Consider the following 115343-nt stretch of genomic DNA (forward strand, 5'->3'; position numbering starts at 1 on the left):
TTTATTTGACGGTGCTGGACGTGATCCATTTAAACTAGTTAAATTAGTTGGAGATAGTTTAGGGGTTAAATCACTTCAAACATCAGTATTTGGTGGTATTGCTGTTGGTTTAGTAATTCAATACTTATACAACAGATTCCACACAATTCAATTACCACAAGTTATTTCATTCTTTGGTGGTAAAAGATTCGTTGCTATTGTAACAATTCCTGCAATGGCATTATTAGCATTTGCTTTCTTAATCGTTTGACCATGAATTGGTATTGGATTAAACGCATTTGGTACAGCAATTGGAAGTGTTCCTGGTGGAGCAGAATCATTAATCTTTGGATATGTAGAGAGAGCTCTTATTCCATTTGGATTACACCATGTGTTCTACGCACCATTATGATACTCATCAGCAGGAGGAGATTTAAATACTCAACTTGCAGAATTCTTAAGAGATCACCCTGGTATTACTCAAGGTGCAGACTTAAAAAACTTAATTAATATAGTTGCTGAACACCCAGATAAATATCAAGGGGATTCAACAACTGCTTTATCATTATTAAGTTTCCAACACGATACATTATCATATACTTCAAAAGATGGTAAAACAGTTACTTTACCATTATTTGAATTCTTAGCAAAAGAATTAAAATTCAAAATTGGACGTTTTGCTGATGGTAAATTCTCAATTATGATGTTTGGATTACCAGCAGCTGCTGCAGCTATGGTTTTAGCTGCTCCAAAAGAAAATAGAAAAGTAGCTTTAGGTACTGTTGTTCCTGCTGCATTCACCTCATTTATTACAGGGGTTACAGAACCTATTGAATTTACATTCTTATTCTTATCACCATTCTTATTCTGAGGATTCCACTCAATTATGGCAGCATTCTCATTCATGTTTGCTAACTTAGCTGGAGTTCACGTTCCTATGGCCTTTTCAGGAGGGGTATTAGACTTAGTTTCATACGGAATTATCCCATTTGCAAAAGGTACAAACTTCTACTGAGTATTAGTAGTTGGATTAGCTTACGCTCCAATTTACTTAGCAGTATTCTACTTCTACATTAAATGAAAAGATCTCGCTACTCCAGGTAGAGGAGGAAACACCAAGTTATTCACAAAAGCTGATTACCTTGCAAGTAAAAACGAAACAGCTACTGCAAGTGCAGGAGTTGATCCTAAAGCATTAGCTATTGTTATGGCTTACGGTGGATTAGACAACATTACAGCATTTAACAACTGTGCTTCAAGACTTAGATATGATGTTAAAGATGCATCATTAGTAAGCGAAGAAAAATTAAAAGCTGCAGGAGCATTTGGAGTAAAAGTTGAAGGAAACAATCACGTTCAAGCAATTTTTGGTCCAGCTGCAGAACAATTAAATGCAAAAATTAAATCTCAAAGAGAAGCAATTGCTAAATACTTAGCTTCAGAACAAAAAACTGAAGAACTTGAAGTTAAAGCAGAAGTAGCTATGATGGAAGATGAAAAATCACCATTATTAGAACCTGTTAAAGTTCAAACAGTTGCTAGAGGAGAATTAATTAAACTTGAAGATGTTAAAGATGAAGTATTTTCATCTAAAGCATTAGGTGAAGGATTTGCTGTTAAATTTGACGCTAGCGAAACTGGTAATGTATATTCACCAGTTGATGGTAGAGTTACAATGGTATTCCCTTCAAAACACGCAGTTGGTATTGAAACAGCTGAAGGTGTTCAAATCTTATTACACATTGGAATTAACACTGTTGAATTAAATGGTGAAGGATTTGATATGTTAGTTGAAGTTGACCAAATGGTTAAAGCTGGTGACTTAGTTGCTAAAGTTGATTTAAAAGTATTAGAAGCTAAAGGATTAGTTTCTGATGTTATTTGCATCGTACTTAGAGAAGGTGCTTATAAAGACTTTACAATTACTTCAAACAAAACAAATATCGATTCTACAACTGAATTAATCGGTGAAGTAAAATAATTTCAATCACTATAATATAAACAAATCAAGTCTTACGACTTGATTTTTCTTTTGTGTTTTTAACATAATAAATTAAACTTTAAAACAAAAGATATAGTTAAATAATAATCAAAATAACATTAGGGATTTTTAACTTTTTTGGTAGAATAATAAAGCATAAAACAGCAGTTTATTATGATTTACCCTAAATTTATCTTGTTGTTAACAATTTGTAAGTAGATTTGCTGCTAAATCGAAAGCATTAAGATAAACTTAATAAATTAGAAATAAACCCTCTAGTTATGCAGAAAGAGGAAATTAAATGTCAAGATATACAGGACCTGTCTTTAAAAGATCACGTCGTTTAGGATTTTCAATTCTTGAAACAGGAAAAGAATTTTCAAAAGGTAAAAAAAGAACATACGCTCCAGGACAACACGGAAACAAAAGAGTTAAGTTATCAGATTACGGATTACACTTATACGAAAAACAAAAAGTTAAATATATGTTTGGTGTAAATGAAAAACAATTACGTAAAACATTCGAAAAAGCTGTTAAAGCTAAAGGTGTTACTGGTACAAACTTATTACAACTTTTAGAATCACGTTTAGATAACGTTGTTTATAGAGCTGGATTTGCTTCAACAAGAAGACAAGCACGTCAATTAGTAAATCACGGACACTTCACTTTAAATGGTAAAAAAGCTAACATCCCTTCAATGACAGTTAGTGTTAATGATGTAGTTGAATTAAAAGAAAAATCAAGAAACAATACTCAAATTACAGAAGCTCTTGCAGCTAAATCAGCAAGTGCTTGAATGACAAGAAAAGATTTCAAAGTAACTTTTGATAGGTTACCAGAAAGAAATGAAATGCATTCAGAAATTAAAGATGCATTAGTAGTTGAGTACTACTCAAAATAATAGGTAAAAGGAGTATTATAAATGAAAAAAAATACACACCCAGAATACTTTGAAGTTCAAGTTTCATGTTCAACATGTCAAAAACCATTTACATTTAAATCAGTAAAAAAACAATTTAGTGTCGATGTATGTTCAGGATGTCATCCAGTATACACAGGAAATCGTTCTCAAGCTAAAGCTACCGGAAGAATTGACAAATTCAATAAACGTCTTGAAAAAATGTCTCAAAAAAATAAATAATAATATTATAAAATTGAATGTAAGACATTCAATTTTTTTAATATAAAGGAGTATAAAATGAAATTAAAAAAATGATTACTTTTATCTTTAACTAGTCCTATTATTCCTCTTGTTGCAACTAGTTGCATCAATGAAACTAATTTAGATAATAAAACCAAAGAACAAAAAGTATTTTTAAATTCAATACAAGGATTAGTTCAAATTTATAAAAATAATAACGAACCTGAATATGCAAAATATTTAGAACAAGAATTAATTAACGCAAGAACTAAATTATCAAAAAATAAAAATACAAATATAATGAATGATTTTGATGATGTTTTAAACAAAATTAAAGAATCATCAGAACAAAATATTTCAATTAAACAATTAGAACAAAATCAAATAGATGCTAGATTACAACCATTATCAAATGAAATTAGCTTAGACTATAAAAATAGTAAAAATATAAGTTTTAACGATGCTAAAACAAATAATTTACAAATTAGTTTAAATGATCCTAGATTTGAAGTGGTTAATGTTGTGATAACTAAAAATCATTTAGGATTTTCAATTAGTTATCAAATTTTAGATACAGCTAAAAATGAATATTCATCAGTTTTAACTAAACAATTTAACAAAGATAATTTTGCATATGATTTTAGTCAAATTCTAAGTCAAATACAACCTAGTTATAAAAATATTTTAAATACTACATTTAAAGACGCTGTTAATCAAGATGTTATTTTTAATGTAATTCAACCTAATTTTGAAATAGCTAATTTATCAGTTGTTAAAAATGTTAACAATTTTGTTATTACTTATCAAGTTAGAAAAATTGATACTAATGAATTATCTAGTGTTCAAACTAAATATTTAAGCAGTAATTTATTTAAAAAAGAAGTTAAAGAAGTTCAAAAAGAAACAAATTCTGATACTGATTCAACAAATAATACTAATAGCGATAAAGATAATAACAATGGTTTAGATAATAATTCAACTACTGAATCAAATCAAAATAACTTAGACAATGAAAAAGAAAATGATAAAGATCAGGAATCAAATCCAACAGATGACCAAAAAGAAACAGAAACTATAGATCAAAACACTACTGAAAATAAAGATAATCAATCAAATAATAATGATCAAACACCTAATACCAATGATTCTGCTGTAGATAATAAAGATCAAGAATCTAATGCGAATCAAAATGGTATAGAATCAAACAATGATCAATCAACTAATGATAATCAAAACAATAAAGATCAAACACTTAATACCAATGATTCTAATACAAATAATAATCAAGTAGATAATTCTGCTGATAATGCAGATAATGATAAAAAAGATGTTGATGATCATCAATCTCAACCTTCAACAGATATAAATAATAATGTTGATGCAAATAATACACCTGATAGCAATTCAGATAGTGCTAATAAAGATACATCAAATCAAGATCAAAGCAATAATGATGAAAATCAATCAAACGCTTCAACTGATGAAACAGCAAACCAAGCTAATGATAATGAATATAATCAACTACTTTCACAATTAGAAGAAGCTGATACAAAATTAAAGAAAATTAAATCTTTAGCTCCTTATGCATTCAACGGAAGACAAAACACTTATGATACATTTTTAGCATTATTAGAAGAAGTTAAAAATAATAAAAATTTATATTCATCTAAGAAAGATGAATGAAATAGAAAATTAAATAATTCATTAACTTCTTTAAAAGCTACAGCTAATTTTGTACCAGGTGCAAATTGAGATAACATATTATCTTTTGCTGATCCTAGTGAACAATTTAATAAATTAAAAGAATTTATTAATAAATATGACCAATTAGATGATTTGATTATCAATACCGAAATCAAAACATCAATTCAAACAGCAAAAAATACATTAGAAACTCAAATTGCTCCATATAAAAATTTACCCGCTAGTGCTTTAGGCTCATTAAATCCTGTATTTAATACACTTATATTAGCTAATACAAATACTTATAATGGTTTAAAAAAATCTGTAGATGATAATTTAGCTGAAACTAATAAATTTAAAGAAATAAGAGAAGAAGCAAATAAAGAACTAGAAACATATCAATATCCATATGCTAGTTTTAATTTTGGTAATGACCAAAAAGCAGCAAATGATCACATTTTTGAAGTATTTGCTAACTCAATTAAAAATTGATCATTTGGTGAATATTTCCCAGCTACAGATTCTAACCCTTCATATAATGAAGCTCTTGCAGCTAAAAATGAATGAGGTCCAACAATTGAGAAATATAAAGCATTAATTAAACAAGAAGTAGATAAAGGTAAAGGTGAATATGATGCTAATAAGCTTGCTCATATTGACTATGATACTAACGATACTGCTTCATTAATGGCATTAATTAAATTCAATGATGCTTATACAGAATCTCAAATTGCTAAATTAAATAAATTTAGAGGAATTTTAAAATTACCAATTTTAATTGATTTAAGTAAATCATTAACCAACGATCAAAAAGGTGCTTTAGTAATTCAAAACTTACTTGGATATACTAGAGGTATTTATATTAAAGACAAAATTAAAGTTGGTGAAGGTGATGAAGAATCTAAGAAAGTATTAAGTACTGGTCATTCATATTCAACATCTACTAAAAAAGTAGCTGATGAGTTAGGTTATTTATATAATGAAAATTACTATGGTTCATATAATCAACCAATTTTTGCTCCTAGTTCTATCGGAGTAACTGCAGATTTTATTTCTAATATTTTTATGACTAAGATCTTAGGTGAAAGAAATGATTATAAAAACAATGGTGGAATTGATGCTGATGGATTTGGACATTTATTAAATTCAATGGATAACCACAATATAGCTTTTTATGGTGCAGTATTTATTGAAGATGAAGGTCATGATAATGTAGCTACAACTAGAAATAGATATCGTATTTCAATTCAAGATATGATGTGAAAAATAAATAATAATCATAAACCTTTTACAAATATTAATGAATCATAAAAATCAAAAGCAACTATTACCATAGTTGCTTTTTTGAAGTGTTAAAAAAAATAAGTTTATAGATTTAAAAAGGTATAATATAACAAATATTTTAATACATTAGGAGTTTTTATGCTAAAAATTATTAATCACCCACTTATTGATATCAAACTTACTAAAATGCGTGATAAAAATACTAATCACCTTGCTTTTAAGAACAATTTAAATGAAATTGCTTCTTTAATGGTTTATGAAATTTTAAGAGATTACAAAACCAAAGACATTACTATAACTACACCATTAGAACAGGAATTTGTTGGTGCAGATTTTAACAAAGAAATTATTTTAGTTCCAATTTTAAGAGCTGGTTTAGGAATGACTGAAGGAATTTTAAACCTAGTTCCTCAAGCTAGAGTTGGTCATATTGGAATGTATAGAAATGAAGAAACATTAATTCCAGTTCCTTATTATTATAAAATGCCAGAAGTAGACAAAAATAGTTTAGTTATTGTAGTTGATCCAATGTTAGCAACAGGTAATTCAGCTGCTGATGCTATTCAAGAATTAAAAGATGATGGATTTACTAACATTATTCTTGTTTGCTTAGTTGGAGTAGATCAAGGAATTAAAAAAGTTGAAGAAAAATTTGGACAAGATTTTCAAATTTTCCTTGCTTCTAAAGATGAAAAATTAAACTCTAAAGGTTATATTGAACCTGGATTAGGGGATGCAGGAGATAGAATTTTTGGTACTAAATAATGAAACCATTGGTTTTTAAAAACAGAACTAGTGAAGTTTTTAAAATTAGTTTTAGTGCTATTTTATTAGCTTTAATTTTATTATCTAGTTTTATTTCAAGATTTTTAACCATTTTTGGATTTTTAAATATTGAAATATCATTAGTTTTTATCTTATTAAGTTTATATTTAGTTGGGTTCAAATACTCAATTATTTTAACTGTTGCAAGATTTGCGATTGCACCACTAATGCACCCTGGGTGATTGGTCATTAATTATTTAGGTGGATTTATTTTATTTTTAGTACAACTCTTTTTTATTTTTATTTTTATATTGATACATTATCTTTTAAATAAAGCAACTAATAAATATAATGGAATAATGTTTGTAATAAGTCTTATTCTAACAATGTTGGCAACAACTATTCTTATATCAACCTTAAACACATTTTATTTTAATACCTTGTACTATGGAGCATTAGGTGCGATTCAAAACTTAAGCTTAAGCGAAACAATAAAAGCTTATAATGCTTTTCCTTTGTTTTTTGGGATTAAAAACTATTATTTAGGATCTTATGTGTTTTATATTAGTTTTAATTTAATTAACTTAACAATTAATTTAGTTTTAATTTCAATTATTATTTTTCTAGATTATAAAACTAAATTTCTATCACGTATGGTACCAAATTGCCATAATAAATACTAAGGAGAAAAATGAGTAAATTTAACTTTGCAACTATTGATCAAAAATGACAAAATGAATGATTAGAATCAGGATACTTTGAACCAAAAAATGATTATTCTTTACCTAAAAAATATATTTTAAGTATGTTCCCTTATCCAAGTGGTAATTTACATATGGGTCATGTTAGAAATTATTCAATTGGTGATGCTTTAGCTAGATACTATAGACGTAAAGGTTTTAATGTATTTCACCCATTTGGTTGAGATGCCTTTGGGCTTCCTGCAGAAAACGCTGCAATTAAACACCAAATTCATCCAAGAACTTGAACTTATCAAAATATTCAAAAAATGGATAAAGAAATTCAAAAATTAGGTATTTCATTTGCTTGAGATTATGAATGTATCACTGCAGATGAAAATTATTCTAAATGAGAACAATTTTTATTCATTAAACTATGAGAAAAAGGTTTAATTTATAAGAAAAAAAGTTTATTAAATTGGTGTGAATTAGATAATACAGTTTTAGCTAATGAGCAAGTTGTTGATAATAAGTGCTGAAGATGTGATAATGAAATTATTCAAAAAGAAATGGACACTTATTATTTAAAAATTACTGAATATGCTAATGAATTAGTTGATGATTTAAAACTTTTAGAAAACCATTGACCTAGTCAAGTTTTAACTATGCAAAAAAACTGAATTGGTAGAGAACAAGAGTTTGTTTTAGAATTTGATTTAATTGATAATAAATATAACTTATCTACTAAATTATCAGTTTATGAAGCAAATAGTAAATACTTAGCTAAAATTAACTACATTGCTTTATCAAATAAACATCCTTTAGTTGAACAATTAAAAGAATTAAATTATTTTTCTAATGAGCAATTAACTTTAATTGATGATATTAATAAACACTTTACCAATAAAGATTTTAGTCATAAAATTTATTTACCTACACCTTTTGTAGCTAAAGTTAATGACTTAGAAATTCCAGTTATTATTACTGATTTTGCTTCACATAATCCTAATAAACTTATTACAATAGTTTCAGAAGAAAATAAAACTCATTTTAATTTCCTTCAAGTTAATAATTTAGTTAATAATGCAGTTGAATTAGATCAAACATTAATCAATAATTTAGTTAAAGAAACTAAATACAATCTTAGAGATTGAGGTATTTCTCGTCAAAGATATTGAGGAACACCAATTCCTTTAATTAATTGTGCAAATTGTGGTACAGTAGCTGAAAAAGTTTCAAATTTACCTATTACTTTACCATTTAAAGTTGAATTTACTGGTCAAGGAAATCCTTTAGATACAAACCAAGAATGAAAACAAGCTAAATGTCCAAAATGTAATAAACCTGCTTTTAGAGAAACTGATACTTTAGATACCTTCTTTGAATCTAGTTGATACTTCTTGCGTTATTCAACAGCTATGGAACTTAGAGATCAAATGATTTTTGATCCAAAAGCTTTAGAATACTGATCAAGTGTTGATGAATATATTGGTGGAATAGAGCATGCTATTTTACACTTGTTATATGCTAGATTTTTCACTAAAGCTCTTGCAGATTTAAATCTTGTTTCATTTAGAGAACCTTTTAATAACTTATTAACTCAAGGAATGGTATTAAAAGATGGTGCTAAGATGTCTAAATCTAAAGGTAATACTGTAGAACCTGGAGATATGATTGCTAAATATGGTGCAGATACTACTAGATTATTTATTCTTTTTGCAGCTCCACCTCAAAAAGAACTTGAATGAAGTGATGCGGGAGTTAATGGGTGCTTTAAATTTATTAATCGTTTAAATGATTTAGTAAGTGAAATTGATGTTAATAGTAATTATTTAAATATTGATCATTCAACATTAACTCAAGAAGAAAAAAATGCTAGATATAAATTATATTTAGGAATGAAAAAGCAAATTGAAGTATTTGAAAATAGACAAAATGGATATTCATTTAATACTTTAATTTCTTGAACAATGGAAACTTTAAACGCTTATGATAATATAACTAATAAAACATTGATTACTGAAATGTTTTATGTAATGCTTAATATTTTAGAACCTTTTATTCCACACTTTGCTTGAGAAATTTCAAATCAATACTTTGGGTTAAAAAACTTAACTGATTTTAAAATTGATGAGCAAGCACTAGTGCAAGATACAGTTACTTATCCTATTTCAGTTAATGGTAAATTTAGAGCGGAATTAACTGTTGATAAAAACTTAGATAAACAATCTATTTTAGATCAAGCTAAAATAGCTGTAGTTAAATGAATTGAAGATAAGCAAATTGTAAAAGAAATTTTTGTACCGAATAAAATAATAAATATCGTAATTAAATAAGGAGAGATATGAGTCAAACCAAACCAACTAAAACTAAAAAAATTAAATTCCGCTACATAGCAGTACCTGCAAAAGAATGTGCTTTACCTTTAGGGTATCATATGATTATTCTTGATCAACCTGAGTTAATTAAAAAAATTACTCAAACTCAAATGGAAGAAGCAAGAATGATCATTGTCTATCTTGAAAATGATGGCAGATATCTTCATAAAGCTGCTTATGTACAACCTTTATCACTTGAAGCATTAGATACAAGTGATTCTAAATCTGCTAAAAAATGATTATTTACTTATAAATCTTTAGGTTTTGTAGAACTTGAAGAAAGTGAAAATCACACTGATCGTAATCCAACTGCTCAAAAAGCTAAAGAATATGATGAATTTGTGGTTTTTAAAGCTGATAAATTTCAACAAAATTCTACTGAGTTTTATCGTGAAGTACTTTCAAGTTTGGATTTAGATACTTTCCATAAAATTCTTAAAGCTACTTTAGATACAATTGAACGTGATGATACTATTAGTTCATTATACGATGAAGCTATTGATCAATATCGTGCAATTAGTTATAAAGGGATTGGTGCAATTATTGATACTTATGAACATAAATTAAGAACTAATAATCATCAAGAATTTCAAGCAGTTTATTTTGCTAGTGTTTTAAACTTTTTTAATCAAAGAATTTATCCTGATAGAGAAAGAGTATTTTTTGACTTTAGTATCGATAATTTAACTAATGCAACATATAACATCAGTAATGTTTTAAATCAATTTTTAGAAATAGAAACCGAAATCAAAGATAAAATTAACACAAGATTAAATGAACAACAAAAAGAATTCATTTTACGTGAAAAAATGAAAGCTATTTCTGATAGTTTAAAATCAATGAATGTTGATGTTGATGATGAAGATCAATATTCAAAAATTATTCGTGATGATGTATTGAACAAAATCTATCCCAAATCAGTACAAAAATTAATCAAAGTCGAATCTAAGCGTGCAAGTGAAATGATGCAAGCTTCTCCTGAAGCTAATATTGTTAAAACTTATGTTAGCTTATTAAAACAACTTCCTTGAAGAAAAACTGAAGTTGAATACTTAGATATTGATAAAGTTCGTAGCACATTAGACAAATATCACTATGGTATTGATGAAGTTAAACAAAGAATTATTGAGTATATTGCTTTAATTATTAAAGCAAAACAAGCTGATAAAGATAAAGATAATAAACTTCCAATTGATGCAAAACACGAAATTGATCTTTCTTTATTTAAAGAAGAAAATAAAAACACTTACAATAATGTACCAATTATTACTTTAGTAGGTCCTCCAGGAACTGGTAAAACTTCTTTATCTAAAGCGATCGCAGAAGCTTTAAATCGTAAATTCATCAAAGTATCTCTTGGAGGAGTACATGATGAATCAGAAATTAGAGGACATAGAAGAACTTATGTAGGAGCTATGCCTGGAAAAATTGTTAAAGGGATCAAACGTGCAGGAGTATCTAACCCTGTTATTCTATTAGATGAAATTGATAAAATGGCTTCAAACACTAAAGGTGATCCAGCTTCAGCAATGTTAGAGGTATTAGATCCTGAGCAAAATAGCAAATTCCAAGATCATTATTTAGAGCATGAATATGATTTATCTAAAGTTATTTTTATTGCTACAGCTAATTATTATGAAAATATTCCAGCTCCATTATTAGATAGAGTTGAAATTATTCAATTAAGCTCATACACTTTAACTGAAAAAATCAATATTGCTAAAACTCATTTAATTCCAAAAGTTATTTTACAATCATATTTAGACAAAGAATTTTTCCAAATTGATGATGAAACTATTGCTTATATTATTAAACACTATACAAAAGAAGCAGGAGTTAGAGGGTTAAAACGTATTTTTGATAAGATTGCTAGAAAAATAGTTTTAAAAACTATGGAAGATAGCTCTATTAAACAATTTGTGATTACTCAAGAAAATATTGAAGAACTTTTAGGAACTGAAACATTTAAAGATGAACTAGAAGAAGATATCGATATTCCAGGAATTGTTAATGGACTAGCTTTTACTTCTGTTGGAGGAAGCACCTTACAAATAGAAGTTAATACTTTTAAAGGTAAACCTGAAATTAAACTTACAGGTTCGTTAAAAGAAGTTATGCAAGAATCTGCTCAAATTGCTTTATCTTATGTTAGATCTAATGCTGAAAAATTTGGAATTAGTGATTTTGATTTTGAGAAAAATACTATTCATATTCACGTTCCTGAAGGTGCAGTACCAAAAGATGGACCTAGTGCTGGTGTTACATTTACAACAGCTTTAATTTCAGCTTTAAGTCAAAGAGTTGTATCGCATAAAATTGGTATGACTGGAGAAATTACTCTTAGAGGTAAAGTTTTAGAAATTGGTGGATTAAAAGAAAAATCATTTGCAGCAAGTCAAAAAGGGATTGAATATGTCTTTATTCCAGAAGGTAATATTAAAAACTTAAAAGACATTCCAAATGAAATCAAATCAACTATCAAATATATTCCAGTTAAATGTTATGATGAAATATATGATGTTATTTTTGAACAAAAAGAACCAAAAACAATAATTGAATTTAAAGAAAATTAATGTCAAAACACTTTACACAACGTTCATTTACTTTCTTTACAATTAACTTTATAGTTGGTTTAGGATTTTTAACCACTATTTCTACAGTTGCTGGATTTGGATTATGAGGTTATTTAATTATTCTAATTGCAGGAATGGCTGTATTTGGGGTATCCTTAGTATTCTCAAGATTAAGCAACGCTTTTAAAGAGCACTATGGTGGATCTTATGCTTTTGCTAAGCACTTTAATGAAAGCTATGGTCAATCAAAAAAAACAAAATTCTTTGCTTTTTTTGTAGGATGAAATCAATTTATTCAAAATCCAATTATTTCATCAGTTTCACCATTGTTTTTAGCTAATGTAATTACAGGTTTATTAGATCCAAATCAGCCTAATTACACCTTATTTTTATGAATAACAAGAGTTGGAGCTTTAATCTTTTTTATTGTTTTAATATTGCTTTCAACTATAGGTTTAAAAGTTAATAAACGAATTATTTGATCTGTTTCAACTATTAAATGATTTGTTTTATTAATTGGGATCTTCATTTTACTTTATGAAGTAACTACCCATCAACAATATGATCAAAATATAATGAATCATAAAAAGATTGATGCACAGCTATTATTTGCTAATAGTTTATTGTTTATTTATGCTTTTGGTGGGACTGAAGATGTTGCTGCTATGGTTAAAGATGTTAAATTTAAAAACTTTAGAAAGATTTTATTTGTTTCATTCTTTAGTGTTTTAGGTTTTTATCTTATAGTGTTTAGTTTGCTTTTAGGGTTAGATATTAAACTAATCCAAGATAAAGGATTGGTTTATGTTTACAAAACTCTAGGAGCAGTAGTTGGTACAGTATTATTCCTTTTTGGATTTATTTCAAATGAAATAAGTTCCAAAATTACAATTAGTGTAGCTACTGCTAGAAAGCTTGCACCATTAGCTAAAGATGGTCATATTTTTGCTATTTTAGCTAAAAAAAGTAAAAATGGTGAATTTAAAAATGCTATATGATTTACTTCAATTGCTACTTTAGTTACTATGATAGTTTTTTGAACTATTCCATTAGTGATTTATTCTAATCCTAGTGAGCAAAATAATTTCTTTGATACAGTAATTATTTCTTCAGGAGTAGCTTTATTAATTGAAGATTTATTAACTTTATATGTAGCTTTTGCTTTAGAAAAGAAAAAAGTTATTACTAAAATACCATTATGAGAGAAGATATATTATATTTTTGTAATGGGTTTAATTATATTTTTATTAATATCTTTCTTATTCCCGATTATTTGAAAACCAATTTATCCAAATATTCAATTTGATCCTAAACAATGAGTTGTTTTAGGATCATACTTAGTATTTATTTTAATAGGAATAATTATTTATTTTGCTAATAATAAAATCAAAAATAAAGAACAATATATTAAAAATAATTAAAACTTAATCATTAAAACAGCAATATTTATTGCTGTTTTAATTTATTTTAAAGCAACAAAAAAATACAGACCTTTTAGGTCTGTATTTTAAATTTTATTTAAGTCCTTCTTTAGCTAAAATTTCTTGTTGTAATGATGTTAATCATCTTACTTTTTGGTTAAAGACAAATCTATTATTTGTTGGATTATGTTGATCTACTTCTTTAATAGCGTTTAATACTGCCATAGCATTTGCATTATCTGCTAATTGTGCTTGAGTTAATAAATTATCAAAGTCTTTAGTTCCATTAGCTCAATCATTTAATCTAAATAATGTTTGAAGTGCAAAGTTTCATGAATAACCAATTTTTGCATATCAAGATTTAAATGATTCTAAATCTTTAGTTAAAACACTAAAATCAATTGATTGATCATTTTGACTAAAGAAATTTAATAAAGTATCATAAGCATTAGCTAATAATACTCTTGATTGACCTTGAGGTGCTGCGGTTACTATATTACTTAATAAAGTTAGTTGGTTTAATAATTTAGTTTTAGCTTCATTTGATGAATTAGCTGATTTTAATTCATTAACCAACATTGTTCCTTTACCTTCAGGTGCAAATAATTCACTTAATTTAGCTATCATATCTTTAACATAAGGTGTGTAGTTAGCTAATAATTCTTTAACTGCATTACCTCTAGGAGTCATATTTGATTTAATATTAATATTATTAAATCAATCTTGTTGTTCTTTTAATGAAATTTTACCTTCAGCAATTTTAGCTGCATTAATAGCTCCATCAAATAATGTAACCATTCTTTGAGTTAATACTGAAATTGCAATTAAAGCAACCTTAGTAAATTCACTAGCACTTTCAATTTTTGCTAAGCTAGTAGAGAAATTACCACTAGGAAGTTTTTTGCTATTATCCTCTGGAAATGCTGGATTAACAACTTCTTGAGTTTGAGATTCTAAAAATCTAGCTAAATCATTAACACTTGCTCCTGCAGGTACTCAATTATCTCCTTGATATAATGGAGTATTTTGCATATTTTTGATTAAGTTAACTAATGGTGTTACATCGCTAAGATTATCTAAATAATTGCTTGAATAAGTTCCTTCTACTCCTAATGCTGTTGCAGCTTCTACTACTGTGTCCATAATTTTTTTAGCTTTTTCTAAGAACATAGCTTTTTTATTTGAATATTCTTCAGAACTTGCTAAACCATTGCTTACAAAGTATTCAACACCTTTTGGATCATTTTTGAATAATCCAACAGTTTTAGCAACTGCAGCCATCCATTGAGTTTTAAATTTTTCTACTGCTTGAGTTTTAGTTGAATCACTTCCTGCTAATTTAGTATATCTTTTAGCAAATAAACCATCATTTAAAGCATAAGTTCCTCTAACAATTAATCTAAAAGGCCCCATTAAGGTTCCTAAGTTATTTGCTGCACGTTTTTTAACTGCTAAATCAGTTTGTGTTGCTTGATATTGATCCATTTTTGGATTATTTGTTGTAGCATTACAAGCTACCATTGATGCTACAAGTGAAGTTGAAATTCCGCCAGTAGCAAATAAAAGCATTTTGTTTAATTTCATATTTTTTCCTTTATATATTTGTTTATTTTATTTGTTTTGAATTTTGAGTTAATAATTATTTGCAAAATTGCAAATTTCATTCCATCTTTTATTTAATCATTATAATTCTCCTTTTTTTCCTACTTAATAATTATATTATATTTATATAAAACTCTAGAGTAATATGATAGTTATTTTGTGGAAAAAGTGTGATATAAAGCTATTTTTTTAGCAAAAATAAAACTTTTAGAAAACCCAGAATTTGGTACAATTACACAAAAGTTATTTTTAATAGTCTATAAATGCTAGTATAATAATAAAACTATGAAACAAACTAACAAAAGTTCTTTTTCATGAGAAGTAAAAAAAGAGGTTTTAAACAATTTAAAAAACAAAGATGACATCATCGCTTTTATTAATGGATTAATTTATGCTAACGCTGTAGAATATCCAACTTTTTATGAACTTAAAATCAAAAATAGTTTTATTTTAGAAAAAATATTAATTCGAATGGAAAAATCTAATATTCCATTTTTCACTCAAAAAAAATGGAAAACTAAATTTTTAATTGATAAAAAAGATTTTAAAGTTAAAAATGAAATTGTTTTTAAAGATCGTTTAACTTTCTTTTTTGCTGGAGTTTTTTGTGGTAGTGGTAATATCTCTGTTCATGATACAACTTCTTACCATTTAGAAATAAGTTCGCATGATTATAATAAAATAATGAAAATAATGGATAAGTTAAATTATTATGAATTTAACTTTATGTACCTTAGTCGTAAAAATAAACATATCTTATATATTAAAAAACTTGATAAACTATTAGATTTTCTTTCTGCTATAGGAGCTAAAAAATCATGATTTAAATTGCAAAATTTAAAAATTAAACGTGATTTTGAAAATGTTTCAAATCGAATCAATAATATTGATTTTAGTAATTTACAAAAAATTGCTAAAAGCTCAATCAAACATAATCAAAATATAGATTATGTTTTTGAACATAATCTGTTAGATTTATTTAATGAAAATCAATTAGTTTTTTTAAGAATTAAAAGCGAAAAAAAATGAGCTTCGTTGAATGAAATTTGTTTAATCTTAGAACAAGAACATAATATTTTTGTTTCAAAAAGTGGTTTAAATCATTGATTAAGAAAACTAAATCAAATTGTAGAAAACCATAAAAAAGAGCAAAATTAACTGAATGATACACCAAATAACGTTGTTTAAAAAAATAAAAGCAAAAATACCCAAAAAAGTGTTTTCGCTTTTATTTTTTTACTCTATAATTTAAAAGCAACTATAACGATGATCTATAAGGTTGCTAAAACACCATGTGTTGTTGAGGATGTTTTAGGTTTTTATAGGGAGTTATGTTCGTATAATAGAACAAAGGAGACAACAAACTTATGAATAAAATGAACATCAAAGTTAAAGGATTTGATCATGCTTTAGTAGATGAAGCAGCTAAAAAAATCTTTTTAGCTGCTAAATCAGCAAACGCTAAAGTATCAGGACCTATTCCTTTACCTACAATTAGAGATGAAGTAACTATTCTAAGATCAGTTCACGTTAACAAAAAAAGTCGTGAACAATTTGAAAGCAGAACACACCAAAGATTAGTTGTAATTACCAATCCATCTGCTGAAATCAAAGATAAAATTCAAAGACTTGAATTGCCATTTGGTGTGGACATTCAAGTTAAAATTAAAAAATAGTATTTATATAATACCAAGGAGTTAATATGAAAGGAATCTTAGGACGTAAAGTTGGTATGACTCAAGTTTATGGTGAAAGCGGTGAAAGAATCGCTGTTACTGTAATAGAAGTACAACCAAATGTTGTATCTAAGGTTTTAACAAGCGACAAAAATGGTTATGTTGCTACACAACTTGCAGTTTTTGATAAAAAAGCAAGTCGTTCAAACAAACCAGAAGCTGGTCACTTTGCTAAAGCTAATACAACACCTAAGCGCTACGTAAAAGAAATTCGTAATATGTCAGGTTATGAATTAGGGCAAGAAATTAAAGCTGACATTTTTGCATCAGGAGAACTTGTTGATGTTACAGGAACATCAAAAGGAAAAGGTTTTGCTGGAACAATTAAAAGACACAATCAACACATTGGTCCTAAATCTCACGGTGGAGGGGGAGGTTCTCAACCTGTTCGTCAAACCGGATCATTAGGGGATATTTCAGGAAACAAAGTTGTTAAAGGTATGACAATGCCTGGACACTTAGGACATGTGAAAACAACAGTTCAAAACCTTGAAGTTGTTAAAGTTGATGTAGAAAACAATCTTATTCTTATTAAAGGTTCAATTCCAGGACCTAAAAAATCTTTTGTAACAGTTAAAGAAGCTGTTAAAGGACTTCCAAATCGTGAAGCAGTTAAATTAGTTGACGTACAAGAAGTAGTTTTAATGAATGAATTAGTTGAAAAAGCTAAAAAATTCAATATTGAAGTTAAAGTAGGGATGCACTCAAGTGAACTTAAAGCTTTAATCGAAGAAGCTGAAGCAAATGAAGAAGGGAATAAATAGTCATGGCTCAAACAAATGATAAAAAAGTAAATGTTGTTAGTGCTAAAGTTGCTAATAAAGTAGAATTTTCTGCAGATCTACCTAAAGAACTTTTTGCTAGCGAAAAAATTTACCAACAAGCTATTTTTGACACTATTCTTTCAGAAAGAGCTTCAAGAAGACAAGGTACTCACCAAGTTAAAAACCGTGCTGAAGTAAGCGGTAGTGGTAAAAAACCTTGAAGACAAAAAGGTACAGGACGTGCAAGAACTAGCTCACTTAGAACACCAGTATTCGTTGGTGGTGGTAGAGCATTTGGACCTCAATCAGAAAGAAACTACTCATTAAAAGTTAACAAAAAAGTTAAATATGCAGCTTTTGTTTCAGCATTAACAATGTTAGCTGAAGATAAAGCAGTAGCAGTAAATGACTTAACTCTTTCAGAAATTTCAACTAAAAAACTTGTTGCATTATTAACTGAATTAAAAGTTAATGAATTAAAACGTGTATTAGTAGTTACAGAAGACTTAAATGTATTTAAGTCAGCTAGAAACTTACAAAACGTTGCAACAGTTAAAGCTAACTCATTAAGTGTTGAACAATTAGTTGGAGCTGATGTAATGATCATCTCAAACGAAAGTTTAAAATTATTAGAAGGGAGAATTAAATAATGGAATTAACAAATGTTATTAAATCTCCAGTTTTAACTGAAAAATCAAACATCTTAAAAGAACAAAATCAAGTTTTTGTTTTCAAAGTAGATTTTCACGCTAACAAATTCCAAATTAAAGAAGCTGTTGAAACTATTTTCCAAGTTAAAGTAGCTAAAGTTAATGTAATTAAGGTTGATAAAAAACCTAAGAATGTAGGGCGTTTCCATGGATTTACCAACCGTTACAAAAAAGCTATGGTGTGATTAAAAGAAGGTCAAAACCTTAACTACTTACCAGAAGATGAAGAATCAAATGATGAATTAAAAGCACAAGAAGTTAAAGTTGAAAAAGAAGCTAAAGCAGCTAAAGCTGCAGAAGTTGAAAAAAGAGTAGCACAAAAATTAGCTGCTAAAAAACAAACAGCTACTAAAGTAGCAAAAACTACCAAAGCACAAACTGCTCCAAAACGTAAAGTTGGTGGAGAATAATAAGAACTCCGATGAACTTTCGTTGTTAAAATACACTAAAATACACTATACACTATTTATAAATTATGAAATTAGCGGAACATAGGTTGCTTAAAAGACAGATCCGCAACTATTTTTAAGCAAAGGAGAAAAGACAAATGGCAATTAAACATTATAAGCCAACTACAAATGGTCGTAGAAACATGTCTTCTCTTGATTACAGACACAACTTATCAGGTCATGCACCTACAAAATCACTTTTAGTGAATTTAAAAAATCACGCAGGTCGTAATAACCAAGGTAAGATTACAGTTAGACATCACGGGGGACGTGTAAAAAGATTCTACAGACTAGTAGACTTTAAACGTAATAAAGATAATATCCCTGCACTTGTTAAAACAATTGAATATGATCCAAACAGATCAGCAAATATTTGTTTATTAGCTTATGCAGACGGAGAAAAAAGATACATTTTAGCTCCAAAAGGTATTAAATTAGGTCAAACAGTTGTTTCAGGAACAAATGTTGACATTATTGTGGGTAATGCATTACCACTTTCAAATATTCCAGAAGGAACATTTGTACATAATATTGAAATGCAACCAGGAGGTGGAGGTATTATTGCACGTAGTGCTGGTACATCTGCACAAATTCTTGGGAAAGACGATGACGGTAAATACGTTGTTTTAAGACTTAAATCAGGTGAAACACGTAGAATTTTAGCTCGTTGTCGTGCAACAATTGGTATTGTTGGAAACGAAGAACATTTACTTGTTAATGTTGGAAAAGCTGGAATTAACAGACATAAAGGTATTAGACCTACAGTTAGAGGTTCTGTAATGAACCCAGTAGACCACCCACATGGTGGAGGGGAAGGGAAACAACCTGTTGGTAGAAAAGCTCCTCTTACTCCATGAGGTAAAAAAGCTCTTGGTGTTAAAACAAGAAAAACTAAGAAATCTTCAAATAAACTTATTATCAGAAGAAGAAAGGATGCTAAATAATGGCACGTAGTCTTAAAAAAGGTCCATTCGCTGATGATCATTTACTTAAAAAAGTAGATGCTATTATCGAAGGTAAAAAACCTAAAAAACCAATCAAAACTTGATCAAGACGTTCAACAATCTTCCCAAGTTTTGTTGGATTAACATTTGCAGTACACAACGGAAAACAATTCATCGAAGTTTATGTAACAGATGATATGGTTGGACACAAATTAGGAGAATTTGCACCTACAAGAACATTCTCAGGTCATGGTGCAGATAAAGGTAAGAAGAAATAATGGCAAATCAAGCAAAAGCAAGCGTTAAATTACAAAGAGTTAGCGTTAAAAAAGCTAAACTTGTAGCTAACTTATTCAGATCAAAAGATGTTGTTGTGGCATTGGGTATCTTACACAATACATCTAAAAAATCTGCTCCTATTTTTATCAAATTATTAAATTCTGCAATTGCAAATGCTACAAATAATCACGGAATGGAAGCATCAAAATTATTTGTTAAAGAAGTTTATGTAAATGAAGGTCCAACTCTTAAAAGATTCCAACCAAGAAGCCAAGGTAGAGCATATTCTATCTTAAAACGTACATCAAATTTATCAATTGTTTTAGAGGAGAGAAATTAATATGGGACAAAAAGTTAATCCTAATGGATTCCGTTATGGAGTTACAAAAGCACACAATTCTCAATGATTCGCTGAAAAAGCTAACTTTGGATCATATTTAGTTGAAGATGCTAAAATTTATAAATTCTTTGATAAATTAGTACGTCAATATCAATTAGGTCAAGTACAAGTTAAAAGAAACAGAAACAACAAAGTAACAGTTGTTTTACATACAGCTAAACCTGCTGCTTTATTAGGGCAAGAAGGTAAAAACATTCAAGAATTAACAGTAAAATTACAAAAATACTTAAAAAACAGATCACTACAATTAAACTTACAAGTAGTTGAACTTAAAAACCCTGATTTAAATGCAAGATTACTTGCAGAAATGATTGCAACAAAATTAGAAAACCGTGAAAGCTTCCGTTCAGCTCAAAAAATAGCTATTAGAAGTGCAATGCGTAATGGAGCTAAAGGTATTAAAACCGCAGTTTCAGGACGTTTAAACGGTGTTGATATGGCTAGAACAGAAGGATATTCTGAAGGAGAAATGAAACTTCATACACTTAGACAAAATGTTGATTATGCAACAGCAACAGCTAGAACAACATATGGTGCTATTGGAGTTAAAGTTTGAGTATCATTAGGTGAAATTTTGGAAGGAGATAAACATGCTTCAACCAAAAAGAACTAAATACAGAAAACCATTTTTAGTAAAACACGACAAACGTAAAGCAACAAAAGGAAACAAAGTTTCTTTTGGAGAATTTGGACTTCAAGCTGTTACTTCTGCTTGAGTAACATCAAGACAAATTGAATCAGCTCGTATTGCTGCTACACGTAGAATGGGACGTGAAGGACAAGTTATTATCCGTATCTTCCCACACTTTGCTAAAACAAGTAAACCTATTGGGGTTCGTATGGGATCTGGAAAAGGTACACCTGAATTATGATACACAGCAGTTAAAGTTAACACAATGATGTTTGAAGTTTCAGGAGTTTCTGAAGAAATCGCTCGTGATGCTTTACGTCTTGCTGGACACAAATTACCTGTTAAATGAAGAATTGTTAAAAAAGAAGAAGGAGATAAATAATGCTTTATAAAGATTTACAAAAGAAATCAGTTGAAGAACTTACACAATTAGTTGCTGATTTAAAAGCTGAATTATTTACTTTAAGATATAGAAACGTAACAGGTGATTTAAAAGAAACACACAAAATTTCAGTTATTAGAAAAGATATTGCTAAAGCTCTTACAGCTTTAAATGAAAAAGAGGTTAAATAGTTATGGAAAGAAACACAAGAAAAACATTAGTTGGTACAGTTGTTTCAGCAGGAAAAAGTGCTAAAACAATTATCGTTGCTGTTGACACATACAAAAAACACCCATTATACTCAAAACGTTTCAAATCAACTAAACGTTTTGCAGTTCATGATGAAAACCAAGAAGCAAAACTTAATGACATCGTTGTTATTATGGAAACAAGACCACTTTCAAAAACCAAACGTTTTAGATTAGTTTCAATTAAAGAAACTGCAGTTGAAGGAGCTAATTAATGCTTTTAGAATTATCAAGAGCAAACGTTGCAGATAACTCAGGTGCAAAAGAAATCGGAGTTATCCGTATTTTAGGTGGTTCAAAGAAAAAGATTGCAAAAATTGGTGATGTAATTGTATGTTCAGTTAAAAAAGCAATGCCAAACGGTATGGTTAAAGAAGGTCAAGTAGTTAAAGCGGTTGTTGTTCGTTCACGTTATGGTATCGCACGTGATAATGGATCATACATTCGTTTTGATGATAATGCAGTAGTAATACTTAAAGAAGATGGAACACCTCGTGGAACACGTGTTTTTGGGCCAGTTGCACGTGAAATTCGTGAGAAATATCCAAAGATCGTTTCTTTAGCACCAGAGGTATTATAATAAGGAGTTATGATGAAAATTAAATTCAAGAAAAATGATGAAGTTATTGTAATAGCTGGAAAAGAAAAAGGAAAAATCGGAAGAATCGAAAAAGTATTACACAAAGAAAACAGAGTTATCGTTAAAGACCTTAATATCGTTGTTAAACATAACAAACCTACTCAACAAAATCAAGATGGATCTAAAACTGAAATCGAAGCTCCAATTCACGCTTCAAACGTAGCATATTTAGTTAAAAAAGCTGCTAAAAACTCTCCAGCTGAATTTTCAAAACTTGGGTACATGAACAAAGATGGAAAAAAAGTGAGAGTTGTAAGAAAGACTAAGAAGGAAATTTAATTATGTTAAAACAAACTTATAAAGAAAAAGTTGTACCTGCTTTATTAGAAAAATTCAACTACTCATCTATCATGGAAGTTCCAAGAATTGAAAAAATCGTGTTAAACATGACTGCTGGAAAAGAAGTTTCAAACTCAAAAGCTATTGAAGAAGTTTTAAACGAACTTACTTTAATCTCATCTCAAAAACCATTTCAAACTAAAGCTAAAAAATCAAACGCTTCATGAAAACTTCGTGAAGGAATGCCTATGGGAGGGAAAGTTACTCTTCGTAGAGATAGAATGTGAGACTTTTTAGAAAAATTAATTAACGTTGCAATGCCACGTATTAGAGATTTCCGTGGTGCAAATCCTAAAGCATTTGATGGAAGAGGAAATTTCGCTTTAGGTATTAAAGAAGAAATTATCTTCCCAGAAATCGAATTTGACAAAATTCGTCGTATTAAAGGACTTGACGTTCTTATTGTAACATCAGCAAAAACTAACAAAGAAGCTAAAACTCTTTTAGAATTATTAGGTGTACCATTTGAAAAAAAAGGAGCTAAATAATGGCTAGAAAAGCATTAATCGAAAAAGCAAAACGTCACCCTAAATTCTCAACACGTGCTTACACACGTTGTGAATTATGTGGACGTCCTCATGCTGTTTTAAGAAAATATAAAGTATGTCGTATCTGTTTTAGAAACCTTGCACATGAAGGTAAAATTCCAGGTATGAAGAAAGCGAGTTGATAATTATGTTTATTACAGATCCAATTTCAGATTTAATCGTTCGTATTAAAAATGCTAACATCAGAAAGCATAAAACTGTATCAATTCCTTATTCAGTTAAAAAAGAAGCTATTGTTAAGTTAATTTTAGAAGAAGGGTACATTAGTTCATACGCTGTTGAAGGTGAAGGAACTAAAAAAGCTATTGTTGTTACATTAAAATACAAAAAAGGTCAAGCTGCTATTGTTGGAATTAAAAGAGTTTCAAAACCTGGACTTAGAGTTTATGTTAAGTCAGAAGAAATTCCTTCAGTTCTATCAGGATACGGAACAGTTATTATTTCTACATCAAAAGGTCTTATGACTGGAAAAGAAGCTAGAAAGGAAAATGTTGGTGGTGAAATCATCGCTTACATTTGATAGGTAAAAGTATGTCTCGTGTTGGAAATAGAATATTAACAATTCCTGCAGGAACTACTGTTACTGTAGAAGGTACTAAAGTTACTGTTAAAGGTAAATTAGGTACATTAGAAAGAGAATTTAGCTCTTTAATCACAATTAATGTAGAAGATAACTTAGTAAAAACACTTCGTGCAAACGAAGCAAAACACACAAAACAATTACACGGAACCACAAATGCACACATTTCAAACATGATTGAAGGTGTTACAAATGGGTTCAAAAAAGATTTAGAAATTAAAGGGGTTGGGTACAAAGCTGTATTAAAAGGTAACCAATTAGAAATTTCTGCTGGTTATTCACACCCTGTTGTTTTAGATATTCCAGAAGATGTAAAAGTTACAATTGGTAAACCAACTGAAGTATCAGTTAGCGGAATTAACAAACAAAGCGTAGGGCACTTTGCTGCTGTAGTTCGTGGTGTAAGAAAACCTAATGTTTATTCAGGAAAAGGTATTTCTTACAAAGGTGAACAAATTAGACGTAAGGAAGGAAAAACAGCTTCTAAATAATGAAGTTGTAAGGAAAAAATTATGGCAAAATTATCAAGAAATCAAGCTAGAAAAGTTAAACACGTTCGTTTACGTCAACACTTATCTGGAACAAGCACAAAACCACGTTTAAATGTATATAAATCACACCAAAACTTTTATGCTCAACTTATTGATGATACTAAAGGTATTACATTAGCAAGTGTTTCTACACTTAAAGATTCTACTTATGGTGGAAATGTAGCTGCTGCTAAAGAATTAGGTTTATTAATGGGTGATGCTATTAATAAATTAGGTATTAAAGAAGTTGTTTTCGATCGTTCAGGATACATTTTCCATGGACGTGTTAAAGCATTTGCTGAATCTGTAAGAGAAAAAGGAGTTAAATTCTAGTATGGAAAACCAAAAAAACATTAAAGCAACAGAACAAGCTGGAACAAAAGAAGTTTCTGCTAAAAGAGTTGCTTCAAAACCAAACAAAGATAACCAAAAACCAGAAAGACGTTTTGCAAACAGAAGACCAAGAAGACAAAGACAAGAATCAGAATTTACTGAAAAAGTAGTTGATATTGCTAGAGTTACTAAAGTTGTTAAAGGTGGAAGAAGATTTAGTTTTTCAGCCTTTGTTGTAGTAGGAAACAAAAAAGGTCAAGTTGGATATGGACACGGTAAGGCTAACGAAGTTCCAGATGCAATTAAAAAAGCTATCAAAGACGCTCAAAACAATTTAGTAACAGTACCAGTTGTTAATGGTACAGTACCACATGAAACTAAAGCTAAATTCTTAGCTTCTAGAGTTATGTTAAAACCAGCTCCAAAAGGAAAAGGACTTATTGCTTCAGGAACAGTACGTGCTGTAGTTGAGTTAGCAGGTTACACCGACATTGTTACAAAAACTTATGGATCACGTTCAAAAGCCAACACCGTAAAAGCTACTGTTGAAGCTCTTAAAACTTTAAGAACTGTAGAACAAATTGCAGATATTAGAGATAAAAAAGTAAAGGACTTTGAATAATATGGCAAGAATTAGATTAAACGAATTATCTTACACAGAAGGTTCAAGACCAGAAAAACACCGTAAAGGTCGTGGACACGCTGCTGGTAAAGGTAAACAAGCTGGTAAAGGTCAATCAGGTCAAAACAAACGTAAAGGTCATAGATTAGGATTCGAAGGGGGTCAAACTCCATGATTCCGTCGTATTGGAAAACGTGGATTTAAAAACGTAAATCACGTTGAATACCAAGTGGTTAACTTAGTTCAATTAGAAAATAACTATCAAGCAAATGAAGAAGTAACAATCGAATCACTTTTTGCTAAAGGATTAGTAAAAAGAACAATGCCTATTAAACTTTTAGCTAATGGTACATTATCAAAAGCTCTTACAATTAAAGTGCACAAAGTAAGTGCTGCTGCTAAAGAAGCTGTAGAAGCTGCTGGCGGAAAAGTTGAAGAATTATAATTAAAACAACAAAATCTTAAATCATTAAGCTAGGGAATTTCCCTAGTTTTTTATTTTGCTATTTTATTAAATGTGATAAAATATATTTACTAAACAACCTAAGATGTTTAGTAAATAATAATATCTAAAAATATTAAAAAATATTTTGTAAAAAATAATTTTAATATATAATATTAAAGCAACCAAAAACGGGGGGATAGCAAAGCGGCCAAATGCGGGTGGCTGTAACCCACTTTCTTAGGATTCGGGGGTTCGAATCCCTCTCCCCCCACCATTATTGTCCCATAGCCAAGCGGTAAGGCATCGGGTTTTGGTTCCGACATGCGTTAGTTCGAATCTAACTGGGACAGCCATATCACCATACGGTGATTTTTTTTATTTCTTTATCAAAAAGTTAGTTTTTTGTTGTAAAATACCTTTAATATGAAAAATGAATTAGAAAAGATTACCCCATTAGAAAAAGATTTTGCAAGATGATATACAGATGTTGTTAAAAACGGAAACTTAATATCTTATGGTCCTGCAAAGGGAACAATTATTTTTAAACCTAATTCATATGGTATATGAGAACTTATTCAATTCAATTTAAATAAAGTTTTTAGAGCTAAAGGTATTCAAAATGTTTATTTACCATTATTAATTCCTGAGCATTTATTCGAAAAAGAAAAAGATCATGTTCAAGGATTTAATCCAGAGCTTGCTACAGTTACCAAAGTTGGTGATAGAGACTTAAACGAAAAGCTTTATATTCGTCCTACATCAGAAGTTTTATTCGCAGATTTTTTTAAAAAATCAATTGTATCATATAATGATTTACCACTAGTTTATAATCAATGAGCTAATGTTTTAAGATGAGAAAAAACTACTAATCCTTTTTTAAGAACTAGAGAGTTTTTATGACAAGAAGGACATACATGTCATTCAACAGCAATCGAAGCTAGAAAACTAACCATCTCAATGATTAACACTTATGCTAAATTCTTAAAAAAATATTTAGCTATACCTGTTATAGTTGGTAAAAAAACTCCACATGAAAAATTTGCTGGTGCTTGTTCAACTTATACTGTTGAAGCGATGATGAAAGATGGTAAAGCACTTCAAGCTGGTACTAGTCATTATTTAGCACAAAACTTTTCAAAACCATATGAAATTACATTTAAAAATAAGAATAATGAATTAGAACATGTGTATCAAACTTCATGAGGTGTAACTACTAGATTAATAGGTGCGATAATTATGACCCACGGTGACAATCGTGGTATTATTATCCCTCCTAAAGTAGCTCCAACTCAAATTGACGTTCTTGAGTTATTTAGCAAAAAATCTCCAAAAGTATCAGAAGTTGCTAAAAAACTTTATGCTGATTTATCTAGAGTATACCGTGTTAATTTAGATAACAGCGATAAAAACCCTGGATTTAAAGCTGCAAATAGTGAAATTCAAGGTGTTCCACTAAGAATCGAAGTTGGTCCTAGAGACTTAGAAAAAAATGAAGTAACTATTGTGCGTAGAGATACTTTAGAAAAAATCAATGTTAACCTTAAAGATGTTAAAACTACTGTTAAATTCTTACTTGAAGATATTCATCAAAATCTTTATAATCGTGCTAAACAAAACTTAGATGATAACACAGTTTATGCTAATAGTTATGATGAATTTGTTGAACTTATTAAACAAAATAAATTTGTAATTGCTCCATTTTGTTGTTTAAGTGAAGCTGAAGAAAAGATTAAACAAGAAACCGGTGCAACTACAAGATGTATCCCTAGAACAATGACGAAACCTGCTAAAAATGTGGAATGTATTTTCACAAATTGTAAGAAAAAAACCAATAGATATGTTATATTTGCAAAAGCATATTAAAATACTAAATATTTATAATATTTAGTATTTTTTTATTTAATTTTCAAGCTTTTTATCAACTGAAATTACTCTAAAAACTCCAAAAAAGTTTTTTTCCGATTTTAGTACTTATTTTGCTATTTTGCTGATATTTTTTTATAGTTGATATAGGAGGTTGAAGGAATATATATGAATTATGAATTAGACAATGATTTAACAAATGATAATGAAACCCTCTTAGAAAAGCAACTTTATGTACAGCAATGTAAAGTGATAGATGAAATTTTTAAAACTCATGATTTTTATGTCTTGTTGTTAAAAGAAAAATTATTACGTTTAAAATTTATGATGAAAAACAAGCATGATCAAATCGATCTCAAACAAAAACAAGAATTATTAGAAGAAAAAATCAAAGGTAAAGGAACCTTAATTGAAATAGTTTTAAAATTAATGCATCCACATACTGCTTGATTAATTGAAAAATGTTATTTAGATCCTGAAACCAAATTTGATGGGAGATGGTATTTAGAACATTTTTCAAAAACTACTTTTTATAAAAGAAAAAAAGAAGCAGTGCAAGAATTTGTAGGTTATTACTTTAACCATGTTTTATAACTATGGAATTAATAATTCTTATTCATGATCTAATAAAAACAATATTGTAATACATAATAATCAAATTAAAGCTACTACTAAGGTCAATAGCAAACCATATTTATTAGACTTTTATAATGAAAAAAAATTTAATGTCCAATTTGGTATGACTAAAATCTTTAAAGAAGAAAATAATACTTTTTTAAATTTTAAAATCAATGCTACTGATATCTTTTTTAAGCACATTCTAATTAAAGTTAATAATAAGATTTTAGTTGATGAATACACAGATAAAACTCAAATTGAAGTTGATCTAAATAAAACTGCTATTGATTTTAAGAAATTGCAATCAATTGAACTTTTAATTTATAAAGATCAAAATCCAAATAATGAACCAATTGTTAGTTATTTAGTAAAGTTATCAAAATTTGAAACAGTAAAATTTAGCTTATTTAATTCATTTAGAATTAATACAATAACTGTTCCCCACACAACACACATCCATTTTACCCATAAATCTAAAGCAGTTATTTATCATTTTTTTACCCGCTATGTATTTACTTGAAATTTATTAAATAAGAAACTTAATGTTGATGACATTTTACAAGTTCGAATTTATAACTTAAAAAAATATACTAAAATCACACCTAATGAAGTAGAAGTCATTGATTATCCAGGATTGATGGTTAAATATTTTGAATTTCCACCTTTAATTAAAACTCAAATTCTACCATTAAAACCCTTAAATACTGATTTACTAGCTGCTAGTGAAGATAATCTTAAAAATAAAACAATTAATATCAAACTAGATGTTTATAGCTCAATAGCTAATGACAAAAAGAGTCTAGATATTAATCAAACTATTAAATCTCAAAGAGGATTAATCATCCCTAGTTTATTTCAAGGAGATTTGGTACAAAAGGTTACTTTAGAAAATGTATTATTTAAAGGTACTATTGCATATACTTATTCATTTAATCAAAATAAACCTAAAATTAAATCTAATTTACACTATATCCAAATTAATGAAATACAGCTTAAACCTCCTAAATATCGATTTAAATTAGATTTAACTAAGTTATTAGAATTATTAAGTATTGATACTTGAAATTGAAATATGTTTGTTAATTACAAAAAAGATGAAGAAAAGGAAATATAAAATTTTTATTTTAATTAGCTTGGTATTGATTGTTTCTGCAAGTGGGTATTATGCTTATAGATATTTTGCTAAAAAGCAAACTAATACTAAACCCATAGTCAAACAACCAAAACCACCAATTACCATTAAAAGCAAATTTCCAAAACTAGAAAGCAATTATTTTAACTCCTTTATCAAAACAAATAATTTTAATACTAATTACATTGATGATGAAATAGCATTAGCAATTGTGCAAGATATAGCAACCAGAATTAATGCCGCTAATGGTAGCTTATATTTTGATTATAAAATCATTAACAAACAAGAAATTCACATTTTTTTCAAATGACAGTACAATGATGAAATTGAAGAAAAACAATATCAAGTTTTATTAAAATCATAAGTTCTTAAATAAAAAATAAAAAAATAAATTTTTCCAATATTTAGATATAATAAGCAAGCAACTATAAAACATAAATTTTATTCTTGGGTTAACCAAGGTTATCACTAGGAATAAAACATAATATGAAATAAAGGAGATATTATGGTTTCAAAAAATAGAAAAGCTGAATTAATCAAACAATTTGGTAAAAATGAAAAAGATACAGGAAATGCTGTTGTTCAAATCGCAATCTTAACAGAACACATTGAATCTTTAAAAGAACACTTCAAAAATAATCCAAAAGATAATCACTCACGTAGAGGATTTTTAGCTAAAATTTCTCAACGTAAAGTTCTTTTAAAACACTTAAAAGAATCTGATTTTAACGCATACAGCCAATGTATTGAAGCATTAAACATTCGTAAATAATATAAAGTCGCCTAGCGACTTTTCTTTTTTTTGTCCTTTTTTAGTTCATAAGAACAAATTTCTTATTTACAATATGGAGGAACAATGGAACAAAATAGAAAAACTGAAGATCAAATTGGAATTGAAAATAAGAAAATAATTAAAAATACCTTACAAGAAATTGAGAAAAAATTTGGAAAAGAATCAATTATGCTTTTAGGTGATGTACCTGATGTATCTGTTGATACTTTTCACAGTGGAAGCTATGCATTGGATTATGCTTTAGGTATTGGTGGATTTCCTAAAGGGAGAATTGTAGAAATTTATGGACCTGAAAGTTGTGGTAAAACCACTTTAACATTACACACTATTGCTGAAGTTCAAAAGAACAATGGAGTAGCAGCTTTTATTGATGCTGAGCATTCAATTGATTCAGGATATGCTGCAAGCATAGGGGTTGATATAGATAATTTAATTCTAGCTCAACCAGATAGTGGAGAACAAGCTTTAGAAATAGTTGATATTTTAGCCAAAACTGGTGCAGTAGATTTAATTGTTGTAGATTCAGTAGCTGCTTTAGTACCTGAAGCTGAATTAAATGGAGAAATGGTAGATCAACAAATTGGTGCTCAAGCTCGCTTAATGTCTAAAGCTTTAAGAAAAATAACTGGTAATCTTAATAAAAATAAAACTACTATTATTTTTATTAACCAAATTAGAGAAAAAGTTGGAGTTATTTTTGGTAATCCTGAAACTACTCCTGGTGGTAGAGCTTTAAAATTCTATTCAAGCATTAGAATTGAAGTACGTAAAGGTCAAGCAATCAATGAATCTAAAGACATTGTAGGTAATGAAGTTAAATTTAAAATAGTAAAAAACAAATTATCAGCTCCATATAAAAATACTCAAAGTGAAATTTACTTCTCAAAAGGTATTGATAAAACTAGTGAACTTGTAGATATTGCAATTGCAAATAATATTTTTGAGAAAAAAGGTTCTTGATATAGCTATCAAGATAAAAACATTGGACAAGGAAAGAAAAATATTAAGGAATTTATTGAATCAAATCCCGAATTAAAAGATTTAATTATTTCATCAATTTCAAAGTTGAATACACAATAATTTAAATAATTCATTATAATATCGATTATGAAACATATAAAAATATTATTTATAGGAGATATATTTGGACAACCTGGTTTAAAAACAGTAGAAAAATTATTACCAGCTTTAATCAAAGAACATCAAATTGATTTTGTTATTGCTCAAGGAGAAAATACAACTGGTAGAAAAGGATTGAGCTTAAATGACTATCAAACTATGTTAAACATTGGTATTAACGCTATTACTATGGGAAATCATATTTGAGCTAATGATGAAATATTTAGCTTTATTGAAAACTCTAATGTAATTCGTCCGTTTAATGTCTCAATTGATTATCCAGGATTAGGATCAAAAGAATTTAAAGTAAACGATATAACTTTAAGAGTTACTTCAATGATGGGAAGAAGTTTTAATACTTTATTAAAACCTTGAAATGAAGAAATGGCAGATGATTTTTTTGATGCAGTAGATTTATTGCTTGATGCTAACCAAGCAGATTTTCACTTTATTGATTTCCATGGTGAAACAACTAGTGAAAAAAATGTGTTTGGTTTATACTGTGATGGTAAAGTTGATGCTATTTGTGGTACTCATACTCATGTGCAAACTAATGATGCAAGAGTTTTACCACAAGGTACTTGTTATATTACTGATGCAGGTATGACAGGACCTCAAAATTGTGCTATTGGAGCAAATTTTGAAGAAGTGTATAAAAAGATGCGTTATGATGCAAGAGAACCATTTAAAGTAAGTGATAACCTATGTCAATTTAATGCTGTTGTAATTAAACTATATGAAGATAAATCATTAAATAAAATCAAACCTATAAATATTATGAACATTAATTACTAAACCAACTTTTGTTGGTTTTTTAATTTCTTAAAAATATTCAAAAAAATATTAAAAAACTCTTTGGGTTTGGTTTGAATTATGGTATCATACCTAAGCAACAAAAATTAGCGGTAAAGTTTTATAAAAAGTATTTCAAAAAATTAAAAAAATATTTTGAATAAATAATTTTATTGTTATAATAGTTAAGCAAACAATTTTGCTAAAGAAAGTTCTTTGAAAACTAGATATATACAATACATGACAGTCAATTTTTTCGAGAGTTTGATCCTGGCTCAGGATGAACGCTGGCTGTGTGCCTAATACATGCATGTCGAGCGAGGTTCTTTTGAACCTAGCGGCGAATGGGTGAGTAACACGTACTTAACGTGCCCTCTAGATTGGAATAACGCTGAGAAATTAGCGCTAATGCCGGATACTTATTAAAATCGCATGATTTTAATATAAAAGGAGCGTTTGCTTCACTAGAGGATCGGGGTGCGAAACATTAGCTAGTTGGTAAGGTAATGGCTTACCAAGGCGATGATGTTTAGCGGGGTTGAGAGACTGATCCGCCACACTGGGACTGAGATACGGCCCAGACTCCTACGGGAGGCAGCAGTAGGGAATTTTCCACAATGGACGAAAGTCTGATGGAGCGACACAGCGTGCAGGAAGACGGCCTTCGGGTTGTAAACTGCTGTTATAAGGGAAGAAAAAACAGAGGAGGAAATGCCTTTGTCTTGACGGTACCTTGTCAGAAAGCAACGGCTAACTATGTGCCAGCAGCCGCGGTAATACATAGGTTGCAAGCGTTATCCGGAATTATTGGGCGTAAAGCGTCTGTAGGTTGTATGTTAAGTCTGACGTCAAAACTTGGGGCTCAACCCCAAATCGCGTTGGATACTGGCATACTAGAATTGTGTAGAGGTTAGCGGAATTCCTAGTGAAGCGGTGAAATGCGTAGATATTAGGAAGAACACCAACATGGCGAAGGCAGCTAACTGGGCACATATTGACACTGAGAGACGAAAGCGTGGGGAGCAAACAGGATTAGATACCCTGGTAGTCCACGCCGTAAACGATGATGATTAGCTGATGGAAACCATCGGCACAGCTAACGCATTAAATCATCCGCCTGAGTAGTATGCTCGCAAGAGTGAAACTTAAAGGAATTGACGGGGATCCGCACAAGCGGTGGAGCATGTGGTTTAATTTGAAGATACGCGTAGAACCTTACCCACTCTTGACATCTTCCGCAAAGCTATAGAGATATAGTGGAGGCTAACGGAATGACAGATGGTGCATGGTTGTCGTCAGCTCGTGTCGTGAGATGTTCGGTTAAGTCCTGCAACGAGCGCAACCCTTGTCCTTAGTTAAATGTTCTAAGGAGACTGCCCGAGTAATTGGGAGGAAGGTGGGGACGACGTCAAATCATCATGCCTCTTACGAGTGGGGCAACACACGTGCTACAATGGATGGTACAAAGAGACGCAATACGGCGACGTGGAGCAAATCTCAAAAAACCATTCTCAGTTCGGATTGTAGTCTGCAACTCGACTACATGAAGTCGGAATCGCTAGTAATCGTAGATCAGCTACGCTACGGTGAATACGTTCTCGGGTCTTGTACACACCGCCCGTCACACCATGGGAGCTGGTAATGCCCGAAGTCGGTTTTGTTAACTACGGAGACAACTGCCTAAGGCAGGACTGGTGACTGGGGTGAAGTCGTAACAAGGTATCCCTACGAGAACGTGGGGATGGATCACCTCCTTTCTACGGAGTACAATGATCGTTTTAACGATTAACCTTAACCAGACTATTTTAATAAAAACAGCTTAAATGTTACAAGAATGTCATGTACTATTGATAATAGTCCGATAGATATATCTAGTTTTGAGAGAATTTTCTCTCTATGTTCTTTGAAAACTGAATAGTAAAGATATTACAACGACATCAACAAATTTATATATTAATATGTCAATTTGTTTTGATACCGAGTAATTATTACAATGTAATAATTTATTGAAATGTCTTTGAATATACATCAACAATAGGTAAATATTGAAAAACAACTTTTAAATAAGTAAGAGTGAGTAGTGGATGCCTTGGGTCTGGAAGTCGATGAAGGACGTGATTACCTGCGATAAGCCTCGTGGAGCTGGATATAAGCTACGAAGCGGGGATTTCCGAATGGGGAAACCTAACTAGAGTAATGTCTAGTTGCTATGGAATGAATAAAATAGTTCCATTTGCGAGACACGTTGTGAACTGAAACATCTTAGTAGCAACAGGAAGAGAAAATAAATAATGATTCCATCAGTAGCGGCGAGCGAACGTGGAAGAGCCCAAACCAACTATGTTGGGGTTGTAGGACTACCTACATAAAGTTACAAATCTTTATCATAGCAGAATAAGTTGGGAAACTTAAGCATAGAGGGTGATACTCCCGTATGCGAAATGGTAAAGACTTTTGGTAGTATCCTGAGTAGGGCGGGGCACGTGAAACCCTGTCTGAATCCGCCGGGACCATCCGGTAAGGCTAAATACTAACCAGACACCGATAGTGAACTAGTACCGTGAGGGAAAGGTGAAAAGAACCCCGGGAGGGGAGTGAAATAGAATCTGAAACTACTTACTTACAAGTAGTCAGAGCCCGTTAATGGGTGATGGCGTACATCTTGCAGTATGGACCGGCGAGTTATGTTAACATGCGAGGTTAAGTGGAAAAAAGCGGAGCCGTAGAGAAATCGAGTCTTAATAGGGCGTTTAGTATGTTGATATATACCCGAAACCATGTGATCTATTCATGAGCAGGTTGAAGCTTGGCTAACCCCAAGTGGAGGACCGAACCGTAGTACGCTGAAAAGTGCCCGGATGACTTGTGAATAGTGGAGAAATTCCAATCGAACTTGGAGATAGCTGGTTCTCCTCGAAATAGCTTTAGGGCTAGCGTGTGATGTTAAACTTTGGTGGTAGAGCACTGAATATGGAATGGCCGCACCTAGCGGTACTGACTATAATCAAACTCCGAATACCATTGTGTATTATCATGCAGTCGGAACCGGGGTGCTAACGTCCCGGCTCGCGAGGGCAACAACCCAGATCGTCGGCTAAGGTCCCAAAATTGTGTTAAGTCAGAAAGGTTGTGAGGTTTCATAAACAACTAGGAGGTTGGCTTAGAAGCAGCCATCCTTTAAAGAGTGCGTAATAGCTCACTAGTCAAGAGACCTTGCGCCAATAATGTAACGGGAGTAAAACACAATACCGAAGCCACGGGTACGAAAGTACGTTAGAGGAGCGTTCTATGTGCGGTGAAGCTAGACTGAGAAGACTAGTGGAGCGCTTAGAAGTGAGAATGCCGGTATGAGTAACGATTTGAGGTGAGAATCCTCAACGCCTATTGGGAAAGGTTTCCTGGGGAAGGTTCGTCCACCCAGGGTTAGTCAGGACCTAAGGAGAGGCTGAAAAGCGTATTCGATGGATAACAGGTTAATATTCCTGTACTACCTTTTACAAGTGATGGAGTGACGGAGAAGGATAGCACTACCTATTATTGGATTTAGGGGTAAGTAGCGACTGGTGAATGTAGTTAAATGCGCATTCTATAACCGGAATCTACGATGCATAGAACTTTTGTTTTAATTGTGTGATTTCATGCTTCCAAGAAAAGCTTCTAAACGTTATAAAGTAAATGGTACCTGTACCGAGAACGGACACACGTTCCCAAGATGAGTATTCTAAGGCGCGCGAGAAAACCAATGTTAAGGAACTCTGCAAAATGACCCCGTAAGTTCGCGAGAAGGGGTGCCAACATTAAGTTGGCCACAGTAAATTGTGAGGGGCAACTGTTTATCAAAAACACAGCTCTCTGCTAAACCGCAAGGTGATGTATAGGGGGTGAAGCCTGCCCAGTGTCCGAAGGTTAAGCGGATGCGTTAGCTTATGCGAAGCGTTGAAGTGAAGCCCGGATGAACGGCGGCCGTAACTATAACGGTCCTAAGGTAGCGAAATTCCTTGTCGGCTAAATACTGACCTGCACGAAAGGCGCAATGATCTCTCAACTGTCTCAACATTGGACTCGGTGAAATTATGGTCCCGGTGAAAACGCCGGGTACCCGCATCAAGACGAAAAGACCCCATGGAGCTTTACTACAACTTCGTATTGGAACTTGGCCTAACATGTGTAGGATAGGTGGGAGACTATGAGATTAAGGCGCTAGCCTTAAAGGAGTCGTCCTTGAAATACCACCCTTGGTATGTTGAGTTTCTAACCTGCTACTGTTATCCAGTAGGGGGACAGTGCGTGGTGGGTAGTTTGACTGGGGCGGTCGCCTCCTAAAAGGTAACGGAGGCGTTCAAAGGTACACTCAATACGGTCAGAAACCGTATGTAGAGCGCAAAGGTAGAAGTGTGCTTGACTGCGAGACCTACAAGTCGAGCAGGTGCGAAAGCAGGACTTAGTGATCCGGCTATACGTTATGGAACGGTAGTCGCTCAACGGATAAAAGTTACCCTGGGGATAACAGGCTTATCTTGCCCAAGAGATCACATCGACGGCAAGGTTTGGCACCTCGATGTCGGCTCATCGCATCCTGGAGCTGGAGTTGGTTCCAAGGGTTTGGCTGTTCGCCAATTAAAGCGGTACGCGAGCTGGGTTCAGAACATCGTGAGACAGTTCGGTCCCTATCTGATGTGGGCGTTGGAATATTGATGAGAGCTGCTCTTAGTACGAGAGGACCGGAGTGGACGTACCCCTGGTGTTCCAGTTGTTTTGCCAAAAGCATAGCTGGGTAGCTAAGTACGGAAAGGATAACCGCTGAAAGCATCTAAGTGGGAAGCCTCCTCAGAGATAAGTATTCCCTTGAAATTCCTTATAGACTATGAGGTTGATAGGGTGGAAGTGTACGTGTAGCAATACATTTAGCTGACCACTACTAATAAATTGATAGGTTTAAAAGTTAAGATGTATATTAGACATTTTAATGAATTATTATTTACTATTCAGTTTTGAAAGAACATAAAAAATCCCTTAATTGGGATTTTTTTATTGCGTTTTTAAGCCACAATTAACTATTAATATCATCAATATCTCTTATAATTTAGTTTCTGTATAAAGATTTATAAAATATATGTGATAATTTTTCATAAAATAGCTATATTTACATACGTTTTATAATAAAAATATGAAAGTGTATCATAATAAAAATGAGGTAATTATGTTTAAGAAAGATTTGTTAGTAGCTGTTCCTAAAAATACTATTCTTTTAAAGAAAAATAATAATTCTTATGTTTATTTAAATGTGAGTATAAAAGAAATAAGAAAAAATAAATCAATTATTTATGATAGAAAATGTATTGGAAAATTAGTTAATAAAGATTTAAATTTAATGAATCCGAATGATAATTTCTTTATTTATTTTCCGAATCAAACCAATATTGTTAATAACAAAATATTTTCATCCTCATTATCAATTGGTCTAGCAATGGCTTTTGAAAAAATTGTCAATGATTTAGGATTAGATATTATATTAAGAGAAATATTTGAAGATAAATTTAATTTAATTAAAGCTATAAGTTTATATTATTTAGATTCTCAACAAATGTCATTAGAATTATTCGAAAAATGAGCTTATCATAATTACACAAACTTAAATTCTATTCCTTCAAATTCAACGATTTTTAATTTTTTGAGTAACTCTATAACTGAAGATGAAATACTTGCTTTTCAAAATGCATGAGCATTGCAAGTTAAGTATTTATTTGATGAATCGCCTGAATTGCTTTTATCCTTAGATTCTATTAATTTAAATACATTTATAAAAGAAAATAGATTTATTAAACATCTTGAACTTCAAGATAACAATAATTTATTTGAGATAAATTTATCCTATGCATTAGAAAATCAAACAGGTTTGCCTATATTTTATGAATTATTCCCAAATGCAAAAACAAATCAAAACTATTATCAAAATGTGATTAATAGATGTGATGCATATAGATTTAATAACATATGTTTATTATTAGATAAAGCTGACTTTTGCTCAAATGATCTTAATTTTCTTGATCAAATGGATAAAAAATTTATTGCAATGGTTAAAGGTTACAATAAAGACATAAAAAATCTTGTTCTTAATAATAAGGAATTAATTATTGATAATGTAGATTATTTATTAGATGATTTTACTTTATACGGAATGAAACTTCATCAAAAAATATTTGATTATAGTTCTAAAGATTATTATGTTTATTTATTTTATAATGATAAACAAAGAGCAATACAAAAAGAAAGTTTTTCTAAACTTTGTTCTATTTTTAAAAAGCAACTAGAAAGACAAACTTATTTAACTAATGATGTATTCAAGAATTATAGAAAATACTTAAATTTTGAAGCAAATGATAAAAATCAAATAATGTCAATACAAAACAATAAAGACACAGTTAAAGAAATTATAGAATATGGTGGTTTATTTAGTTTAGTATCTAATCAAAATTATGATTTAGAAAAAGTAATATCAATTTATCAAAAGAAAGATATTATTAATAAATTGTTTAAAGGATTAAAATATGATTTTGATTTAAATAAAAATAACAACTATAATCAAAATGTTTTAGAATCTAAAATATTTTTAACTTTTATTACAGCTATTGTCAAAAGTTATATTAACTATAAATGTTTTGAGTTTTTTAACAATCATCCCTTAGCAACAATTGATACAATAATGACTGAATTATCGAAAGTTGAAGTTTTAAAAATGGAAGACAAATACCTTTGAAAATATCCTTTAACAGAGCAACAAAAAGAAATATTTACTCTTATTGGTATTGATGATAAGTTTATCACTGATTTTATTATTGAATTAAATAAAACTATTATCTAATAGGATATATCAAATTTTATGTAATAAAACTCATTAAAAATACACATCTAAAAATAGATGTGTATTTTTAATTTAATAGTTGTGTAATTTTAGCTTCTAAGATTTTAACTATATTTTGAATTTCTTCCTTAATTTGTTGATCAAATCTATTTAATATTGGAGCATCAATATCTAATACTGCAAATAATTGATTATTTACATTTACAGGTATAACCATTTCACTTTTAGAATCACTATCACAAACAATGTGATCTTTATACTCATTTACATCATTGAATATAATAGTTTCATTTTTGGTAGCTGCTAAACCACAAACTCCTTTAGGAAATGGTATTTCTGTACAAGCTACTTTCCCTTGAAATGAAGCTAAAAATAAAGTATTAGGAAATTTTTTATCAGTTAAATAAAACCCAACTCAATTTAAATTCTGGTAATTTTGTTTTATAAAAGCACTTGTGTTAGCTAAAACTGTGTAAATTTGTCTATCATAATTAATTAAATCTTCATAGTATTTTTTCATAGGTTAAATTATATAAAAAATAATTAAACTAAAAACATAATAAACAACTAAAAAAATATACAAAAATAATGTTTTTAATTTTGTTTATATTTTTGTTTGAGATTATTTGCTTTATAGTAAAATACTATTACGCAAATATTAAGAGCTAAAAGCTAATAAAAAAAATTCATTTTTCATTAGTAAAAATTAATATTAGTGTTATAATAGTTAAGCAAACAATTTTGCTAAAGAAAGTTCTTTGAAAACTAGATATATACAATACATGACAGTCAATTTTTTCGAGAGTTTGATCCTGGCTCAGGATGAACGCTGGCTGTGTGCCTAATACATGCATGTCGAGCGAGGTTCTTTTGAACCTAGCGGCGAATGGGTGAGTAACACGTACTTAACGTGCCCTCTAGATTGGAATAACGCTGAGAAATTAGCGCTAATGCCGGATACTTATTAAAATCGCATGATTTTAATATAAAAGGAGCGTTTGCTTCACTAGAGGATCGGGGTGCGGAACATTAGCTAGTTGGTAAGGTAATGGCTTACCAAGGCGATGATGTTTAGCGGGGTTGAGAGACTGATCCGCCACACTGGGACTGAGATACGGCCCAGACTCCTACGGGAGGCAGCAGTAGGGAATTTTCCACAATGGACGAAAGTCTGATGGAGCGACACAGCGTGCAGGAAGACGGCCTTCGGGTTGTAAACTGCTGTTATAAGGGAAGAAAAAACAGAGGAGGAAATGCCTTTGTCTTGACGGTACCTTGTCAGAAAGCAACGGCTAACTATGTGCCAGCAGCCGCGGTAATACATAGGTTGCAAGCGTTATCCGGAATTATTGGGCGTAAAGCGTCTGTAGGTTGTATGTTAAGTCTGGCGTCAAAACTTGGGGCTCAACCCCAAATCGCGTTGGATACTGGCATACTAGAATTGTGTAGAGGTTAGCGGAATTCCTAGTGAAGCGGTGAAATGCGTAGATATTAGGAAGAACACCAACATGGCGAAGGCAGCTAACTGGGCACATATTGACACTGAGAGACGAAAGCGTGGGGAGCAAACAGGATTAGATACCCTGGTAGTCCACGCCGTAAACGATGATGATTAGCTGATGGAAACCATCGGCACAGCTAACGCATTAAATCATCCGCCTGAGTAGTATGCTCGCAAGAGTGAAACTTAAAGGAATTGACGGGGATCCGCACAAGCGGTGGAGCATGTGGTTTAATTTGAAGATACGCGTAGAACCTTACCCACTCTTGACATCTTCCGCAAAGCTATAGAGATATAGTGGAGGCTAACGGAATGACAGATGGTGCATGGTTGTCGTCAGCTCGTGTCGTGAGATGTTCGGTTAAGTCCTGCAACGAGCGCAACCCTTGTCCTTAGTTAAATGTTCTAAGGAGACTGCCCGAGTAATTGGGAGGAAGGTGGGGACGACGTCAAATCATCATGCCTCTTACGAGTGGGGCAACACACGTGCTACAATGGATGGTACAAAGAGACGCAATACGGCGACGTGGAGCAAATCTCAAAAAACCATTCTCAGTTCGGATTGTAGTCTGCAACTCGACTACATGAAGTCGGAATCGCTAGTAATCGTAGATCAGCTACGCTACGGTGAATACGTTCTCGGGTCTTGTACACACCGCCCGTCACACCATGGGAGCTGGTAATGCCCGAAGTCGGTTTTGTTAACTACGGAGACAACTGCCTAAGGCAGGACTGGTGACTGGGGTGAAGTCGTAACAAGGTATCCCTACGAGAACGTGGGGATGGATCACCTCCTTTCTACGGAGTACAATGATCGTTTTAACGATTAACCTTAACCAGACTATTTTAATAAAAACAGCTTAAATGTTACAAGAATGTCATGTACTATTGATAATAGTCCGATAGATATATCTAGTTTTGAGAGAATTTTCTCTCTATGTTCTTTGAAAACTGAATAGTAAAGATATTACAACGACATCAACAAATTTATATATTAATATGTCAATTTGTTTTGATACCGAGTAATTATTACAATGTAATAATTTATTGAAATGTCTTTGAATATACATCAACAATAGGTAAATATTAAAAAACAACTTTTAAATAAGTAAGAGTGAGTAGTGGATGCCTTGGGTCTGGAAGTCGATGAAGGACGTGATTACCTGCGATAAGCCTCGTGGAGCTGGATATAAGCTACGAAGCGGGGATTTCCGAATGGGGAAACCTAACTAGAGTAATGTCTAGTTGCTATGGAATGAATAAAATAGTTCCATTTGCGAGACACGTTGTGAACTGAAACATCTTAGTAGCAACAGGAAGAGAAAATAAATAATGATTCCATCAGTAGCGGCGAGCGAACGTGGAAGAGCCCAAACCAACTATGTTGGGGTTGTAGGACTACCTACATAAAGTTACAAATCTTTATCATAGCAGAATAAGTTGGGAAACTTAAGCATAGAGGGTGATACTCCCGTATGCGAAATGGTAAAGACTTTTGGTAGTATCCTGAGTAGGGCGGGGCACGTGAAACCCTGTCTGAATCTGCCGGGACCATCCGGTAAGGCTAAATACTAACCAGACACCGATAGTGAACTAGTACCGTGAGGGAAAGGTGAAAAGAACCCCGGGAGGGGAGTGAAATAGAATCTGAAACTACTTACTTACAAGTAGTCAGAGCCCGTTAATGGGTGATGGCGTACATCTTGCAGTATGGACCGGCGAGTTATGTTAACATGCGAGGTTAAGTGGAAAAAAGCGGAGCCGTAGAGAAATCGAGTCTTAATAGGGCGTTTAGTATGTTGATATATACCCGAAACCATGTGATCTATTCATGAGCAGGTTGAAGCTTGGCTAACCCCAAGTGGAGGACCGAACCGTAGTACGCTGAAAAGTGCCCGGATGACTTGTGAATAGTGGAGAAATTCCAATCGAACTTGGAGATAGCTGGTTCTCCTCGAAATAGCTTTAGGGCTAGCGTGTGATGTTAAACTTTGGTGGTAGAGCACTGAATATGGAATGGCCGCGCCTAGCGGTACTGACTATAATCAAACTCCGAATACCATTGTGTATTATCATGCAGTCGGAACCGGGGTGCTAACGTCCCGGCTCGCGAGGGCAACAACCCAGATCGTCGGCTAAGGTCCCAAAATTGTGTTAAGTCAGAAAGGTTGTGAGGTTTCATAAACAACTAGGAGGTTGGCTTAGAAGCAGCCATCCTTTAAAGAGTGCGTAATAGCTCACTAGTCAAGAGACCTTGCGCCAATAATGTAACGGGAGTAAAACACAATACCGAAGCCACGGGTACGAAAGTACGTTAGAGGAGCGTTCTATGTGCGGTGAAGCTAGACTGTGAAGACTAGTGGAGCACTTAGAAGTGAGAATGCCGGTATGAGTAACGATTTGAGGTGAGAATCCTCAACGCCTATTGGGAAAGGTTTCCTGGGGAAGGTTCGTCCACCCAGGGTTAGTCAGGACCTAAGGAGAGGCTGAAAAGCGTATTCGATGGATAACAGGTTAATATTCCTGTACTACCTTTTACAAGTGATGGAGTGACGGAGAAGGATAGCACTACCTATTATTGGATTTAGGGGTAAGTAGCGACTGGTGAATGTAGTTAAATGCGCATTCTATAACCGGAATCTACGATGCATAGAACTTTTGTTTTAATTGTGTGATTTCATGCTTCCAAGAAAAGCTTCTAAACGTTATAAAGTAAATGGTACCTGTACCGAGAACGGACACACGTTCCCAAGATGAGTATTCTAAGGCGCGCGAGAAAACCAATGTTAAGGAACTCTGCAAAATGACCCCGTAAGTTCGCGAGAAGGGGCGCCAACATTAAGTTGGCCACAGTAAATTGTGAGGGGCAACTGTTTATCAAAAACACAGCTCTCTGCTAAACCGCAAGGTGATGTATAGGGGGTGAAGCCTGCCCAGTGTCCGAAGGTTAAGCGGATGCGTTAGCTTATGCGAAGCGTTGAAGTGAAGCCCGGATGAACGGCGGCCGTAACTATAACGGTCCTAAGGTAGCGAAATTCCTTGTCGGCTAAATACTGACCTGCACGAAAGGCGCAATGATCTCTCAACTGTCTCAACATTGGACTCGGTGAAATTATGGTCCCGGTGAAAACGCCGGGTACCCGCATCAAGACGAAAAGACCCCATGGAGCTTTACTACAACTTCGTATTGGAACTTGGCCTAACATGTGTAGGATAGGTGGGAGACTATGAGATTAAGGCGCTAGCCTTAAAGGAGTCGTCCTTGAAATACCACCCTTGGTATGTTGAGTTTCTAACCTGCTACTGTTATCCAGTAGGGGGACAGTGCGTGGTGGGTAGTTTGACTGGGGCGGTCGCCTCCTAAAAGGTAACGGAGGCGTTCAAAGGTACACTCAATACGGTCAGAAACCGTATGTAGAGCGCAAAGGTAGAAGTGTGCTTGACTGCGAGACCTACAAGTCGAGCAGGTGCGAAAGCAGGACTTAGTGATCCGGCTATACGTTATGGAACGGTAGTCGCTCAACGGATAAAAGTTACCCTGGGGATAACAGGCTTATCTTGCCCAAGAGATCACATCGACGGCAAGGTTTGGCACCTCGATGTCGGCTCATCGCATCCTGGAGCTGGAGTTGGTTCCAAGGGTTTGGCTGTTCGCCAATTAAAGCGGTACGCGAGCTGGGTTCAGAACGTCGTGAGACAGTTCGGTCCCTATCTGATGTGGGCGTTGGAATATTGATGAGAGCTGCTCTTAGTACGAGAGGACCGGAGTGGACGTACCCCTGGTGTTCCAGTTGTTTTGCCAAAAGCATAGCTGGGTAGCTAAGTACGGAAAGGATAACCGCTGAAAGCATCTAAGTGGGAAGCCTCCTTAGAGATAAGTATTCCCTTGAAATTCCTTATAGACTATGAGGTTGATAGGGTGGAAGTGTACGTGTAGCAATACATTTAGCTGACCACTACTAATAAATTGATAGGTTTAAAAGTTAAGATGTATATTAGACATTTTAATGAATTATTATTTACTATTCAGTTTTGAAAGAACATAAAAAATCCCTTAATTGGGATTTTTTTATTGTGTTTTTTAACTAATATTAAGCTGAAAAATGTACAATAAAGAAATCAAAAGCAATAAGTGTTAAAGGAGAAATAAATGAGTCATCAAAAGAGGGTTTTATCATTATTTAGTGGTTGTGGTGGAATGGATATTGGGTTTGAAGGAGATTTTTATTGTCTTAAAGAATCAATTAATACTAAAATTCATAATGATTGAATAAAAGAAGAAAAAGAGCAATGAGTTAAATTAAAACCTACTGGTTTTAAAACAGTTTTTGCAAACGATATTAGAAAATATGCAAAAGCAGCTTGAGTTTCTTTCTTTGAACCTAGAATAAAAAACGCTAATGAGATTTATCATTTAGAAAGTATTGTTAATTTAGTTAAACAACATAAAAACAATAACAACGTTTTTCCAAATGATATTGATATAGTAACAGGTGGTTTTCCTTGTCAAGATTTTTCAGTAGCGGGAAAAAGACAAGGTTTTAAATCAACTAAAAGCCATAATGGTGAAATGTTAGATGATGATTCTTTAAAATATGAAAATCGAGGACAACTTTATACTTGGATGAAAGAAGTTATAAGTATTGTTAAACCTAAAGTGTTTATTGCTGAAAATGTTAAGGGATTAATATCTTTAAGTGATGCTCAAAAGATAATAGAGCAAGATTTTGCAAACGCTACAGATGGAGGGTATTTAGTAGTGCCTGCAAGAATATTACAAGCAGCTAATTATGGCGTAGCACAATCAAGAGAAAGAATTATATTTTATGGGTTTAAAAGATCTAGTTTGACTGATAAAGCCTTAATTGAACTTAATAAAAAAGAAATTGATCCAAAATATGATCCTTATCCAATAGCAACACATAATTATAATGTTGTAGGGGAAAATTTACTGCCATTTGTAGATGTAAGAACTTGTTTAAAAGGGTTAAAAGAACCGAATGATACAAGTGATGAAACACAAAAGAAATATTCCAAAGCTAAATTAACTAAAGGACAAGGTAATATAGAAGTTAAATTAGATGGAATTTCTCCAACAATTAGATCAGAACATCATGGTAATATAGAATTTCGAAGATTAAGTATAGAAAATGGTGGTAAGAATATTGATGAAATTAATGCAGGAATGGAACAAAGAAGATTAACAATAAGAGAATGTGCAAGATTACAAACCTTTCCTGATGATTATCAATTTATATTACCTAAAACTCAAAATAATATAGCAGTAAGTGCTAGTGCAGCATATAAAATCATAGGAAATGCTGTACCTTGTGTTTTAGCTTATCATATAGCTAAAACTCTTAGTGAGAAATGAGATATGTATTTTAAAAAAGAAGCAGATTAATCTGCTTCTTTTAGTATCTGTTTGATTTGGTTTTTAAATAGGTGTTGATCTTAAAAATTAACTTTTATAGGTCGAAATAACAAAAAACAATGCAATAGAGTTAGTTTCAAATGCATTAGTTTTATGTTCAATATATAGAAAAAAATATTTTTTTACAATGATTTTAATTAATATTATGAATTACTCATACAGCAACTGAATATATATATATATATATTAAAATTTTAATAATATAAAGCAATTTAGAGGTGAAAATGTCTGATACTAATCATAATATTAAAAATAAAATTCTATTATTTAAATCCAAAAAGTTTTGAATTCCATTAATAGCAACATTAACTACATCAGCAGTGGTTATTCCAACTACTATTTTTGTAGTTAAAAATAATAAAAAACAGCAATTACAAAACAATATTAAAGAGATTGCTTCAAGATATGATGATTTATTACATATTCCAGAATTTAAAAATATGCAAGATTTAGTATTAAATTCTTTAAATGAAGGTGATGTTAATACTGCATCTATTAAATTAGATCAATTACAATCAAAGATAGATAAATTAATTGATCAAAAACAAAAGTATTCTAACAAAATTAATAATGATCGTATAACTAAATGATTATCTAAACCTAATGTAAAACAAATGTATATTAAGATTAATAATCAATTAGAACACAACAATCTAAACAATGTAGAAAAACAATTTAATGAATTAGAAAAGGTAGTTGTAAGCTATAATGAATCAAAAAACAAATTAACTAAAGAATTTAAACTTTTAACTTCTAGTTATCAAGAATGATTTAATAAACCTGAAATTTATAAAATTTACAATGAAGTCTCAAACGATTTAAATGTTAATAATCTTGATCAAGCTACTATTAAACTTAATGAATTAAAACAAACATTAGAATCAAAAATTAATAAAAAAGAGCAATATCAAAACAAGATTAATAATATTATTGCAAGCGATAAAGTCATCTATCAAAAATTTAATAATTTATATCAAGAAGTTATTAAAAAACTTGATAATAATGACTTAGATGGAATTGAAGAGCAAATTAATAAGATTGAAGAACTTGTTTTAAATAATAAACAAATAAAAGCACAGTTAGAAAGAGAATTTAACTTATTAAATGAAGATCCTGCAGAACCTTATAATGCTGAAATTGTTAGATTAAAAGCGTTAATTAGAAAAAATCTAAAAGCTTATAATATTGATAGAGTTAAAGTTGAATTAGAAGAATTAAAAATTGAAATCCAAAAAGAAAAAGAAAAAAGCGAATTAAATAAATTAATGAATGATTTAGCGTGAAAAATTAATGAATATCGTCAATTAGATTTTTCAAAAATTACTAACATAAACGAAAGTAATGCCTTTAAAAATAATGAATGAAGTGTAAATGTCTATGATAATAAAAGTGAAGTTGTATCAAAAATAGATGATATTAATAATTGAATAACCAAATATAACCAATTACTTATTAAGCAAGATCAATTTGATAATCTTGTTTCGAATTTTGAAGCTACAAAATATAATCAAAATATAATTAGAGCCAAAATATTCCAATTCAAAAATAAAGACCTTACATTAGATACAGACATTAATCAATATATAAATGAATTAAAACAACTTAATAGTGAAACATACTCAGATAAGCTTTCAAAAGTTAAAAGACTGATTCAAAAAGAAAATGGATATTTAGATGAAGCGCATTGACAAGAATTTAAAGAAATAAAACTAAATAATCCTGATTTTGATTATGGGATAGATTTAACTCCTTATGATGTATCGGTAAATGGAGAAAAAACAAGATTAATGAATGTCGGGTTACCATTAGAACAAAGAGTTAAATGAGAATACTATATCTTTGAACTAAACAAAATTAAAGATTATTTTAATCAAAATGGTGAACTATTTTGACAAATTAATAAAAGAATTGATTTCTTTATAAAGTTGGTTAAAAAGATTTTTAAATGTTGATCTGATAGTTATCATAGTGCTTCAAATGATAAATATAAAGAATATAATTACATAGATTTAGGTGATGCAAAATCTTATCTTAATGATAAAGATGATAATTATATTTATTCATTAGAAGAAGTAGAAATGCTTTTTCCTAAAGTTTTTGAAGAGATTTCTAAAATTTTTAAGAATCACGGAATATGATTAAGGGGTTCAGAACCTAGAAGGCCTATGAAGGAAAAATATTTCAATTCACATTGATTTTATTTTGATTACGACCTAAATAAAACCATAATTGGACCTGAAGAAGACAATGCACGGTATGATTTTTATAAAAGTAGTGATTATGATGATAGTTACAAAAGTACTTATTTTAATTTTGAATATCTAACAAGTTGAATTAAATATTATACTTCTCCAGAAGTCAAATCAATGGTTATTGATATGAATAATAGTATTGGAGAAATAAATGATAATGATGTTATTGCTTTAAATGATTATAAAAAATATGAAGTTTCTAACCCTTCAATTGCTAAATATTTAAAAGATAGAACCAACTTCATTTTTGAAGAAGGTGGAGATTTTTATAATGAACCAAATGAGTTTGATTTATTTAGAGATTATCATGGTGGAAAAATTCGAGATAAATACTTTGAAAGTTATTATAAAGATTTCATATTAAATAATAAAGATTACTTTAATACTTTAAATAAAGATATTAGATTTTCTTATGGTGATATTTTAACTAAAGAAGCTGCTTGATCTGGTGCTATATCAAGAGAATACTATGACTATTTCCCATTTTCTCAATGAGTCTATTGAAATGAAAGTGATTATAAAAAATATGTCAAATATGTTGATATTGATTCTAAATATAGATTAAATGAAAATAAATCTATTATTGTTGAATATGATGAAAATATATTAGCTAACTTACTATTTACTCAACCAAATTACTTTGCTTCATCTGGTTCTTATAATCCAGCTGGTGAACATTTAAAATCTGAGATTATAAATAAAATGAAAACTGCTGATGAATACAATAAATGAGTCACAGACAATCCATTATTATGATATAACCCTATAAAAGAATTCAACGAATGATATAAAAAATGAAAAGAAGTATTACCTAAGATAATTGATAAAAATTGAACAGATGAACAAAAAGTAAAAGCTGTAATGTTTTATATTTGTGCAAATAGTTATTATTATTCTAACGATAGTTCATTAAGTTTTAAATTTGGTAGCTTTTTTGCAAACGGTAAAAGACCTTCTAATCCTACCATATTATTTGATGAAAATATTAGAAGTCTTAAATGTGTGGGTTATAGTAAAAACTTATCTATGGCATTAACTTTATTAAATATCCCAGTACGTATTATGGGTGGAGTTTCTAAAAAAGGAATGATAGACGGAGCTCATGCTTGAAATGAAGTATTTTTAGATGGAAGATGAAAGGTTATAGACCTTACTAATAGTGATTTTAGTGAAGAATTGTATAAAAATAGTGATAATTATAGTAGAGTTGGCAAAATAGATCCAGCATATAAAGGATTTCCTACTTATGAAATGAATCCTAATAGAATGATTTTTGAAAGAAATGATGATTACACTATTGCTAATTATAAATTAACAATAGATAGTTATATTTTAACCATTACTAATTATTCAAATCCCGATGAATATGAATATCCATATTTACCTAGAAGTATATATGCTAATGGACCTAGTTGAACTAATATAGATTTTAATAAAGAATTACCTTTTATACCAGAAATAATATCTAACAAAGAAAATGAAGAATATGAGGAATTACATAAAAATGACCCTATTGACAATGATTATGATTCTGCATTAAATTGAAAAAGACCAAAGAATTATTTAGGATAAGATATATTGGTAATTTTATTTAAACTTAATAATAAAATATATATAACAAAAAAGCAGTTAGATTATTCTAACTGCTTTTTAATAACATTTTTAAATTTTGAGATTTAGATTTCTTTGCTTAGTCAAAATAATATAATTTTTATATATAGCTATTTTAGTTATATATAAATTATTTTTAAATTAAGGACGAAAATGAAAAAATATAAATTATATTTTTTAACAGCTTGCATTTTACCTACTATTAGTTTAATTGCTTGTAGCAACACTAGTAATAAGTATAATGCATCAAATAACAATCTTAATAAAACCATTCAAGAATACAAAATAACAGTTAATAATCAAGAGGTAAATTTAAATCATACTTTTAATTTAAATGATCAAGTTACTATTGAATATACCAAAACACAAGAAAATCAAAATTATCAATGACAAATGTACATTAATAACCAATGGATTAATGTAGTTAATGCTACAAAAAATAAGTTAATTTTAAATATAAACAACTATTCTAATAATCAATATCGGTTAGTTATTAATGAAAATAGCAACACTATTACAACTAACCCTATTAATATTAATGTTGCTCAAGTTGCTAGTGCTCAATTAGATATTAATTTAACTGATGCAACTATTAATGCAAATTTAATCACAGTAGAAAATGATTCTACTGTGAAATTAAGTTATGATGGTAATAATCATTCAAATGTTAGTTATAAATGAATTAAAGAAAATGATCAAGAAACAAAAATAGTAGCTAATACAAAAGAATTAGTATTATCAAATTTTACTAATTTAGATATCAATCATAAAGATCAATATAAATTAGAAATTTATACTAATAATCATCTAGTTGCGGCATCTAATAGTTTTACTATTAGTAAAAAGATTATTTTTAATAATCTTAACATTGCTTTTAATGATGCAAAAAGTAATATTTTAGGAATATCTTACTTAGATCAAGATACTAAAGTAAACCTTAGTAGTTCTTTAGTAACGAACATTGATACTAAAGAACTTAAATATACTTGATATGAATTAATTAATGGAATTTGAACTAGTGTTTCAAATGATCAAGATTATCAATTTAACTATCAAAAAGGACAAATTAGAACTTTTAGATTAAATGTTAATGTTCAAGGAAGATGAAATATTAATCCTTTAGTGTCTAATAATTTAGTTTTTGAAACTAAATTACCAACTTTAGATTTAACTAAAGCGACTAAAGAATTTAAACACTGAGTAGAAAATAAAGCTAATTTATTAGCTTTATATCAAATTTGAGCTAATAATAATTTAGGTTTATTTAATGCTTATTTACTTAATGGAGTAGGTAGCATTAAAGTTTTAAATTTACCAGAATTAAATAATTGAGAATTTGATATTGATGATAGTGGGTATTTAATTGCAATAGCTAAAGTTAATGACGATCAAGGGACTATAGGAGTTTTTGGTTCAAGTAAAAAACCAACTAAAATAATTAAAATTCCTAAAGATAGCAAAATTAAATTTGTTCTACCATTTAATATTAAAAACACTAAACATCAAACTAATTTAATCTATAGTGTTTTAGGTGATGGAAGTACTATTATTAAATTGAATAATATAGCTCCTTATCATATATTTAAAAGTTATGAAGCATCAAATAATGCTATAGGTTTTGCTATTTTTAAACCAAATAGTGATTTTAATCAAGCTAATTTAATTTTTAAAGCAGAAGATCAATATTATAATAAAGCTTTAAACGTAGTACCAATAAGTAATTGAGTTTTTGTTCATAAGAAGTTTCGTGATTTAACTTTTAGTTCTACTATTTATGATCAAATTCCTTTTTATGGTTCAAAAGAGAATTTGATCAAACCAATTATTGTGATTGATCAATCTCACAATGATCAAATTATTCCATTGTTACCAAATCAAGAATTGAGTTTAAATATTAAACCTTATTTAAGTAATAATGCAGTAGATGATTTTAAGATTCAATGATATAGAACTACTAATAAAAATGATCTAAATGATGAATCTAAAATGGAATTAATTAATCAAGCTAATAGTTCTACACTAAATATTACAGCTAAAGAAATTAAAGGACATACTTTATATTATTATGTAGCTAAAGTTTCAACTAAATGAAATAACCATCTTATAAGTAGTTATTCTAAACCATTTATGGTTGATTTTACTGATGGATTAACCTTAAAAGAAGGGTGAGAAAATGAAGTTCAAGAATAAAAAAATACTATTAGCTACATTATCTACTTGTATTTCTATTGGTGGTTTAACTATTGCTTGTAGTAAAACACCTAATACAATTCAATCACCAGTAAAAACTCCAGATCCTAATAATCAAGTTCAAGTTTATGAATATTTATTTGATAATACTAATCATACAGCCACTATAACTAAGTTTAATAATATTAATAATCAAAAAAATATTATAATACCTGCTTTTGTAAGTAAAGATAATATTGAATATAAAGTTAATAAGATTGCTAATGCAGTATTTTTAAATGCTAATCTTAATAGTGTAGTTTTTAGTGATACTATTAGTCAAATAGGTGATTTTGCTTTTGCGAATAACCAATTAAGTTCGATTATATTACCTAAAAACCTTAAGGTTTTAGGTAATAATGCTTTTAGTAACAATCCTTTTGCATTAAATACTAAAATTTATTTACCTTCAAATACTATTTGAGCTAAAGATAGAATTAATGCTGCATTTAATACTAATAATAATTATTCAACTATTATTAATGGTGTTAAAAGTATTATTCAAAACAATCAAGTTTATAATTTTAACACTCAAAATGATGCTTGAACGATTCAATCTTATCTTCCAGAAGTATCAGATTTAGCAACTAAGAAAGTTAATAGTGATCCTAATGCTTGAAACAATAGAGAACTTAGAGCTTATGATCAAAATAACTATCAAGCACTAAGATTCTATAATCCTAATATTGCTTATGATAGTTATGATGTATCAACTAATAGTATCTTATTTAAACATAGAAAAAATAATATTGGAATTTTAACTTTTAATAAACAAAATCAAACAATTAATTATCATCCTTATAGTTATAAATTAAAAAATAAAAATCATTTTACTAAATTCAGTATTTATTCACCTACTAAAAATAGTTATACATATATCAATGATTTAACTAATGATAGTGAATTTTTTGATGATTCTAAGACAATTAATTATCAAATAGGAGATATTATTAGTTTTGATAATTTAGATTTAGGTGATATTAATTTATTAGTCTCATCTAACTTTAGTGATCTAAATAATATTAGCAATCTTAATCAACTTTATAATCTCAATCTAAGTAATAGTTATCAAACTCAAGGAACTATTAGTTTTATTATTACTAAATATGGATTAAGACCTTATAAAGAGTTGTATAACATACAACCAATAGTAATTAATGATAATAAAATTATCATTAAAGGAACTACTAAAGCTAATTCAAAAGTAGTAGTTAATTATAAAAATCAAGAATATACAACCACAAGTGATAATTTAGGTAAATTTAGTTTAACTATTGCTGTAGCTAATTATGATTATAAAATAGTTAATGATATAGTAGTTAAATTAGAAAATCAAAAACCTATTACTACTCACATAGTAGCAAATAATTTTAGAGATAGTAATTTCTATATTAAATGATCAAATGGTTCTAAAGAATATAAAATTAAGCTTGCATTTAATGATTTTGCTAAAAATTTATTTGCAACTACAGTAGATATTCCTGCTTCATTTAATACTATACACAATAAGTATAATGATAATATACCTGATCAATTAGGTTTAATCAATGAGCAAAATCAAGCTTTAAAAATTGAGTTTTTAAATAGTAATCATCAAGTAATTTCAAGTTCAGAAATTAATGCTTCTATGAGTATTAGTCAAATTAATCAACAATTAGCAAATATTAATTATACTAATGCTAGTTATATTAATATTACTTTAGAATCTAATCATCAATCAATTACAGCAACCCAAGGTAATAATCATATTAAGCTCCAACCAATTAATAACAAGCATAATAGTTATCAAATAGCAATTAACAATGGACAATTAAGTTCAATTAATAATCAAAACTTTAATCATTCATTTGATTATGGTTGAAAAATTCAAAATGGTTTAATGGTAACTAATGAAATTTATGGTAAATTGCAAACTAATGGTTATGCTAAAGATTATAATGATATTAATCAACTAATGCAACAAGTAGCTAATGAAATAACTAAAGGATTAGCTACAGATTATCAAAAAGCTGCAGCTATTTCTCAATGAGTATCTCAAAATGTCAGATACACTTACTTTGGCTCTTTTTCAAATTACCAAGTAAGTAATGAATATGTCTTTAAACGCTTAGCAGGAGTTTGTGGTAATTATGCTGCATTAGCTGCAATTTTAATGTCTCAAGTTGGAATAGTTGCTAGAGTAGTAGATGGTTATGCTACTACTCCTGCAAGTAAATGAAATAACTTTAAAAGCATTGGAATTGATCACGCTTGAATGCAATTTTGATCAAAAGATTTAGCAACTTGAATTACTTTTGATCCAACTTGAGGAATTACTTCAAATATTGGTCAAATTCAACCAGTATTTAATTGAAGACGATCTAAACAATTTGTCATTATGGTCTTTTGACCAAAAAATACTAATTATTTAGATTATTTTAAAGGAAATCAAGATCAAGCATTTTATATGTTAAACAATATTTATGCAATCTATAATGGTTATTATTCTAATGCTCCAAAGCTTGATGGAATAGCTAATTTAGCTAAATTATTAAATCAAGCTAAAGACTTAAAAGATGGTCAATATTTAGAGGTTAATTAAGCTTAAATCAATAAAAAATCGACAGATATCTGTCGATTTTAGAATCAAGTATTATTGGTCTTTAGCTACTGAATCACGATATTTTAAGCGATAAAAATCAATATATTTATCATTGATTTTTAATGTGGTTCAAGCATTAGTGGGTTTATTATATATCTTCTTACATAATTCATTAGGTGTATATAATTTTGAGTTATATTTTAGTTTTCCATTTTTATCAAAATGTAAAACTAAATCATCTAATATTACATCATCTTCCTGAGTTTCCAAGTTTTAACAAAAAACAATAAAAAGAGCATTTTATTGCTCTTTTTTTAACTTTTTCAAAAATTTACATTGTAATTTATGGTTTTTGAGTTTCTAATATCTTTTTGATAATAGCAAAATCATTTAAATGTTGCATATTATCTTTATTTTCTATTAATTTTTCAGTGATAATTTTTGAATTTACTACTTCAACATATTTATTAGCACTTAAAATTGCTTTTATTAATCTTGTGTTGGTAAATCTTTCATTTTTAACACCTAATACAGGTTCTAGGTTTTTATTTACTAAAGTTAGTAAATATCTCATAAGAACTAATGATATAAAGCATAAAAGGAAATATCCTTCAATGTGTTTGTCACTTCGCACATACACAGGTCTGATTCTTAAAGCGTTTTTTAATGTTCTAAAGTTTTCTTCAACTTGTCATTGTTTTGCATATAAATCAACAACATCTTGAACTGTAAGATCGTGTCTTGATGTTTCGTAAGCATATAAACCATCAAACTTTTTATCTCTCTCGATTTTTTCATAATCTAACTTGTATGAAGTTGTTTTACCATTTTCAATTTCTTTAAAGAATTTGTATTTTTTACCAGCAAGCAAATCAGCTTGAGCAACAATACCATTTTTAGCTTTTTTATTGAAATTATCAATAAGAATTTGTCTATCTTGTTTATCTTTTTTAGCACGTTTTTCACTATAAGTTATTATTCTACGTCTAGTTCTTCCGTTTGGACGTTTTTTCTGTCATAGCGATTCATAAGTTTCTTCTTTAAATTTAAAATTATCTAAATCAACATATCCTTCAGGATCTTGAGCGAATAATTTAGTTCTTTTAGTAGCGATTTTTAATCTGTAAGAGATTATAAAATCAATATTATTTTGTTCTAGGAATCTAATGTTTTTATTGGTACTCATTCCTCTATCAGCAATTATTGTAACCATTCTAAGGTTGTAAATTTTCTTGATTTCGTTGATAAATGGAATGAAAGTATTTGGGTCAGCTGTATTGCCTTTAAATAATTTGTAATGGATTGGAATACCATTTTCATCAGTGATTAAACCCACTACAATTTGATCTTCTTTGAATTTTCCATCTTTTGAATATCCAGGGTGTTTAAGACCTAAACTTGTAAAAGTTTCAAAATATACAGTTGATGAATCAAATCACATAACATCAACAGATCTTAGGTTTTTAGAAATTAATGAATTATTGATGTTTTTTAAAATAGTTGTTTTATTATCTGAAAGATAATCTAAAGAGTTGTAAAATGTAGTCTTTTTTGAATCAAATTCAATTTCATAATCAGGAATACTTTCAAAAGTTTTAATAAGACTTTGTTGTTTTAGGATACGTGTTGAAATTATAAATTTCAATATTTTTATTAATTCTTTTGATCTTGTTTCTTTTGTCTTCTCAAAAATATCCAAGTCATCAATTGTGTTAAATAAAACTTGATGACCATAATTAACAACTTTTGATTCAACAACTGAATTTTTAAGAACTTTATTTACTTCTTGCAAAATTTTATCTTTAGGTCATTCAGGATCTCAATTAACACAAGCTTCTTTTAAGAGATTAATTGGGTCTTTTGTAGATTTTTCTAATTTTTCTAAATTACCTAAACCAATACTTCGCTTGTAACCTCTAGCATGACCATTTGAGATAGCTGCTGTGATGTAGTATGTGTCTTTTCTTTTACTTCTAACAATAATCCACTTTTCTTTTTTCATACTCCTAATTATACCATAATTACAATGTAATTATGTGGAAAAAATAATTTTTTTACTATACGTAGTATAGTAAGTATGGAAAAGTGTTAAAAAATTGGTCAAAACTTGGAAACACAGGAATTAAACTTAAACAAAAAAATATGAGTACATAGTACTCATATTTTTATTTTTTACCTGAGTTTCCAAGTTTTAACAAAAAACGATAAAAAGAGCATTTTATTGCTCTGTTTTTAACTTTTTCAAAAATTTACATTGTAATTTACGGTTTTTGAGTTTCTAATATCTTTTTGATAATAGCAAAATCATTTAAATGTTTCATATTATCTTTATTTTCTATTAATTTTTCAGTGATAATTTTTGAATTTATCACTTCAACATATTTATTAGCACTTAAAATTGCTTTTATTAATCTTGTGTTGGTAAATCTTTCGTTTTTAACACCTAATACAGGTTCTAAGTTTTTATTTACTAAAGTTAGTAAACATCTCATAAGAACCAATGATATAAAGCATAAAAGGAAATATCCTTCAATGTGTTTATCACTTCGCACATACACAGGTCTAATTCTTAAAGCGTTTTTTAAAGTTCTGAAGTTTTCTTCAACTTGTCATTGTTTTGCATATAAATCAACAACATCTTGAACTGTAAGATCGTGTCTTGATGTTTCATAAGCATATAAACCATCAAACTTTTTATCTCTTTCGATTTTTTCATAATCTAACTTATAAGAAGTTGTTTTACCATTTTCAATTTCTTTAAAGAATTTGTATTTTTTACCAGCAAGTAAATCAGCTTGAGCAACAATACCATTTTTAGCTTTTTTATTGAAATTATCAATAAGAATTTGTCTATCTTGTTTATCTTTTTTAGCACGTTTTTCACTATAAGTTATTATTCTACGTCTAGTTCTTCCGTTTGGACGTTTTTTCTGTCAAAGTGATTCATAAGTTTCTTCTTTGAATTTAAAATTATCTAAATCTACATATCCTTCAGGATCTTGAGCGAATAATTTAGTTCTTTTAGTAGCGATTTTTAATCTGTAAGAGATTATGAAATCTATATTATTCTGTTCTAGGAATCTAATGTTTTTATTGGTACTCATTCCTCTATCAGCAATTATTGTAACCATTCTAAGGTTGTAAATTTTCTTGATTTCGTTGATAAATGGAATGAAAGTGTTTGGGTCAGCTGTATTGCCTTTAAATAATTTGTAATGGATTGGAATACCATTTTCATCAGTGATTAAACCTACTACAATTTGATCTTCTTTGAATTTTCCATCTTTTGAATATCCAGGATGTTTAAGACCTAAACTTGTAAAAGTTTCAAAATATACAGTTGATGAATCAAATCACATAACATCAACAGATCTTAAGTTTTTAGAAATTAATGAATTATTGATGTTTTTTAAAATAGTTGTTTTATTATCTGAAAGATAATCTAAAGAGTTGTAAAATGTAGTCTTTTTTGAATCAAATTCTATTTCATAATCAGGAATACTTTCAAAAGTTTTAATAAGACTTTGTTGTTTTAAGATACGTGTTGAAATTATAAATTTCAATATTTTTATCAATTCTTTTGATCTTGTTTCTTTAGTTTTATCAAAAATATCCAAGTCATCGATTGTGTTAAATAAAATTTGATGACCATAATTAACAACTTTTGATTCAACAACTGAATTTTTAAGAACTCTATTTACTTCTTGCAAAATTTTATCTTTAGGTCATTCAGGATCTCAATTAACACAAGCTTCTTTTAAGAGATTAATTGGGTCTTTTGTAGATTTTTCTAATTTTTCTAAATTCCCCAAACCAATACTTCGCTTGTAACCTCTAGCATGACCATTTGAGATAGCAGCTGTGATGTAGTATGTGTCTTTTCTTTTACTTCTAACAATAATTCACTTTTCTTTTTTCATACTCCTAATTATACCATAATTACAATGTAATTATGTGGAAAAAATAATTTTTTTACTATACGTAGTATAGTAAGTATGGAAAAGTGTTAAAAAATTGGTCAAAACTTGGAAACACAGGATTAAATTCTAACGAAATGATGTTATTAAATAAAACAAATTAAACTTAAACAAAAAAATATGAGTACATAGTACTCATATTTTTATTTTTTATTATCGATATTGGTTTTTAAAATTGATAAAAATGCTTCTTGAGGAACTTCGATGCTCCCTAGTTTTTTCATCCGTTTTTTACCTTCTTTTTGTTTTTTAAGAAGTTTTTGTCTTCTAGTTACATCTCCTCCATAAAGCTTAGCAGTAACGTCTTTTCTATAAGCTTTAATGGTTTCTCTAGCAATAATTTTCCCACCAATTGTTGCTTGAACAGGTACTTCAAAGTTTTGTCTCGGAATAGCATCTTTAAGTTTTTTACATAATTCTCTTGATGCTTCATAAGCTTTATCTCTATGGGTAATAATTGAAAAAGCATCAACTTTATCTCCATTAAGTAAAATATCAACTTTAACTAAATCGCTATTTCTATATCCAATTCATTCATATTCAAATGAAGCATAACCTTTAGTGGTTGATTTTAAACGATCAAAGAAATCAAAAATGGTTTCTGCAAGCGGTAATTCATAAACTACATTTGAACGTTTTTCATCTAAAGCATCAAGTGATTTATAAATCCCTCTTTTATTTTGGCAAAGTTCCATTACGTTTCCAATATATTCATTAGGAATAAAAATACTTGCTTCAATGTAAGGTTCTTCAATGTGATCAATAAAGGTACGATCAGGTAATAATGAAGGGTTAGAAATCATTTCTATTTCACCTTTGGTCATAAATACTTTATATTCAACTGAAGGTGCAGTTGCTATGATTCCAACTTTATATTCTCTATCTAATCTTTCTTGAAGGATTTCCATATGTAATAAGCCTAAAAATCCAACTCTAAATCCAAATCCTAAAGCTTTAGAAGTTTCTTGCTCTCAAGTGATTGATGAATCACTAAGTGAAATTTTTTCTAAGCTTTCTTTTAATAGTGAATAATCTCTAGTATCAATAGGATAAAATCCGGTAAATACTACTGGTTTCATTTTTTTATATCCAGGAAGTGCTTTATCTGTTGGTTTTTTAGCTAAAGTAATAGTATCTCCAACATTAACTTCTTTAGCATCTCTAATAGCTGCTGAAACTCATCCAACTTCTCCAGCTTCTAAAAAATCTTTTTTAGTTTCATAAGGATTTCTAACCCCTAGATCTATAACGTGATAATCTTGCTCTTCTTTATTTCTTGACATAAAGATGAATTTATCACCAGTTTTTAATTTTCCTTCAAAAATTCTAACTAGCATAACTACACCACGATAAGGATCAAAGTAACTATCAAAAATTAAAGCTTTTAATGGTTTATCATCATCAGCATCTTTAGGTGAAGGGATATATTTAACTATAGCTTCTAATAATTGATCTACCCCTTGTCCAGTTTTTGCAGAAACTAAAATAGCATTATCAGTAGGGATACCAATAACTTCTTCTATTTCTCTTTTTACCCCTTCTACATCAGCACTAGGTAAATCAATTTTATTAATTACAGGAATGATTTCTAAATTATTCTCTAAAGCTAAATAAACATTAGCTAATGTTTGAGCTTCTATACCTTGAGTTGCATCAACAATTAATAATGCTCCTTCAGAAGCAGCAAGAGATCTTGAAACTTCATAAGTAAAATCAACATGTCCAGGAGTATCAATTAAATGAAAAGTATAATCTTTATATTTAATTTGTACTGCATTTAATTTAATTGTGATTCCTCTTTCTTGTTCAAGTTCCATTGAATCAAGAAATTGAGCTTTTAAATCTCTATTTGCTACTGTATTGGTATATTCTAAAATACGATCAGATAAGGTGCTTTTACCATGATCGATATGAGCAATAATTGAAAAATTTTTAATTTTGTCTTTATTCATGAATTAATTATATATTAAATGAATACATGTTTTATATCTTATTAATATAAATATTACATTAATAGAATAAAAATACACATAAATCTTTAACCTTATATAAAGCTTTAGAATATTAGTAATATGAATCACTTATATAAGTGGTTAAACAAATATTAACCTTTAAATAAAACATCTTAATTCAAAACTAAATAGCGATCAAATTAATGATATTTTAAATATATACTTGATATCTAAATAATATAAATATCTTTAATATCTTATTTTTTATTAAAATATTTAATATGGTTAATAATTTTGATATAGCGAAATTGATACAAAAACAAAATATTTATATTTATGGAGTTAATGAAATAGGTAATTTATCAATTGTTTTAGAAATAATTAAACAAAATCCAAATAAAAGAATATTAGTTTTATATAAAAAAGCGGATTTGAAAAAAGAGCAATATCAAATCATTAGAGAAATGGATAAAAGTAATGTTGCTTGTAATCAGTTTTATAATTTTTTAAAATGGACTTTTGGATTAGAAAGTAATGAAGTAAATTTAATTAAAGCTTATCAACAAAAAATCATACCTAAGAAGGTTATTGATTATGATTTTATTATTTATTTTGATCGATCTGTTGACAAGAAAACAGATCATTTTATATTGTTTTTTGATTACATATGTAGCTTAAACCATAAAAAAGGTCATTATTTAATAATGAATGATAATGTAAAAAGCATTCAAAATATCTCTAAAAAAGATATTTGTTATTTATCAATAAATAATGATCAAAAAATGATTCATCCAAAAGAAATAAATTGGATATTAAATCAAAGAAATAACAATATATTTTTTTATTTAGTTAATAATAATGTTTTAAAACCAAAGAATAAGTTGAATAAAATAGAACTAAGTTTTGCTCAAAAAATCAAAAGTTTTATTAAAAGATTACTTTTAAAAGAAATACCTATAACAATTAAAACTAATAAATCAAAAGATCCTAAAGAAGCTATTTTAAAAATCATTATTAAATGAATGCAAAACAATCAAAATGTCAAGATACTAACATCTAAAAAAGATTATCTTATAAAACAACTTGCAAACAAATTATCAATGCCTTTAAGAGTGTTTGAAAATAAATATATTTATAAAGCTGGTGATAAAGATATTAATGCATTGATTATTTTTCCTTTTGATAATTATTTTTTCAATTCTAATTCCATAGCTGATTTAATGCAATTATTTTATGTTTCAAAACAAGTGGTAATGTTATCGTTGTTTGAACAAAAATCTATTTATTTTAATCAAATGAATTTATTTGATTACATTGATGATCAAAATATTTTTATTGATCAATCTTTAGGTTTTAATTCATTGCAAACTAGACAAATAATAAGCTTATGACAATCTAAAAAACATAATATAACTAGTTTATTAGATGTGATATCAGATAAAGATTATTATGACCAAGAAGTGAAATTTTTAAAAATATTTGATGATATTAAAATAACTAAAATAAAATTAGAAACTAATATTATTTTTCCAAATAAATGCAATCATCAATTATTAGGGTCTTATGTAACTTATAGTTATTGATATAAACACATATCTAATTATGATTCTTCATTTGTTAATAATGTTATAAATGGTTTAAATAAATATCAATATATTAATCACAATCTTATATCTAAACATATACAGTTTATTAACTATACCAAGCAAGATAGCACTGAATTTTTAATTTATTTGATTAATTTATTTAATTGAGTTAATGATCCTTATAGAACTAATGATAAATTAAGTCAAATTAAATTTAGCAAAGATTTAACCATAAAATCCAAAATAGATGATCAATTAGCTAAATCAATTGATAATTTTATGATCAAGTTATTAGGTACTAATGAAACTAATGTCGAAATAGAAAAGAAAATTAAATTAAAGCACGTACATCAAATTTATGGTGATATTTATATTAATGGAAGAATTGATGCAATAGACCATCATAATAAAATTATTTATGAATTTAAAACAACAAGTGAGAAATCACTTGTTAAAGAAATGGTTCAATTAATTTTATATAAATATATTTTAGAAACTAAATATTCAAGTTATCATGATTATAATGAATATAATTTAATCTTAATTAATATTAAAACTCAACATAAATATCAAATTAATTGCTCTAAAACAACTAGAGAAAAAATATTAAATAAGCTAATTCATCAAACAGTGTTAAATAAAATTGAAATTAAATAAGTTTAATTAAAAAATAATTAAGCAAACACAGATGTATTGTGTTTGCTTTTAATTTATCAAAAATAAGCTATTAGTATTTTTTAGCAGTTATATTATTTATTTGCTAAAAAGATAATTTTTAGTGTTATAATTTAATACATATGAGTAATAAATTGAATGATAAATATGAACCAATACTAAAATATACAGTATTGCTTTATATTGAGAATAATCAACCTGTAAGTAGTTCTCATTTGATAAAAGAGTTCCCTGAAATTAATTTTTCAAGTGCTAAAATTAGGTATTTAATGAATGATTTAGAAAAACTAGGTTATTTAGAAAAAGCTCATTCATCAAGTGGAAGAATTCCAACAATTCAAGGATTGGATTATTATGCTAAATATTTAAGTAAGTCTTATGAAGAAGATTTAAGAGAAAAATTAAATCAAGTTTTTATAGAAAAAAGAGAGCAAATTAGTAACACAGTAGAACAAGCTGCAGAAGTTATTTCAGAAATGACTGGATTAACTTTAGTTACTAGCGAGTTTGATAAGACTCATTTATTAAAAAGTATTGACATAGTTCCTTTAAGTGATAATTCTGCTACAACTGTTTTAGTTATTTCAAATGGTAGAGTTTTTTCAAGAATGATTGAATTTGATCCTAACGAGATATCAATTAATGATTTAAGAATCGCAGTAAGAATTTTTAAAGAAAAATTAATTAATGTACCAATTAATGAACTTAAAGAAGCTACTTTATTATTAAAGGATGTATTAGCTCAAGCAGTTACAAATTATCAAATTATTATTGAATCATTTGTTAAAAACGTTTTTAACATTCATGATAAAAACGTTTTACAAAATAATATTTATGGAAAAAATAACATTATTTTAAGTAATAAAATTAATCGAATTAATTTAAGTAAAATTATTGATTTAATAGAAAATCATTCTGTGTGAGAAAGAATTGAAATTGAATTGGATAATGAACAAAATACAAAAGTCTTAGTTAATGATTCAGGTGCTTATATATCAAAAAGAATTGAAACTAATGATCACATTAATGAAATTTCAATCATTGGATCTAACACATGTAATTTTGATGATATGCGTTCAGCTTTGAAATTATTAGAGGAATTTTTAACTAACAAAAGAAAATAAGGAGTAATATGACAGTATCAAATATTAAAAAATATCTTAAACAAGACATTAAAGAACATTATGGACATAAATTAGAAAAATATGATTTACTACAAGGGGATTTTGAATTAATCGTTGATAGTGAAATCAATGAGGAATACACTTTGCATAAAGTTATTACTCTAGGAGAAAATCAATATTTACCTAATTTTGATTCTCATTTTTTTAATAAAACTATTAAACACCAAATTGAAATTAAGTTTGAATTTCCTAAATCATATGAAATTAAAGAATTTAGATCAAAGCATGCTACATTAATTATTAAAAATGTACAAGTAGCAAAACATAATGATCAAATTAATGCATTAAAAGTAGAAATTAAAGAATTAAATACTCAAGCAGAATTAGCTCAATATGCTTTTAAAACAAAAATGAGTGAATTACAATTAAAAGCAAATAATGAAATTCAAAAAGTAAAAGATGAACAAAAAGAAAAATTAGAAAAAGAAAAAGAAGAAATTAAAAAATTTGCTGCAAGCAAGCTATTTGAATCTTTAATGAATCCATTATCAAATTTTGCTTTAGCAACAGAATTTGGAAAAAATTCAACTAACAGTGAAGTTAAAAATTACTGTTTAGGTTTTGAAATTGTTATTAAGCAATTTAGAGATATTTTTGAACAAAATGGTGCAAATTTTATAAACCCTATTATAGGAGAAGAATTTAATCCTGAAAAAGAACAAGTAATTGATTTTGTTAATGATGAACAATTAGAAAATAATGTTATTACCAAAGTAGTTAAAGAAGGTTTAGAGTTAAATGCTAGAGTTCTAATCCCTGCTTCAGTAATAGTAAATAAAAAATAATTAAAAATTTAGCAATTAAATGCTTTGATTGCTAAATTATGTGATATAATTTAATTAGTACATAATCAAACGTACTTAGATTTTAATTATAAAATAACATAATAAATATTTCATTGTATAGATATATATATGTATAACTTCTATACAGAAGGAGAAAATAATGGCTAAAGAAATAGTATTAGGAATTGACTTAGGAACAACAAACTCAGTTGTTTCTGTTATTGAAAATCAAAAACCAGTGGTATTAGAAAACCCAAATGGTAAGAGAACAACCCCTAGTGTTGTAGCGTTTAAAAATAATGAAATTATTGTTGGTGAAGTCGCTAAAAGACAAGTAGAAACTAATCCAAACACTATTGTTTCAATTAAAAGATTAATGGGAACAAGTAAAACAGTTTATGCAAATAATAAAGACTATAAACCAGAAGAAATTTCAGCAATGATTCTTTCATATATGAAAGATTATGCTGAGGCTAAATTAGGTCAAAAAGTTTCTAAAGCAGTTATTACAGTACCAGCTTACTTTGATAATGCTCAACGTGAAGCTACAAAAATCGCTGGAAAAATTGCAGGATTAGATGTTTTAAGAATTATTAACGAACCTACAGCTGCTGCATTAGCATTTGGTTTAGAAAAATCAAAAGATAAATCAATGAAAGTGTTAGTATATGACTTAGGTGGAGGAACATTTGACGTTTCAGTTTTAGAATTAGAAGATGGAACATTTGAAGTTCTTTCAACAAGTGGAGATAACCACTTAGGTGGAGATGATTGAGATAACGAAATTGTTAAATGAATGATTAAAGAAATTAAAGATAAATATGACTTTGATGCTCAATCAGATAAAATGGCACTTGCTAGATTAAAAGAAACAGCTGAAAAAGCAAAAATCGATCTTTCAAGTCAATCAGTTGCTTCAATTAATTTACCTTTCTTAGCTGTAACTGCTAATGGACCAGTTAATGTTGAATTAGAATTAAAACGTAGTGAATTTGAGTCAATGACAGCTCACTTATTAGATAGAACTAGAAAACCTATTCAAGACGCTTTAAAAGAAGCTAATGTTACTGCAGGAGATATCCATGAAGTATTATTAGTTGGTGGATCAACAAGAATGCCAGCTGTTTATGAAATGGTAAAAAGAACATTAAATAAAGAACCTAACCGTTCAATTAACCCAGATGAAGTTGTATCAATTGGTGCTGCTATTCAAGGTGCTGTTTTAGCCGGAGATATTCAAGATGTTTTATTACTTGATGTAACTCCTTTAACATTAGGAATTGAAACAATGGGAGGTATTGCAACACCTATTATCCCAAGAAACACAACTATTCCAGTAACTAAATCTCAAGTATTCTCAACTGCAGCAGATAACCAAACAGAAGTTACAATTAGAGTAGTTCAAGGTGAAAGACAAATGGCTGCTGATAATAAATTATTAGGTCAATTTAACTTAACAGGTATCCCGGCAGCTCCAAGAGGGGTTCCACAAATTGAAGTTAGTTTCTCAATTGACGTTAATGGTATTATTAGCGTTGGTGCAAAAGATTTAAACACTCAAAAAGAACAAAAAATTACAATTTCAAACTCAACTAAATTAAGTGAAGATGAAATTGAAAAAATGATTAAAGAAGCTGAAATGAATAAAGAAGCTGATTCAAAACGTAAAGAAGAAGCAGAAACTATTGTTAGAGCTGAAAGCTTAATCGACCAAATCAAAAAAGCAAACGCAGAACAAGCGGACAAAATGGATGATAAAGCTAAAGAAGAATCTGAAAAATTAATTAAAGAATTACAAGAATTAATTGATAAAAAAGATATTGCTAACTTAAAAGCAAAATTAGATCAAGTTGAAGAAGTTATGAAAAACTTTGCAAACTATGCTGCTCAACAAAATGCAACAAATACTGAATCTAAAGAAGAAAAAGCAGAAGTTGTAGAAGAATAAAATTAAACAAAAATGTATATTTAACTATAATAATTACAACAAAACACCAATGGTGTTTTGTTTTTTATTTTATTGACAAAAAATATATAATATAAATAATTTTATTTATAAAATAATGAAGGAGAATAATGAAATATTTAGAATTAAACTTAAATAACGCTTTATCAAGCGGTTTAAGTGAATTAGAAAAATATCAAGATCAAGTTTCAAAAATTCATTTTGATGTATTAAATAAAAATGTTGATGAAAAAGATTGATTAGGATGATACAACTTACCAAGTGATCACAACAAAGATGAATTTGCCGCAATGGAAGCAAAAGCTAAAGAATGAAAAAAACAAGGTGTTGAAGTTGTTGTTGTTATCGGAATTGGTGGATCATATTTAGGTGCTAAATCAGGTTATGATTTCATTTATGGGCCTTATTCAACAAAACAACCAGATATGGAATTATTATTTGCAGGAAATGATATTTCAGCAGAAACATTAGTTGCTAAATTAAAATATGTTTCAAACAAAAAATTTGCTATTAATGTTATTTCAAAATCTGGAACAACTCTAGAACCAAGTATTGCTTTTAGAGAATTTCGTACATTATTAGAAAGCAAACATACACCAGAAGAAGTGAAAGAATTAATAGTTGCAACAACAGATAAATCAAAAGGTGTATTATTTGATTTAGCTCAAAGCAAAGGTTATACAAAATTCATCGTACCAGATGACATTGGTGGTAGATTTTCTGTTTTAACACCTGTTGGTATTTTCCCATTTATGTGTGCTGGAATTAATGCTAAAGAAGTATTAGAAGGTGCAAGAGTCACAAATGAAGAATTAAGTTCTGAATTAATTCAAGAAAATGCTGCTTATGCATATGCTGCTACAAGAAACTTATTACATTCAAAAGGTTTCTTAGCTGAAATGATGGTTTCATATGAACCTAAATTACAATACTTTAGTGAATGATGAAAACAATTATTTGCTGAATCAGAAGGAAAAGATGGAAAAGGAATTTGACCATTAAGCTCAATTTTCTCAACTGATTTACACTCACTTGGACAAATGATTCAAGATGGAAACAAAATTTTATTTGAAACTGTTTTAACTCTTAAAAACCCAATGGAAAATATTAAATTTGAAATTGCTGAAGGTGATATTGATAAATTATCATTCTTAAATGGAAAAGATTTACATTTAGTTAATAATGTTGCTTTTGAAGCTACAACAAAAGCTCATACAGAAGTTGGTAAAGTTCCAAACATTCATTTATTATTTGATAAATTTGATGAATTTACTTTAGGTGCTTTATTTATGTTCTTTGAAAGAGCATTAACAATGAGTGCTTATTTATTAGGAGTAAATCCATTTAATCAACCAGGTGTTGAAGTTTATAAGAAAAATATGTTTAGTATGTTAGGAAAAAAATAAATTAAAAAATTGCTGCAAAGCAATTTTTTTTATATGTTTGTGTAATAGTTTATAATTATTTAGATGCAAACAATAAGGATAGACAAATTTATTACTTCAAATTCAAGTTATTCAAGATCGCAAATAAAAATTTTAATTAAAAAACAAGGAATAAAAGTTAATGGTGAAATTATTAATGGTATAGTAAGTGTTAATCCAGATATTGATACAGTTACTGTTTTTGGTGAAACTATTCACAATCATGATGAGTTGATTTATATTGCATTAAATAAACCAAAGAATTATGTTTGTGCAAATATTGATTTAGTTGATAAAACTATTTTTGACATTCTTAAAAAAGAATATCTAGCCTTTAGAAAGCTTCATTCGGTGGGAAGATTAGATAAAGATACTGAAGGTTTATTAATAATTACTAACGATGGGAAATTTACTCACAATATAACTTCACCAAGAAAGAAAGTTAATAAAACATACTTTGTTAAAGTTAATAAAACTTTAGATTTAGATTTAGTAAATCACTTTAAAAAAGGTATAAATATCGGTGAAAAGAAATTAACAAAGTCATCGCAATTAAAAATATTAGATCATTATACATGTCATTTAACCATTTTAGAAGGAAAGTATCATCAAGTTAAAAGAATGTTTAAGGCATTTGGTTATGATGTTCTTTATCTACAAAGAATTGCAATTGGTGGTTTATTTCTTGATGATCTGAATATTAATGTTGGAGAAAGTATTGTTTTAACTAAAGAGCAATTAGCTCAAATAGCAAAATAAAAAGCAGATGCTAAACGCATTTGCTTTTTATTTATATCCAAAACGACTAAGCATCCCTTCATCATCAATTCATTTCTTAGCTATTTTAACTTTTAAATTTAAAGTGGTAGGAATTTGAAATTGATGAGAAATTTTTAATCTAGCATCTTGACCAATTTTTTTGATTTTTGATGCTCCTTTACCAATTACCATTCCTTTTTGAGAAGATTTTTTAACATAAATAGTAGCATCAATAGTTAAATGTTCATCTTGTTCGATGAAGTTTTCAACTTCAACAGCAATAGAATGAGGTAATTCATCATATAGTTGATTAATAGCTGATTCACGAATAATTTCTTTGGCAATAAATCTCATTGACTTATCAGTAATATAATCTTCATCATACTGAGCTTGACCTTCATATGCATATGTTTTAATTTCTTGAATTAAACTATCAATTGATTTAAAGTTATCAACATCAGTAGCTAATATTTGTTTAAAACCATAAGGTTCTAGTGATTTGATTTTCTCAATTAACAATTCTGGATTACCTTTAATTTTATTAACTTTAGAAATAACACCGATTTTATTAGAAAAGTTTTGGATTTTTTCTAATATTAATCTATCTCCAGGTCCTAATTTTTCATCACTTGGAGTTAAAAATAAAACCAAATCAATGTTTTTTAATGAATCATAAGCATTTTTATTTAATGATTCACCAAGTTTATTTTGTGGTTTATGAATCCCTGGAGTATCAGTGAAGATGATTTGGTAATTATCTTCAGTATAAATTCCTGTAATTTGATCTCTTGTGGTTTGTGCTGTGTCAGTTACTATTGCTACATCATATCCAACAATGGCATTTAGTAATGAACTTTTACCAACATTAGGACGTCCAACAATAGTTGCAAAACAGATTTTCATTATTTAATATCTGCCTCTCTAATTGAATAAGGTACTAACTCATCAATTGTGTTTATACGCATTTGTTTTCCATCGTTGCTATATTGAAATACCTTACCATTGGGTAAAAAAAACTCAGTCATCACTTGTCTACATCCAGCACAAGGACTGATGATTTGATTTTTTCTACTAATGATATGAATTTCTTTAAAAGTTCCTACTTTAGCTCCATAAGCAACAGAACCAAATAACGCACTTCTTTCAGCACATAACCCTGAAGGGTATGCTGCATTTTCAACATTTACCCCATAGTATTCTTTACCATTTTCATCAATTGCAATAGCAGCAACTTGAAAGTTTGAATATGGTGCATAAGAATACTTTAATAGATCTTTTAGTTTATTAAATTCCATATTAATCCTCCCTTGTAATATTTAAAGGTTTAAAAATGGCATCTACAATGTTGTTCATTTCAATTCTTTCTTCTTCTACTTCATGATCATAACCTTTTAAATGAACTAACCCATGAGTAAAAAGATAGCAAAATTCTCTTCTTACTGAATGATTAAATTGTTTAGCTTGTCTTTCAACTTTTTCTCAACAAATAATCAACTCACCTAAGTGTAAAAAAGGCAATGCATCATATAATTCATCATCTCTAAAATCAAAAGATAAAATATCAGTTACATAATCTTTTTTACGATACTCTGCATTTAGTCTTTTCATTAATTTTGGACCAATAATAGTGACATCAACTAATACTGGTTTTTTAATACCAAAATATTCAACAAAGTTTTTTAATATTTGTTCCATTTCTTCTTTGTAGATGACAGCTCGTTTAATATGTGAAATAATATTTAAACCTAAATTTTGTTTTTCCATATGTAAATTATAACATTATAAAAGTATTAATACTTATTAACCGCTTAAAGACCAATAAATAAATCAATAATTTTTTGATTTTGATCAAAAACTATTGCGGGAGTAAATTTAATATTCTTAGTTTCTAAGAAACTAAGAAGTGAAGTGGAATCAATTATTAATTTATTATCATAAATTTCTTTTACTTCATAATCAAAGAAATATTGTTTATTATCATAATTAATTAATATTTTGCTAGCTTCAGGAAATTTATTATATTCAATATTGGTTACTACTAATTTTGAATCATCATTCAAAATATTAATTGTGTAGTATTTTTCAATTTTATAACCAATAATTAAAAAAACTAAAAAACCAAATAAAGCAATAATAATAAATAAAATAAAAAATTCTATTTTATAATCTTTGATTAATTTGTTCAACATTGATTTTCTCACTTTCAGGATAAACAAATTTATTGTTGTGACTAATTTCTATAATTAATTTATTAGCAAAATATTTTTTAATTATTTTTTTAATATGCTCAAAGCAAACATTGTCTAAGTTTTCAAAAGCTTCATCTAAAATAATTACATCATAAGGGATTAATAAAAGTTTAAGCAATTTAACTAATTGCAATTGACCCTTAGATAAACTATTTAAATTTGCATTTAGATTAATTTTTAAGCGATTAATAATTTTATCTACTCCAAAATAATTTCATACTTGGTTAATGTTATCTGTGGTTTGAAGATTTAAATACTCAACAATTGATATATTTAAATTTAAGTCATTATTACCAATGTAATAAATTTTATTTTTTAATTCATCATCTTTAAATAAATCAACCTTTTGATCATTTATTAAAATATCTCCATAATCAATTTTTAAATTTCCATTTAATATCTTACATAAGGTAGTTTTACCACATCCATTTGATCCAAAAAGAATTACATTTTTATCAATAATTAACCTAGAAATTCCAAGTATTTTATTATTTACATCACTTGTTGGTGAATATGAAATATAACTTATAGTAAACTTTTTAATAGTTTGAATATTGCTATTATTAAATTGATTATTATCAATTTCTAAATTAAATACTTTTAGCATTATTATTGCTTTTTTATATTCTTGATATTCAATGAATAAATTAAAAAAGGATTTAATTGGTCTAGTAAAAAGACTTGCAGATGTTAAAAAGAAAATCATACTAACGATAGTTAAATTTCCTTTTCAAATTTCAAAAGCACTTGCAATAAGAATAATAAATGGAATCATTGTTTCCCAAGTTTGCTGAATTATTTGAATAGTATTTAATTTATTATTGAAATTAACAGATTTATTAGTTAAAGTTAAATAACTTTGATAATACTTAACAAATAAATTTTGACTCAATAATTGTTCATATGGTGTTTTTAGATGATTAATATAATTTTCAAAATTAGTTTCTACAACTAATTGCTCATTAACTAAATTAAAATAATTTTTATCATAAAAATACTTATTAATAAAGTTTAGTAATAGATTAACAAAAGTATAAATAATTAAAATAATTATCAAATTAAAGTTGATATTATAGAACAAAATAAATGATAGGATAATTGAAACAATATTAGAAATAATTATTGGATAAAATCCAAAAGTAAATTTATTAATTAATGAAATAGCAAATACACGATTCTTAATTTCTGATGTTGATAATTGTTGAATTATTTTTGAATTATTACTTCCAAGCAATCCAACAACTTCTTTTGTTTTGTTAAATACATTAATTTGAATAATTTTATTAGCAATCTTATTTGAAATTAAATTAGCAAATAAATTTATTAAAATTGATCACAAAATAAATATCGAAATAATATATAAGTGTTTTTCAAGCTTAAAATTAATTAAATAATTAATAAAAATTTTATTGACAAATGGAAAGCTAAAGGAAATAAAAAATTCAATTAAATACACTAATAATAAATACAAGTTTTTAACATTGAAGGTATTGAAATTATTAATTTGTTCTGATTTAATTGTATTTTTGATTGTTTTGCTTTTAGTAAAATGTATTAAAACTTTTGCAAATTTATCAGTAAATTCTACAATTGTTTCTTTAATTACTTTATTAACTGCAGGATCAAAATAATAAACATAATGTTTATTAATTTTTGTAATTTCGACCATATGTAAGAAATTTTGATTTCTAATAATTGCAGCAATTGGAAATCCTGATTTTTCTAAATTGCATAATTGATCAATATTGGCATTAAAAGCATCAAATTTAAGACCGTATTTTTTAGCGATCGATAATAAGTTGTTTAATGAAATTCCATTTTTAGCATATATGGTCAAATTCTTTAATTCATTAATATCAATATCATCATCTAAAAGTCGTTGTATATTACGTTGCAACACATAAAGTGAGCAATCACGTTTGTCTAATTGTGTTGTTTTCATTTATTTTTAAATAAATTTATGAGTAAAAGCGAACTAAAAATGAACTAAAAATACACCAGGACAAAAAGATGAACATAAATTCCATCTTTTGTCCTGATGTATCTTAGACCTAAAATGTTACCTAAAACACTAGGATAACTATATTTTAAAAGTAAAATAAAACCACAAAACTGCATTATATATGCACTTTTGTGGTTTTTCATCTTAGTTTTATCGCCTTATATACCACTTTTGATATTATTTAGATTTATATTGAATAAATTGTCATACTATTTATTGGTAATTTTTCCATTTATTACTAAATATACTATAATATAGATATAAAAATTTTAAAACTCATTAAAATAGAGGAGTAATATGACAAAAAAAGAATTTGTTACTGAAGTTGCTGAACATAGTTCAATTGACGCAAAAGATGTAGATAAAGTTTTAGAATCAATGATCTTTGTTCTTAAAGAAGCACTGATTACCGAAGAAAAAGTTAGATTATCAAAACTTGGTATTTTCTCAACTCAAGTAAAACCAGCTAGAGTTATTAAAAATCAATTAACAAAAGAAGAATTAGAAATTCCACAAAAACGTGTAATTAAATACAAACCTTCTAAATACTTACGTGACCAAGTTGATATGAAAGCTTAATTCAAGAAATTAATATAACCCGGAAACTCTAAAATTAATAATTTAGAGTTTTTCTTTAGTTTTTCATAAGGTATTCTAGAACAATTATTAAATTCATTTAATAAGAGTTGAATATTTACTTTAAGAAAGACATTATAAAGTGAAAAATAAACTATAACAAAAGATATACCATTATTTTTATCAATTAAATCCAAATAATCTAATTGATGTTTTTGAAAATTTTGTTTTTCTAAGAACTTATCATTAGTGCTTTTTGCTTCAAAACAGATAAATTTACCTTTATACATTCCAATATAATCAACTGTACTCTTTTTACTTATATAACTGTTGGATAAAACTTTTTTATTGTTAATAGTTTTTACACTATAAAATGAAATAGGTAATGATTTCTTTTCGATAAAAGCAATATTACATGATCAAAAATAATCAATTGTATTATTAATTATTTTCTCTAAAAACATACCTCTATTTGATTGCATCAATTTTTAAATAATTTTTTTAATTAATAAAACCAAAAATAAACCAAAAAAGGAAAATATGGATAGAAGACTAAATATCAGTGATAAATATTTCAAATTAATTAATCAAGGTTCAAAAACAGTTGAAATAAGATTAAATGATCCTAGAAGATATGGTTTAAAAGAAGGAACATTAATCAACTTAATTAATGACCAAACTCAAGATGAATTATGTGTAAAAATTAAAAGAGTTACTAAATATAACTCTTTTAAGGATTTATTAACTAATGAAGATACTTCAAAAACTCAATTATCATTAAGCGATTTAGATGTTTTATATCAATTTTATTCAATTGAAAATGAAGCTAAATATGGAGTTTTAGCTATTGAAGTTGAAAAATTTGAACCATCATTAGATATGATAGAAAATTTTGTTTTTGACCTTGATGGAACTTTATTAAATGAACAAGGTAAAATTAATCCTCAAAATTACAAAATGCTATTAGAATTATCAAAACAAGGTAAAAATATAATTATTGCAACTGGAAGACCTTTATATACAGCAAAAAATATTATTAAAGATTTACCAACTAAATTTCCAATTATTTTTGCTAATGGTTCAATGATTTATGACTTAAAGCAACAAAAATTTATTAAAACATTTCCGATTGAAAAAGAATATGCTTTAAACATTTATAATCAAATGAATCAATGAGGATATGATTTACTAATTTATATTCCTGAATCAGTAATAGGGATTAATACATTTAAAACAGATTTTTTTAGTTCAAAAAATTACAATCATCGCATAGGCGAACAACACTTTTGAGAAAATCCTGATTTTAACACCAAGGATTATGATTTATGTAAGTTTTTAGTAATCAAAAGAAGCAATGAAGAAGAAAAATTTAATGATGTAATTAGTTTTATTAATAAAATCCCAAATGTTTATGGTGTGGTTTCTCAACCTCCATATTTAGATGTTATGTCAAGCAAAGCAACTAAAGGTAATGGGCTTAAGTATTTATTTGAACAATATAATTTAGATTTAAATAAAACAATATGTTTTGGTGATGCAGATAATGATGAGTCAATGTTTGAAATATGTAAATTTTCAGGAGCTACCGCCAATGCGTTTGAAAGCGTTAAAAGTAAAGCTCTATTCCAATGCTTAGATCATGATACTGATTGATTAGTACAATTTATCAATAAATTAAATAAAAAATAGGTGTATTTAGCAATAAATACACCTATTTTTTCAAAAAATTGTATAAAAAAATGGCGGAACAGAGAGGATTTGAACCTCCGCGGGACTTGCATCCCCTACAGTCTTAGCAGGACCGCCTCTTCAGCCACTTGAGTACTGTTCCACGTTTTTAGTAAAAAAATTATACCATTTATTAGTCGAAATAAAAAAATTATTTATTAAAGTTTTACGGTTCTTGGTTTTAGAGATTTTAAAAGTACTTAAGCAAGTACCTAGTTCTATATAGTTAAATTCTATAATATTTCATATAAATTACTAAAAAAGGATGTAGAAAAAGATGTGTTTTGTACAAAACACAAAAGTCGCAAAATTAAAATTTTCAAAATTTATGTTAGAAAAATTGTTTTTTATGTAAATTTAACAAGATTGAGCAAAGAGAATTCTTTCGTACTCATTAGGTGATAAGTACTTCCCATTGTATTTTAATGATTTTCTTGTTTTGTTATTAATTCTGTTCATTATCTCTTGAATTTCTTCTTGTGAAGTGTTGTCAAAAGTTTTTCCTTTTGGGAAAAATAGTCTTATTTCTCTATGCATATTTTCGATTGAACCTTTTTGTGATGATCGATAAGGATCGCAGTGATAAATTTGTCCTATACAATCAATTTTATCTAATAAATAATTCTCAGATCCATTATCAATTGTTAAGCTATCTATTCTTAAATTAAATGCTTTAATTAAGGTTTCTAAACCTTCTTTAGCAGCTAAAGCAGTTCTACCAATTTTGATTGAGTAAGCTTTTCTACTTTTTCTATTAAGTAATGTTAAAAGAACAGTTTTAGATCTTTTTGATCCTACTACTGTATCCATTTCATAGTCAAAAAAGTTTTGTCTTAAATTAATTTCTTCACTACGATATTTTATGTTTAAACCAATTTTCTTTTTCTTTTGTACTTGTTTTCTAGATAAAACAGAACTATACCCACGTTTTGAAACAATAGGTAAAATGTCTATAGGAAGGTTTAAATATGGTAATTTCAGTAAGTGGTAAATACTTTGTTCGCTAGTGATATATGAATTTGGGTTGCTTTCTATAAAGTTTAGTCTAATGTTAAAAATAGAAGTTTTAATAGCTCTAACACTTACTTTTTTAAATTTGTTCTTATTGTAATTTTTAGTTACTTCATTTAAATAAACAAAGAAATCTTTATATCTATTTTTCATAATTTGTTTTTGTAAAAAGTTTCTATGTTGTTCAGCTTGGTTTCTAGAGTCAAATCAATTTTTAATATTAAGTCATTGAATTTGTTGAAAGTACTGACCGCAATTATTGCATCTTTGACGTTTTGGAAAGTGTTTAACGTCGTTAAATTTCATTAGTTTATTAAAGTTTGAAACAATGCTTTTACGACTAAATCCAAGCTCTTTAGATATCTCTTTTAAGCTATTATTACTCTTTAGGCGATCAACCATTATCATAACACTTGATACGTTAAAATGATTAGGGTCAAACTTTCTCTTTGATGATAGCACTTGAATATAAAAGTCTGTATCAACTTTAGTTTTCTTAAAAAGGTAATGCTTATAAACTTTGATATTTTGTTTATTATTTAAATGGTTTGAGATGAATTGTTTAATGCAAATAGGTTTAACTATTGGACTTTTACGTTTATTCATTATAATTAAGTTGGTTTCCTTTCGTTTATTTTTTTCTATATATATTTTACTAGGAAACTAAAAGCACGGACCCTTAAACCGGGAACCGTGCTTTTTTAATGAATAGTAAAATTATATATTTTTCACAAAGTGTATAAAAAAATCCTATTTTATAGCATCATAGAGGTATCTATTATCTATAAAATAGGATTAAAATCTATTCTTTATTTTGATTAAAATTATTATTTAATTTTTGAAGTTCTTCAAGAATTAATTGATCAGTTGTAGGAACAACTGGTGATGGAACTGTTGGGTTTTTTCTTTCTTTAATTTCTTTTCTTTTGTTTGAAATTACAAAATATGTAACTAAAACTAAGAATATTACAAGATTAACAATTACTAAAGAAATAACTGCAGCTAGAAAGTTTCCAATTCTAACATCGCCTCATTTCAATTGTTTAATATCATCAAGTTTTAAATGGGCTATAATTGGAGCCATAATAATATCATCAGAAATTGATTTAACTACAGCACCAAAAACAGTTCCTAATAAAAGACCAATAGCTAACATTAAAAAGTTACCTTTTTTCAATGAACCTTTTGCATCTTTTAATGATTTTTTGAATAAATTCATAATTCTCCTTTACTTATTATGTTTAACATATCATAAACTAAAAATTAATAAACAAGAATTTTATTTTAATTTTATGCACTAACTAATGGGTAAATCAAAGCAATAGCACCTGCAAAAAACATCAATGCTAAAAATAAAGTTGAGTTGTATTTAGCTCTTTGTCATGAAGGAAGATACATTCCAGTTTTTTCGTAAGTGATGTTTTGTCTTCTAGGATTTTCTTTTATAAAATCATCTAGTTGTCTTTTTTTGTATTGTTTAAGTGCTGGTAATGAATATTTATAATAAACAAATAAACAAATTGCAGATAATACTAAAAAAGCAATTAATAAAGCTAAATATAAATATCAAGTTGATGTGTCTTTAGGAGTGCTAACAGTACTACCAATTTCAGGTTGACTATTTAAAAATAGTTGATTTAATTGATTAATCATTTTAATTTTCCTCTTTATTATTTTGAATCAATAATGCTAATTCATCTAATTGATCTTGTGAAACCACTGAAGGAGCACTAGTAAATACATCTTCATTTTTTGAGTTTTTAGGAAAAGGTATTACATCTCTGATGGTGTTTTGGTTAGCTAAAATCATAATGATTCTATCTAATCCTAACCCAATTCCACAGTGAGGAGGTACTCCATATTCTAAAGCTTGTAAAAAGAAACCAAATTTACTTTGTTGTTCTTCTTTAGACATTTGAATTAATTCAAACATTTTTTCTTGTAGTTGTTTATCATAAATTCTAGCTGAACCACTACCTAATTCAAAACCGTTTAAAACTAAATCATAACTTCTTGCTCGAATTTGATCTTTTTCTAAAGAGTTTAATTCTTCTAACGAATGATCAAATTGGGTAAATGGGTGATGAGCAGCTGCTCATTTATTAGTTTCTGCATCATATTCAAACATTGGTCAATTAACTATTCAAGCAAAGTTATATTCATCTTTTGCTCAATTGTATCAAGAGTTTAATTCAACTCTTAAAGCACCTAAAGCTTGAGATGCATTTTCGAATGTATTAGCACAAATTAAGTATGTACCATCTTTTTGTTCTTGAGATTTAATAAGTTGTTTAGATGCTTCAAGTACTTTATTAGCAAAGTTAGTTTGCTTAATTTCACCATTTTCCACAGTCATAAAGAATAAAGCATTTACCTTATTCTTTTTAGCTATTTCTTCAAGCTTTTTAAAGTCTTTTTTAGTAATGATTTCTTGAATTTTAAGCATTCTTTTACTTGGAGCTGATTTAATAATATTAAAATCAGTATCATTACAAAAATCATTAATATCTACTATTTTGTTATCGTGTCTTAAATCAGGTTTATCTGAACCATAGTCTCTAATACAATCATCAAAATTCAATCTTTGAAAAGGTATTTGAATATCGATGTTTTTTACTTTTTTAAGTACATATTGAAATAATTGTTCAATTTTAGATTGAAAAATTTCAACATCCATATAACTTACTTCAATATCTAATTGAGTAAATTCTGGTTGACGATCTTTTCTTGAATCTTCATCTCTAAAACATCTAGCAAATTGGAAATAACGTTCAAATCCTGAAATCATTAATAATTGCTTAAATAATTGAGGGCTTTGAGGTAAAGCATAAAATCTACCTTGTTTTCTTGTAGGAACTAAAAAGTCTCTAGCTCCTTCTGGAGTTGCTTTAGTTAAAAAAGGAGTTTCTAATTCTAAAAAGTCATTTTGTTGCAAGAATTCTCTTACAGCAAACATAAAATTATTTTTTAGAATAATATTATTTTTCATTACGTTTCTACGTAAGTCTAAGAATCTGTATTTTAATCTTAATTCTTCTTTAATTTCAATATCATCTCTTATTTGAAAAGGTATTTCATTAGCACTTGATAAAACTTTGTAATCATCAACTACAACTTCAATTTCCCCTGTAGGGAGATTTAAATTAACATCTTTTCTTTCAACTACAGTTCCAGAAACTTCAAGCACACTTTCTTTACTAAAATGAATTGGTTGATTAAAAACTAATTGAGTAATTCCGTATCTATCTCTTAAATCAACAAAGTTTAATTCACCAAATCTACGTTTATTTGCTACAAATCCATAAAGTGTTACTTTAGAACCAATGTCGCTTTTTCTTAATTGATTATTATTTATTGTTTTATTCATCATAATCTAACATAACTCCTTCTATTAATTCATCTAAAAATTCTTCATCTAAAGCATCAGATGGATCAATATGATCATTAATAAATAAGGTTAAATCAGTAATACCTTTTGGATCATCTGAGAACATAATTTTTTCATTAGTATTTAAATCTTTAACAATAAATACTGATTCAGGTAATTTAGGGTCATCACAAATTAAAATACTTGCATTGTATGATTTAGCTTTATCAAATATCTTTTTAGATTTAATCAATGAGTATTCTGTATGAACTTGATTAAATAAAGTTCTTAAAAAGGTATTTGTAATAGTTAATAAAGAATTTAAATTTTCTTGACTAACGCTTGCAGCAACAAAAATATTTGCTCCTTTAAGTTTTTGTTTAAAATCATTTGATTCAATAATTTTAGGTCCAATAATAGCAATTAATCTATCTACTCCAAAACCAAAACCAACACTAGATAATTTTGGTCCTCCTAGTTGATTGATTAAATTAGAATATCTACCTCCACCAATTAAGGTGCTTTGGCTTCCAGTATTTTCATCTAAAGATACAAATTCAAAAACAACTTCATCATAGTAATCTAAACCTCTAACTAAATCACTAGACACTTCATAACTAATTTCATTAGCATCTAAGTATTTAAGTACATTATCAAAATATTCTTTTGATTCTTTACTTAAAAACTCAGTAATTTTAGGTGCGTTTTTAACAAAATCTAATGTAGAATCTACTTTATCATCTAAGATTCTTAGAGCTTTCTTTTGATCTAATCTCATTTGAGATTGTTTTGAAAGTTGATCATAGTAAGGAGTAAGGTATTCAATTAATTTAGCTTCATATTTTTGTCTAGTTTCAAAATCTCCAATAGTATTAATTTTTAAAGTAAATGGAATTTCTAAGCTATTTAAAATAAAGTTAGCTAATTGAATTACTTCAACATCTTTATAGTAGTTTTTTTCTCCAATTAATTCAACACCTGCTTGATAAAATTGTCTATAACGTCCTTTTTGAGGTTGTTCATATCTAAACATAGGCCCAAAATAAGCAAATTTTTCATTATTTACATATCATTTGTTTTCAATTAAAGCTCTTACAAAACTAGCTGTCCCTTCAGGTCTTAAGCAAATTTCTCTATTCCCTTTATCAACAAATTCATACATTTCTTTATTTGCTATTTCAGAATCAGCAACTGAACGTTTAAATAATGATGTGTGTTCTAAAATTGGGGTTTCAATCATTTGATAATTGTAATTTTGTATTAAAGACATAAATATGTCACGAATAAATTCTTTTACTTGAAAATCAATAGCATTATAGTCTTTAGTACCTTTAACTTTATTAATCATATTTCTCCTTATTTTAATTAATTTATAGCTATATTTAATAGTTTATAAATTATATTTTATTTATAAAATTAAATTTCGATTTATAAGCATTTTTTAATTATTTTTTTAATTTTTTTAGTTTTAAAAATTAAATTTCAAAATGCAAAAAATCTATTAAGTTTATTCTTGATATTTTTGTCATTGTAATTAGCTTTAATCGTAATTCACTCATTAGCTAAATGTTTATAAACATAAAAGTTTATTTTTTTATTGTTATTATTATTATTTTTCATTTCAAGATTAACCAAATAATGAGTGGTTTGATCTTGAAAATTAACAATTTTACTGTTATTTCAATCTATTTTTCATTTATGTTTTAAATTAAAATTATCAATAATTTGTTTTAAATTATCATTGGTTAATTTATTTAAATCCATATATGAACAATTAATTGTAAAGTGTTTAATAATGTTGCTTTTAAAGAAGTTTTTCATCTTTTTATATTTTAGATAAAGCAAATTATTATTCTTTTTATAAGTATCAAGCATTTTACACACCTGAAAAACCAAATTATAATTACTGTAATCAATAGGATTATCAATAATATTAATTAAATTATTTTTATCAATTGAATCTACATAAGTTCAATTAAAACCAAGTGAGCTAAGCAAATTAGTTATTTCATTAATTTGATTAGGTTTAATAATGATTTGATCTTTTTGATCAAAATTTTTATTCTTTCAACTAAAAGAATAAAAATTAATTAATAAATATAATAATTCATCACTTTTAATTTCGTTATACGAAGGTATTTTATACCATAATTTACTTTTAATTTTAAAAGCAAATTTAAAATTTTTCTTTTGATTATACAAAATAAATACATCTGATTTTTTATATTTTAAATACCTAATGTATTTAAAGAAAAACTTATTTGAAAAAAATGATTTGTTAGATTTCTTTTGTTGGAGTTGTAAATGATTTGTAATTTTTTTAAGAATAAAGTCAATGTTTGTCATTGAATTTAAATCACTTGCATATGAATAACTATTAATTTGAGTAGCTTGATGATATTGATCAAATTCAATTGAATTATAAATTTGATCAATAGAAACATAATTAACATTACTTTGGTCATTTGTAAAATTAATTATTTCATCAAAATGTATCATCGTTTCAACTAAATTAGTCATTTGGTTAATAGATATTAATTTATTTTGGTCAAATAATTTCACATATCAAAATTGATCAAATTCATTGAATTCAAAATAAATAGCATAATCATAATTATTTTTAATTTCATTTTGAAATAAAAATGGATCAATGGTGTTTTTTGCAACAAAGATTCGGTTATTAAAAATACTATTGATGCTGTAATTTAATAAATCAAAATCTTTATTACAAGCAATAAAGATTTTTTTATCAATTATTTGTTTGGTGAATAAATAAGAAATTATAGAAATGGTATAAGTATTTAATGCATTAGTTGCTTCTTCAAAGTTTTTAAACTTAATTCCATATGGTGTGATTTGTGGTTTTGATTGAATATTAACAAGAAATAAATCATCTTTTATTTTTGTTTCAATATCAAAATCAAGATTAAATTTATTGTAAATATGTTTTCAAATTGATAAAGCTGTATGCATATTTTTCCATTTCTGTAGATAATGTTTGAATTTTACCAAATTTCATAAAAAATAGACTATTAAATATAATATATATTATATTTATATAACAAATTTTGTAAAAAATTTAAATTTTTTAATAATAAAGCTTGGGGAACGATAACTTTCATTTTACATTTTGCATAACTTTCATTTTACATTTTGCATAACTTTCATTTTACATTTTGCATAACTTTCATTTTACATTTTGCATAACTTTCATTTTACATTTTGCATAACTTTCATTTTACATTTTGCATAACTTTCATTTTACATTTTGCATAACTTTCATTTTACATTTTGCATAACTTTCATTTTACATTTTGCATAACTTTCATTTTACATTTTGCATAAATTGATAATAAAAATATTAGTAAAATAATATAATTTATTTATGGAAACACTTGAATTTAGTAGATTTTTAGAAGAAAAAGTTAGTGAGTACTTACAAACTTTTGGGTGTGTTGTAATAAAGGGTCCAAGGTTTGTAGGTAAGACTTATTTGAGTAAGAAATTTAGTAAGTTAAATATAGATCTTTCTAACGCAAAAAAAGAGTTCTTAGAAGCAGCTAGAATCAGCCCTCATTCGATATTAGAACAAAGTGTAAAACCAGTACTTATTGATGAATGACAATTAGCACCACAATTATGAACTGCTGCAAAGAATATAATTGACGAAAAAAATAATGATCGAGGATTATTTATTTTTACTGGATCTGTTCAATTGAAATATATGGATATAAAAGAATTTGGTATAGGTCGATTTGGTTCATTAGAATTATGACCTTTAAGTTTATATGAAAGTAGAGATTCTAACGGTGCAATTTCACTAAAAGATATAAAAGATGAAAAATTTAAAACAACATTTTTCAAAGAACCAATGACCTTAGAAAAAGTTATTCAATTAACTTTTAGAGGCGGATTCCCTGTATGTGTAAAAAATGAAGGTTATTCAAGAATTAATAAAGAATATATAAAACAAACAATTGAATCGCTAAATATTATAGATGGATACAAAAACACAGATAAACATAAATTTGAGATGTTTTTACGATTAATGGCTTTAAGGGTCGGGAATATTATTTCTAATGAAAATTTAATTAATCAATTATCAAAAAGTGATAGTGAAAAAATCACCAGACCAACAATTAATAAATATATGGAAATTTTAAGAAACCAATTTTTAATTGATGAATTATCTTCATATGATTCAAATGTTATTTCGCCATATAGAATAATCAAAAAGAAAAAACTTTATTTTTATGATCCGAGTTTAGCACTAGCTGCTCCTGACTTTTGCAGTTAAAAAATTTTTACTTATATACATAGTATATAAGTAATATTAATTTTTTTACTTGTTATTCTGTTAGAATATGATATAATGCGAATATGTTTGTGAAAATTAGTAAAGTAAGTGGTGTTGAATATGTAACACTAGTGGAATCAAAATGAGACAAAGTTAAAAAGAAAGCAGTTCATAAAGTTGTACAAAGATTGGGTAGAAAAGAAGATTTAATAGCAAACGATCCACTTGCTATTGAAAAATTAAAAGAAGAATGTAAAAAGTCAAAAGCAAAAATATCAGAAGCAAATCAATTAGTAACTGATGTTATGGATTCACTTCTTCATAATGTACTTCTTACTGATAACGAAACTTTAGACACTATGTGTTATGGTAATTTGATTTATAGAAAATTATTCAAAACACTAAAGTTAGACAAGTTTTTCAATAAAGTTGATAAAAGTTATAGGACAAAATACTCACTTTCTGAACTTACAGAATTCTTAGTAACTTCAAGAATTTTAAGACCTGAATCAAAACTTCAAACTTTCAATCAAAAAGAAAAATTTATTACAAATTATGACTTTTCTCTTGAGTCAGTTTATAGATCACTTGAAAAAATTGGTAAAGAAAAAAGCAAGGTTGTAAGTTATTTAAACAAACAGTTATCAAGCTTGTACAATAGAGATTTAACACATTGTTATTATGATGTAACAACAATTTATTTTGAAAGTTTTGACGCTGATGAATTAAGAAATTTTGGTTTTTCAAAAGACTTAAAAGTGAATCAAACACAAGTGGTTTTAGCACTTGCTATTGATAACAAAGGTATTCCTATTACATATGAAGTTTTTCCCGGAAATACTAATGAATTCAAAACATTTTTACCATTTTTAGAGAGTTTGAAAAACAATTTTGGTTTCCAAAACATCACAATTATTGCTGATAAAGGCTTAAATTCTAAAAATAACCTATTAGAAATGAAAAAATTAGGTTACAACTACATCATTACTGAAAAAATAAAATCATTAGATAAAAAGGTGTCTGATGCATTTGATTTAGATACTTTTGAAAGTGTTACAGATAAATTTTTCGTGAGAAAAATACCTGTAATTGACTATGTTAATAGTGACGAAAAAGTCTATGCTCTAGATGATGAATTAGTTTTAACTTACTCAAGCGAAAGATCAAAATATGACTTATATCACATTGAAAAATTAAAACAAAAAGCTACTAAACTAATTGAACAAAAGAACCATACAACATACAAATCATCTATTAATACAGGTGGCAAAAAGTATATTTCAAGTAAAGTTGAAAACGTTGAATTCAATCAAAAACAATATGATAAAGATTTAAAGACAATTGGGTTTTATGGGATAAGAACTAATATTAAAGAAATTGATCCAATGAAAATTTATAAACAATTAAGAGGTTTATGAAAGATTGAAGAATCTTTTAGAGTGCTTAAAACCAATTTTGAAGCAAGACCAGTTTATGTGTGAAAAAAGGAATCTATTTTAGGTCATTTCTTAATTTGTTATATATCTTTAGTTATTCAAAGATATCTTGAATTATTATTAAAAGAAACAGTAAATTTTGAAAAAGATGATCAATATTTAACTACATCTAAAATTATAAAAACCTTAAATGAGAAAGCTACAGTAGTCATTTGAGGAGAAGATAAAGAACATTTTTTAAGATTAAAAATGGATGAAGGACTTACAAGAATATTAAAAGCATTTAATATTAATTCACTACCTAAATATGGTAAGGTTGAAAATTTAAGTTCTATTATACTAGGAAAAAGATAAACAAAAAGACGAAAACGCAATAAATACAGGGGTTTTCGTCTTTTCTTTAACCATAACTGCAAAAGTCAGGTGAACTTAGCTTGCTCATCATTAATTAATTCACTAGTTTTCTCTAAAATTCCTAATTCAACTATAGGATCTAATACATAATTTGTTTTTTGAGTAATAGCAGCAAAATTCTCTTGCTTAATTCTAAAGAAGTTATCAAAATCTATATAATATGTTTCATTTTCATTTAAATTTAAAGTAAATTGATTAATTAAGTTTTTCCTGACTTTTGCAGTTAAAAAATTTTTACTTATATACATAGTATATAAGTAATATTAATTTTTTTACTTGTTATTCTGTTAGAATATGATATAATGCGAATATGTTTGTGAAAATTAGTAAAGTAAGTGGTGTTGAATATGTAACACTAGTGGAATCAAAATGAGACAAAGTTAAAAAGAAAGCAGTTCATAAAGTTGTACAAAGATTGGGTAGAAAAGAAGATTTAATAGCAAACGATCCACTTGCTATTGAAAAATTAAAAGAAGAATGTAAAAAGTCAAAAGCAAAAATATCAGAAGCAAATCAATTAGTAACTGATGTTATGGATTCACTTCTTCATAATGTACTTCTTACTGATAACGAAACTTTAGACACTATGTGTTATGGTAATTTGATTTATAGAAAATTATTCAAAACACTAAAGTTAGACAAGTTTTTCAATAAAGTTGATAAAAGTTATAGGACAAAATACTCACTTTCTGAACTTACAGAATTCTTAGTAACTTCAAGAATTTTAAGACCTGAATCAAAACTTCAAACTTTCAATCAAAAAGAAAAATTTATTACAAATTATGACTTTTCTCTTGAGTCAGTTTATAGATCACTTGAAAAAATTGGTAAAGAAAAAAGCAAGGTTGTAAGTTATTTAAACAAACAGTTATCAAGCTTGTACAATAGAGATTTAACACATTGTTATTATGATGTAACAACAATTTATTTTGAAAGTTTTGACGCTGATGAATTAAGAAATTTTGGTTTTTCAAAAGACTTAAAAGTGAATCAAACACAAGTGGTTTTAGCACTTGCTATTGATAACAAAGGTATTCCTATTACATATGAAGTTTTTCCCGGAAATACTAATGAATTCAAAACATTTTTACCATTTTTAGAGAGTTTGAAAAACAATTTTGGTTTCCAAAACATCACAATTATTGCTGATAAAGGCTTAAATTCTAAAAATAACCTATTAGAAATGAAAAAATTAGGTTACAACTACATCATTACTGAAAAAATAAAATCATTAGATAAAAAGGTGTCTGATGCATTTGATTTAGATACTTTTGAAAGTGTTACAGATAAATTTTTCGTGAGAAAAATACCTGTAATTGACTATGTTAATAGTGACGAAAAAGTCTATGCTCTAGATGATGAATTAGTTTTAACTTACTCAAGCGAAAGATCAAAATATGACTTATATCACATTGAAAAATTAAAACAAAAAGCTACTAAACTAATTGAACAAAAGAACCATACAACATACAAATCATCTATTAATACAGGTGGCAAAAAGTATATTTCAAGTAAAGTTGAAAACGTTGAATTCAATCAAAAACAATATGATAAAGATTTAAAGACAATTGGGTTTTATGGGATAAGAACTAATATTAAAGAAATTGATCCAATGAAAATTTATAAACAATTAAGAGGTTTATGAAAGATTGAAGAATCTTTTAGAGTGCTTAAAACCAATTTTGAAGCAAGACCAGTTTATGTGTGAAAAAAGGAATCTATTTTAGGTCATTTCTTAATTTGTTATATATCTTTAGTTATTCAAAGATATCTTGAATTATTATTAAAAGAAACAGTAAATTTTGAAAAAGATGATCAATATTTAACTACATCTAAAATTATAAAAACCTTAAATGAGAAAGCTACAGTAGTCATTTGAGGAGAAGATAAAGAACATTTTTTAAGATTAAAAATGGATGAAGGACTTACAAGAATATTAAAAGCATTTAATATTAATTCACTACCTAAATATGGTAAGGTTGAAAATTTAAGTTCTATTATACTAGGAAAAAGATAAACAAAAAGACGAAAACGCAATAAATACAGGGGTTTTCGTCTTTTCTTTAACCATAACTGCAAAAGTCAGGAGTTATTTTTAGTAGGAAAAATCGTTTAAGATATGTATTTATACATCGTTTCACTTTTATTTGAGAGTATTTTAAAACAGAAACATTAGTATGTTATGATAAAGATGATGCTAGTGCATGACCTTTACATATTCAAAATATTCAACAATCTATCGAATCTGAAAGTGATCAAGAAGTAATTGACAGAGCTTATCAAAAAATCCAAGAATACCGAGAATCAAAAGTTAATAAAAATTAAATACCACTATCCAATAACTAACATAAGTTAGTTATTTTTTAATATCTTTAAATTTATATTTTTTTCATATATAATCAAAACATAAAAATAAGGAAGTTTTACATGAAAAATAAATTTAATGCAAATTTAGTAAACCTTTATATTTTACAAGTAGTTGCTGCTATTTGATTTATCCTACCCATATTGATAAATATAGCTTTTATTGATTTACCAAAACGAACTATAATTTTTAACTATATTTCACTTGGGATTGCTTGTTTTTTTCAATTGTTTTTCATTATATATCTAATTTCTTCTATTAAAAAAGGAATGAGATTACAATTGTTTTACCAAGATTTTAAAGGTAAATATGATGATTTATTTATTGAAAAATTTAGACACATAACTGCATATATATTTAACAGAGACTTAATGCCGGATTTTTGTTATAAAGGGCGTTCTAACCTTAAAAAAATGAAATATAAGCAACCTGAATATGTTGATAGTATATATCTTACCGAGTGAAAAGATAGGAGATTAAAATACTTAAGTATTTGAATTTTAATATTTAATTGACTCAAATGTTGAACGCTAGCCACTTATGTAATTCCGTTCTTTTTATACTTACCAATTGTTTTAATGTTAGGAACACCAAGGCCTAATTATCTTTGGATTTTGGTGCTTTCAACGCCAGGAATCGCTTTGGTGTTCGAATCTTTTATCGATCTATTTTTATATAAAATATCATTCGAATCCTTTGCGTTAATCAATAATCCATATTCGCAAATCAATAAATTCATAGCTTATATGAATAGATATAGTCATGATTATAATAGGGTAATCTTTAGTAAGAAGAATCGTTTGAGATATATTTTTATACATCGTTTCACAAACCTTTGGGAATATTTTAATAGCAAAGACTTAATATGTTATGATGATGATGATGTTAAAGAATGAATTTTTCTCATCCCTAACTTTGAAGCATCTATCGAAACTGAGCAAGACCAAGAAGTAATTGACAGAGTTAATCAAAAAATCCTAGAATATCAAGAATCAAAAGCTAATAAAGAGCGAAATTAATATAACAAAAAGCAACTAACTATGCCTGCGTTTCCCACTTTATACCTAAAATAAAAAACCGACCAGATACCCTAGCGATCTAGTTGGTTTTTTTGTTCATTTTTAAAATTTCTAGGGTAGTTTTAATTAATTTCATTATTTGATAATGAGTTTCACGTTCTTCGTTTCAATTTGATTGTTCTCTTACGAGAATTTTATTTTCGTATTCTTTGTTTATTCAAACCTCTTCAATCGCTTTTACGATTGAGTTCTTTGTAATTGGTTTTTCTAGGTTTAATGTTGTATTAACTTTATAAGTTAGGTAAGTCATCATAACCAACGAAATAAAACATAAAGCTATATGACCTAAAATATGTTTTTCTGATGAAAAATAAATTGGTCTAAGTTGTAAGTTTCCTTTTCAAAACCTAAAGTTTTCTTCGATTTTTCATTGTCTTGCATAAGTATCAATAATTTTCTTAGCATCTAAGTCAAATCTATTGGTTTCATACACATAAAATCCATCAAACTTTTTATCTTTTTGTATTTTTTCATGATCTAGTGTGTAATAAACTTTATTATCACTTATTTTAAAATATTTGTGTTTTTGTGAATTTAAGCTTTTAACTGGTACTTTTCCATTCACAGCTGATCGATTAAAGATTTTTTCAAACACTTCTCTATCATGTTTATCTTTTTCGTATCTTTTTTCAGATCAAGTAGCAATTAATCTACGATTATGACCATTTGGACGATTTTTTAACCCGTATAAAGAAGGATTTGTAATTTCTTTATAAAATAGTTTTTCATCTAAACTTAAATAATGTGAACCATCTAAAACTCAATTTTTAACATCACTTTTTGATCCTTTTAATTTATAAGAGATTATAAATTTATAACCTTTTTGCTCTAAAAATCTTATGTTTGAACTAACGCTCATTCCTCTATCGGCAACGATAGTAACATTCTTGATTTTGTATATTTTTTCAAGTTCAATCATAAAAGGAATAAAAGTTTTGCTATCAGGGGTATTACCAGGAAAAACTTTATAGTGTAAAGGGATTCCGTTTTTATCAGTGATCATCCCGATAACAAACTGATCTTCTTTAAATTTTCCATCTTTTGAATACCCAGGTTGTTTCAATCCTTCTTTGTCAAAAGTTTCAAAATAAATTGTAGTGCTATCAAATCATAAAACTTCAACTTCACGATCTTTGTTTTCAATAATTGCATCGTTAATATTTTGTAACATTTGCTCTCTGTTGTCATAAATGTAGTCTAATGAGCGATAAAACGAGTTTTTGCAAGTCGCAAATTTATTAGTTTTCTTGCTATTTAAATATGTTTGTAGCATTGATTGTGGTTTTGATATTCTTTGAAAAATTTGATATTGAACCAATAAATTTAAATCTTTCTTTCTTGTATCTTTACATTTTCTAAATAGATCAAAATGATCAAATAAACCAGAAATTACTTCTAAACCAGGATATTCTTCAAAAACCTGTCTTTTTACATTCTCTTGTTGAGTTTTTTCGTTAATAAGTTTTAAAATATCTTCTCTTTCATAGTGTATTGGAGCGTCTTTCAATATACCTTTTAGGTATTCAACTGGATTTTCTCACTTTTCTTCATAAACTTTGATATTTCCAATTCCAAACTTTTTAATATAACCTGGTTTTGTTGAATCTTTTAAACATGCTGATAAATATGTTGCATATTGAGTTGTTTGTTTAGCAATAACTCAAGCTAAACCTTTATTAACTCTTTTTCTTCCTCTTACTTTTTTGGCCATTATACCTCAATTATACACTATTTTTCTATCTCTATACCGAAAAAAATTATTTTTTATTATTATTTATAATAATAAAAAATAAGCAGCTTAAAAAGTGCTTATTTTCCTGTGTTTCCAAGTTTTAGCCAATTTTTTAGCACTTTTCCATACTTACTATACTACGTATAGTAAAAAAATTATTTTTTCCACATAATTACATTGTAATTATGGTATAATTAGGAGTATGAAAAAAGAAAAGTGAATTATTGTTAGAAGTAAAAGAAAAGACACATACTACATCACAGCAGCTATCTCAAATGGTCATGCTAGAGGTTATAAGAGAAGTATTGGTTTGGGGAATTTAGAAAAATTAGAAAAATCTACAAAAGACCCAATTAATCTCTTAAAAGAAGCTTGTGTTAATTGAGATCCTGAATGACCTAAAGATAAAATTTTGCAAGAAGTAAATAGAGTTCTTAAAAATTCAGTTGTTGAATCAAAAGTTGTAAATTATGGTCATCAGATTTTATTTAACACAATTGATGACTTGGATATTTTTGAGAAAACTAAAGAAACAAGATCAAAAGAATTAATAAAAATATTGAAATTTATAATTTCAACACGTATCTTAAAACAACAAAGTCTTATTAAAACTTTTGAAAGTATCCCAGATTATGAAATAGAATTTGATTCAAAAAAGACAACATTCTACAACTCTTTAGATTATCTTTCAGACAATAAAACAACTATTTTAAAAAACATCAATAATTCATTAATTTCTAAAAACCTAAGATCTGTTGATGTTATGTGATTTGATTCATCAACTGTATATTTTGAAACTTTTACAAGTTTAGGTCTTAAACACCCTGGATATTCAAAAGATGGAAAATTCAAAGAAGATCAAATTGTAGTGGGTTTAATCACTGATGAAAATGGTATTCCAATCCATTACAAATTATTTAAAGGCAATACAGCTGACCCAAATACTTTCATTCCATTTATCAACGAAATCAAGAAAATTTACAACCTTAGAATGGTTACAATAATTGCTGATAGAGGAATGAGTACCAATAAAAACATTAGATTCCTAGAACAAAATAATATTGATTTTATAATCTCTTACAGATTAAAAATCGCTACTAAAAGAACTAAATTATTCGCTCAAGATCCTGAAGGATATGTTGATTTAGATAATTTTAAATTTAAAGAAGAAACTTATGAATCGCTATGACAGAAAAAACGTCCAAACGGAAGAACTAGACGTAGAATAATAACTTATAGTGAAAAACGTGCTAAAAAAGATAAACAAGATAGACAAATTCTTATTGATAATTTCAATAAAAAAGCTAAAAATGGTATTGTTGCTCAAGCTGATTTGCTTGCTGGTAAAAAATACAAATTCTTTAAAGAAATTGAAAATGGTAAAACAACTTCATACAAGTTAGATTATGAAAAAATCGAGAGAGATAAAAAGTTTGATGGTTTATACGCTTACGAAACATCAAGACACGATCTTACAGTTCAAGATGTTGTTGATTTATATGCAAAACAATGACAAGTTGAAGAAAACTTTAGAACATTAAAAAACGCTTTAAGAATCAGACCTGTGTATGTGCGAAGTGACAAACACATTGAAGGATATTTTCTTTTATGCTTTATATCATTGGTTCTTATGAGATATTTACTAACTTTAGTAAATAAAAACTTAGAACCTGTATTAGGTGTTAAAAACGAAAGATTTACTAACACAAGATTAATAAAAGCAATTTTAAGTGCTAATAAATATGTTGAAGTGATAAATTCAAAAATTATCACTGAAAAATTAATAGAAAATAAAGATAATATGCAATATTTAAATGATTTTGCTATTATCAAAAAGATATTAGAAACTCAAAAACCTTAAATTACAATGTAAATTTTTGAAAAAGTTAAAAAAAGAGCAATAAAATGCTCTTTTTATCGTTTTTTGTTAAAACTTGGAAACTCAGGAGTTAAGCTTAAAATTATTACTACAATGATTAATAAATTTAAACCAATTTTGAAATCATGATTATATTTTTTAAGAAAATTCATTTATTCTCCTTTAACTTAAACATATTTTATTACTTTATTTTTAAAGTAATAAAAAAAAGCCTATTTAAAGGCTTATTCGACAATAAAGCTTACTTTGATGTCGGCTCATTGTTGTTATTATATATCAATTTAATTAAATATCAAGTTTTTTCTTAGGTCTTCCACGCTTTTTAGGAGCAGATAGAGTATGATTATCTTCTTTAATTTCTTCTACTTTTTTATCTTTAGAAGTTTTAGAGCTAGATTTTTTAGTTGTTTTATTTTTAGGTGTTGATTCAACAACAAGATCATTTGTCACTTGTTTTTTAGGTCTTCCACGTTTTTTAGGAGCGGGTTTAATTGGTTCTTGAGACTCAGCAACAACTTCTTTTTGTTTTTCTTCTTTTAGTGCTTCTTTTTCAATGGTTGTATTATCTTTAATTTCAACAGCTTTTTCTTGTGCTTCAACTTCTAATTTTTTCTTTGGTCTTCCACGTTTTTTAGAAGTTAGAACAACAACTTTTTCTTGATCATTTTGTTCTTCTATAACTTCTGTAGTTGATTCTACCACTTTGGTTTCATTTGTAGTTTCTTGTTTTTTAGGTCTTCCACGTTTTTTAGCAACTGCCTTAATTGGTTCTTGAGGTTCAATAATAACTTCTTTTTGTTTATCTTCTTTTACTACCTCTTCAGTTTTTGCTTCTTCCTGTTTTAAGTCTTGCTCTTTAGTAATTGATTTCTTAGGTCTTCCACGTTTTTTAGCAACAGGTTTTTCAATTATTTCTGTTGATTCTACAACATCTAATACTTGATTATCTACATTATTATCTTCAGTAATTGAAGCTTCATTTTCTAATATTTCATTAATTTCTTTGGTTTCATTTGCTGTTTGGGTGTTTTCTACTGGTGCATTTGTTTGTTTGTTAGTAACTTCTTCAATTGGTTGTGTAGTTTCACTAGATACTTCATTTTCTACTGTTTCGTTAATTTCTTTAGCTTCATCTATTATTGTTTGAGTATTTTCTGCTGGTGCATTTGTTTGTTTGTTAGTAACTTCTTCAATTGGTTGTGTAGTTTCACTAGTTGCTTGATTTTCTACTGGAGTAGGTTGAATAACACTTTGAATAATTCTGTTAAACATACTTGTAACTTGATCTAAAGGTGTGTAGGTATGTAATTCTTGAGATTCATCTCATAATAACTCAGTATCATTAGTGCTATTTTCTTTATGTTCTTGATTTTCAATGATTTGTTGATCTATTTGATCATTGTAAATAGCATCATTATTTGACTCGTTATTTAATGGTAACTCTTCTACAGCTTCATTAGTTATTGTATTATTTAAAGTTTCTTCTATTTGAGCTTCAGCATTAGAATTATTGTCTAATTCTGCTTGAGTTTCTTGCTCAATTTCGTTCATTCTACGTTTAATTGAGTTATATAAATCTAATAATGATTGTTCTTGTTCTTCTAATGGTAAAGTAGGATCAAATTGGTATGATGAAAGAATTTGGTTAAATAATTGATCAGCTCTGATTTCTTTAGTAATGAGAGATTTTTTACCCATTCTATTACTAAAGATTCTAAGCATAACACCATAAGCGATACTATCTAACATTCTTTCAAACATTTTAGTACCTTCATCAGTATAAATTTGATAAGGGTTTTTTTGTGAATATTGAACTAAATTAACATTTGAACGCAATTTGTCCATTTTATTAATGTGTTTTTGTCATTTTTCATCTAAAGTTTGTAAAATAACACGTTTTTGTAATATTTCAACTTCATCAATTGAACCATTATTGATAGCGTTTTCATATCAATGAGAATACACTGTAATAATAACATTAGAAATATATTCTGGTAAATCAGCTTCATGAATTTTATTGATTTCATTTAAATGAAATTCAAATCCTACTAAATTACCTATGTTTTGGTTTAAAAAATCTACTAATGCTTCATAGTTATAAACTTTATTATGTAAGTAATATTCACCACTACGAACTATAGATCTAGCAGAAGATGAGATCATTCTTTGAACAATATAATCAACATTAGTACTTTCAAGAATTAAGTCTCTTTGTGAATAAATTAAGTCTCTTTGTTGTCTAATAACATCATCATAATTTAAAACTGATTTACGAGAATCATAGTTAAATCCTTCAATTTTCTTTTGAGCTTGATTAAAGAAGAATCTTAATTGTTTATTGGTGATTTCTTTACCTTTATCTGCAGCATACATTTGTTTATTGGCTTCATAATTTGAAAATCTTTGCATTAATTGATCATCAATTGAAACAAAAAACTTACTGGTTCCAACATCACCTTGTCTTCCACTACGACCACGTAATTGGTTATCGATTCTTCTAGATTCAGCTTTATCAGTTCCTAAAACATATAATCCACCAAGTTTAATTGCTTCTTCACTAGGTTTGATATCTGTTCCTCTTCCGGCCATATTAGTAGCTATAGTAACAGCTTTAACTTGTCCTGCTTGAGAAATAATTTCAGCTTCTGAAGCATTTTGTTTAGCATTTAAAACAGTATGAGGGATACCTCTGTTTAATAAAATACGGTGAATAATTTCTGAATCTTCAATTTGAGCAGTTCCTACAAGTACTGGTTGTCCTTTTTGATATAATTCTGCAATTTTATCAGCAACTGCATTTCATTTATCTTCATAAGTAGGAAATACTGAATCAGGTTCATCAACTCTAACTACAGGTTTATTTGTGGGAACAACATTAACTCTCATATTGTAAATGTCAATAAATTCTTGCTCTTCAGTTTTACCAGTTCCAGTCATTCCACAAAGCTTTTTAAACATTCTAAAAAAGTTTTGATATGTAATGGTTGCTAAGGTTTTAGTTTCAGGTTCTACTTCTACCATTTCTTTAGCTTGGATAGCTTGTTGAAGTCCTTCTGAGTAACTTCTTCCATCCATAATACGACCAGTAAAAGCATCAACTAATTCGATTTTTCCTTCTCTAACAATGTATTCAACATCAATTTTCATTACTTTATGAGCTCTTAAAGCATTTTGAATTAAATGTACTGTTTCAGAGTTTTCAATATCATATAAACTATTAAATTTATAAAAATGATTAGCTTTAGCTATCCCTGCATGAGTTAAAGTAATTGCTTTAGATTCATCATCAATTAAATAATCTTCAGGTCCTAAAGTTCTAACAAATTGATCTGCAGCAAAATAACTTGAAACATCTTCTTGTTCTCCACCAGAAATAATTAAAGGGGTTTTAGCTTCATCGATTAAAATTGAATCTACTTCATCAATTAAACAAAATTGTAATCCTCTTTGAACTTTTTCACTAGGATTTTGCACCATATTATCTCTTAAGTAATCAAAACCTAGCTCTGAATGAACAGAATAAGTAATATCTGCAGCATAAGCTAAACGTTTATTATATGGATCCATTTGTGCTTTATTAACTCCAACAGTTAAACCTAAAAAGTTAAATACTTGACCCATTTCTTCAGCATCACGCTCAGATAAATATTCATTAACTGTTGAAACAATAGCACCTTTACCTAAAAGTGCATTTAAATAAACAGGGGCAATTGATGTAATGGTTTTACCTTCACCAGTTTTCATTTCTGCAACTGATCCAAGATCTAATAATAAACCACCAAGCATTTGAACATCATAAGGTCTTTTACCTAAAACTCTTTTAGTAGCTTCTCTAGCAACAGCAAAAACATCTTCACGAATTTGCTCTAAGGTATGCCCTTGAGCAATTAATTCTTTAAAATATGTAGTACTATCTTTCAATTGTTGATCACTAAACTTTGAAACAATTTTCTCTAATTTATTAATTTTTTTTAAAGCTTTTTCAGCTACACGCATTTCGGTTGATTTGAAATTCATTAATTTTCTTAATTTATTCATATTAATCTCTATTATACTTTTTTATAGTGATTTAAGTATTAAAAAAATAGGAGATTGTACTCCTATTTTTAAAAAAATAAAATTATTTTCTTTTCTTTTTTAAATTAATTGCAAAATTTAAAATTAAGACAACACTAGTTCATACTAAAATGTAAATTAATACTTGTCATTCTTGAGTTAATGATTGACCAAATAAAGTAATTCCATTAGATACAGGAGTTTGTTTAAATAGCGAAATATCATTAATAATAATTAATTTAGATAAATTACCAACTTGAGTTGAAGGTAAAATGCTTAAGATTTGTCTTATAGCATTTGGCATTATACTTAACGGGATAAATGCACCAATTAAAAATCCTGCAATTGCAGATAATCCAGCACTAAATGCACTAAATGCACCACTAGATTTAATGAAGCTTAAAATAAAGGTAAAAATAGCAGAATTTAAAATACATCCAATAATTAAACTTAAAATAAGAAGCATAATGTCTTTAAAGCTTAAGATAAATGTTTTATCAATAGCCATTCAAATTAGTCCAATACCAAAAATTAATAAACAAATAACAATGTTAATAATAATGTTAAAAATTAGATAACTAACTCTAATAATTGAGGTTTTAATAGGTGTGATAAATAAATCATTTAACACTTTATTTTCTGCATCACTAACCATAACTGAACATAAAGAAATTGAGTTAGTTAAAGTAGTTACAGTTACTAATCCTGTAATTAAAAATAAATCAGCATATTTATTTTGAATAATTGCTTGAGAATCATTTATTGCTTTTTTAATAGCTCCATCATTAAATTGTTGATAAATTTGTTTAATAGTAAATTCATTTGGTTCTACAGCTAATATTTCTCTATATTTGAAATATAAAACGCTAAAAATATTATGATCGCTAGCAGCTATTTTAAAAGCAGGATGATCATTTAAAAAAGTATTTAATTCTTGGTTATTTTGAAAAATTGGTGGTATTTCTAAGTTATTTGTATCAATAATGTTTTTATATAGCTCAGGATGTTTAAAAATAATATTGAAAAATTGATATTTATTTTCATTGAATCAAACTTGATTTTTTGCTAAAACTTGATCAATTATTTCATTAGTAATATTATTTTTTGTAAAAAATAATGGAGTTAATTGTTCTTTATAAAGGTTTTTAGCAAATAATAAAAACATTAAAAGGACAATAATAGGAGACATAAAGGTAAAAAAGATACGCTTTTTGTCTCTTAAGAAAATCTTAAGATTTCTTTGGAATAAATAATTTAATTGAATCATTATTTTCTTGCTCCTTTAGTAACGTTTAAAAATACTTGATCCATAGTTCCTTTAATAAACTCAAAATCATCATATTTATGATTAATTTCTCTAAAGAAATCTAATGCTTGTTGATAACCAATAAACTCAATTAAATAAAATCCTTCAGTATATTGAAATTCTCCATTAAATTCTAATGTTTTTTGTTCAATGAATTCATCCTTGGGTGCATAAATTTTAACTGTAGTAGTAGCAAATTTTCTTTTTAACTCTGAAGGAGTACCTTCTTGGAGTTTAACTCCTTTTTGGATAATAATAGCATATTCACAATTGTTAGCTTCTTCCATATAGTGAGTTGTTAGAATAATGGTTAATTTACGCTCTTTTTGAATTTTATATAAGATATCTCAAACTAATTTTCTAGATCCGGGGTCTAATCCTGTAGTAGGTTCATCTAGGAATAAAATTGATGGTTTATGAACTAAAGCTCTAGCGATATCAACTCTACGTCTTTGACCACCACTAAGCTTTCCATAAGCACGATTAGCAATTTCTTCTAATTGAAACTCTTTAATAATTGCTTCAACAATGTCTTTAATTTTTTGACCTTTAAAGTTTTCTTGGTACATTGATGCACGAATCATTAAGTTTTCTTTCACAGTTAGTGAATGATCTAACAATGATTCTTGAAATACTATTCCAATTTGACTTCGAATTAATTTAGTATTATTTTCAGCATTTTCACCATTGATTCAAATAGTTCCACTATCTTTAGATAATAAACCTAAAACAATATTTAAAGTAGTAGATTTACCTGCACCATTTAAACCTAAAAAACCAAATAATTGACCTTTATAAACTTTAAAACTTAAATTATTTAAAGCTTGATTATCTTTGAAACTTTTAGATAAATCTTTAATTTCTACAGCTAATTCGTTATTTAATGTATTTTTCATCAAAAACCCCTATAAATGGTAGGTTTCTTAATTCCTCTTTATAATCTAAACCAAATCCTACTAAAAATTCATCTGGTACTAAAAAACCATATTTATCAGGTTGTAAATCAACTTTACGGTTAAAAGGTTTGTCCATTAAACTTAAAATTCTAAAGCTTTTTGGTTTTCTACTTAGTAACATATCTTTAATTTTAGATAAGGTTATACCACTATCAATAATGTCTTCAATAATTAAAACATCTTTATTTTCAATATCTTGAGCCATATCCATAATAATTTTTACACTACCACTAGTTGCATGGCTTCCTGCATAACTACTTGCAGTAATAAAATCTAATGAGTGATCTACTTCTACATCTTTAATTAATTGAGCTAAAAAAGGAATTGAACCTTTTAATAAACCTACAAGTATTAATCCTTCTGAATCTTTGTAAGTTTCATTAACTCAATTAGCACATTCTTTGATTTTTTCTTCAATGAACTTTTGATCAAATAATATTTTTTTTACTTTTTTGTGTTCTGTCATAATTACCTCGTTTTTTTGTATTGTTCAATTTTTTCTAAAGCTATATTAAATACTTCTTGTTCAGTTAAATTATTGGTATCAATAATTTCATATTTTATACCATATTTATTAGCTAAGTCAATAAATAATTTTTTATAAACTTTGAGTAATTTTGCAAAATATTGTTTATTGTTTTCTCATCCTTGAATTTCAACTTCTCTACCACGCTTGAATAAACGCTGTTGAAAATGTTCAAAATCTACATCCAAAAAGATTGCATACTCAGGAATATCATCTTTAGTAATCAAAGTATCATATAACAATTTATATGCTTGAAAAATTCTTGGATCACATTTTTCTAAATTAACTGCAGCAAAAATATAGTGTTCTGCAGCATAACGATCAATAAAAATAAAATCTTGATCGTGATTCATATTTCTTTTAATAAATTTCTTTTTAATTTGATTAACTATTGATAAATGATATTCAAGGATATATGTTTCAAAAGTTAAATCAAAGTTTGGTTTTCGTTCATAAAGTCATCTTAACATTGTGTTAAAGACTTCATCTTCTTTAGCAAATTCTTGTAATAAAAGTGCATTCTTATTGTAGTGTTTTGTAAGTTTTTTAGATAAAACACTTTTGCCACTACTAATCATCCCTGAAATTCCAATTAACATAATATATCCTTAATTTTGTTTTGAAGCTTTATATTGTTCAATTTTTTCTAAAGCAATTTTAAATACTTCTTGTTCAGTTAAATTATTTGTATCTATTACTTCATATTTAAATTGGTATTTATTAGCAATTTTAATAAACACATCTTTATAAACACTTAGAAGTTTTTTAAAGTATTTTTTATTTGCTTCTCATCCTTGAATTTCAACTTCTCTACCACGCTTGAATAAACGCTGTTGAAAATGTTCAAAATCTACATCTAAAAAGATCGCATACTCAGGAATATCATCCTTAGTTACTAATTTATCAAATAATAAATCATATGCTTCTTTAATTTTTTGATCACAATGATCTAAATTAACTGAAGCAAAAATATAGTGCTCAGCAGCAAAACGATCTAAAAATAAAAAATCAGATTGTTCATTTAAGCCTTTTTTAATAAATTTATTTCTAATTTGCTCAACAAGAGCTAAATGGTATTCTAAAATGTATGTTTGAAAAGTAATGTCAAAGTTAGGTTTTCTTTCATAAAGTCATCTTAACATTGTATTAAACACTTCATCTTCTTTTGAAAATTCTTGTAATAATAAAGCGTTTTTTCCATAGTGTTTAATTAGTTTTTTTGATAATTCACTTTTACCACTACTAATCATTCCTGATATTCCAATAAGCATATTTCTCCTTTAAATTGTTTTAAAAAAATATTAAAAACATAATTAAATTATGCTTTTAATATTTTGGATTTATTTTTGAAATTGCAAGATAGCTTCTTTTGCAACTTCAAATACTTGATCTTCATTAAGATCATTTGTATCTATAACTATATAGTTAATATTAGCATTTTTTAGCAAGTCTAAAAAGTGTTTTTTATAATTATCAAATAATAGTCTGAAATATGGTTCATTTAAGTTTCAGTTTTCTACTTCTGAATCTCTTTGACGATTGAAAATTCTTTGTTTAAAAGTATCAAATGATACATCTAAATAAATAATTAATTCTGGTAAGTGTCTAGGTTCTACCATTATTTTACTCATTGCTTTGTAAGCTTCAAAAGAACGCTTAGGAAACTTTTGAAACATAAAATCAGTTAACGCAAAAATTCCATGTTCTAAACTAAAACGATCTAAAAATATATATTTATTTTTTTCTTGGTCAAATTGATTTAACAATTTATCCAAGCAGTTTAAATGGTTTTCCAAAATATAAGCTTCAAAACTAAAGTTGATGCTTGAATTACCTTGATTTTTAAATTTTATATCTAATAAAGTATGAAAAACTCCATCTTTATCTTCGTCAAATTCCTTTAATAATAATGAATTTTTAAAATGATTAAATAATTTATTTGATAAGGTGCTTTTTCCACTACTTACCATTCCTGATATTCCAATTAACATTGTACTCCTTCTAATTTATTAATTTAAAAAAGTCGATTTTTCGACTTTTTTATGATTCTTTAACACTAAGTATTTCGATTGAGAATTTTTTAGGTGCTTCAACCTCGATAATATCACCTACTTCATGACCTAACATCGCTACTGCTAATGGGCTTTTGTTTGACACTTTTCCTTCAAATGGATTAGAGTCATGAGTACCCATAATTTTTACAGTAGTAGTTACTTTAGTTTCAACATTGATAAATGTAACCACACTACCAATACCAACTGCATCATGAGATCCTTGTTCAATAATAATTGCTTGATCAATAATTTTTTCAAGCTCACTAATACGACCTTCAACTACAGATTGTTTATCTCTAGCTGCATCGTATTCAGCGTTTTCTGAAAGGTCCCCTTGTGCTCTAGCTTCTTTTAAAGCTGCTTGCACAGCAGGACGTTCAACATTTACTAAATGTTCGTATTCTAATTTATATTTATCATAAGTATCTTTTGATAAATAAATAAAATCTCTTTCTTCTTGTTTTGCCATAATACTCCTTATTTGTTGTTTTGATTATTAGCAACTTCTGTTTTTGTGCGTTTAGCAATAAATAAGAATTTAGTTCCAAAATAATTAAATTCATAATCTAAATTAGCTGCTTGTAAATTCATTGCTAAAGCATTAAAATCTTTTTTATGCTTTTTATCATATTTAATGATCATCATTCCATTGTTAATTAACTTTGGAAAGTATTTATCATAAATTTCACTTGGTAGCATATTGCAACTATATGCTATTACTAGATCTAACTCTTGATCTTGGTAAGCTTTAACCACATTAGAAAATTCAGAAGCAAATTCTAATTGTATTTTACTAAAAGTTTGATAATCTAAATCATTAATATCGTAAAAAATTGGATTTTTTGTTTTAGATGAAATGCTAGCAAAAGAAAATAAATGATCTTTTGCTAAAACTAAAACATTTTGATAATTATTTCGATAAACAGTGTTAATCGCACCTTCGATATCATATAAATTATCTTTAGCTTTAAGATAATCTTGAATTTCTAATGGTAAAACACCTACATCATTTCGAATGTTTTCAATTTGTATCATTGCTTCTTTTTGAGCTTGGAGGTTCATTTTCTTTCTAAGTTTTTTACTTCAAATAACTACTCCAATATAAAATGATATTGCTATAACAAATACAACTATAGCAGAGACAATTAATCAGGTTCTAGTGGTTGAACTTAATGCACTTGCTTTTTGAGCTTCTGCATAAATATTAATAATAAATTGTTCCATTAATTTCACCTATTTTTATAGTATTCTAAATATTCTTGAAGAATAATTAAAGCAGCTAATTTATCCTTATGTTGTTTTCGTTTTTTTCTAGTTAAACCAGCATCAATCATTACTTGATGAGCTTTTTTACTAGTAAATTGTTCATTTACTAGTAAAACCGGAAGATTAAAGTTTGCTTCAAGCATTAGTTTAAAATCTTCAACCATCACAGTACGCTCACTTTTAGTACCGTTAACTCTAACTGGATGACCTAAAACTATTCCATCAATTTTATTAGGGTATTGATCTAAATAAAATTTAACTCTTTTAATTACTGCATCAAAATCATTTTCTTCAATTCTATAGTTTTCTAAAGCACTAGCAATGATTTCGCTTTCATCAGTAATTGCAAAACCACAAGTTTTGGTACCTAAATCTAAACCTAATTTTCGCATAAGATTTGGTTAATAACAGCTTTAATATCACTAGGTTTTTGATTTAATTTACCCATTGATAAAATAGCATTTCCTCCACCTTTACCATTAAACTCTTTAAATAATTTTTGAGCAATTTCATTTGAATTATATTGCTTAGAAGCAACCACCATCATTGGATTTTCATTATTACTTAAAGCAATAATTAATCAATCATTGTGCATTTCTCTTAAAGTAGAGGCAACAACTTTAATATGTTTTGGATCTAAATCTTGATTGATATAAACTTTAACATTGTTAATTTCTTGAGCTTTTGCAGCTTCATAATCAAACTCGAAATTATTGTTGATATTTTTATTGATTTGTTTATTATCGTTTTTAACTTGTACAATAGCTTCTTTTAAATAATCAATTGCTTGTTCATAATCGCTAGGAATATTAAGATCGAAATTATATTTAGGATCTAATTTTTCATTTTTAGCAATATCTTTATTAATTTCAGTAATTAAATTATTAACTTCATTTTCTAAGTATTCATCAACTAAAGCATTAGAAGAAATAGCTTTAATTCTATAAACTCCTGCAGCTTTTTTCTCAACATTAACGATTTTAAAGTTTTCTAATTTAGCGGTATTGCTTAAGTGAGTACCCCCACATAAATCTGCAGTAATTCCATCAAAATGAACAATTCTTACTGCTTGAGGATTCATATATTCAGCTTCTTCTAAGGTCATAATTGCACCCATAGCTTTAGCTTCATCAGTAGTCATTTGTTTATATTCTCTTTTAGCGTCTTTAGCAATATAACTACGCACAAGATTTTCAATTTCTTTGATTTCTTGATCAGTAGGTTTAGTGTCTGCAGGAAGATCAAATGTCAATCTTTCTTCATTATTATCACTACCTAATTGTTTAATATGATCACCTAAAATATTTCTTAAAGCACAGAATAATAAGTGTGTTCCTGAGTGATTACGTTCAAGACCTAATCTAATGTCTAAATCAACAAAACATTCAACAGGATCATGTTTGTTAATTTTTCCTTCAACTTTATGAATGTGATTTCCTCATTTATCTTTAAACACATCTAAAATTTGAATTTTATGATCATTTTGTACCATAAATCCACGATCGTGTTTTTGACCTCCGCTAGTTGCATAAAATGGAGTGTGGTCTAATACTACATAACTAATATTTTTTGAGTATTCTATTTCACTTTCAGTATCTAAAAGGTATAAGATTTTACTATTTGTTTCAGTAGTTTCATAACCAACAAATTGATCAACTTTAGATTTAATAATAGCTAAAGAGTTAATAACTTTATCCATCCCTGATAATTTAGAATTTCTACTTGCATTTGCGTGTTTTTCTTTTGCTTCTTCAAAAGCTTGATAATCAATAGTAATGTCTTTGCTTGCAAGAATTTCAGAAGTTAATTCAACAGGGAAACCATAAGTTTCAAATAATTTAAAAGCTACATCTCCAGGAAATACTTTAATATCATCGTTTAAGTAATTTTCAAGTAATTCTTTACCATTTTCAATAGTTCTTGAAAAGATGATTTCTTCATCTTTAATTAATTTAATAATATTACTTGTTTCATATTCAAAAGGTAATGAAGCTTTAACAACATCAACTAATTTATGTAAAAATAGTTCATTGATTTTTAATTGCATTGCTTTATAAACACTTCTACGAATTAATCTTCTTAAAATATATCCTCTACCAACGTTTGAAGGTTTTGCACCATCAGCTATAGCATTAACTACAGTTCTCATATGATCTGAAATAACTTTAAAAGCTGAGTTAATTTCTTTTTGTTCAGCTTCGTTGGTAAAGTAGTTTTGAATATCATATCTATAATCTGTGTATTTTTCAATTTCGTGAATTATTGGTAAAAATAAATCAGTATCAAAGTTAGTTGGAGCATCTTGCATAATAGAAACAATTCTTTCTAATCCAGCACCAGTATCGATATTTTTTTGTTTTAACTCAGTATAATTACCTTCACCATCAGAGTTATATGTTGAAAAAACAATGTTTCAAATTTCGATATAACGATCATTTTCGATATCATTTTGCAATAATTCTATACCTCTAGAGTCATACTTTTGGCCACGATCATAAAAGATTTCGGTATTAGGGCCACAAGGTCCAGAACCAACTTCTCAAAAGTTAGTATCTTTATCTCCTGGAATCATATGGCTTTCATCAAAACCTTTATCCATTCAATATTGCTTAGTTTCTAAATCGTCTTTATAGTAAGTAAAATATAATTTTTCTTTATCTAATTTAAGCTCATTAACTAAAAAATCATAAGCAAATTCAATAGCTTCTTTTTTGAAATAATCTCCAATTGAGAAATTACCTAACATTTCAAAAAAGGTATGGTGTCTTGCAGTGATACCTACATTTTCAATATCATTAGTTCTAATTGCTTTTTGAGAGTTAGTTAATCTTCTTGAAGGTGGTATTTTTTTACCTGAGAAGTAATCTTTTAAAGTTGCTACTCCTGAGTTAATTCATAATAATGAAGGGTCATTTTGAGGTACTAAACTTTTTGAAGGAACAATAAAATGTCCATTTTTTTCAAAAAAGTTCAATCACTTCTGTCTAATTTCTTTTGAGTTCATTGTTTCTCCTTAAATATAAGTTAATTTTTGATCATCCATATAAATTTCTTCAATAATAGCTCCACCGATACATTTATCTCCATCATATAAAACAACTTGTTGTCCAGGGGTTACTGCTTGAGCTTTTGAAGGATAATAAATTCGAATCATATTATTGTCTAATAATTCTACAGACACTTTAATATCTTGTTGTCTGTATCTAAATTTAGCAGTTAAATTATTTATATCATAATTAGTATTGTTTAAATTTAAATTACTTGCTATAAGATTGTTTGATTCTAAGAAATCCATTCTTGATAATGGTGCTACGTATAAAATATTTTGTTTTACATCATGACCACAAACATAATATGGTTCTTTCATTCCACCAAGGTTTAATCCTTTTCTTTGACCAATTGTGTAATAAAAACATCCAATATGTCTTCCCACTACTTTGTTAGTAATAATATCTACAATATCTCCATCTTGAGCAGGAATATAATTTTGTAAAAATTGAGTAAAGTTTCTTTCTCCAATGAAACAAATTCCTGTTGAATCTTTTTTATCAGCTGTTATTAAGCCTAAATCTTGTGCAATTTGTCTAATTTCTGGTTTAGTTAATTCTGCTAAAGGCATAATTACTTTTTCTAACTGCTCATGAGTTAATTGTGCAAGAAAATAAGTTTGATCTTTATTTTGATCCTTAGCACGATATAAATGTCCATCTTTAACATTTGCATAATGCCCCATTGCAATATAATCAGCTTTTAATTCATTAAAAGCATATTTAGCAAATGCATTGAATTTAATGTATTTATTACATAAAATATCAGGATTAGGAGTACGACCTTTTTTATATTCTTCAATAAAGTTTTCAAATACATTGTCTCAGTATTCTTTAACAAAATCAACTCTTTCTAATGGGATATTTAATTTCTTAGCCACCATTAATGCATCATTGTAATCTTGTTCTTGAGGACATATATCTTGAGAAATATTTTGATTTCCTAAAACATCATTATTTACAATAGAATCTCAATTACGCATAAATAATCCAACAACTTCATATCCTTGTTGTTGTAATAAGTATGCAGCAACTGAAGAATCAACACCACCAGACATTCCTATAACTACTCTTTTTTTCATTTAACTCCTTTAAACATTAATAAAATATGATATATAAATAATATTTTAATTATATAGTCTTTTAAATAATCGTTAAATTTTCAATTAAGAAATTTATTAAATAAATTTTAATGATTTTAGATATGTTTTTAACTTCTATAAATAGCATTTTTTAAAGTAAAAAATATTATTTTTATAGTTTAAAAAATGCAAGATAAATTAAAATCAAATCTTAATTTTGCTAAATTAAACATTTTTATATCAAGTGTATTTATTAGTTATTTTTATAAATAAAAAAATCATCAAAAAAGAACTAAAAATGAACAAATTAGTTAAACTGTATCAAACCTTAAAAATCATATTAATGAAATTAATTTATAATTATTTATAATGAAAAAATATTGATTAAAAATAACTGTAATTATTTCAAGCCTTTTGGCTCTATTTTCTGCAGTTGCAATTCCGTTATTAGTTCATTTTCATAATAATATTACTGCTAGTACTATCATTACTACTAAAGATCCTAAAGAAATTACTTCAAAAGAGTTTTTATTAGTTGATGGTAATGAAAAAGATGTTTTAAATGAAATAAATAAACATTATGAAATTAAAGAACAAAAAAATGATAAAGGTTATTTCTATGAGTATATTGATCCTTATACTAAAATCAAATTTATAGAAAAGCCATATAAAGAAACTTTTTTAACAAGAAAATATCTTTTAGGACCTAAAGGTTTAATTTATTTAGCAAATGCTTTTAAAAAGAAAGTTCCATTTGGTCCAGAAGTTTTTAATTTGCAATCAGTTATGCTTGAAAATAAGCTTAATAAAACATATTTAGGATTATTTACACCTCAAAAAGATGTAATTATACTTAATACTAATCAATTAAGTGATCTTAATAGTCAGTATTCAAATATTGAATATGTAGTTGATAATGTTTTACTTCCAACATTATTTCATGAATATATTCATTTTTTTGTAAGTAATTATGCAAGTATTAAACAAGAAAATGATGAGCAAAATAAAATAATTTTTAATACCAATGATGCTGATACAATAATTGCATATTGAGAAAAAAGTTTTATTGATCAATTTAAAGGGTTATTAAATTTTAATTATGATAAAAAGTTTAATCCTGATTTATATAAAAATTTTGGTAAATCATTTATTGCTAATAGTTTTACATTAAAAGAATTATGAGATGAAGCTAATGGTGAATTTAATTTACTTCCAAATCTTGATTATTTTGTTGAAAAATATGGTGGAGGAAAATCATATATTTTTAGTAAAAATGGACCAGAATTTACTAAAACCAATATTAAATATATTTATTCAGCAGATGAATTAGTAGCAAGAGAATATTTAAAATATGCTTTTGAACCAGCTTATTCATCTAATAATTCTAAATTCTATGATTATAATGTAAGCACTTGAACTTCAAACACACAATATTTTGTTCCATATGCTTTAGATCAATCTCGTACTTATTTCACTGATTTTAAAAATAATTTAGCTAAAAATTTTAAAAATAATTTAATGTTTTATCCAAATAATGTTTATTATTTTGATTTACCTAAAAACCATGATGATTATTTGGTAAATAATTTAGATCGCTCTCAACAGTTTTATAATTTATTTTTAAATACTTTAGGTTATGGATATTCAATTAATCAAATTTATGTAGAAAAAGATTGGAAATCTTTAGATGAAAAAAGAGTATTTATTGATGATACTAAATATAAAAACATTAAAATATCAGGATTTTTACAAGATAAAAAACTTAGTGGTTTAGCTTTAGTTGATAATAATCAAATAGTTGATTTTAGTAAAATTCATTATTTATCTACTTTTAACTTTTTTGGAAGAAGTAAAAATCCTTTAGAAGATGCTTCAGCAGAATACAGAAGATATCCTAAACAAAAATTTATTCCATATATAACTGATAAATTTTTAGATACAAAATTAAATATCAATTCAACCAATAATTTATTAATTAAAGGTTGAATTGATAGCAATAAAGATAATATAGCTCAAACGAATGAATTGGTTAATTTTGAATTTAATGTTCCAAACACTTTTAGAGATATTTCAACTAATGTTTCATTTATAGCTTTAGCAAATGAAAAAGCTCAATTACTTGATGAAAAAAGTTATTTAGCTTTAAAAGTAATTAATCAAAATAATCAAGCATATATTAAAGTTTTAAAATAAAAGGAGGAAAAATGACAAATGGTTTTGAAAACTTAAAAACTGGACAGATGGTCAATGTCCAAGCTTATAAACACAATGGTTTTTTATATCGTCAATGAAACCAAGCTAAAGTTATTTTTCATAATAAACGGCATGTGGTGTTATTTTTATGTGGAACCAGAGTAACTGAAGCTCAACATAATTCTAATGGTTGAAGATATACTGAAAATGCTATTTGGTTTTTACCTAAAGATCAATTATTTAATTCAATAGTTTTATTAAAAAAAGATTTAGGCAATTATTATTATATTAATATGGCTTCTAAACCTATTTATGAAGATAATACTATTAAATTCATTGATTATGATTTAGATGTGAAATGTTATCCTGAAAAAGATCTTCAAGTAGTTGATCGGGATGAATTTTCATTAAATTCTAAACAAATGAATTATCCATCAGAATTAAAAACAAAAATTTATGATGAGATAAAAAATATTATCTCTTTATACAATGATTATAATTACTTTTTTAATGCTCAAATCTTGCAATATTATTTTGAAATTCTTTTAAAAGATAAATTGATTAATGCTAAAACTTTTAAAAAATACGTTGCACAATATAACTCAAAATATAATGAAGAATCTGAAATGTTTAATAATGTAATTAATTCTAATAAGAAAAATAAACGCTAAAAATAATATCCAGCATTATTTATAGCGTTTTTATAAGTGTAAAATAATCAATTATTTAATTTATCATCAGTGATAATAATATATTTAGAAACATCATGAAATGAACTTCAAATGGTGTTTAATACTTCACTTGGTAATCATTTAGGATGATTGTGCAAATTACAAATAAAACCCCCATTTTCTAATTCAAAATCAATCAAATTTCTCTTAGAACCACAAGTTCTACAAGCATCAAAATTAGGACAAATTCCTAAATAAATTAATGATTGAGCTAAAAAATAAATTAATAAATATTTATTAATTTTTTCATTAAAATAACCAATTAATTGCTTATAAATATTTAAAAGATGATTTTGACAATCAATATTAATAAATAATTTGACTAATTGCATAATTAAATTTAAATTTGAATCATTTATTTCATTTAAATATTTAATTAAATGTGCTTTTTTTAATCTACCTGATTGATTTTTTAATCGTGATTGAAAATATTCAATTTCAACCACTGCTCCAATTTGTAAATTAGCTTTATTTTTGGAATTGGGTTTATTCAAACCATTAGCTCATAATTTTAAAACTCCATTTTGAGTTAAAAAACTACAAAGAAACAAATTGTTATCAATTTGTTTAATGTTTAAAATAATTGCTTCTAAACTTTGGGTTCGCATATTCAAATTATATTCTTTTTTAAAGTTAAAACTTGAGTTATGCATATTCTAAATACTTATAAAAACACTATAATAATGTAAAATATATATCATACTTATTTTAATAAGTAACTTTAATACTGATTGAGGTATTTAAAATTATGAATCAAATTAAAAACAATAATCAATTATCGAATAATAATTTAAGTGATCTAGACTTAAAAATCAAAAAAATTGTATTAGATAGTATCGAAACAACAATAGGAATCAAAAAAATATTTTTCAACGATGAAAATATCTTTTTTGCTAATGAAATTAATTTTGAAAATGAAGCTTCAAATAATTTAGATAAAATTAGCGTTTCAAAAAATGATAAAGGTTGAAATGTTGTTCTTACTATTGCTATTTTAGATAATATTTCTGCTAAGTTTATTATTTCCCAAATTCATAAACAATTGAGTTTAAAATTTAAACAAAAATCATTTGTCTTGAATAAACTTACTGTGTATGTTAAGGAGGTAACTAATGCATAATAAGATACTAGATGGTGAATTATTTGCAAAGGCAATGATTTCTGGAGCAAATGCCTTAACCAATAAGAAAAATCAGATTGATGCATTAAATGTTTTTCCTGTACCTGATGGTGATACAGGAACAAATATGTCTTCAACAGTTAATTCTATTATTAATAATTTGTCAAATTTAGAAGACTATTCAATAGAAAATGTTAGTGCTAAAATTGCTCATTCTATGATATATGAAGCTAGAGGAAATTCTGGGGTTATTTTATCGCAGATTTTTAAAGGTTTTGCTTTAGCTTGTGTCGGAAAAGAAGCTTTAGATGTTAATGAATTAATAGAAGCTTTTAATTCTGCTACAGCAAGAGCTTATAAATCAGTTTTTAAACCTATAGAAGGAACAATTTTAACAGTAATTAGAGAAACAAGTGAAAGTTTAGCAACAAACTTATACAATCAAGATGTTTCTATTGAACAATTTTTTGAAGCAACTTTAAAATATATGCGTAAAAGTTGTGATGAAACTCCAAATAAACTTAAAACTTTACGTGAAGTTGGTGTAACTGATTCTGGTGGAGAAGGTTTATATACTATTTTTTGAGGGATTAACCAATATTTAAATAATCAACCTGTTGAACTTAATGAACAAGAAGAAGATATTGCGAATTTTATTAGTGATAAAGAAGTTTATGAAGGTGAATTTGGATATTGTACTGAAGTATTAGTTGATTTGAATAAACCTGATAGTTTTGATAAAAATAGCTTTATTGAAAAAATGGAAAAAATTGCTAATTCTTTAGTTGTAGTTAATGATGATAATTTACTTAAAATTCATGGACACACTAAAAAACCTGGTAAATTATTAAATTTTGCTCAAAAATTTGGTGAGTTTATCAAAATTAAATCTGAAAATATGACACTTCAAGCTAATAATTCTAAAGCAAATAGTCAAAAATTACAAGAACTAGCAAATGGTGAAAGAAAAAAATGTGCTATTGTTTCATGTAATTTAGGTTCAGGAATCATTGAACGTATGAAGGAATTAGGTTGTGATTATGTAGTTGAAAGTGGCCAAACTCAAAATCCTTCTGCCCAGGATTTAATCAAAGCTTTCCAATCAGTTAATGCTGAAAATATTTTTGTACTACCAAATAATTCTAATGTTATTTTGGTAGCTCAACAAGCAGCTCAGGTATTTACTGATAGCAACATTATAGTTATTCCTACTAAAACTCAAGTACAAGGAATGACAGCCATTTTAAACTTCAATGATTCTACAGATCCAGAGTTAAATCACGAAATGATGCTTGATAGTATTGAAGAAGTAATTTCAGGAGAAATTACTCAAGCAGTAAGAAACACAAAAATTAATAACATTAAAATTTCTAAAAAGGATTATTTAGGAATTTTAAATGGAAAAATAATTACAAGTCAAAAAGATATTATTAAGACCGCAAAAACTTTACTCGAACAAATGATTGATTCAAGTAAAGAAATTGTGTCATTGTATTATGGTGATGATGAATCTTATTCAACAGCGGCAGAAATTGCTAACTATATTACAAGTAAATATGATATTGAGGTTGAAATCATTGAAGGAAATCAACCAAACTATAACTTCCTTATAGGAGTGGAATAAAAATGCAAAATCAAACTTTTAAAATTGTATTTGATATTAATGGTAATGATAATGGACCTTTTGCAGCATATCAAGCTGCAAAAGGTTTTGCTTTAAAAAACCAAAATTTTGAAATTATTTTAGTAGGCGATACTAGTAATTTAGATCTTACAAATAAACCAAATAATATAACTTTAATAGAAAATAAAAACGTTCAATCTGATCCTAAAAATCTTCGTCAAGCAATGAAAGAAGATTGCTCTATGAATGTAGCGATTGAGATATTAAAAAACAATCAAGCTGATGCAATTTTATCTAGTGGAGATAGTGGTTGTTATATAAGTGCATTAACTTTTAAATGTGGAAGAATACCAAATGTTTCTCGTCCAGCATTTATGCCTGTATGTAATGCAACTAATGGGAATAAATTTTTATTTTTAGATGTTGGAGCTAACTTAGTGGTTAAACCTGAATATTTATATGAATGAGCAGTTTTAGCTACTAGTTTTTACCAAGTAATGTTTAATAAAAGTAATCCTTCAGTTACTTTATTAAACATTGGTACTGAAGAGTACAAAGGTAATGAGGTTGTGAAAGAAGCAAATACTTTATTAAAAAATGATAGTTCATTAAATTATGTTGGGTTTAATGAAACTAGAGATTTATTCAAAGGTAAAGTTGATATTGCTTTAATTGATGGATATGGTGGAAATTTAGTGCTTAAAAGTTATGAAGGAGCTATTTTTACTTTTGTTGATTTATTAAAAAACAGAATTAAAAGCTCATTCATTAGAAAAATAGGTGCTTCAATCATTAAAGGAGCTTTTAAAGAAACTGCAAAAGTTTTAGATTATCGAAATGTTGGATGTGCTTGAGTATTTGGGGTAAATGCTTTAGCAATTAAAACTCATGGATCAAGTGACGCTTTATCTTATACTTCAGCATTGAATAATATTAAAGAAGCGTTAGAAAAAGATTTATTAACCAAATTAAAAGGAAGTGTTAATGAAAAAACCAACTAATTTAAAAGAATTTTTTAAGATATATAAAATAATTCCTTTAGATCCAAAAATTTATGAATTAGCTTTAACTCATGCTTCTTATAACCCAAATGGCGATAAACAAAATAATAATTATGAACAATTAGAATTTTTGGGTGATGCTGTTTTGCAATTTATTTCAAGTCAATATATTTATCGTAATTATCCAGAATTAGCTCAAGGATATCAAACTCGATTGCGTGCAAAAGCAGTATGTACTGAAACTTTAGGTGAAATATCAGTTAATATTGGTTTAATTGATATTTTAAAAACAGGTCCAGGACAAATGGAAAAAGATGTTAAGGATTCTCCAAAAGTAAAAGCAGATATTTTTGAATCTATGATTGGTGCTATTTATATTGATCTTGGGTTAAAAGCAGCAGTTGATTTTGTTAGTCATCACATTTATCCTGTAATTGATAAAGTGCATACTGAAAGCAACAAAGATGCAAAAAGCGAACTTCAAGAATATTTCCAAAGTTTCAGTAAAGAAAACATTAAATACATTACAGAACAAGGTGCAAATAGACAATTTTTCTCTAAAGCAGTGCATGATGAGCAAATTTTTGGAAAAGGTTATGGTAGTTCTAAAAAAGAAGCAGAATTAAACGCTGCTAAAAATGCTTTAGAAAAATTAAAATAGGGGTAGATATGAAATTAATCAAAATTGAAGCACATGGTTTTAAATCATTTGCTAACCCAATTGTTTTAAATTTTGATGGTGGAGTTGTTGGTATTGTTGGACCTAATGGTTCTGGTAAAAGTAACATTAATGATGCCATTAAATGAGTTCTTGGAGAACAAAGTTCTAAAGAACTAAGAGGAGATAACATGGAAGATGTTATTTTCTCAGGTTCTAAAACCGCTAAAGCTTTAGATAAAGCACAAGTAACTTTAACTTTTGATAATTCTGCTGGTTTATCAAGTGTTGATAGTAAAATTGTTACTATTTCTAGAGTTTTAGAAAGAGGAAAAGGTATTAATGAATATTATCTTAATGGTCAAAAATGTCGTCATAAAGATATTAAAACCATTGCAATGGAAACAGGTATTGGTAAAAGTTCAT

At 27.6% G+C, this 115343-nt stretch carries 93 protein-coding genes, 3 tRNA genes, 4 rRNA genes and 1 pseudogene (2 of these 101 cut by a window edge); 68 read left to right on the top strand and 33 right to left on the bottom strand.

Annotated features, from left to right (window positions below; genetic code table 4):
* The 9 genes from GE118_RS02630 to GE118_RS02670 form a co-directional block, all read left to right on the top strand.
* Window positions 1–1960 carry the 3' portion of a PTS transporter subunit IIABC gene (locus GE118_RS02630; protein ID WP_233262744.1) on the top strand. It extends 830 nt beyond the left edge of the window, so only the last 1960 of its 2790 coding nucleotides appear in the window; its start codon lies beyond the left edge, outside the window; it ends in the stop codon at window positions 1958–1960.
* Window positions 1961–2261: 301 nt separating this feature from the next.
* On the top strand, window positions 2262–2861 hold the full coding sequence (gene rpsD, locus GE118_RS02635; RefSeq protein ID WP_158763896.1) for a 30S ribosomal protein S4: 600 nt from the start codon (window positions 2262–2264) through the stop codon (window positions 2859–2861).
* A gap of 21 nt (window positions 2862–2882) precedes the next feature.
* Entirely contained in the window at window positions 2883–3101 is a 219-nt protein-coding gene (gene rpmE, locus GE118_RS02640; RefSeq protein ID WP_158763897.1) for a 50S ribosomal protein L31, read from the top strand.
* Window positions 3102–3158: 57 nt separating this feature from the next.
* Window positions 3159–6095, top strand: a complete 2937-nt coding sequence (locus tag GE118_RS02645) for a hypothetical protein (protein WP_158763898.1) — start codon at window positions 3159–3161, stop codon at window positions 6093–6095.
* Window positions 6096–6206: 111 nt separating this feature from the next.
* A complete protein-coding gene (gene upp, locus GE118_RS02650; protein WP_158763899.1) occupies window positions 6207–6833 on the top strand; it encodes a uracil phosphoribosyltransferase in 627 nt (208 codons plus the stop codon).
* The gene (locus GE118_RS02655) at window positions 6833–7516 is read left to right on the top strand and encodes an MPN527 family putative ECF transporter permease subunit (protein ID WP_158763900.1); all 684 of its coding nucleotides are present in this window, start codon (window positions 6833–6835) and stop codon (window positions 7514–7516) included. Before upp ends, GE118_RS02655 begins: the two co-directional genes overlap by 1 nt.
* Window positions 7517–7524: 8 nt before the next feature.
* Window positions 7525–9849 (top strand): class I tRNA ligase family protein, encoded by a 2325-nt coding sequence (locus GE118_RS02660; protein WP_158763901.1) that lies wholly within the window; start codon window positions 7525–7527, stop codon window positions 9847–9849.
* 8 nt (window positions 9850–9857) lie between these two features.
* Window positions 9858–12464 (top strand): endopeptidase La, encoded by a 2607-nt coding sequence (gene lon, locus GE118_RS02665; protein ID WP_158763902.1) that lies wholly within the window; start codon window positions 9858–9860, stop codon window positions 12462–12464.
* On the top strand, window positions 12464–13885 hold the full coding sequence (locus tag GE118_RS02670) for an APC family permease (protein ID WP_158763903.1): 1422 nt from the start codon (window positions 12464–12466) through the stop codon (window positions 13883–13885). The genes lon and GE118_RS02670 overlap by 1 nt, the downstream gene beginning before the upstream one ends.
* Window positions 13886–13978: 93 nt before the next feature.
* On the opposite strand, the gene GE118_RS02675 is transcribed toward GE118_RS02670, so the two are convergent.
* Window positions 13979–15469, bottom strand: a complete 1491-nt coding sequence (locus tag GE118_RS02675) for a hypothetical protein (RefSeq protein ID WP_158763904.1) — start codon at window positions 15467–15469, stop codon at window positions 13979–13981.
* Window positions 15470–15772: 303 nt separating this feature from the next.
* Between GE118_RS02675 and whiA the strand changes: the two genes are divergently transcribed.
* From whiA to GE118_RS02840, 33 genes and pseudogenes are all read left to right on the top strand, one after another.
* Window positions 15773–16645 carry a DNA-binding protein WhiA gene (whiA, locus tag GE118_RS02680; RefSeq protein ID WP_158763905.1) on the top strand — a complete coding sequence of 291 codons (873 nt, stop codon included), beginning with the start codon at window positions 15773–15775 and terminating at the stop codon, window positions 16643–16645.
* A 209-nt stretch (window positions 16646–16854) separates the two neighbouring features.
* Complete coding sequence (gene rpsJ, locus GE118_RS02685) at window positions 16855–17163, top strand: 30S ribosomal protein S10 (RefSeq protein WP_158763906.1); 309 nt, start codon at window positions 16855–16857, stop codon at window positions 17161–17163.
* Window positions 17164–17189: 26 nt separating this feature from the next.
* Window positions 17190–17813: pseudogene (gene rplC, locus GE118_RS02690) on the top strand (50S ribosomal protein L3); the annotation flags it as partial.
* 176 nt (window positions 17814–17989) lie between these two features.
* Window positions 17990–18637 carry a 50S ribosomal protein L4 gene (gene rplD, locus GE118_RS02695; protein ID WP_158763908.1) on the top strand — a complete coding sequence of 216 codons (648 nt, stop codon included), beginning with the start codon at window positions 17990–17992 and terminating at the stop codon, window positions 18635–18637.
* A complete protein-coding gene (gene rplW, locus GE118_RS02700) occupies window positions 18637–19107 on the top strand; it encodes a 50S ribosomal protein L23 (protein ID WP_158763909.1) in 471 nt (156 codons plus the stop codon). The genes rplD and rplW overlap by 1 nt, the downstream gene beginning before the upstream one ends.
* Window positions 19108–19244: 137 nt before the next feature.
* Complete coding sequence (gene rplB / locus GE118_RS02705) at window positions 19245–20090, top strand: 50S ribosomal protein L2 (RefSeq protein WP_158763910.1); 846 nt, start codon at window positions 19245–19247, stop codon at window positions 20088–20090.
* Window positions 20090–20368 (top strand): 30S ribosomal protein S19, encoded by a 279-nt coding sequence (gene rpsS / locus GE118_RS02710; protein ID WP_158763911.1) that lies wholly within the window; start codon window positions 20090–20092, stop codon window positions 20366–20368. The genes rplB and rpsS overlap by 1 nt, the downstream gene beginning before the upstream one ends.
* Window positions 20368–20709 carry a 50S ribosomal protein L22 gene (gene rplV, locus GE118_RS02715; RefSeq protein ID WP_158763912.1) on the top strand — a complete coding sequence of 114 codons (342 nt, stop codon included), beginning with the start codon at window positions 20368–20370 and terminating at the stop codon, window positions 20707–20709. The genes rpsS and rplV overlap by 1 nt, the downstream gene beginning before the upstream one ends.
* Before the next feature lies 1 nt (window position 20710).
* Window positions 20711–21382 carry a 30S ribosomal protein S3 gene (rpsC, locus tag GE118_RS02720; protein WP_158763913.1) on the top strand — a complete coding sequence of 224 codons (672 nt, stop codon included), beginning with the start codon at window positions 20711–20713 and terminating at the stop codon, window positions 21380–21382.
* Entirely contained in the window at window positions 21360–21782 is a 423-nt protein-coding gene (rplP, locus tag GE118_RS02725) for a 50S ribosomal protein L16 (protein ID WP_158763914.1), read from the top strand. Before rpsC ends, rplP begins: the two co-directional genes overlap by 23 nt.
* On the top strand, window positions 21782–21973 hold the full coding sequence (gene rpmC / locus GE118_RS02730) for a 50S ribosomal protein L29 (protein ID WP_158763915.1): 192 nt from the start codon (window positions 21782–21784) through the stop codon (window positions 21971–21973). Before rplP ends, rpmC begins: the two co-directional genes overlap by 1 nt.
* A gap of 2 nt (window positions 21974–21975) precedes the next feature.
* Window positions 21976–22245, top strand: coding sequence for a 30S ribosomal protein S17 (gene rpsQ / locus GE118_RS02735; protein ID WP_158763916.1), 270 nt, complete (start codon window positions 21976–21978; stop codon window positions 22243–22245).
* A complete protein-coding gene (gene rplN, locus GE118_RS02740) occupies window positions 22245–22610 on the top strand; it encodes a 50S ribosomal protein L14 (protein WP_158763917.1) in 366 nt (121 codons plus the stop codon). The genes rpsQ and rplN overlap by 1 nt, the downstream gene beginning before the upstream one ends.
* Before the next feature lie 12 nt (window positions 22611–22622).
* Complete coding sequence (gene rplX / locus GE118_RS02745; RefSeq protein ID WP_199267017.1) at window positions 22623–22949, top strand: 50S ribosomal protein L24; 327 nt, start codon at window positions 22623–22625, stop codon at window positions 22947–22949.
* A gap of 2 nt (window positions 22950–22951) precedes the next feature.
* Window positions 22952–23497 carry a 50S ribosomal protein L5 gene (rplE, locus tag GE118_RS02750; protein ID WP_158763919.1) on the top strand — a complete coding sequence of 182 codons (546 nt, stop codon included), beginning with the start codon at window positions 22952–22954 and terminating at the stop codon, window positions 23495–23497.
* Window positions 23497–23682 (top strand): type Z 30S ribosomal protein S14, encoded by a 186-nt coding sequence (locus GE118_RS02755; protein ID WP_036463585.1) that lies wholly within the window; start codon window positions 23497–23499, stop codon window positions 23680–23682. Before rplE ends, GE118_RS02755 begins: the two co-directional genes overlap by 1 nt.
* 2 nt (window positions 23683–23684) lie before the next feature.
* On the top strand, window positions 23685–24080 hold the full coding sequence (gene rpsH, locus GE118_RS02760) for a 30S ribosomal protein S8 (RefSeq protein WP_158763920.1): 396 nt from the start codon (window positions 23685–23687) through the stop codon (window positions 24078–24080).
* An 8-nt stretch (window positions 24081–24088) separates the two neighbouring features.
* The gene (gene rplF, locus GE118_RS02765; RefSeq protein WP_158763921.1) at window positions 24089–24628 is read left to right on the top strand and encodes a 50S ribosomal protein L6; all 540 of its coding nucleotides are present in this window, start codon (window positions 24089–24091) and stop codon (window positions 24626–24628) included.
* Between the two features lie 21 nt (window positions 24629–24649).
* Window positions 24650–25000 (top strand): 50S ribosomal protein L18, encoded by a 351-nt coding sequence (gene rplR / locus GE118_RS02770; protein ID WP_158763922.1) that lies wholly within the window; start codon window positions 24650–24652, stop codon window positions 24998–25000.
* A 1-nt stretch (window position 25001) separates the two neighbouring features.
* Window positions 25002–25622 carry a 30S ribosomal protein S5 gene (gene rpsE / locus GE118_RS02775; protein WP_158763923.1) on the top strand — a complete coding sequence of 207 codons (621 nt, stop codon included), beginning with the start codon at window positions 25002–25004 and terminating at the stop codon, window positions 25620–25622.
* Between the two features lie 10 nt (window positions 25623–25632).
* A complete protein-coding gene (gene rplO / locus GE118_RS02780; RefSeq protein ID WP_199267023.1) occupies window positions 25633–26067 on the top strand; it encodes a 50S ribosomal protein L15 in 435 nt (144 codons plus the stop codon).
* A 190-nt stretch (window positions 26068–26257) separates the two neighbouring features.
* Window positions 26258–26341, top strand: a tRNA-Tyr gene (locus tag GE118_RS02785).
* A gap of 4 nt (window positions 26342–26345) precedes the next feature.
* A tRNA-Gln gene (locus GE118_RS02790) sits at window positions 26346–26420 on the top strand.
* 70 nt (window positions 26421–26490) lie between these two features.
* Window positions 26491–27930 carry a proline--tRNA ligase gene (proS, locus tag GE118_RS02795; RefSeq protein WP_158763925.1) on the top strand — a complete coding sequence of 480 codons (1440 nt, stop codon included), beginning with the start codon at window positions 26491–26493 and terminating at the stop codon, window positions 27928–27930.
* Between the two features lie 168 nt (window positions 27931–28098).
* A complete protein-coding gene (locus tag GE118_RS02800; RefSeq protein ID WP_158763926.1) occupies window positions 28099–28524 on the top strand; it encodes an MG284/MPN403 family protein in 426 nt (141 codons plus the stop codon).
* The gene (locus GE118_RS02805) at window positions 28514–29662 is read left to right on the top strand and encodes a hypothetical protein (RefSeq protein ID WP_158763927.1); all 1149 of its coding nucleotides are present in this window, start codon (window positions 28514–28516) and stop codon (window positions 29660–29662) included. The genes GE118_RS02800 and GE118_RS02805 overlap by 11 nt, the downstream gene beginning before the upstream one ends.
* Window positions 29643–30044, top strand: a complete 402-nt coding sequence (locus GE118_RS02810; RefSeq protein ID WP_158763928.1) for an MHO_1590 family protein — start codon at window positions 29643–29645, stop codon at window positions 30042–30044. The genes GE118_RS02805 and GE118_RS02810 overlap by 20 nt, the downstream gene beginning before the upstream one ends.
* A 141-nt stretch (window positions 30045–30185) precedes the next feature.
* The gene (gene rpsO / locus GE118_RS02815) at window positions 30186–30452 is read left to right on the top strand and encodes a 30S ribosomal protein S15 (protein WP_158763929.1); all 267 of its coding nucleotides are present in this window, start codon (window positions 30186–30188) and stop codon (window positions 30450–30452) included.
* An 84-nt stretch (window positions 30453–30536) separates the two neighbouring features.
* Window positions 30537–31553 carry a recombinase RecA gene (gene recA / locus GE118_RS02820; protein WP_158763930.1) on the top strand — a complete coding sequence of 339 codons (1017 nt, stop codon included), beginning with the start codon at window positions 30537–30539 and terminating at the stop codon, window positions 31551–31553.
* Window positions 31554–31580: 27 nt separating this feature from the next.
* Entirely contained in the window at window positions 31581–32387 is an 807-nt protein-coding gene (locus tag GE118_RS02825) for a TIGR00282 family metallophosphoesterase (RefSeq protein ID WP_158763931.1), read from the top strand.
* A 249-nt stretch (window positions 32388–32636) separates the two neighbouring features.
* Window positions 32637–34141 (top strand): 16S ribosomal RNA (locus GE118_RS02830).
* Window positions 34142–34441: 300 nt separating this feature from the next.
* A 23S ribosomal RNA gene (locus tag GE118_RS02835) occupies window positions 34442–37327 on the top strand.
* The 16S and 23S rRNA genes sit together here, the layout of an rRNA operon.
* Before the next feature lie 224 nt (window positions 37328–37551).
* A complete protein-coding gene (locus GE118_RS02840) occupies window positions 37552–39246 on the top strand; it encodes a hypothetical protein (RefSeq protein WP_158763932.1) in 1695 nt (564 codons plus the stop codon).
* 67 nt (window positions 39247–39313) lie between these two features.
* Here GE118_RS02840 and GE118_RS02845 read toward each other — a convergent pair whose 3' ends face one another.
* A complete protein-coding gene (locus GE118_RS02845; protein ID WP_158763933.1) occupies window positions 39314–39766 on the bottom strand; it encodes a GAF domain-containing protein in 453 nt (150 codons plus the stop codon).
* Between the two features lie 274 nt (window positions 39767–40040).
* Between GE118_RS02845 and GE118_RS02850 the strand changes: the two genes are divergently transcribed.
* From GE118_RS02850 to GE118_RS02875, 6 genes are all read left to right on the top strand, one after another.
* Window positions 40041–41545, top strand: a 16S ribosomal RNA gene (locus GE118_RS02850).
* A gap of 300 nt (window positions 41546–41845) precedes the next feature.
* Window positions 41846–44731 (top strand): 23S ribosomal RNA (locus GE118_RS02855).
* Window positions 44732–44897: 166 nt separating this feature from the next.
* On the top strand, window positions 44898–46151 hold the full coding sequence (locus GE118_RS02860) for a DNA cytosine methyltransferase (protein ID WP_158763934.1): 1254 nt from the start codon (window positions 44898–44900) through the stop codon (window positions 46149–46151).
* Window positions 46152–46405: 254 nt separating this feature from the next.
* A complete protein-coding gene (locus GE118_RS02865; protein ID WP_158763935.1) occupies window positions 46406–50005 on the top strand; it encodes a transglutaminase domain-containing protein in 3600 nt (1199 codons plus the stop codon).
* Between the two features lie 192 nt (window positions 50006–50197).
* On the top strand, window positions 50198–52234 hold the full coding sequence (locus GE118_RS02870; RefSeq protein WP_158763936.1) for a hypothetical protein: 2037 nt from the start codon (window positions 50198–50200) through the stop codon (window positions 52232–52234).
* Window positions 52218–54854 (top strand): transglutaminase domain-containing protein, encoded by a 2637-nt coding sequence (locus tag GE118_RS02875; RefSeq protein ID WP_158763937.1) that lies wholly within the window; start codon window positions 52218–52220, stop codon window positions 54852–54854. Before GE118_RS02870 ends, GE118_RS02875 begins: the two co-directional genes overlap by 17 nt.
* A gap of 51 nt (window positions 54855–54905) precedes the next feature.
* Here the strand turns inward: GE118_RS02875 and GE118_RS02880 are convergent, their stop codons facing one another.
* From GE118_RS02880 to lepA, 4 genes are all read right to left on the bottom strand, one after another.
* Window positions 54906–55124, bottom strand: coding sequence for a hypothetical protein (locus GE118_RS02880; protein WP_158763938.1), 219 nt, complete (start codon window positions 55122–55124; stop codon window positions 54906–54908).
* Between the two features lie 73 nt (window positions 55125–55197).
* Window positions 55198–56856 carry an IS1634 family transposase gene (locus GE118_RS02885; RefSeq protein ID WP_158763939.1) on the bottom strand — a complete coding sequence of 553 codons (1659 nt, stop codon included), beginning with the start codon at window positions 56854–56856 and terminating at the stop codon, window positions 55198–55200.
* 259 nt (window positions 56857–57115) lie between these two features.
* A complete protein-coding gene (locus GE118_RS02890; RefSeq protein ID WP_158763940.1) occupies window positions 57116–58774 on the bottom strand; it encodes an IS1634 family transposase in 1659 nt (552 codons plus the stop codon).
* Between the two features lie 200 nt (window positions 58775–58974).
* Window positions 58975–60783 (bottom strand): translation elongation factor 4, encoded by a 1809-nt coding sequence (gene lepA, locus GE118_RS02895; protein ID WP_158763941.1) that lies wholly within the window; start codon window positions 60781–60783, stop codon window positions 58975–58977.
* Between the two features lie 281 nt (window positions 60784–61064).
* On the opposite strand from lepA, the gene GE118_RS02900 reads away from it, so the two are divergent.
* The 6 genes from GE118_RS02900 to GE118_RS02925 all read left to right on the top strand — a co-directional run bounded on the left by GE118_RS02900 (window position 61065) and on the right by GE118_RS02925 (window position 69162).
* A complete protein-coding gene (locus tag GE118_RS02900; protein ID WP_158763942.1) occupies window positions 61065–63026 on the top strand; it encodes a PD-(D/E)XK nuclease family protein in 1962 nt (653 codons plus the stop codon).
* A gap of 140 nt (window positions 63027–63166) precedes the next feature.
* Complete coding sequence (locus GE118_RS02905; protein ID WP_158763943.1) at window positions 63167–64168, top strand: heat-inducible transcriptional repressor HrcA; 1002 nt, start codon at window positions 63167–63169, stop codon at window positions 64166–64168.
* Window positions 64169–64176: 8 nt separating this feature from the next.
* Window positions 64177–65013 carry a nucleotide exchange factor GrpE gene (grpE, locus tag GE118_RS02910; protein WP_158763944.1) on the top strand — a complete coding sequence of 279 codons (837 nt, stop codon included), beginning with the start codon at window positions 64177–64179 and terminating at the stop codon, window positions 65011–65013.
* A gap of 160 nt (window positions 65014–65173) precedes the next feature.
* Entirely contained in the window at window positions 65174–66961 is a 1788-nt protein-coding gene (dnaK, locus tag GE118_RS02915) for a molecular chaperone DnaK (protein WP_158763945.1), read from the top strand.
* 128 nt (window positions 66962–67089) lie between these two features.
* The gene (locus GE118_RS02920; protein WP_158763946.1) at window positions 67090–68385 is read left to right on the top strand and encodes a glucose-6-phosphate isomerase; all 1296 of its coding nucleotides are present in this window, start codon (window positions 67090–67092) and stop codon (window positions 68383–68385) included.
* 63 nt (window positions 68386–68448) lie between these two features.
* Window positions 68449–69162, top strand: coding sequence for a pseudouridine synthase (locus tag GE118_RS02925; RefSeq protein WP_158763947.1), 714 nt, complete (start codon window positions 68449–68451; stop codon window positions 69160–69162).
* Window positions 69163–69189: 27 nt separating this feature from the next.
* Here the strand turns inward: GE118_RS02925 and era are convergent, their stop codons facing one another.
* The 5 genes from era to GE118_RS02950 are packed head-to-tail and all read right to left on the bottom strand — an operon-like array spanning window position 69190 to window position 73353.
* Window positions 69190–70065 carry a GTPase Era gene (gene era, locus GE118_RS02930; RefSeq protein ID WP_158763948.1) on the bottom strand — a complete coding sequence of 292 codons (876 nt, stop codon included), beginning with the start codon at window positions 70063–70065 and terminating at the stop codon, window positions 69190–69192.
* The gene (cdd, locus tag GE118_RS02935; protein ID WP_158763949.1) at window positions 70065–70457 is read right to left on the bottom strand and encodes a cytidine deaminase; all 393 of its coding nucleotides are present in this window, start codon (window positions 70455–70457) and stop codon (window positions 70065–70067) included. Before cdd ends, era begins: the two co-directional genes overlap by 1 nt.
* Before the next feature lies 1 nt (window position 70458).
* Entirely contained in the window at window positions 70459–70926 is a 468-nt protein-coding gene (ybeY, locus tag GE118_RS02940) for an rRNA maturation RNase YbeY (protein WP_158763950.1), read from the bottom strand.
* 44 nt (window positions 70927–70970) lie between these two features.
* Window positions 70971–71351 carry an MAG1140 family protein gene (locus tag GE118_RS02945; protein ID WP_158763951.1) on the bottom strand — a complete coding sequence of 127 codons (381 nt, stop codon included), beginning with the start codon at window positions 71349–71351 and terminating at the stop codon, window positions 70971–70973.
* Window positions 71323–73353: an Mbov_0121 family peptidase domain-containing ABC transporter gene (locus GE118_RS02950; RefSeq protein WP_158763952.1), complete on the bottom strand. Its 2031-nt coding sequence runs from the start codon at window positions 73351–73353 to the stop codon at window positions 71323–71325. The genes GE118_RS02945 and GE118_RS02950 overlap by 29 nt, the downstream gene beginning before the upstream one ends.
* Window positions 73354–73710: 357 nt before the next feature.
* Here GE118_RS02950 and GE118_RS02955 point away from each other — a divergent pair, with 357 nt between their 5' ends.
* Complete coding sequence (locus tag GE118_RS02955; protein WP_158763953.1) at window positions 73711–73992, top strand: HU family DNA-binding protein; 282 nt, start codon at window positions 73711–73713, stop codon at window positions 73990–73992.
* On the opposite strand, the gene recU is transcribed toward GE118_RS02955, so the two are convergent.
* A complete protein-coding gene (gene recU / locus GE118_RS02960) occupies window positions 73989–74471 on the bottom strand; it encodes a Holliday junction resolvase RecU (RefSeq protein ID WP_158763954.1) in 483 nt (160 codons plus the stop codon). The genes GE118_RS02955 and recU overlap by 4 nt on opposite strands.
* Window positions 74472–74529: 58 nt before the next feature.
* Here recU and GE118_RS02965 point away from each other — a divergent pair, with 58 nt between their 5' ends.
* Complete coding sequence (locus GE118_RS02965; protein ID WP_158763955.1) at window positions 74530–75678, top strand: Cof-type HAD-IIB family hydrolase; 1149 nt, start codon at window positions 74530–74532, stop codon at window positions 75676–75678.
* Between the two features lie 51 nt (window positions 75679–75729).
* Here the strand turns inward: GE118_RS02965 and GE118_RS02970 are convergent.
* The 7 genes from GE118_RS02970 to GE118_RS03000 form a co-directional block, all read right to left on the bottom strand.
* A tRNA-Ser gene (locus tag GE118_RS02970) sits at window positions 75730–75820 on the bottom strand.
* 254 nt (window positions 75821–76074) lie between these two features.
* Window positions 76075–77334 carry an IS30 family transposase gene (locus GE118_RS02975; RefSeq protein ID WP_158763524.1) on the bottom strand — a complete coding sequence of 420 codons (1260 nt, stop codon included), beginning with the start codon at window positions 77332–77334 and terminating at the stop codon, window positions 76075–76077.
* A gap of 196 nt (window positions 77335–77530) precedes the next feature.
* Window positions 77531–77947: an MscL family protein gene (locus GE118_RS02980; protein WP_233262745.1), complete on the bottom strand. Its 417-nt coding sequence runs from the start codon at window positions 77945–77947 to the stop codon at window positions 77531–77533.
* Between the two features lie 71 nt (window positions 77948–78018).
* Window positions 78019–78381 carry a hypothetical protein gene (locus GE118_RS02985; protein ID WP_158763956.1) on the bottom strand — a complete coding sequence of 121 codons (363 nt, stop codon included), beginning with the start codon at window positions 78379–78381 and terminating at the stop codon, window positions 78019–78021.
* Window position 78382: 1 nt separating this feature from the next.
* Window positions 78383–80095, bottom strand: a complete 1713-nt coding sequence (aspS, locus tag GE118_RS02990) for an aspartate--tRNA ligase (protein WP_158763957.1) — start codon at window positions 80093–80095, stop codon at window positions 78383–78385.
* Window positions 80088–81443: a histidine--tRNA ligase gene (hisS, locus tag GE118_RS02995; RefSeq protein WP_158763958.1), complete on the bottom strand. Its 1356-nt coding sequence runs from the start codon at window positions 81441–81443 to the stop codon at window positions 80088–80090. The genes aspS and hisS overlap by 8 nt, the downstream gene beginning before the upstream one ends.
* 80 nt (window positions 81444–81523) lie before the next feature.
* The gene (locus GE118_RS03000) at window positions 81524–83068 is read right to left on the bottom strand and encodes a hypothetical protein (protein ID WP_158763959.1); all 1545 of its coding nucleotides are present in this window, start codon (window positions 83066–83068) and stop codon (window positions 81524–81526) included.
* Window positions 83069–83480: 412 nt separating this feature from the next.
* On the opposite strand from GE118_RS03000, the gene GE118_RS03005 reads away from it, so the two are divergent.
* From GE118_RS03005 to GE118_RS03020, 4 genes are all read left to right on the top strand, one after another.
* Window positions 83481–84392, top strand: a complete 912-nt coding sequence (locus GE118_RS03005; RefSeq protein WP_158763960.1) for an ATP-binding protein — start codon at window positions 83481–83483, stop codon at window positions 84390–84392.
* Between the two features lie 83 nt (window positions 84393–84475).
* Window positions 84476–86182, top strand: coding sequence for an IS1634 family transposase (locus GE118_RS03010; RefSeq protein ID WP_158763855.1), 1707 nt, complete (start codon window positions 84476–84478; stop codon window positions 86180–86182).
* A 370-nt stretch (window positions 86183–86552) separates the two neighbouring features.
* Window positions 86553–88259 (top strand): IS1634 family transposase, encoded by a 1707-nt coding sequence (locus GE118_RS03015; protein ID WP_158763855.1) that lies wholly within the window; start codon window positions 86553–86555, stop codon window positions 88257–88259.
* A 410-nt stretch (window positions 88260–88669) separates the two neighbouring features.
* A complete protein-coding gene (locus tag GE118_RS03020; protein WP_158763961.1) occupies window positions 88670–89626 on the top strand; it encodes a hypothetical protein in 957 nt (318 codons plus the stop codon).
* A gap of 79 nt (window positions 89627–89705) precedes the next feature.
* On the opposite strand, the gene GE118_RS03025 is transcribed toward GE118_RS03020, so the two are convergent.
* Window positions 89706–91397: an IS1634 family transposase gene (locus GE118_RS03025; protein ID WP_158763962.1), complete on the bottom strand. Its 1692-nt coding sequence runs from the start codon at window positions 91395–91397 to the stop codon at window positions 89706–89708.
* Between the two features lie 223 nt (window positions 91398–91620).
* Between GE118_RS03025 and GE118_RS03030 the strand changes: the two genes are divergently transcribed.
* Entirely contained in the window at window positions 91621–93279 is a 1659-nt protein-coding gene (locus tag GE118_RS03030; RefSeq protein WP_158763963.1) for an IS1634 family transposase, read from the top strand.
* Window positions 93280–93582: 303 nt separating this feature from the next.
* Here GE118_RS03030 and secA read toward each other — a convergent pair whose 3' ends face one another.
* The 12 genes from secA to mnmA form a co-directional block, all read right to left on the bottom strand.
* Window positions 93583–97335 (bottom strand): preprotein translocase subunit SecA, encoded by a 3753-nt coding sequence (gene secA / locus GE118_RS03035; RefSeq protein ID WP_233262746.1) that lies wholly within the window; start codon window positions 97333–97335, stop codon window positions 93583–93585.
* Between the two features lie 82 nt (window positions 97336–97417).
* Window positions 97418–98620: an ABC transporter permease gene (locus GE118_RS03040; RefSeq protein WP_158763964.1), complete on the bottom strand. Its 1203-nt coding sequence runs from the start codon at window positions 98618–98620 to the stop codon at window positions 97418–97420.
* Window positions 98620–99555: an ABC transporter ATP-binding protein gene (locus GE118_RS03045; RefSeq protein ID WP_158763965.1), complete on the bottom strand. Its 936-nt coding sequence runs from the start codon at window positions 99553–99555 to the stop codon at window positions 98620–98622. The genes GE118_RS03040 and GE118_RS03045 overlap by 1 nt, the downstream gene beginning before the upstream one ends.
* A complete protein-coding gene (hpt, locus tag GE118_RS03050; RefSeq protein WP_158763966.1) occupies window positions 99536–100081 on the bottom strand; it encodes a hypoxanthine phosphoribosyltransferase in 546 nt (181 codons plus the stop codon). The genes GE118_RS03045 and hpt overlap by 20 nt, the downstream gene beginning before the upstream one ends.
* A gap of 2 nt (window positions 100082–100083) precedes the next feature.
* A complete protein-coding gene (locus tag GE118_RS03055) occupies window positions 100084–100740 on the bottom strand; it encodes a deoxynucleoside kinase (protein WP_158763967.1) in 657 nt (218 codons plus the stop codon).
* A gap of 9 nt (window positions 100741–100749) precedes the next feature.
* The gene (locus GE118_RS03060; RefSeq protein WP_158763968.1) at window positions 100750–101412 is read right to left on the bottom strand and encodes a deoxynucleoside kinase; all 663 of its coding nucleotides are present in this window, start codon (window positions 101410–101412) and stop codon (window positions 100750–100752) included.
* A gap of 69 nt (window positions 101413–101481) precedes the next feature.
* Window positions 101482–102132 carry a deoxynucleoside kinase gene (locus GE118_RS03065; protein ID WP_158763969.1) on the bottom strand — a complete coding sequence of 217 codons (651 nt, stop codon included), beginning with the start codon at window positions 102130–102132 and terminating at the stop codon, window positions 101482–101484.
* A gap of 49 nt (window positions 102133–102181) precedes the next feature.
* Window positions 102182–102664 (bottom strand): transcription elongation factor GreA, encoded by a 483-nt coding sequence (gene greA / locus GE118_RS03070; RefSeq protein WP_158763970.1) that lies wholly within the window; start codon window positions 102662–102664, stop codon window positions 102182–102184.
* Window positions 102665–102672: 8 nt separating this feature from the next.
* Complete coding sequence (locus GE118_RS03075; protein WP_158763971.1) at window positions 102673–103419, bottom strand: BC85_0335 family putative methyltransferase; 747 nt, start codon at window positions 103417–103419, stop codon at window positions 102673–102675.
* Window positions 103419–103853, bottom strand: a complete 435-nt coding sequence (ruvX, locus tag GE118_RS03080; protein WP_158763972.1) for a Holliday junction resolvase RuvX — start codon at window positions 103851–103853, stop codon at window positions 103419–103421. Before ruvX ends, GE118_RS03075 begins: the two co-directional genes overlap by 1 nt.
* Window positions 103841–106465: an alanine--tRNA ligase gene (gene alaS, locus GE118_RS03085; protein WP_158763973.1), complete on the bottom strand. Its 2625-nt coding sequence runs from the start codon at window positions 106463–106465 to the stop codon at window positions 103841–103843. The genes ruvX and alaS overlap by 13 nt, the downstream gene beginning before the upstream one ends.
* Window positions 106466–106474: 9 nt before the next feature.
* Complete coding sequence (gene mnmA / locus GE118_RS03090; RefSeq protein ID WP_158763974.1) at window positions 106475–107590, bottom strand: tRNA 2-thiouridine(34) synthase MnmA; 1116 nt, start codon at window positions 107588–107590, stop codon at window positions 106475–106477.
* 369 nt (window positions 107591–107959) lie between these two features.
* Here mnmA and GE118_RS03095 point away from each other — a divergent pair, with 369 nt between their 5' ends.
* Window positions 107960–109783 carry an MYPU_1760 family metalloprotease gene (locus GE118_RS03095; protein WP_158763975.1) on the top strand — a complete coding sequence of 608 codons (1824 nt, stop codon included), beginning with the start codon at window positions 107960–107962 and terminating at the stop codon, window positions 109781–109783.
* 11 nt (window positions 109784–109794) lie between these two features.
* Window positions 109795–110454, top strand: a complete 660-nt coding sequence (locus GE118_RS03100; RefSeq protein WP_158763976.1) for a DUF402 domain-containing protein — start codon at window positions 109795–109797, stop codon at window positions 110452–110454.
* Here the strand turns inward: GE118_RS03100 and recO are convergent.
* The gene (recO, locus tag GE118_RS03105) at window positions 110451–111122 is read right to left on the bottom strand and encodes a DNA repair protein RecO (RefSeq protein ID WP_158763977.1); all 672 of its coding nucleotides are present in this window, start codon (window positions 111120–111122) and stop codon (window positions 110451–110453) included. The two genes, GE118_RS03100 and recO, sit on opposite strands and share 4 nt — an antisense overlap.
* A gap of 140 nt (window positions 111123–111262) precedes the next feature.
* On the opposite strand from recO, the gene GE118_RS03110 reads away from it, so the two are divergent.
* The 5 genes in view from GE118_RS03110 to GE118_RS03130 are tightly spaced (at most 8 nt apart) and all read left to right on the top strand, a layout consistent with a single transcriptional unit that may run on beyond the window.
* Window positions 111263–111634 carry a hypothetical protein gene (locus GE118_RS03110; protein ID WP_158763978.1) on the top strand — a complete coding sequence of 124 codons (372 nt, stop codon included), beginning with the start codon at window positions 111263–111265 and terminating at the stop codon, window positions 111632–111634.
* Entirely contained in the window at window positions 111627–113258 is a 1632-nt protein-coding gene (locus tag GE118_RS03115; protein ID WP_158763979.1) for a DAK2 domain-containing protein, read from the top strand. The genes GE118_RS03110 and GE118_RS03115 overlap by 8 nt, the downstream gene beginning before the upstream one ends.
* Before the next feature lie 2 nt (window positions 113259–113260).
* On the top strand, window positions 113261–114259 hold the full coding sequence (plsX, locus tag GE118_RS03120) for a phosphate acyltransferase PlsX (protein WP_158763980.1): 999 nt from the start codon (window positions 113261–113263) through the stop codon (window positions 114257–114259).
* Window positions 114243–114920 carry a ribonuclease III gene (rnc, locus tag GE118_RS03125; protein WP_158763981.1) on the top strand — a complete coding sequence of 226 codons (678 nt, stop codon included), beginning with the start codon at window positions 114243–114245 and terminating at the stop codon, window positions 114918–114920. Before plsX ends, rnc begins: the two co-directional genes overlap by 17 nt.
* An 8-nt stretch (window positions 114921–114928) precedes the next feature.
* Window positions 114929–115343, top strand: partial view of an AAA family ATPase gene (locus tag GE118_RS03130; protein WP_158763982.1) — the 5' portion only. It continues 2525 nt past the right edge of the window; the window shows 415 of its 2940 coding nt (coding positions 1–415); it begins with the start codon at window positions 114929–114931; its stop codon lies off the right edge, out of view.

The organism is Mycoplasma sp. NEAQ87857 (assembly GCF_009792315.1).
Taxonomy (GTDB): Bacteria; Bacillota_I; Bacilli_A; order Mycoplasmatales; family Metamycoplasmataceae; genus Mycoplasmopsis.